Here is a 115343-nt window from a genome sequence, read left to right on the forward strand (position 1 = left end):
GCGTCCGGCCGTCTCTCCAACCCGTCCCACCGTCTCTCCAGTGTGTCACAAGCGCCTCAGCAGCGCCGGTGAAGGGGGTTCTAAGCATTACAAACATACACCGCAAGCAGAAAATCACGCCCTGAGAAACTTTTTTGCACTTTCTTATTTTACTCAATAAATTCTGATAATTAAGGTGATAAATTCGACCGATGCACCCAGGAAAGCCCATTATCACGGCTAAGGTATCCACACTGCTTTCCGTACGAGCTATGCCCGATATCAACATATTGTTGAGCTCCCCACGTCTACTACAAGACTCGTGTGAGTCGCCGGGTATGAAACACACCCGCACCGAGTCGGAATTTGCCTGCACGCGGTCTGAAACAGGGATGCACCGGCAAATACTTTGCACCCTCTCTTGCGAAACGCTCTGGATTGCGTTCAGGTCACCTGACTAGTTACATACTGGCACGCAGCGAGATGACACGAACACACGCCGCCATCTTCCCACGCATATGCACCGTCGGCTTTGACGGCCTGCTGGTCTCTTTCGCCGAAACCATGGCCGAGCCATCGAACAGGGCAGCATTGGCGTTTCGAGCTGCGGTGGATTCTGAACGGTGGGAAGGTGTCATTGAAACCTCAGCGACGCTGGCGTCGACTTATATCCGATTTGAACCATCCCAGTTTGCCCACGCAAACCTTCGCGACCGGGTCGAGCAGCTGCTGCGGCGGCAGGATTGGTACAAAGCGCCCCTCCCCCAGGGGCGCAGGTTATGGAGTGTCCCCACGGTTTATGGCGGCGCGCTTGCCCCTCAATTAGATGAGGCAGCGGCTGCGGCCAGGCTGTCCCCCGATGAAGCCGTTCATCGATTGAGCGCCACAACCGTCCGCGTCCTGACGATCGGATTTGCTCCCGGTCAGCCATATCTTGGCCCGCTCGGCCCCGAGTTCAACATACCGCGCCTCAATAAGTTGACCCCGATGGTGCCCGAGGGCGCTTTGGTATTGGCGATTTCGCAATTTGTCCTTTTCTCGGGGCCCTCACCAACCGGGTGGCGACATATCGGCCAAACCGCTTTTCGCTGTTTTCGTCCTGAAGCACATAACAGCTTTGCCCTGAAACCCGGCGACGAAATGCAGTTCATGTCAGTCACGCGTGAGGAACTAGAGGCGATTCGCGCCAATGACGTTGATGGATCAGGCGGCGCAACCTGTCAGGAGATCGCGGTTTGAGCCTGTCTGTCCTGCGCATAGGGCCTGCTTGTACAATACAGGATCAAGGCCGCCACGGGTATCTGGATCAAGGGCTTTCCCGATCTGGCGCAGCAGATTTACTGGCCCTGCACGAAGGCGCCGCATTGTTGAGACAAAGTCCTAAACTTGCCGCGCTTGAAATGGCCGGAATGGGCGGTGAGTTTGAGGCCACTCATCCCATACAGATTGCACTGACGGGCGCACCGATGCAGGCCAGTATTGATGGCGCTGCCATTTCGTGGAATGCCTCTTACCGCCTTGAGACCGGACAGCGGGTGATAGTCGGGGCCGCCACACGGGGAACCTATGGATATTTGCACCTGGGCGGCGGTATTGAGGTGCAGGAGTTTCTGGGATCCCGCTCAACTCACCTTACTGCCAAAATCGGGCGCGCCCTACAGGCCGGAGACAGCTTATCCGCCGGGGCTGCGTCACAGCAGGCAGGACAGAAGCTGCGGGCTGAAGATCGGTTCTCGGGCGGTTCGCTGCGGGTTGTGGCCAGTTTTCAGACCGAACTGTTCGACCGGCAAACGCTAGACCGCTTTTTGCGCACGACATTCACTCGCGGGTCCCGCGCAAATCGCATGGGAATGCAGCTGGAAAGCGACGGAGAGGGCTTCGCCGCAAAGGGGCAGCTGAACATATTGTCCGAGGTCATCACCCCCGGCGACATTCAGATGACCGGCACTGGCAATCCCTTTATTCTGCTGCCCGAGTGTCAGACAACCGGCGGGTATCCCAGAATTGCGACTGTCCTTCCCTGTGACCGGCCGCGGGCTGCGCAAACCCCGGCGGGCGTACAGCTTCAGTTCAGGCTGGTCGAAATGGACGAGGCCATTTCCCTGCAGGCGGCTTTTCAAAAAGAACTGGCCAACCTGCCATCCAAGGTCGAACCGCTGATCCGTGATCCTCATGACATTGCTGACCTGCTATCTTATCAACTGGTCAGCGGAATGATCTCTGCCACAGACTAAGGAGTTTGCCGATGCCCAGCGTAGATCTTAATGCCGATATGGGGGAAAGCTATGGCCCCTGGAGCATGGGCGATGACAAAAGCCTGTTGCGGATTATCACTTCGGCCAACATTGCCTGTGGCGTTCACGCGGGCGATCCGGACGTCATGGCGCAAACGATGACCCTGGCTGCGGAAAACGGTGTCGGCATTGGCGCGCATCCCGGCTTTCCTGACCTACAGGGGTTTGGCCGCCGCAATATGAAAATACCCCATGATAGCCTGCGAAATCTTGTTCGGTATCAGTTGGGATCGGCGATCGGTATGGCAAACGCCGTTGGAACGCAGGTCCGGCATCTGAAGCTGCACGGTGCATTGTCTAACATGTGTTCGGTCGATATCGACATGGCGCGGGCCTGTTATCAGGGCGCGCTGGACGTGAACCCGGATATCATCATCATGGTGCTGGCCGTCACCAAGCAGGAAGAAGCCGTTCGGGAATTGGGCTGCAAGTGGGTCGGCGAGATCTTTGCCGACCGCGCCTATAACGACGATGGCACTCTGGTCGACCGAAGCTTGCCCGGAGCCGTCATCCACGACCCCGAAATTGCAGGGCCTCGAATTCTGGAAATGGTCCGCGAAGGGGCCATCATTACCGAAACCGGCAAAAGGCTTGAAACCGCGATCGACACGATCTGCTTCCATGGGGATGGACCAACCGCCGTTCAGATTGCGCATTCGGTCCGCGAAAACCTGATCGCGGGCGGGGTCGAGGTGACAAAGTTCCTGCGGTAATCCCGCGGGTGCAATGCGTCCGCCCGTACTCAGACTGTTGCCGAGGCTGAATTCCCTCCCTAGCATGTCAGCAAGCATATGTTCTGAATACCACAATCCCGGCAACGAACCGCACCTGGTTTGCCTAGTCTGGGCAAGGAGTAACTTTATGTCTTTTGATTTAGCGTCTTACGAACCACGCGGCGACAAGAAGAATTCGGACTTCTTCAACGAGTATTTGCCAAAAATTTACGAACGCCGTGCCAGCTCTGGTGTCGCCCAGCAGGTTGGGTCCATGCGCGCTGTCGTGCTTCAGGTCGAAACTGACGTTCTTTTCGACACTCTGGTCGAGCTATATGTGATGTCGCCATACCGCCACACGGCCAGCTATCTTGGACGGACGCATAAATACTCGGTCCTGCATTCACACCTGGACTACCCGGCGCTCATCGTGATGGCTCCGCTTAGCCCGACATTCGAAGACTTCATCCCGCGCATCAACCGCATGTACCCGTTGGCACGAAACACACCGCAAACGCGCTATGTTGGCGAAGTGTTTGGCGCCACTGACCTGAACACGCTGACCAAAACGCTGGAGGATCAGAATATCCGGTTCGAATATTCCGGCGACACCGAGAACCCGTTTTACACGCTAAAGGGCCTTCGGTTCACCACCCCTTCTGATTTCACCTGCAACCGGGTCGGTTATTCAACGCTGGATTTCAACGATACCGACAGTTTGGGTCTGGGCGACAGGGTATTGCTCAGCAGCGCAGAACAAGCGCGACTGGATGAGGCTGCTGCCTTTGGTGCCGATAGCAATATCTCTTCACTGATGTTGGGCATCGACCATCTGGCGACACGCGTTCTGGCTGGTGAGCGCGAGGATGCGATCCTCGAATTTCTGACGATGGTGCCCTACTATTTCTGGGGGGCGTACAACATTTTCGACATGAATTCGTCGACCAATGTGAACCGCAATGCCGGTGTGGATGATGACAAGAAATCCCCGGCCAAGGTATTTACAGCCAATAATACGCCTTCGTTTGTAAACTCTTTTGCCAAACGGCCCATGCCAACCGAGGATTTCGTCCGCAATTTCGGACGTCGGCTGCATCACATGGCGATCGAGATTCTGGACGGCGATCACGGTGCGGGCGAAAAGAATGTGGATTTCGTTGTGAACACTCTGAAAGACCAAGGGGTGCCATTCCTGGCCCATGTGGTTGGAGAGTGCAAAGACGATCCGAACCTCAAGCAGATCTTCTCAAAACACTCGAAGAACACTCTGCTGATCACCGAGTATATCGAGCGCTGTCATAAGTATGATGGGTTCTTTACCAAAGATAACGTCGCGGCCCTGACTGCGGCCGCCGGTCAGGATGAGCAATATCAGCACGGCCACGTATTCGACTGACCTGATCCCTGCCGCCTACTACGGCACGCTCGCTCAGCAAAAAAAAGGCCAAGGAATTCCGTGGCCAGACCCATCCAGGAGAGTATATGTCGGGTCTTATGACGGCCCGATCATGAAACAGGTGACATTGCGGGCCTGAAGTCTGCGGCAGGCCAGATCGGCTTGCTCTCGGGTCATGCCCTGGAACGTCGCATCGAACCCGCGTGAGTTTTGATTGACCTTGCGCAGCGTGCCTTCCAATGTGGTCATTTCCGACAGGGCCGTTTTCAGTAGAACCTTTTCAGCCTCGTACCGGGTCGTATAGCGCCCCACATTCACGCCCCACAAATGACCGCCAGAGGTCGACAAGCGTGTGACGATTTCCTGCTCTGGCTCGGGCTGTTCTGCCGAGGCCAGCACCAGATCATCCGTGCGTACCGTCGGGCGCGTCGTTCCTTCGGTCGGCGTCTCTACACCGGCCGAGGCGATGGCTGCGGCGATACCGTCCTGAATCCGCGCGTCGTTCTTGGCCGCGGTTGCGGCGACGTTGTTCGCCACTAGAACGGTACTCCCCCGCTGGGGTCGAAGAACCGGTCGCAGGCTTCTGGTGGGCGCGCCGCTTACGCTGGCGACTTTCGCATTCAAACCTGCATTACCGGCATAGGCCGGCCGGGCTGGTTTGCGGATCGGCGCGCGCGACGGGGCGCGGCGGAAACCCATGTCCAACAGCTCGGCTACTTTGGCATTGCGCGATGCGCCGGATTTGCCACCAAAGACAGTCGCGATGATCCGTTCGTCCTTGCGCTTGGCCGAGGCAACCAGATTGAACCCAGCTGCACGGGTATAGCCCGTCTTGATCCCATCCGCACCGCGATAGGCCGCTAGCAGGCGACGGTTCGTATTGGGAACGGTTTTGATCCCCGCATTCGTGGATTGGCGCGAAAACAGGTTGTAATATTGCGGGTAATCATACAGCAGATGCCGCCCCAGCGTGGTCATGTCCCGTGCGGTCGACAGATGTCCGGCCTCGGTCAGACCATGTGCGTTCTTAAAGGTTGTACGGCTCATTCCCATCGCCTTGGCGGTACGTGTCATGCGGCGCGCAAAGGCGGCCTCGGACCCGCTGAGGGCAACACCAATGGCAGTGGCAGCGTCATTGGCCGACTTCACCGCCGCCGCACGGATCAAATAGCGGAAAGCAATCTTCTGCCCCGAACGCAAACCCAGCTTTGAAGGCGGTTCAGAGGAAGCCTTTTTGGTGATGGTCACCTGCGTATCGAGAGTGATCTCACCGTTCCGAACCGCTTCGAATGCGATATACAGCGTCATCATTTTGGTTAACGAGGCAGGATGGAGGCGTGTATCGGCGTTTCGGGAATGCAGCACTTCGCCCGTTCGCGCGTCGATCACCATCGCCGCATATGGTGCAGCAATGCCCTGCGCCGGAGCGAAGGAAAACAACAACAGGAATGCTGCAAGGAATACGCCCATAGGGGCCGGAACTGTCCGCCGTACCTGCACGATTTTTGCCTCTGTCTACCTCAGGCCGCCGGGTTTTCCCGGTCAGCTACTATTTATTTTATTACCCATCAGCGTAGCACAGCACCCCCGCGAAAGAAACCGAAAGCTCATATCTTTAACGCTTTCAGCGTATGTCAAAGACCCACTAGATGTGGCGGTGCAAGCGGCGGTGCACCGCTAAACCTGCCATTTCGTCAAGACTGTGTCGTCGGCCGGCCCCTATTTTCGGAAACTGCGACCAAATGGCAACATCAACTCAAAGAGCGAACCAGCGCCGTCAATCCACTAAGATCGGGCAATTCGTGGTATCTGGAACTGTCGGCCGGCACGTCGGCCTGCTCGATCTCCCAGACCAGCCCATGCGGCACGTATACGCCCCAGCATCCGGCCTGAATCGGAGCAACCACATCGGACCGCATCGAATTTCCGACCATCATAGCCGCAGCGGGCCCCTCGCCATGCTGCGCGAAGATCTGGCGATAGATTTCCGGGGTCTTTTCAGACACGATCTCGACCCCGTCGAAAAGATCGCCCAAACCGGATTGCGCAAGTTTGCGTTCCTGGTCTATCAGATCACCCTTGGTGATCAGGATTACGCGGTGGGTGTCGGCAGCGCTTTCGATGGCCTGCCGGGCATAGGGCAATAGCTCGATCGGATGGGCCAACATCTCTTGCCCCGCTTCGATCAGTTGGCGAATGACCGCTGCCGGAACACGGTCTTCGGTCACTTCGATCGCCGTTTCGATCATGGAGAGAGTGAATCCTTTGATTCCATACCCATAATGCCGGATATTGCGTTTTTCGGCAGCCAGCAATCGGTCCATCAGGTGATCCGATTCGGCATGATCTGATAGCAGGTCGACAAAATGTGCCTGCGTCAGCTGAAAGAACCGTTCGTTGTGCCACAGCGTGTCATCGGCATCGAACCCGATTGTGGTTAGTTTTTCGCCCATTTGGATAACGTCCTGCTGGCTCTTTTATCTGACGCATTGGACGTTATATAAGCGCACAGATAAACCGAAGCCTGAATCGGACGTTTGCGCCTAATGTTTGAGAACCAATGGATGATGTCTGACAAATCGGACGACGATGCAGATTCGTCGATCCTGGTACAGACGCGCCCCAAGACCAAACGCCCGCCGCTGTACAAAGTGCTGCTTTTGAATGACGACTACACCCCGATGGAGTTTGTCGTTCACGTATTGGAACGTTTTTTCGGCATGACCCACGCAGAGGCGTTCGAGATCATGCTAACCGTCCACAAGAAGGGCGTCGCCGTTGTTGGTGTCTTCAGTCATGAGATTGCCGAAACCAAGGTCGGGCAAGTCATGGATTTTGCTCGCCGCCATCAACACCCCCTGCAGTGCACTATGGAACGCGAAGAGTAAGGCGACGCCTGACCTCTTTTCGGAATTGCCAATGTCCCCTCGCCTAGATCTTGCCTTGCAAAGCGGCCTTGAAATCGCGCAACCCCTGTCCGTGATTGGGCCAACGCCCGAGGAAGACCTCGCTGGGCTGGCTTCAGATACACAGGTAGTCCAGCCATTCAAGCCGTTTCACGACCATTTTGCGGATCACGGATTCAGGGCCACGCCCGAGGCCGATGACCTGTGCCAGGACGCCATCGTTTTCCTGCCGCGTGCCAAGGCTTTGGCCCGCAGCCTCGTGTATCAGGCTTGCAAGCGTTCGGCCGGATTGGTTGTGGTCGACGGCGCTAAGACAAATGGCGTCGACAGCCTGTTGAAGGATATTCGCAAACGCGTAACCGTGCAGGGGCCCATCGCAAAAGCACATGGCAAGATCTTTTGGTTCCAGTCCGACGTAAACGCGTTCGAGGACTGGGCCGCACCCGCCACCCAATCCGCCGACGGATTTCAGACAGCGCCCGGAGTATTTTCTGCAGACGGGGTCGACCCGGCTTCAGTAATGCTGCTTGCTGCCCTGCCTGAAAAACTGGGCGGTCGGGTCGCCGATCTGGGGGCTGGCTGGGGATACCTGTCCGCAGGGCTAATGGGTGCAAGGGGGCTGCAGGAATTGCATCTGGTCGAGGCCGATCACATCGCCCTGCAATGTGCTCGTGCAAATGTAAAAGACGACCGTGCACAGTTCCACTGGGCCGACGCGGTCACCTGGCGCGCGCCTGAGCCGCTGGATACGGTCATTATGAACCCGCCGTTTCACACATCGCGCAGTGCTGATCCCACGTTGGGTCAGGGATTCATCAAATCTGCTGCGCGCAGTCTGACACGGGGCGGTTCCCTTTGGATGGTCGCCAATCGACACCTACCCTATGAAATTACGCTGAACGAGGCCTTCGCCCAGGTGAAGGAAGTGACCGGGGACAATCGTTTCAAGGTCTTCCACGCCTCTCGCCCTCGGCGGTGATACCCGCTAACCTGCACCGCACATCAGGAGAACACGCATGTCCTTTTCCATAGCCGGCAAGACCGCGATCGTCACAGGTGGTGCAAATGGTGTCGGATTGGCCATCGGACGTCACTTCGCGGATGCCGGGGCCAATGTCATGTTCGCCGACATGGATGAAAAACGACTGGCCAATGAACTGGGCGAGCAGGCAGATGACAGCAACATCCGTTTCTTCGCCGGGGATCTGCGTGAAAAGCTGACGATTGCGAACCTGCTTTCGGCCACGATTGACGCTTTCGAACAGGTCGACATCCTGATAAATGGCTCGCGACAGGTTATTCCGTCTGATCCATTGGACATGGAAGACGACTCGGTCCGCACCTTGTTGAACCAGAACCTGATGCCTGCCTTGCGACTGAGCCAACTTGTTGCCAAACGTATGATCAAGCAATCCGGTGATGATGAAAACGAAAACCCTGCGGGATCCATCATCAATTTATCTTCGATTGCTGCCCGTCGCACCCATCCCGATCTGATGGCCTATTCGGTGTCTACAGCAGCGCTTGATCAGTTGACCCGATCCCTGGCCGTTGCCCTTGCCCCAAACCGCATCCGCGTGAACTCGATCGCGCTGGGATCGGTGATGAGCGCTTCGCTGCAATCCACGCTCAAGGAAAATCGCACATTTCGGGATGATATCGAAAAGCACACCCCCCTTTCCCGGATTGCCGCGCCAAACGAACTGGCCGAAACCGCACAGTACCTTGCCTCGGACGCCGCAGGTTTCATCACTGGACAAATCCTAACCATTGACGGTGGACGCACTTTGCTGGACCCCGTCGCAGCCCCGGCCCATTAAACAGATGTTCGATACTGAAAAAGCCACCGCCGCAGCCTGGTTTCGTGACTTGCGCAATGAAATCGTAAACGCTTTTGAGCAGCTTGAGGATTCCCACGACACCGGGCCTTTTTCCGATGCTCAACCCGGTCGTTTCGAAGTCAAAGAGACCAAACGGCATTCCGATGACGGGGCGGACGCTGGTGGCGGTTTGATGTCCGTGATGCGCGGCGGCCGCGTATTCGAGAAAGTCGGCGTCAATGTCTCGACCGTATTCGGCCAGCTCGGGGAACGGGCGCAACAGGCAATGGCTGCCCGAAAAGGCATTCCCGGAATGACCGAGGACCCGCGGTTCTGGGCCTCGGGTATCAGCCTGGTTGCCCATATGCAGAACCCGCACGCTCCCGCTGTTCACATGAATACGCGCATGTTCTGGACGCCTCACGCCTGGTGGTTCGGCGGCGGATCAGACCTGAACCCCTGTATCGAATATGACGAAGACACTGCCCATTTCCACGCACGCCAGAAGGCCCATCTGGATCCCCACGGACCGGGCCACTATCCGCGTTTGAAAGAGTGGGCCGACGAGTATTTCTTTATCCCGCACCGCAAGCGCGCCCGCGGTGTCGGCGGTATCTTTCTGGATGACTATTGCACCGGAGACTGGTCATCGGACTTTGCCCTGACACAGGATATCGGGCGGGCCTTCTTGCCAGCCTTTCTGCCTTTGGTCGAAAAGCGCAGGCAACAGAGCTTTGACACCGCCGATAAGGATACCCAACTGATTCATCGCGGGCTCTATGCCGAATACAACCTTGTCTATGACCGCGGAACCAAATTCGGGCTAGAGACCGGGCACGACCCGGACGCAGTGCTTATGAGCCTGCCGCCCTTGGCCAAATGGGTCTAGCGCCTGACCTGCCCCTGCAGTGCTTTTTACTTCCGGGGTTTCAGAACCCGAAATCCATGAAATTGTCAGAGCAATAGCGCTGCGCCGATGCCGCTGACATGTTCTCGCCAACGCGTTTGACAGTAACCGAATAGCCCGGCGTCGTATCAACCCCTTCGGGCGCAGTCAGCGAGAATTGCACCGTCCGTGTCTGTTTGTCATAGGCCCGGGTTATGTAAATACGCTGGTTCGATTTGGTTCTAAGCGTGCGTATCGCAAAATCCCCGATCCCGCACCAATAGGCCACTGGCGCAGAGCTGCCACTGGTTGCGACCTCGTAAACGCCATTGTCACGTGGTGTCACTGTCGTTCGGAATGCGGGGTTTATACCGACCCCGAACCCAACAGCCTGGGCCATGGCAGGCACCATCATCAGCGTTAGAATACATGTTGATACAAAGTATTTCATGGTGCTCGACCCCGGACAAAATGGTTTCCTTGGGAAATCATAGAACAGATGCGCTTTCCGTAAAGCGCCGTTTCAATTCTCAAAGTGCAGCCGCCCACCAACATCCTGCGGTGCCAGCGCCACGGTTTTGATCACCGCAAAGCAAGGTTTGCCCGCAGCAAGCCCAAGGGCTTCTACCGAACGTCGGGTGATCCGAGCCAGAATAGTCCCTGCAGGTGTAATGACAGAGACGATCGCACCGGGGCCTTCCCCCGCTCGGATCGTATCAACCTTGCCCTCCAGTACATTCAGCGCTGACAAGCCCTCGGGCCGCTTACTGGCAAGGATCACCTCTTGTGCGGGGATGCGAATACGCAGGCTTTCACCGACCTTATGGGGAATACGCGGCAGAAATAGGCGCGCCTCTTCGGCTGCCAACTCGGTCAACCCGTCTGCATGGTGAGCTGATACCTGCACCTGAAGCACCGCACCAACGGCTCTGACACCGAGCGGGGCCACAGAAGGATCAGCCATCACTTCGGAAGCCGGGCCTTGCCGAACCACCTTGCCGTCCTGCAGGGCAACGACAGAAGTTGCCAGCCGCGCAACTTCGGCTGCCGAGTGGGTCACATAAAGGATCGGCACCGAAATCTCATCCCGAAGCCGTTCGAAATAGGGCAGTATCTCGGCCTTCCGTGCATCATCCAATGCGGCCAGAGGCTCATCCGCGAGGATCAGACGCGGGCTGGCCAATAAGGCGCGGCCTATGGCGACACGCTGCTTCTCGCCACCTGACAGGCTCAGTGGACGACGGTCCAGAAGATGCCCGATCCCCAACATCTCAATTACCTTATCGGGGTCTTCGCGCGGCACGCTTTTGGGCGCAAACCAGCGCCCATAGGACAGGTTCTGGCGCACTGTCAGATGCGGGAACAGCCGGCCTTCCTGAAAAATATACCCCAAGCGGCGTTTATGCGGAGGCAGCCAAAGGCGCTTTTCCGTATCGAACAACGTCCACCCGTCCACGGATACGCGACCAGCTTTGGGCTCCAGCAATCCCGCAACAGCGTTAACGATTGTCGTCTTACCGGCGCCGGACCTTCCATACAGAACCGTCACCCCGGCAGGCGCATCAAATTTGGCATCCAACTGAATACCTGGCAGATCATGTTGCAGATTGACGGAAAGGCTCATGTCCCCGACACCCTTGCCGCGGCGCGACGACCGACAAACTCTGACAAAAGCAGCGCCCCCATCGCGATGATGACCGATATCACCACTAGCCGCATCGCCGCCGCCTCACCACCCGGAACCTGCAGAAACGCATAAACGGCCGATGGCAACGTCTGTGTCTGTCCAGGTATGTTCGAAACAAAGGTGATCGTCGCGCCAAACTCACCCATGGCTTTTGCAAAAGCAAGGATGGTTCCGGCGATCACCCCGGGCAGAATCATTGGCAAGGTTACGGTGACAAAAACCCAAAGACGCGAGGCACCCAGCGTGGCTCCGGCCTGTTCGAGCTTAGGGTCGACGGCTTCGATCGAAAGGCGAATAGCACGGACCATCAGCGGAAACGCCATGATCCCAGCGGCCAGCGCCGCGCCGGTCCAGCGAAACGCAAAGACAATTCCAAGCCCCGCCAGAGGTCCACCAATCGGGCCCTGAATACCAAAGATCAATAGCAGCAGATATCCCGTAACAACGGGCGGCAGGATCAATGGCAAATGCACCAACCCATTCAACACTTGTCGCCCGGGAAAGCGCCAGCGTGCCAGTGCATAGGCAACGAATACACCAAAGGGCAAAGTAACCAGCGTTGCCCAGAAAGAGACACGCAGCGACAATTTCAGCGCCTCAAGTTCTTCCGGTCCCAGCCAACCCATCGGCTAGTCGCCCGGCAGGGCAAATCCCTGCTCTGCAAAGACCGCCATCGCTGCGTCCGTCTGTAGGTAGCTTAGGAATGCATATGCCTCGGCTGAGGCTTGCGTTGTTACAGCGGCCGGGTAGACAATTTCCGGGTGAAGATTTGCAGGGAAAGAGGCCACAACCCGCACCCGATCCTCGGCCTGGGCATCCGATCGGTAGACAACACCCAAGGGGGCAGCCCCCGCGGCAACCAATGCCAGAGCCGCGCGTACATTGTCGGTCTGCGCCACCTGCTGCTGAACACTATCCCAAAGACCTAGGTTTTGCAGCGCCGCTTTGCCGTAAATTCCCGCAGGCACGGCATCGACCAGGGCCATCGCAAGATGCCCACCTGACAAAGCGGCTGAGATGTCCGTCTGCGGGGAAAGCCCCTCAATTTCAACGGCCGTCGTCCCACCGATCAGGACAAGCCCATTTCCCAAAAGGTTAACCCGCGATCCAGCATCAATCAGCCCAATCTCCTGAAGGACATCCATCCAGTCACTGTTGGCTGAAATATACACATCCGCCGGGGCGCCCTGTTGAATTTGACGTGCCAGTATAGAAGACGCCGCATACGAAATGACAACCTCCTGACCGCTTTGCCGTTCAAAACTCGGCACAAGTGAATCCAGAGCATTTTTCAGACTGGCAGCAGCAAAAACCAAAACATCGTCGGCCTCTGCACGCTGCGGAGTCGATATCAAACTACCCAAAACAATAGCAGCAACCAGAAAACGGCTTGCGGATGACAGGGTCATATTGTTCCCGTCTCGTAGGTTAAGGTTCCATCAGGGGATATCTGAGGCGGCGGGGGACGCGCAAGCATCGATAGGACGCATCGTGAATAAGAACCTTTGAAACGGGCAATCCATAGCCGCAACAACACCCAAGATATTTTGAAGGTGCCTGGTCCGAAACGACTGGTTCAGATTTCGTGATCCCTCAGAAAGTCTGATAAATCGGAGCCCGGTTGGCTGTGATATCACCCCAGATTCCCGCCTTGTCTAAATTCAGTGAAAGAAATTGTGCCGGACCCTCTTGCGCCCGCGCGCCGGCTTGGCTAAATGCAGCCTCACGGGTGATTAGCTCAGTTGGTAGAGCGCTTCGTTTACACCGAAGATGTCGGGAGTTCGAGTCTCTCATCACCCACCATTCTTTCCCCACAATGTATCAAGGTCTTACGCGACTAGCACCTTTTGCCGTGCTGCGCATGAAACTGTGTCCGCTGCGCCTCCGCTGCACTTAAACGGAAAAGATGTCTCCAACACAGGAGATATGGACCATGGCGACAATAGTAAAACGACCTAACGGTAAGTGGCGGGCGACTGTGCGGAAGGACGGGCAATCCCGATCTAAGTCTATTCATAAGCGTGCTGATGCGACGAAGTGGGCTAGTGAAACGGAGATGAGCACCGACAGGAGATTGCTAACCCCAACCCTCAGTGTGGGCGTATCCGAGATGACACTTGGTGAAGTGCTGCGAAAGTCCCGAGCCCGCGCGAAGTAGGTATGAAGCTGGTAGTGGTCGGTTCAACCAGTGCCATAGTGGCTAGCCAACATGCCGAGGACGATTATGTCTTGCACGATATGCTTCGCCTCTTCTGACGCATCCCAAGTCTTGCTTTCCTCGCTGGCGTGTAGCGCGCCACCAAAAGTGCTCGCTATGGCGCATGCGGCCAACAGGGTCTTCATGACAGAACGTCCCTAACTGTTTTGATCTTAGCTGCTACTTTCGATCCACCTCAGAAAACGATCCGGGTTCTTAGGCCGAACAGCGTAATGCTATCCTGAGCGGGATTCAGCAGCGGGTCAGAAATGAACTGCAGTGATGGCGTGATCTGCAGTCCGGGTGCGATTGAAAAACGGTAGAATGCTTCGAGTGTGAACTGATCGCCATCTATGCCTCTTGCCTCGGCCCAGTTCAGACCCAACCCGGCCAAATCGGTATTGCGACCGTAGTAGCCAATACCCGCAGAAACGGACCGATCATAGAGTGCTGCTGCCCCTTTTGAGGCCCCTGCCCGGAAGAACGGCATCCACTTATTGTCAACAAACCATGCTGCTGAGAACGCGGCGCCGTAATCTTCTGGACGGCTACCATCGTCAGCCGCATCCGCATGCCAGAGGGTCAGATGGATATTGTCGAAGTAAATGCGATCAAAGTCAGAGGTGTAACCAAGTTCGAGTGATTTGAAGAGATTGCCGTCGCTAAACACATCAAAGTTTGGATCAGACGGGTCGGCGTTTGCGTCTGAGACGCTCGCGACAGCGTAGAGGTTCTTGCTCAGCTTTATCCCGCCTGCAATGCCAAGGCCTTGGTTGGGTGCGTTGATTGTCGGGTTGGTATTGAAAGACAGGTTTTGGAAACCACTGTATGGGCTTACCAACCCATAAATATCCACAAAGTCCGTTACATCAATCTGGCCGACTTGCAGCGTCCACGAACCGTTCTCGGCCCTTTGGGTCCAGAACAAGTTGGTCAATAGCAAACCATTATCGTTGAAGGCTGTTCCCGTGATCGAAAGAGCTCCACCATCCAGACCAAGAAACTGTGGGGCAACATCGGTATAGTTGTGCCGGTCTTCGATCTTGAATGTCAAAGACCCCTGTTCAGTCGCCTGCCAACTGCCATAGAACCGCGCAATTCCGCTGGCAGCTTCGCCCTCCCCCAGATCCGCGTTCGTGGTTTGGCCCAATGCCAAGTAATCAATGTTGAACCGAAACCCATTCTCCGCCAGTCGGTCTTTCCACTGAAACCAACCCGGTGCGGTATTGCGCGGAAAATCGGAACGATATTGTGGATCGGTCAGTCCATCTCCGGGCTCAAGATCAGCTTCGACCGAAGAGGGCCCGGACAGACCTTGAGCCGACGCCGCGCCGGCTGAGACAATACTCAGTACGACAACGAGAAGTCTTATCATTCAGACGCCTTTGCCCCGCCGGTCTTGCGATTGCCCGCCGCTCGGATACGATCAGCGGCACGCTGCTTCCATTCCAGCCTGTCTGCTTCGGTTTCCAGAGTTTCGACACGTTCCGTCTCCAACTGGAATGTCGCACTCATAGGCATGAGGCCGTCCACAACCATCATATTCTGAACAGTGGGATCGATAGTCAGCGTGCCCGTCAGCCGAACGGGTTCGTGGAAATAGCTGGGCGTCCAGTCGCCATTCAACCGCACGCGAATCATTTGATTGGGTTGGGGCGGGGGCATGTGGCTACACATTCCTCGTTCTGGCACTAGATACGCCACAGATCGCCCGTCTGGATCGCTCGGGCCCGGGATGGCAAAGCCCGCGATTGTTATTGTTTGACCGTCGAATTGCGGATTTCCGTTTGTTCCTGCCTTTCTTCGCCGTTCTTTCACAAGCTCTCTTTGATCGAGCAGCCAATCGACATCAACGCCAACTCCCGCCAAGGCATCCTCGGTCTCGGTCAGAAGCTCCTGCCATTTCAATCTTTCTTCCGCGCTGCCAGTGTCTTGCTGCAGCCTGCCACGCATCCGCACAACGAATAGGACGTCGTCGAACTGTTCGGGGCTGAGGTCCCGATAGGGATCCTCAAAGACCTGCACAGATGGGTCCGGGAGGTCTGCCCAGTCCAGCACTGCTCCTGGCGTTGCCATGGCGGAAGGACCGTAACAGACCAAACCCGCGAGCAAGACGGAACGAAACCAAAGGAACATGAATACTCTCCGGTCGAGTTTTGGGGTCAATTCAGTGTATTTTTGTATATCACACCGTCCTTCATGATCAGCCGGATCGTTTCAGGGCTTTCCGGCCTCGGATCGGCACCAAACCACTGATCACCCGTGCCAACAACCGAGAAGTCTTCGAGGGGGTTACCATCGATCAGCAGGATGTCTGCATAGGCGCCTTCCTCGATCACACCCAGTTTTCCTGCGGTATAAGGGTTCATAAAGTCTCCTGATAGAGCGACTACCTCGCCACCCGTCGATGTCAACGTGACCATGGACGTATAGGGGCCGAAGAAATCATTGTTTAAGTGTTTTTCGTAGGCAATCTGGATATTGCACGCCTCTACCGAACCAACACAGTCTGTCTGGAAACCCCGCTTCACCGGGCATTCTTTCATATTGTCGATATAGCCTGCAAATGTGACCGAGGCAGACTTTGCCTTGGCAAGGCTCGCCGGAACATTCGCCACAGCCGGAATGTCGAGAAGGCCGGGGTCAAATGCCGTTAGGTTTGTTGTAATGTACGCACCCTTCTCGTTCATGACTTCGGCAATTTCGCAGTCAAAAGAAAAACCATGTTCGATTGACATAACACCTGCGTCGAGCGCACTCAGGATAGCTTCCTTACGATAGGAATGCGCCATGACATAGCTGCCATATTCATTCGCGACCTGGACGGCGGCTCTGATTTCTTCGGGCGACCCGGCCAGCAATTGCCAAGGGTCGAATGCCGACACGACACCACCGGATTGCATGAATTTCAATTGCGTCGCGCCCATACGAAAGTTGTTACGTGCGAATTTATAGACGTCATCGACACCACTGACCTCCTGAGCCATGTTCAGCCGACCCATGTTTGTCTCCGAACCAGGTGGTGCTGTGAAATTCGCGAAGTCAGCGTGACCACCGCGTGTTCCGATAAACGCCCCAGATGGATAGTAACGAGGGCCCTCGATTTGCCCCGAGTCAATCGCCCTACGTAGTCCGCCATTAGCGCCACCAGCATCCCGGACAGTGGTGAAACCCTGCATCAAATACATCTCAGCCATCCGCGCACCGTGTATGGCAAAGTCCTCCCAGGTCGTGTTGGCCTCCATCGCAGGCAAGGTCGGCCCCATCAGCATGAGATGTGCGTGCAGTTCAATAAACCCGGGTGTCAGTGTCCGCCCCTCTCCGTCGATGACCGTAGCATTGGGGGCATCGATCGCATCGGTTGATACGGACTTAATCAGGTTGCCCTCGACCAATACGCTGGCATTCTCGATACGCTGTTCATTCACGCCATCGAAGATGTCCACGTTGGTAAACAACGTTTGGGGTTCTTCTTGATCCTGAGCCTGCGCGGATGCTGAAAAAGAAAGACCTGCAGCGACAATTACCGTCGAGCAAAGCGACATTCGTAGACCGGACATAAGTACTCCCTTCATATTCATGTTTTGCCAACTGTAGTCCGGAAAATTTTGCCTCGGTTGCCACTTTTGAATTGGCATGTTCGAATGTGATCGTAAAAATGGCCACTGAATAAATCGACCAATCATCACAAGGGTGACGAGCTTGCCTTTCAACTCCACCTCTCAAGAGCATAGCGAGGGCTTTATTCGCCTCTCCTTAGCCGCTCCGTTTTTGCAATATCTCACCGAACGCAAGATCAATCCGCAACCAGCATTGGACCAGGTCGGATTGAAAGCCGAACTGATGTCTGACCCAACCGTGTTCGTTCACTCAGAGCTGGTCTACGGTTTGGTGAATGCCTTCTCAGAAGTATCAGGGGATCGATATCTAGGACTGAATGTAGGGGAGGCGTTTGACCTACAAGGATGGCCGCCCTTCGCTCAAGCCTTGCAATCTACAAAAACGCTATTCGAGTTTTTTACTCGCTTTGTTGGGCTCGTACCGCAGGAGTCCAATTCTGTGCGGCACAGTCTCGTCATCGAAGCAGACAAAGCGACTTACCGTATCGAGAGGCAACAGGAACCAACTGTCCCACCCATTCAGGTGACCGGTTTTGGTGCCGCAATCTATGTACGCCTATTGCAGACCGTCGTCGGAGATTCTTGGGATTCTTCGCGTGTGCGATGGGAAAGCAGATACATCAATGGTCTGCCTATCGACTACAAAGGGATTGAGGTTGGCCTTGGGAGTGATCCCGGAATGCAAATTAGTTTTCCTGTGGATTGGTTGTTTTTGCACCATGTCTCTGAGGGCTCTGCCAAGCCCATAGCCTCACCTCAACAAGAGGAAGAAGTAACCGTGGTGGCAGCTTTGCGCTCTGTCTTACGCGACAAACTGGATGAAACCGATTTGGGGCCAGAGATGGTGGCTGGAATGCTGGGAATACAACCGGAACGGTTTCTGAAAGCGCTTCAGCAACAAGGCACAACGCTACCCCGTGAAATCAAACGGCTGCGTGTCGATGCCGCCAAAGAGCACCTCAAAGAAGACAAGATGACAATTGCGGAGATTGGTCTGATGCTCGGCTATTCCGACAAGTCCCATTTCACTCGCTTTTTCCGAGGTCAAACCGGAATGACACCGACCAAATTTCGCCTCGGTGTTTAGTTACGTTGCGAATACTTAGACTGCTTTTCCACTACACACCAAGATCGGGTCGACAAAGATTTGCAACACACTTTTTGGAGCCCCTATCTAAGGATCACAGAGGGACAATTGCCCCCATAGTCCCTGCGGCTGTGCATGCAGCGCTGCGCCACCGCTGCACCAACTCTTTGTTTCAGTTCGATCAGCGACAGACCTGATCTAAGAAAGATGTCATATGATCTTGATACGTCCAGAAGATTGTGCAACCTCCAAGCTACTGACAACATTATACATATCTCCAAGATATGTGCTGGTTGCGGCAGTGGAAAACAGCACCTTGTTGCACGGGCGGATTAGGATAGAGCGCTTCGTTTACACCGAAGATGTCGGAAGTTCGAGTCTCTCATCACCCACCATTTCCCGCTAGTTTCTAATATCCTTTCTGTGGCCAAATCGACACTGAATGCCCAGTGTTTTGGATGTTTGTATGCTCTGTTTTACGAAACCGATGCTGTTGTAAGCCGGCCCTTGGGAAAACGAATTCAGGCAGGATTCCGGCAGTTACATCTTCATTTCCTCTGGCTCTGAGATGCGCTGAAAAATCTAGCGCTCTTTGAATGCCCCCTCGATAGTCTGTTGAACCGGCTTCAATAGGTATGACAAAAGAGTCTGCTCTCCGGTTGTCATTTCGGCCACCACGGTCATGCCTGCACTCAAAGGACGTTGGAACGATCCCGATCCGATTTTGTCTTGGGACAGGGCAAAGGCTGCGCGGAAATAGGTCTCTCCGGTCTGCTCATCTGTCAACGGCAACGGATAGACCGATTGCAGACGCGCCGGGACTTTCCCAAATCGACGCACATCAAAAGTATCAATGCTGACGGCGACCGGCTGATCAGTGCTTACATGCCCAACTTCGGAATTGGGTATCCTCGCCTCGACAACCAGTTCCTGTCGTGTCGGCAATAGTTCAAATATCGCCTCTCCGGGGGCGATGACCTCACCGGGGCTAGGGTGTGTGACCGCCTGGATGATGCCACGAGCCGGAGCAGAAATGCGCAGGGCGTCCAGCTTGGAGGTTACCACGCCAACCGATACACGCAGGCGCGCATCTTCCTGTTCCAATTCGGAAAGCCTAATAAGCGTTTCTTCGCGTAACGAAAGGGTTTCCCGGGCCAGAGATGCCTTTGCCAAAGTCAGGGCGTTCCTGAGTTCCGCAACCCGGACCCGCGCGTCAGAGACGGCAGCGCGCAATGCATCAACCTCATCCTCTTCCTCCAGAAAATCGCTTAGGGATTTGAGGCCTTGTGACTGCAACTGCGCGTATCGCTGGAGGGCAATCTCTTTCTTGTCCACCCGTTCCTGAGCGACCGTGGCCGCCTTGGCCAGGATAGAAAGTGTCCCCTCCTGCTGGAAAATAGACAGGCGCTGGATACGCTGACTTTCGGCATACAGCTCCAGCGCCGCCGAAGCGCTTGTTAAACCGCTCAGGGCAAGAACCTCGATTTCCGACTGGGCCAACGGTTCTGAACTGCCCAGTTTTGTCAGCACGGCGCGCGCGTTCGCCAATTCCTGCCCGACCGCTGACATCTGCCCCGCAAGGACATCGCGCTCGTGCAACAGGTCTGGGTGTTGAAGCTGAATCAGGACATCGCCCTCTTCGACAATCTGACCGTCATGGACATGCACAGACTGAACGACACCGCCCTGCAGTGTCTCGATCTGTAAATAGTCTCCGAAAGGGATGATTGTACCCGGTGCGCGCGTGATTTGCGGGATCGCCGTTTGCGTTGACAGAGCAATCAGGCCAGCGATCATCCCCAAAGAGGTCAATGCCAAAAAGGCTGCCAGGCGCGGTTTCTGCCTGCTACTATTTCGGCTGTTCACTTCCGACGCCTCTTGCGGGATTGGTTTATTCAAGAATATGGCCATGGCTATCCTCCGAGCGCTTTCAACACGGCTTGCAGCTTCTTCCGGCCAGCCTCTCCGGTGGCATTCACAGCAACCTTGTCGCCATTGAGAAATATGAAACGGTCGGCGATCTGCATGAATGAGCGGTCGGCGGTTGCGATGACTACAGTGCATTTCCCCCGCTTGTCACCAACCCAGTGCTTAAACAGGTGACGCCGACGATCCGAAAGACCATTGGTCGGTTCGGAAAACAGAAAGAGCGAAGAAGGCCGCGCCATACAGCGAGCCAGAGTCAGCGCTTTGACCGCCTCTTCAGGCAACTGCGACAGCACAGTGTCGGTCAGTCGCGTTTCCTGGCCTTCTGGTAAAAGTTCGAGATCATGCAGCAGGTCCATCCCGTCCAGAGCCTCGGCAACCTGGTCCGGAGAAAGGCTGGGCACCGCCAGGCGGAAATTCTGCGCGACCGTGCCATAGAACAAGGATTTCTCATAGGTTGCGTATGTGACGGATTTCCGTAATTCGTCGCGAGCGATCTGGCGAATATCTATCCCATCATGCTCGATGGTGCCGCTCAGGGGGCTATACAGCCCGTCTATCAGGTCGAGAATGGCAGTGCGACTTGCCGTATCACTCCCCATGACCAGCACGACCTCACCCGGATTGCACTGGAAACTGACCTGCGAAAGGATCGGAGGATTCAACGGATCGGGACGGTACGTCACCCCCGAAAAACAGACCCAACCGCTAAGCGTCTTCTGATGCGATTGCTTGAGCCCCATTTCCAACTCTTCGGGCAGTCCAAGAACTCGATCGGCTTGTGTGCTGCTGGACCGGAACGACAGAATTTGAGGGAAGCTGGTGTACAGAGATTGAATCGGAGCCAGCACTTTGGACACCAACGCGATGGAGGCGATCATTGCGCCAAAGCTCAATGAGCCATTCAGGGCCCCATATGCGCTTAAAACGACTGCCCCGACCGTCGCCAATCCACAGATTGACTGTACAAGCGACTGGGTAAATGACTGAAACAAACGCGCACGTGCTGTCGCGCGTTCGTTGGCTTCAGCAAGGGGCAGACTGCGTGCCAGCCATTGTTTCTGCATTCCCAGATTGACCATCACCTGTTGATGCAGCACCGCGTCATGAATGGCGGCTTGACTGGCCACATTGGCCTCGGCCGCCGACTTGTCCAATCGTTGTTGAAAGGCAGTGGTAAAGATACCAAGGCCGACAAGGAACAGGATCGAACCCAATGTCAACAGACCGACAGATGGCGCCAGATAACACAAAACCGCAAAGAAAATCAGAACGAAGGGCAGGTCAAGAAAAGCTCCCATTACCGGACCGGTAAACATGTCGCGCAGGGATTCGAATTGTCTGAACCGGGACAGTTGCTGATTTATATCAGACTTCTGAAGCTGGCTCAGTGGAAGGGACATCAACTTGCGAAACAATGCCTCCATCATCTGTCGTTCGCCATTCCAGCCAATGTAAGCAAGCGCTCGGGTACGAGCGTGACGAAAACACAGGTCGGAGAGGCCGATTATGGCCACACCGAAAGCCAATGAAATTAGAAGATCGACTGATCCTGACGGAATCACGCGATCGTAAATGGCCATAACCAACAGGGGCGCGGTCAGCCCCAGCAGGTTAGTTAGAAACGACGAAATAATCAGCCATGGCATCATCGCCCGCAAGCCACCAAATGCTGCTCCTACAGTTATTGGGCGGTCGTCTTCGTGTTGATGATCAAACCGGTCGATCCTGATAACCCTGCAAAAACGATGTGTTGGCTGTAATAAACGCAGATCGGGATTGTGATCGTCGCTGACCTGGATGCCGCGCCCTGTTCGTCCTATCGCAAGATAGCAGCCTCCCTGATCTGGAAAGACCATGGCCGGGCATTGCCAATCAGATATCTCGTTTTCGCGGCACCTCAACTGCGTATGGGGAAGACCAAGGTTGCGGAGCGTCTGAAGAAAATCCTCTACCCGAAACCATTCGGACATGTGTGGCGTAGCTTCGATGATCGCATCCGGACGGTTTCGCCATCCGCCCTGAACCAGAAGCTGCTGTAACAACTGCGCTGCAATTTCCGCGTTCAAAGCGATCATGCCGCCCCCTTTCTGATAAGCTTTGCCGCTGTTTGCTCTAAAGTCGTGTCGAGTTCCCATTCCGCATACACACCCTCGGCAGAGGACCTGAGGCGAACTGTCTCTTGTGTGAGGTTCTTCATTCGGGGATCGGGGCTGGCAATAATCAGGGTCAGTCGCGGCGAAACAGACATTAGATAGTCAGCCAGCGCTTGCCTTTCGGCAGTGTCCAAAACTGCCGTTGGCTCATTCATAAGCAGGATGCGCGGCTGCATGGCCAGAGCCCGTGTCAGGGCGATCATCTGCCTGTTCACCGGTTCTTTTTCAAATGCAGTCCCAGTGTTCAGCGGAGTGTTATAGCCCAGAGGAAGACGATGAATGCGTTTCTCCAGCCCTAATGCTGCAGCTACTGTTTTTGCTCGCTCGACCATCGCGGCATCACCAAAAGCACTGAGGTTTTGCAATAGCGTGCCGGACAGGATCGCTGGCTGAGCCTCGAGTATGACCATGGCGTTCTGCCCACGCTGTGCCGCACGTTGGACTGCGGGCCGCTCGTCGATCCAAACTTCTCCTTGATCGGGCATTCGTTGCCCGGACAAGGCATCGAAAAGCTCATCTACCATCCAGCTTTTCTCAGCTTCAATCAAAACCCCAACAGAAGGCGCGCCGCGAAATCTGATAGGGCCGAAACTATGCCCAGAGCCATTCAACCGCTTCATCGAGACGTCATTGATCTCGATCCTGCCGGTCAAGGCTGGCTGATCAGAGACCGCACTGGAAACCGTCTGCAGACTGTCCATTTCGCCGAGCCTGCTGCGCGAGATCGCGACATTCTCGGACTGGACCCAAAGCGCCATCAGCTTGGTTAACGGCTGCACAATCCGGCCGTTCAGCAACATGCAGGCAGCCATTTCAGCAATGCCAATCAGATTGCTGATTACCAGATAGGCTCCAAGCAGACCCATGGCCGCCACGGTCGTTTGCGAAAAGATCGCTCCGAAGTTTTGGGCCAGACCGGAAAACTGAATCAACTTCCGGCTCATATCCACTGTCTGGCTTTCAAGCATCTCAAAACGGCGGGTCATTTGCCGCTCCATCCGGTTGGCCTTGACCGTCTGCATGCTAGTCAAAATCTCGGATAGAAACGCATAGCGGCGCGTGTCGATTGATTTACGACGGCGGAACAAATGCCATTGCGCACGCTTCATGATGGCCGCGAAAATGGTGACCGTACAAAATGCTCCAAGCGGGACCAAAACAAGCCACCCCCCGATCAACCCGATCAGCACCGCAAACAACAGGGTGAATGGCAGATCAATCAAAAGAGTTTGCCCCTGCCCGGCCTGGTGATCTCTTAACTGGCCGATCGCCCCGAAACGTTCCGCGTAAGTGCTTGCCGGAACCTTGGAAAAGCTCAGCGTATTCGCTGTGATCACCGTGGTCATAAACCGCTGGAAATTCGATACAGCGGCATCCTCAGCTGCAGCCGAGAGCAAAATTGCACGGCATTGACGCAAAATCAGCTCCAACACTGCGCTGACCAATAACACAACTGTCAGGACCCGCAGGGTGTCGACCGACTGAAATGGAATGATCCGATCAAAGATCAGCAGGATCGAAATTGGCATCAGCAACGAAAGCACATTCAGCGAAATGGATGCAGCCCAGACAGGGATATCGCTTTGTCCTGCCGTCATTCGCCCGGATAACCCACGCGGTTTCATCGTTCTCTTCACCCAGTTGGTTGGCCTTCAGCTTTGGGGACGTAAAATTGAAGAACAGTAAATCTGAGCGCCGTGAGAGAGGATATTTTCTCTTAAAATTTAAAGGTTTAATTGACCTTCGCTGAACACCTGCATGGTAAAAGGTGACGTGAATCAACAAATTTCCTGAGGTGTCACGCGATGAGCAATATGAAAGACAATCCGGAATTTCGGGCGAAAACACTGCAGGCCGAACACGACGAAACGCATGAAATCGCCGCTCATCTATCGCGCAATACTGTCAACACCTCTGACGATCCCAGCCGCAGTACATTGCATACCGGCGAGCAACAATCCGGCGCGCTGGAAGACCGCGCGCGCTTTGAAGAGTCGATTGAAACGCTGAACGTAACCGCGCCAACCGCGGTTGAAAGTTTCGAGGCACCAACCGACCAGAGCCTATCCAATTTCAGCACAACTGGATCCTCAAGTGCCGCGCAGCCTTTGCAGTCTGAGGACACAGCGGACACACCCGCGGTGCATACCCCGCCTCTCGAAGGGAACATGCCCGCCCAAACTCCTTTCGAGCTACAACAGGCCATTGAAATTGACCCACTGGCTCTGCAAGCGGCGGAAGCAAGTCAGCCGATTTCATTCCAGAAAACTGCCGGACAGTCTCCAGATTTTTCGGAGCCGGACGTGAACGACGCCCCCGAAGAAATCTTGTTGGACGGCACGACTATAGCCGAAAATGCAGTGGGCGGCGTGGTCGGAACCCTTTCGGTTGTGGACCCGAATGACGGGGAAACACATACATTCGAAGTCTCGGATGCCCGCTTCGAAATTGTCGACGGTCAGCTACAGCTAAAACCCGGCCTCTCGCTGGATCATGAGGAGGCGGCGCAGGTCGAGGTGGATGTCACAGTCACCGATGCCGGCGGGTTGGGCCTGACGGAAAGATTCACGGTTGATGTTCTCGACGTGAATGAAGGCCCAGTAGGTATCGCGCTGAACGATACCACAATATCGGAAAACGTCACCGGTGCGATTATTGGCCGAATCGAGGCGATCGACCCGGACGCGGAAGATGCCCACGTATTCGAAGTGTCAGATGACCGGTTCGAGGTCTTCAATGGAGAGCTTCGCGTGAAACCCGGGATGCAGTTTGATCACGAAGAGACCGCTCAGATCGACCTGCAGGTCACCGCCACCGATTCTGAAGGGCTGAGCGTGACCGAGTCTTTTGTCATCAACATCAAAGACATCAACGAAGGACCCACAGATCTTAGCCTTGGCAATGACACTGAAAACCTGATCCACAACGGTAGTTTCGAAGAGTTTGACCTTGATGAAGGTCGCTGGCGGGGATTTGACGGCGACGATAGCGGCGCCTGGACCGACGCAAACGGGATCGAAATCTGGGACCGTCTCGGCGGAACCCAGGCTTCTGAGGGTGATCAACTAATGGAAATGGACCATGCGCGCGGCGTAGACAGCATCTCTCAGGTCGTCGAAACCGAGGCAGGCCAGCTTTATGATCTTGGCATCGACCTGCGCGAACGCCTTGCAGGTGGAACGGACACGGTTGAGGTCTACTGGAATGGCAATTTGGTCGCGGAGCTTGATCCTCAATCCGCCGAATGGCAAACATTCGACCTTCAGGTGGTTGGAACCGGTCAGGACAACCTGGAGCTGAGGGAAGCTGCAAACCAAAATGACAGCTATGGCGCGCTTGTCGACAACATTACTCTGACTGCGGCCGAGCTAACGGTGGCCGAGAATGTTGAAGGTGCCGTTGTTGGAAAAATCTCTTTTGACGACCCTGACCTTGGCGGCTCGCATCGGTTTGAAGTCTCTGATGACCGGTTCGAGGTTGTCGACAACCAGTTGCGGCTAAAACCTGATGTGGCGCTTGATCACGAAGAGGCCTCATCTGTAACGGTGGATGTAACTGTCATTGACGAGGGCGGTCTTACTCTGACCGAAAGCTTTACCGTCAATGTCGCGGACATGGTCGATCCCCGTATTTCCGCCGGCACAGATGGGGACCAGCCCCAAGTCACCGAGAGCGAGCCTGACGAGCCTGAACCAGATGCAAAACTTCCTGATGGGAGTGATGCCCAAGATCCCATTTCGGAAAAGGCAGAGTTTCAGCCAGATGGTCTCGGTCCGGTTCAGCCTGAATCGCCTGCTGATCCGAACCAACCTTCGGCACCATATGAGAGCGGAGCACAGCCCCCTGCCCCGAGCGCCGAGATGCAAACTGGTTTTCATGCAAGTTACTACGATGTAGACCAGAGACTGACCCGAATGGATCAAATCGACTGGAACTCAGCCCCGACTCATCAGGAAGTTGTTTCCAAAATCGACTACGAACTTGGAAAAGACTCATTCTGGGAAGGCGGATCCTCCGACACATTCGGTGCCAGGCTGGAAGGGTCCTTCACTGTCGAGGAAGGGGGCAGCTATACTTTCTTTGCCGGAGCAGATGATGGGATTGCTGTTTTCATCGATGGAACAAAGATCATCGAGTACGATAAGCCACATGGGTTTCGCACGTATTCAGAAGAGGTCAACCTTGAGCCTGGGACTTATAGCATCGAAGTCCGATATGTCGAGAACCACGGCCATGCGGGGCTGAAGCTGGAATGGGACGGTCCGGATACCGATGGCCGTGAGGTGATGCAGGCCGATCCCGGTTTGTCGGTTCCCAAGGACGACGCGATCCAAGTTGGCATCCAGGTGTCGCATGCGTCTGATCAGGCGAATGTTACACTGGAAGGGTTACCGGCAAATACCCTGATAATCAGTGGTGAGCATTCGGTGATCACCAATGGTGATCCGGTGGATTTGTCGGGTTGTAACCTGAACCACCTGGAGCTTTCCCCGCCAGTAGGTTTCGAGGGCGTAATTCATGGTCAGATCGTTGTGTCAGACATAGACAGCGCCGGCACTCTCATCACTTCGGAAAACCCATTTGCCCTGACCGTCGGTGACGACCCTGTCAGCCCAGGGAATTCTTTGGACGAAGAACTGGCTTACGAAGCGCTGTACTCGAGTACTCCTGGAACCCTGCCTTGGGATGCTATCCATTCGACCGACAATGCCCCAGAGGTGGATGTTCTGGACGAGCCGATCTCAACCCTCGGAGATGCAAATATTACTTGTATTGAAACAGATACTTATGAGAGATTTGATTGGTAGTGAATGCAATGCTCAGTGGAGCCGACCTGCATTCTGTTCTGGGATGCGATCTTTGCCACAGGCTTCTTGCCGAGACGCTAGAATCTTGATTTTGCAGACGGTCCAACACCTATATTTTCTTTGGTTGTGCCCAAGGCACAGTCTGGCCAGAATTTCAGCAAATTTATGACAGAAATCACACCTAGCTGCGGCGTTCGAAACGAATCTGCTCTAGGTGAGATCAAATGAAAAAGTTGGCCATTCTTCTTATATTTATGCCCTTCACGGCGCTTGCAGAAGAGCGGGTGTTTGAATGTCAGTCGCCAGACGAACAGCATCCCGAAATGGCTGCGAAACTGATCAAATATGAAGATCAAAACAAAGGTCGTATCAAGATCGGTGACATCGACAAAGAGGTCGATGTTTTCCCGGGGCTCGATACCTTGACCTACCTGTATATCGGCGAGGATCACACGCTGAGTTATAACGTCCACCCCCAGAAAGGCACGTTCGATTTCTCTGCCTCTGGTAGTAGAACCGGTTGGGGCAAAGGAACTTGCACGGAAATCACAGGGCAATAACCCGCATCTCCTCCTAACAATGCACCGGCCTGTTCCATGGGCGTGTGCTTGCGGCAAACAGTGGCTGCACCCGCAGTAGCGCCACATATCTATCGGCGGACCAACCAGCACTGTGCCTTTTTCAAATATACGCATCGCGCCGTTTCCGTCCCGAAACGGCGCGATGACATTTCAGTTAATGCGCGCCACTGCGCTTGGCGTTGACGACCGTCTGCTCCAGAGGGTTATAGCCTTCTGGAACAGGCACAAGATTTACCCTTTTTGCATAGTCCTCAAAATAGGCCTGCATCGCTGCGACACGCTCGGGCATCTGGTCCGCCAGATTGTGTAATTCCGACGGATCAGCTTCGATATCAAACAGTTCCCATTCGCCTGTGCCTTTAGGGGCCAGATTCTGCATCAGTTTATATTTGCCCTGGAATACTGCTGAGGACCCTGCAAGCTCATATCCGACCGGGTTGTTATCGTCGCGCACGGTTTCCGTCTCACCCTTCAGGACCGGCATCATACTGATACCGTCTGGCGTATAAATTTCGCGACCGTCATAGACCGGTCCGGGAACGTCTACGCCGGCAACGTCAAGAAGTGTTGGAACGATATCGCGAACAAAGGCAAATTTATCGACTTGCGATCCGGGCTCGACAACACCCGGGAATTTCACGATCAAAGGGACACGCAAACCACCCTCGGTCGAGAATGTCTTAAAGTAGCTGCCCGGAACCGCTGCGGCTGCCGCCCAGCCTGGGCCGTAATCAGCATAGACACCCTGCTGCCCCATATCCGAATAATCGCCGTCAAAATCCTCGATATAGACCTTGTCGTAATGGGCTTTGTACCAATCACGATAGGCTTCAGACAGCGGCAACTGGTTCGGATCCGGGCCGTTATCCGCAAGGAAAATGACGATGGTGTTGTCCGCAATACCTTTTTCATCCAGATAGCTCAGAATCCTGCCGATATTGACATCCATATTGTCCAGCATTCCGGCATAGGTCTGCATCCGTCGCGCGTTGAATGCTTTTTCTTCGTCGTTAAGCTTTTCCCAATCCGGCATCTGCCACGGTTCATAAGAGGTTTTCGCAAACTCCGGGTCCAATTCCACATCCGGAGAGATCAGCCCAAGTTCCTTCTGCTTTTTCAGACGCGAAACCCGCAGGGCCTCGAACCCTTCGTCATAAACGCCGTCATATTTGTCGATGAATTCTTTTGGCGCCTGATGAGGATAATGGACGGCCTGATACCCGACCCAGGCCAAAAATGGTTTACCGTCATCCAGGTTGCTGTCGATGTAATCGATCATCGTTTGGGTATAAAAATCGGACGAGAAGTAGTCGTCCGTTGGCAGGCTGACAAGCTTGTCGTCCTCGTAATAGTGCACCCGCGTATAGAACGGGGCATAGGGCTGCTCGACCCAGTTATCCGCACCGCTTTCGCCCAGCATAAAGGATTTCTCAAATCCGCGGTCATAAGCGATCGTGCCAGGCTCATGACCTAGGTGCCATTTGCCGGTCATATAGGTGTGGTATCCTGCGTCGCGCAACAGACGCGGCAACGCAACAACTTTGTCGTTCAAATGACCTTCATAGCCAGGCTTGCCGAATTGGTTATCGGCCTGAATCTCTAACATATTGCCGAGGCCTGCGAGATGGTTGTCGACACCGCTGATCAGCATAGTCCGAGTGGGCGAGCAAGACGCACCGACGTGGAAATTGGTGAACAGCATACCGTCATCTGCCAGTTGGTCGATCGAGGGCGTTTCGATTTCACTGCCAAATGCGCCAACATCGGAAAACCCCATGTCATCTGCGATTAGAATAAGAACGTTTGGGCGTGTATCCTCAGAATCGGCAAGTGCTGCAGTCGTTGATAACGCCGAAGCGCCAAGCACAGCTAATATATTCCTTAAAGGAACCATTGAATCCTCCGTTATGTGGGAAGTCCGGGGCGTCGTGCCACGGTCGACAATAATGTCGCAGGAAACGACAATTCCGGCTACAGAAAGAGACGACCATTCCATCATTTGGTATGAGCGTTCTGAATATTGGAACGAGGGTGTAAATGATTGATTCCAAAGCCATAGATGCGGTGCGCTCATTGGCCAGACACGGCAACTTTCGCGTGGCAGCGGATGCAATCGGAACCTCTCCGGCAAGTTTCTCACGCTATATCGGCCAGGCAGAAGCTTATGCCGGTCAGACGCTATTCGAACGGACAGGCCGCGGCGCAACCATCAGACCGGCGGGGAAACGCTTTCTGCAACTTCTGGACGCGCTGCACAATGCGACCAGCCAGTTTGAAGCAGGAGTCAAACGGCTGCGTTCGGTCGGCCCGGAGGTGCTGAATATCGGTTGCGGCCCCCTGACGACCCGGACGATCATCACGCCGCTTCTGGCAGAGCTGCTTGATAACTGGCCAGATCTTCGCGTCCGCGTTGATGTGCGGGCCACCATGGAACCCCTCGAAGCATTGCGGATAGGGCGTCTGGACGTGGCGGTTTGCGATCTTACGCACACGCCCAACCTAAGCGATCTGGACATTCAGGTCGTTCGAAAGGAACCCGTTTTCTTCTGCGCTCGCCCCGACCATCCCATTCATCAGGCAACTCCGGTCTCAATCGCGGAGGTGTTTCGGCATCCGTTAATAACTGCGCATATGCATCGCCACTGGCGCTCTGCCATTGCCGCCACTCTGGAGAATGACGAGAAAGCCTGGCATATTGTTGACCGATTGCCCCAGATCGAAAGTGACGATTTCTCTTTAGTTGCCGATATGGCCTGCAGAGCAGACCTGATTGCCGGAGGAATGAAGGAAGATTTTGATCAGCACCTGAAATTGGGGATGTTGAAAGAGATACGGACCACGCAACCTCTGACCTGGAACATATGCGCTGCCCGTCGCATGGGCGTCAAATTTGCCGCGCTTGATATGTTCTGGAATCGATTGTGTCACCGGTACGGGGCGGAATAAACCCGCCGCATGACCGGAATACCCGGCGGTTAGTCTACATCGCGGACAACGCGAAATCCGACATGATTGCTGCCCAACGACATCTCAACCGGCTGCCGCGCAGCAGGTCGGTAACGCAGACAGAAATTCGGCGCGCAAAGCCATGAGCCCCCTTTGACCAATCGCATTGCACCCATCGATGCGCTACCGAACTGGGCGGCAAAGGCCTTTTCCGGGCCGGTAGGATCAATTTGGTCACCAGGAATGTGCCCCGGCACCCACCAGTCGGCCACGTGCTCCCAGACATTGCCCGCCATGTCATACAGGCCGTAGCCATTGGCCACATATGAAGCTACGGGTGCGGTTCCGACATGGCCATCGTCAGCCATGTTTTCGCTTGGGAACTGTCCTTGCCAGGTGTTTGCCTTCCACCCATTGCTGGGATCATAGCTGTCACCCCAGGTGTAGTCGGCGCCTTCGATCCCGCCGCGAGCTGCAAATTCCCATTCGGCCTCGGTCGGCAGACGACCTCCAATCCACTCCGCAAATTCTGCGGCATCCTCGGGTGACACATGCACCACCGGATGGTCGCCCAGTTCCGCAATTGAACTGCCCGGTCCTGCCGGGTGTTGCCAGCTTGCACCTTTGACATAGCGCCACCATGCGTTGGGATTATTCAGCGACACCGCTTCCTTAGGCTGGGCGAAGACCATCGACCCAGGCTCAAGCAAATCTGCAGGCAGACCCGGGAAATCCTCCGCCGACAAGCCACGCTCTGCCGTTGTCTGATACCCGGTTTCTTCGACAAAATTCGCAAATTGGTCGTTGGTAATTTCTGTCCGCGTAATGTCAAAGGACCTGACATTCACTGGATGGACCGGAGTCTCTTCCGCTTGAAAGTTTTGTGAGCCCATCAGGAATTCTCCACCATCCAGCCGGACAAACTCAGGACCTGGTTTGGAACCGATACTGGTATACCAAACGGCAAAGCATACAATCGCAACCACGGGAACCGAGCCATAGGCTAGCAATCTTCTTGAAAGGGGCATGTAGCATTAACCTGTTGGATCTATCAGGGGTGAATGTAGTGATTTGGTACGGTTTTCAATCCCCTACTGTGAATGGGCAGCATTCCTACCCTTCGACCTGAGCTTCAACGAAAGGCGCGCACCTGCCTGATGCGAGGCAAATTCACCTACACTTGTAAATTCATGTCAAATTGGGACCGCTGTTCAATTCAAACGATCCACAGCCGCCAAAGCACCCGACAGAGCGACCTTGATCTCTGAGGGCATGCCTCTGCCCTGTTTATATTGATTGGCCGCGATCCAACCTGCCTTGTGCCCCCGCGCACCAATCGCCTTCATCCGGGCATCAGCCGCAGAATCCGGCATTTTTTCAATCAGGTTTCTCGAATACTCGATCTCATCGCGGGACAAAATCATACCAACCGCACTGTATACATCCATGCCTACTTGCATCGTCAAATGATCCAGCCGATGCGTTGCCCCAGACAACATCCGCGTGCAATAGGCCGCCAGAAAATACCAGCGAAAGATCGCAAGTATGCGCTTCTGAGTATCAGTGACTGTATCCACCTCAAATATTGCCGTGGCGGATATCTTTTCAAATGCTGAACTGGCCGCCTGCGAGGCCTGAGTAATCTGATCCTCGCGCACGTCTACGGGTATGACTGGCGGGACAGGTGTCACGACCGGCTGGTAAGTTTCGAAATTCATGCATGGCCTCCGGCTTTGGTTGCTGAAGGGAACATGGGGGTTCGAAAATGCATCCCGATGTGAATCTCTGCCATAGTTTGTAAGTATACCCGGTATTTTGGCTAAACTTAAAAGCCATTTTTCATATGTAACGCAAACTCAAGGACAAACTTGGCTATTTGAGCTATTAATTGTGTGGGATTTGAGCCGCATTTTTTGCAGAAATCTGGGCCTTTATATCGCCCTAAACCCCCTTACATCTGACACGATCTTGCAGAATTTGTGCCCTTTTTACCAAATACAAACAGTCAATCCTGCTGATCAGTTTACGAGTTTGAATTTAACGAGGGGGTACAAGCGGGACTAGGGGGTGAGCGCCTGCCGGGCCGGGCTCGCCCTAGGGCAGAGCAGCTCCCCCCGCCGCCTTCCGTCAATCGATTTTGCTTTTTTGCGAATGCGGTGTGACACCAAAACTGGATCGATAAACCCGCGAGAAATGGCCGGGATTTTCAAAGCCACAAGCCAACGCGACCTCGGTGACAGATGCTTCGGTCTGAAGCAAAAGCTTTTGCGCGCGTTCCAGGCGCAATTCCATAAAGTATTTTTTGGGCGAAGTGTTGAGATACTTACCAAATAACCGCTCTAACTGGCGCGTGGATATGCCAAGATCATCCGCGATCTTTGACGGAGAAATCGGTGCTTCAAGGCATTCGCGCATGGTATGGATAGCCCGAGCCAGATGTGCGTTACGCATCCCGTTGCGCGATTGCAATGATACCCTTTGTTTGGCCGTTGCGTTGCGGGCAGCATTATACACCATCTGGTCTGCAACCGCGATCGCCAGCTCCTCGCCGTGATCGCGTCCGATCAGATGCAGCAAAAGATCGGCAGTTGCCGTCCCACCCGATGCCGTGATGTGTTTCGCGTCTGCCACGAAGACACTGCGCACAAGGTTCACCTCTGGGAACGCTTCCATAAACGCATCGTGATATTCCCAGTGGATCGCAGCCTGAGAGCCATCCAGAAATCCAGCCTCTGCTAGAAGCCAAGCACCAGAACACAATGCCCCGATCGGCGTGCCCCGCGCACGTTCGCGTCGCAACGTCGCCAGAAGGTCGCGTGAGACATGGTTGCGCATGTGGATGCCCGACAAGACAAACAGCTGATCAGTCTTTGGAATATCGCCCAACCCGCCATGCACAAGTGTCACCACCTTATTGGAACATACTGCACGCTCTGCGTCCTCCGATATCAGCGTCCAATCATATAGCGTTTTCTCACTGACCAGATTGGCGATCCGCAGTGGTTCGACGGCACAGGAAAAGGCGAGATGCGAGAACTCCTCGATCAGAACAATGGTGATGTGCCGCATCTGAGGCATAGGGTTTTCCACTTTGTTCGGCCGGATTGGCTGAGTCTTTGTCGTTGGATTATGCTGCACGAAATTTCCATGTATACAATATGTATTTTATTCGGATACAAAAAGGAGGCAATCGAACCCAATCGATTCTTGCTGGCTGGGCTGGAGGATCCGGATGAAGGACGTCGCAAAAACCCGCAAAACGCAGCTGGCCGAGCACTTGAAGGTCTCGATCCTGACTTTGCGCCTGCAACCTGGCACCGATCTGGACGAGGTGCATCTGTCCGATGCGTTTGGCCTGTCGAGAACGCCTTTACGTGAAGTGTTCCGACAACTCGCCGGAGAAGGATATCTGGACCTGCGAACAAACCGCAGCGCGCGCGTGTCCGAAATGTCGTATACCACCTTGCGCGATTTCTTTCTGGCCGCTCCGATGATCTATGGTGCAATCCTGCGACTGGCAGCGGCGAATGCAAAGCCTGTGCAGATTGAAGCCCTGAAAACCGCACAGCAGGCATTCAAGGCCGCGCTGCGGGATGGGGCAGCCGAAGAGCGCGCCCTGGCCAATAACCGCTTTCACGAAGTGACCGGCGAAATGTCGGGCAATGTCTATCTATTGCCCTCTTTCAACCGTTTGCTGATTGACCATGCCCGTATCGGCATGACCTTCTACCGGCCACAGTCGGGCAGGATGGTCGAAAACCTGTCCGAGGCAAGCCAGCAACACGACGCCATCATCGACGCCATAGAGACACGCAATGAAACGGCTGCTGCGCAGCTGGCCGAAGATCACTGGAACTTGTCACGCGATCAGATCGAACTGTTCGTGATGCCCGATGCGCTGGATGTCCCAATGGGCCTCCCACCGCTTTCGAAACCTGCATGAGGACGGAATGAATCCAATTTTCCGATTTGAGGGGGTCTATACCCCGGTGGTCACGCCCTATCAGGCCGATGACAGCGTCAACTGGGACGCGCTGGCGCAGGTGATCGAGCTTCTGATCAAGAATGGCGTGCATGGTCTAATCTCGGGCGGGTCGACAGGTGAGAATTATGCGCAGACCGTGGAGGAACGGCTCGAATTGGCGCGGTTCACCCATTTGCGTCTGAAAGGCCGTTTGCCTCTGGTTGTTGGCACGGGCGCGATGTTGACGTCGGACTCGGTTGCGCTGGCGTCGGGTGCAAAGGAAATCGGGGCGAATGCGATCCTGTTGGCCAGCCCGCCCTATTCGGTGCCCACCGACCGCGAAAATGCGCTGAATGCGCTGACCATCGACAAGGCCGCCGACCTGCCGGTAATGCTGTACAATTATCCTCACCGCACAGGCACGATGATGGGCGAGGAATTCCTGGACCGCGTCGGGCGCAGCAGGAATTTCTGCGGCATCAAGGAAAGCTCGGGCGATATCAACCGGGTGCATCTTCTGGCGCGGGACTATCCGCATATCCAACTGGGATGCGGTATGGACGATCAGGCGCTGGAATTCTTTGCCTGGGGCGCGCCGTTCTGGGTCTGTGGCGGCTCGAACTTTCTGCCTGCCGAGCATGTGGCGCTATACCAGGCCTGTGTAATCGAGGGCGATTTTGCCAAGGGCCGTCGGATCATGTCGGCGCTGATGCCCTTGATGCGGGTATTAGAACAGGGTGGCAAATTCATCCAGACCATCAAGCATGGTGTCACAATGAATGGGATTGACGCGGGCATCGTTCGGCCGCCGCTGAAATCTTTGAACAAAGATGACAAACGCGCGCTAGAGCAAGTGACGCGCGTGCTGAAACAGAAAATCGCTGACATCATGGCAGAGGGGTAAGGTATGACATTGCTGACGCAGGACGAATACGACTCCATCGCCGCGGGTCTGACCTTGCCAACCGGCGCCTTTATTGATGGCGCGTATCGCCCGGCGATTTCCGGGCAGTCCTTCACAACGGTTAACCCGGCGACCAATAAGAAATTGGCCAACATTGCCGCCTGCGGCGTAGCGGACGTGGATTTCGCCGTCGAGAAGGCGCGCGAAGCGTTCGAAGATGGCCGCTGGTCGAGGCTGCACCCATCCGAGCGCAAAAATGTGCTGATCCGGTTGACCAAACTGATCACACGCAATGCACGTGAACTGGCGGTGATGGAAAGTATCGACAGTGGCAAGACCATCTTTGACTGTGAGACCGTCGACCTGCCCGAGACCATTCATTGCCTGAAATGGCATGCTGAGGCGATCGACAAGATCTATGATCAGGTCTCGCCCGCCAGTGACGACCACATCGCTTTGGTCGTGCGCGAGCCGATTGGCGTTGTCGGGCTAGTCCTGCCCTGGAATTTCCCATTGCTGATGCTGGCATGGAAAATCGGGCCCGCTCTGGCTGCGGGCTGCTCGGTGGTTGTGAAACCGGCCGAGGAAACTTCACTGACGGCATTGCGGCTGGCCGAACTGGCGATGGAGGCCGGTCTGCCACGCGGCGTCCTAAACATCGTCCCCGGCGCAGGTGCCGAGGTGGGCGAACCTATCGGACGGCACATGGATATCGATATGGTGTCCTTCACCGGTTCAACCGTGACTGGCAAACGGTTTCTGAGCTATTCGGCGGAAAGCAACGCCAAAGAGGTGGTGCTTGAAATGGGCGGCAAGAATCCGGCCATTGTGATGGAAGATGCAGAAAATCTGGACCGCGTGGCGGCACATATCGTCAATGGTGCGTTCTGGAACATGGGTGAGAACTGCTCGGCCACGTCCCGCCTGATTGTCCACAAGGCCGTAAAGGCCGAGTTGCTCGACCGCATCGCCCATCATGTAAAGCAATGGAATGTCGGCGAGCCTCTGAACCCGGAAACACGATTGGGCGCAATGGTCAGCGAAGCTCATTTCGATAAGATCTGCGGATATCTGGATCAGGCCGAAAACGTGGTGATCGGAGGCAAAGCGGACAATGGCTTTGTCGAGGCCACCGTAGTCGAACTCGCTGGCAATGACGCCATCCTGGCACGTGACGAAATCTTTGGTCCTATTCTTTCGGTGATCACGGTTTCCAGCTTCGATGAGGCCATCAAGATCGCCAACGATACCGAGTATGGTTTGTGTGCGTCGATCTTCACAGCCAATGCGAAACGCGCCATCCGCGGGGCGCGGATGATCCGGGCGGGAACGGTGACTGTAAACAGTTTTGGAGAGGGCGATATCACCACGCCCTTTGGCGGTTATAAACAGTCTGGCTTTGGTGGGCGCGACAACTCGATCCATGCGCATGACCAGTATACCCAGCTAAAAACCATCTGGGTCGACCTGTCCGACGATGCGGATGAGGCCGTGGATTGAGCAGCTATGCCGCCCGAACCCTGCCAGTCCATCGCGGACCTGCGGCCTGGAGCGTCATATTAGGCGATCCACCCCCAGCCCAAGAACTGGATGGTGATCTGACGGCGGATGTCGTGATTGTTGGTGCCGGTTTCGCAGGCCTGTCAGCGGCACAGCGTTTGAGGCAGCTGCAAAGCGACGCAAAGATCATCGTGCTTGAGGCTGGCCGCGTGGCCGAAGGGGCTGCGGGGCGCAATACGGGTTTTATGATCGATCTGCCACATGACCTGGCCTCGGACAATTATTCCGGGCCGGGGGATGATCGCACCATGATCACATTAAACCGACTTGCAATTGATTTTGCCCGATCGGCGGTCGAGCAATATCAGATCGACCCGAATTTCTTTGATCCGGCTGGCAAGGTTAACGGAGCGGTGAGCGCGGCGGGACATGCACATAATATCAGCTATGCGCATCATCTCAGCACTTTGGGTGAGACCAGTGAAATGCTCGACCAACAGCAGATGCACGCCCTGACAGGGTCGCGCCACTATCGGTCGGGGCTATACACACCCGGCACGGTTATGTTGCAACCAGCAGGCTATATTCGCGGTCTGGCTGCGGGACTGATCAAGGATGGCATTGCATTGTACGAGAGCTCTGGCGTGACCGGGTTTGAGAAGCAAGGCGGTGCGTGGCTGGTAAAAACCGCGCGCGGTACCGTCAGCACTGGTACAGTCATCCTAACGGTGAACGGGCATCTGGAAAGCTTTGGGATCGAGCGCGACCGACTGATGCAACTGTTCCTTTTTGCCGCAATGACCCCTGAGCTGGACGCCGAAGTGCTATCGCGGCTTGGGGGGCAACCCCGCTGGAGTGTCACACCATCTGATCCGTTGGGTACAACGATGCGGCGCATTGATACGGCGCAGGGCGGCAATCGGATCATAACCCGTACCTGCGCGGCCCTGCGCCCGGGCATGACCTCAACTGCTGGTGATCTGGCGCGCGCCTCGCGGGTGATGCAGCGCAAATTCGACCAGCGATTTCCGCAGTTGGCGGGGCTGGACATGCAATATCACTGGGCCGGTCATCTCTGCCTCAGCCTGAACGGCGTTTCCGTCGCGCGAGAGGTCGAACAGGGCGTGATTTCCGGCTGCGTCCAGAATGGGCTAGGCACGGCGCGCGGCACCCTGACCGGTATCGCGGCAGCAGAACGCACCTGCGGCCACAGCTCGAATATCACCCGGTATTTCGACGCCCAGGATCAACCCAAACGCCTGCCCCCAAAACCATTCCGAGAGATCGGTGCCAATGCAGTGCTGCGCTGGAAAGAATGGCGCGCGCGGGACGAGTGATCAGGGCAGGCTCAGCTTGGCCATGCGGCCTCCGTCGACTGTGTAGACCTGCCCGGTGATAAAGCTGGCATCATCCGACGCCAGGAAGGCGACCAGCGCCGCAACCTCTTGCGGGCTTCCGGTTCGGGCAACGGGGTGTATGCGCTTGATATCCTCGTGAAATGTCTCCGGGTCCGGCATTGAGGCGATGAAATCCACGTTCAACTCGGTGTCGATCCAGCCAGGGGCCACGGCGTTGCAACGAATGCCCTCTGCCCCATGATCCACGGCCACCGCTCGTGTCAGGCCATGCAACCCGGCTTTGGATGCGCAATAGGCAGCATGGCCGGGATTGCTGCCCAGCCCCTCAATCGAGCCGATATTGACAATCGCCCCGCCCGCCCGCCGCAGATGGGGCAGCGCCGCCTTGATCAGCAGGAACGGGGCCGTGAGGTTGACTGTCAGCGTGCGCTGCCAGTCTGCAAGGCTCATCTGCTCGACGCCGGCTTCCTGCATCATGCCTGCATTATTGACCAGAATGTCCAATCGCCCGGACAGATCAACGACCTGATTGACCACCGTTTGCGGGCTGTGGGGATCTCTGAAATCGGCCTCGAACCCTTCGAATTCCGGATCGCTCCCACGTTGCACGGTAAAGACCCGTGCACCTTCGTGTTGCAAACGTTCCGCGATGGCGCATCCGATACCGCTGCGCCCGCCCGTAACCAGTGCGGTTTTGCCGGTAAATCGCGTCATGAAACCGGTTTTCCTCCGTTCACTTCCAGCAATGCCCCGCACACATAGCGCGCGGCGTCCGAGGCAAGAAACATCACCACATCAGCAATATCCTCGGGCTCGGCGATACGCCCCAAGGGCACCGTCCGGCCCAGCTCGGCCACGGCAGTATCCGGATCGAAGCCGCGTTTTTCAAACCCCGACCGCAGCATCGGCGTGTTTACTTCATTCGGGCAGACGGCGTTAATGCGGATGCCCTGATGCGCGTGGTCCATACCCATGCATTGTGTCAACGACGCAATGGCTGCCTTGGTCATGCAGTAGACCGCGTGGTTCGGCCCAGGGCGCAGGCCCCAGCATGATGCGGTGTTCACGATGGCGCCACCACCACGTGCCGCCATGATCGGGATTGCGGCGCGACAGATGCGAAAGGGCGCCTCGACATTCACGCCCAGCGACAATGCCCAGTCGGTATCCGAGGTCTCGGTCACCGCTCCGCGGGTGATGACCCCCGCATTGTTGACAACTATATCCAGCCCGCCCAGCGCATCCGCCGCATGTTGCGGCAATGCATCTGCATAAGCACTCTCGCGCAAATCGCCGGGCAAATGGGCGTCGGCCTCGATACCCTCAACCGAAACGTCCGCAACCGCAACCCGTGCCCCTGCCTGCCGCATCCGCTGTGCAATAGCAGATCCGATGCCGCCCGCAGCCCCTGTGATGAGCGCTGTTTTGCCCGTCAGCTCCATTTTCCCTCCGAGTGCTAAATAGAAACCCACCCGACAATGCAGTCGGGATAGGTCCAAGGCGAAATCTTTAATAGGCTTGGTTCAGCTCGTCAGCGGCGGGAATTTCCCGTTCCCGCCGAGCGATATAGTCCAGCAGGGCCTCGTTTTTGGCCACGTCCAGTGTCGGTTCCTGGTATTCGGCCAGCAGCTTGCGCGCGTGCTTCAACGCGCGCTCAGTGATCTCAACCCCGCCTTCTGCCACCCATTGCTCAATCGAGTTGTTGTCGAACATCTCGGGCATGAAAAACGCCGTTTGAAAATTGTCCTGCGTGTGCGGATGACCCAGATAGTGCCCGCCTGGACCGACCTCTGGAATGGCGGCAAGAGCTTGGTCGAAATCATCCCATTGCGGGCCTTCTGCCATGCGATAAGCCATCGCACATTGTTCAGCATCGACAATGAACTTGGCGGTGGAACAATGCATCCCGGCCTCATTCCAGCCGGCCGAATGCCAAATATAGTTCGCACCGGAATGAAGAACGGCCTGTAGCGTCGTGGCGGATTCGTACCCGGCCTGCGCATCAAATGTCTTGGCCCCACCCAGCGTATTCGAGGTGCGCCATGGAACGTCGTAGAACCGGGCCATCTGCCCGATCATAAAGTTCATCAGGCTGATCTCGGGCGTGCCGGCCATCGGGGCACCTGATTTCATCGACACCGTCGACAGGTAGTGCCCGTAAATCGCCGGAGCACCTTTGCGAATGACTTGGGTATAGGCCAGCGCGCTCAGTGCTTCGGCGTTCAATTGCGCCACGGTGGCGGGAACCGATGCGGGCGTATTGGCCCCGCCCAGCACAAAGGGCGAGCACAACACAGGCTGATTGCGGCGAGAAAAGGCCCGCATCGCGCCCAGCATCGTTTCGTCCCAGACCAGCGGAGAGTTTCCGTTGCAGTTGCCCGTGGTGACCGGATGATCTTCAATGAAATCTTCCCCGAACAGGATCGCACACATCTCAATGACGTCTTCGGCGTTTCTCGGCGAGGTGGTCATACCCATGAACGTCTTGTCCGAATGTTTCATCGACGAATAGGTAATGCGCAAATGTCGCTGACTGATCGGGTGGTCGTAAGGTTCGACAATGTGATGCGCCGAGGAATGCATCGCCGGCAGCATGTGGCTGAGTTTGTGGAACATTGCCAGATCATCGAGCGTCGGATTGCGCCTCACGTCATCGAGATCGCGCAGAAAGGGCGCGCCGGTCATCGGCACAAAGATCGAGTGCCGTCCACCCAGTCGCACGTTCTTGTTCGGATCGCGAGCATGATAAGTGAAGGTGCTGGGAATAGTGGCGATCAGCTCTCGGACCAGGCCCCGGTCCAGATAGACCAGTTCGCCCTCGACCTTTGCACCAGCTTTTTTCCAATCCTCCAGTGCGATTGCATCGCGAAACTGAACACCGACATTCTCAAGAATATCCATTGAGGCGCTGTCGATCCGGTCGATCTGGCTGCCATCCATCACCTCGCATAGGGGGATGCCTCGGGTCAGGCCGGGCAACATCTCGAAATTCGGAGCAGAGCGCAGCGCGCGCCGGGCCGCGCGGCCACCGGTTCGGGTCATGGTACGCATATTCACAGGGCGATCCTCCAATCCTCCCCAAAAGATTGCGGTATTTGGTCAAAGCAAGCCTCACTAATTGCGATACATGTTTGCAGGAAGCGACCCACACCCGAAACCGCCGAAATGATCTACAGACCCATGATGATGACTAGACCTGCTATCAGTTCAACCTTGCTTGGCTCGGGATCATCTCCGCCCATATCTATGATCCACTCCATGCCGGTGATTGCATAAGAACCGTCAATGAACTGGCTGACACCAAACCCGGTCGTCACAGAAACATTACCTGATTTTGACGGCACGCATCGGAAACACGGCACTCGACATCATCGTTTTTGAAAATTTCTTCTGGCGCACAATCTTAAAAAGTCCAATATTTGAGTGAGAATAATTAACCTGAAGACCGCCAACGGCTACACCTGTCATGTCCAGACGTCACTATAATCTGCCGCCACTCACCACGCTGTCGGCCTTCGAAGCCGCTGCGCGCCATCTAAGCTTCAAGAATGCGGCTGAAGAACTGTCAGTGACGCCGGGCGCGGTCAGTCATCAGATCAAAGCGTTGGAAGGTGATCTTGGCACCGCCTTGTTCCAGCGCAAACACCGGGGGGTCGAACTGACGGAAGACGGCAAAGCGCTGTATGACGCGCTGGCTTCTTCGTTTACCCGCATCTCAAAAACACTGGCAACAATCCGCGACCGTGCCACCGTCGAAAAGGTAACCGTAGGATCAACCACTGCAGTGGCTGCTCTTTGGTTGTCGCCATCGGTAATCCGGTTCTGGCGCGAAATGCCTGAAGTAAATGTTGACCAGCTTTCACAGGATCGACCATTTCGGGATCGACCGGATATCGATTTCTTTATTCGCTACGGCCGGGACGGCAACGGTGACCTGTCGCACACCCCTCTGTTTCGGGATTGCCTGGTCCCCGTCGCCTGCCCAGAGGTGGCGGATCGGTTGGCCGGTGCAAGCCTCGAAGATCTCGCCGCTGAACGACTGATACATCTGGACTCTGAAGACCGCAGCTGGACCACTTGGCCCGAATGGTTTCAACAACTCGGGTACACGGGAACCATTCCGATCGATTCTCGTGTGAACAGCTATTCAGTAGCCCTCCAGCGGGCGCGTAAGGGGGCCGGGCTGGTTCTTGGATGGCAACGCTTGATCCAACCCATGCTGCAATCGGGAAAGCTGGTGGCAATCGGGCCCCACCTCCAGATCGCTCCAAACCAGTTTTATCTGGTTGGCCGCTCGGATGAAGACTTGTCCGAAAGTGCCCGGGCGCTGAAAGATTGGATCATTCAAGAGGTTCAGGACGGTTCGGTTTAGGTGAAATCACTCTGTGATGAGGTTTTCTGATATTGAGTGGATGCCAGCGTATCCGCCAATAGAGACCAAACAACACCTGCAGGAGAGCCCGATGAACAAGCATACTGCGCTGTCTTCCGTTCTGGTCGATGTGAATGTCGCAAACGGCCTGCCAAACGAACACTATATCGACCCGGCACTTTTCGCCGAAGAGCGTAGATCGGTTTTGTACGCCAACTGGTCCGGGATCGGCTTTGGCAAAGACGTGCCCGAGGAAGGCGATGCCATGCCGGTCGATTTCCTAGGCATGCCTTTACTAATCGTGCGGGATCGGGATGGTGAGGTTGGCGTATTTCAAAATACCTGCCGTCACCGCGGGATGATCCTTGTCGATACCCCTCGCAAGATAAGTGGCGCGATCCGTTGCCCCTATCACAGCTGGTGCTACAGCCTGAAGGGAGAGCTGCGTGCGACGCCACATGTTGGCGGCGCCGGTCACAACACCCATGAGGACGTGGATCGCAAATCTCTGGGCCTTATCCGTATTCGCTCTTATGTCTGGCGGGACGTGGTCTTTGTTAATGTGGACGGCAATGCACCCGAATTCGAAGAGGCGCACGCCGCCTTATTGGAACGCTGGAAAGAGTTTGATCAACCAGTACATCACGGCGGTGAGGCCTCTTCGTTCAAGTTGGAGGTCAAGACCAACTGGAAGCTGGCGGTTGAGAACTATTGCGAAAGCTATCACCTGCCCTGGGTGCATCCCGGCCTGAACAGTTATTCGCGACTTGAAGATCACTATAACATCGAAATGCGCGGGCATTATTCCGGTCAAGGCACGCTGGTCTATCGACAACTCACTGACCATGACGGCACCACATTCGCCGATTTCGACGGGCTAAGCGATCAATGGAATGAGGGCGCAGAGTATGTGGCCGTGTATCCAAATGTTCTTTTGGGTGTGCAGCGTGACCATGCCTTTGCCATTGTCCTGGAACCGGTTGATCACGAAAATACCGTTGAGCATATCGAGCTTTATTATGCCAAAAGCATCGAAGACACACCTGAACATGATGGCCTGAGGGCGGCAAACGCCCAGCAATGGAAAACTGTGTTTGAAGAGGATGTGTTCGTTGTTGAAGGGATGCAAAAGGGTCGGCACGGAATGTTGTTCGACGGCGGTCGGTTCTCTCCGGTGATGGATGGTCCGACCCATAATTTCCATCACTGGGTTGCGACGCAGATTGAAAGCGGTCGCGCCGACTGAACCAGCTGTCTGGCCATGCTTGACTGGCCAGATGCGACGGAGACCCGATGGACAGAACAGAATTGGATCGCTTGCTACTTGAGGCGCATGATCATGATGATCCTGCCGCGTTGGTCCGCTATTACACTATTGCAGCAGATGAATGCGAAGCGGTGCAAGATATCGACGCGGCCTGTTTTTACCTGACCCACGCCTTTGTATTCGCCCTGGAAGCCGGGGCCTCTGAAACAGATGAATTGAACCACAGACTGGTCGCGTATGGACGTGCATAGTGGTGGGCATCGGAGACTAGCCTTGGGTTATATCTGTTCAATCCCACGTGAAATTTAAACCCGTTGTCTTGGGTTCAGTACTGGTAACACATGACGACAAGACCAAAATTTTGGATGACAGACTCATGAAGACAAATGCACAGGCAGTGGTAATCGGCGGTGGTGTGATTGGGTGCTCGATCCTGTATCACCTGACCAAATCGGGGTGGTCAGACGTGGTGCTGTTGGAACGGGATGAACTGACATCCGGCTCGACCTGGCACGCGGCGGCGAACATCCACGGACTGCATGACAGCACCAATATCAGCCGCATCCAACACTATACGATGACGCTGTACAAAGAGCTTGAGGCTGAAACCGGCCAAAGCTGCGGCGTGTTCCAGCCCGGCTCGTTATATCTAGCCCAAACCGAAGAGCGCGAACACCAGCTGAGGATACAGGCCGCCAAGGCCAAGCTGTACGGGATGAATTTCTATGAGATCAGCATCGAAGAGGCGCAGCGTCTGAACCCGCTGGTCAATTACGATGGCATCCGATGTGTCATGTACGAACCTGATGGCGGTAATGTTGATCCCTCAGGGGTCACCAACGCCTACGCTGTCGGTGCGCGCCAGCGTGGGGCCGAAATCCACCGCTTTACGCCGGTCACTGCGACAGATCAGCAAGAAGATGGCACCTGGATCGTGGGCACCCCTAAGGGGGACATCCAAACGCCGTGGGTTGTGAATGCCGCCGGTCTGTGGGGCCGCGAAGTTGCCATGTTGGCCGGGATCGAGCTACCCCTGCAACCGACCGAGCATCAGTATTTTGTCACCGAAACCATGGCTGACGTCGCGGCGCATGATACCCGCCTGCCCTCGGTCAGTGACCGCGATGGCGAGTACTATTTGCGGCAGGAAGGTCAGGGCCTTTTGGTGGGGGCTTATGAAAAGGATATGAAATTCTGGGCCGAGGACGGCACACCCCTGGATTTTGCCCATGATCTGTTTCCCGACGATCTGGAGCGGATCGAAGAGAATATGATGAACGCCATCGAACGCGTACCTGCCGTGGGCGACGCCGGGATCAAACGGGTCATCAACGGACCGATGATCTGGTCACCCGATGCCAACGTTCTGATGGGACCAGTGCCCGAGGTCGACGGCTATTTCTGCTGCAACGGCATCATCCCGGGATTCTCGCAATCGGGTGGCATGGGCCTGATGGCGGCGCAGTGGATCATCGAAGGCGAAACCCAATACGACATGTTCGCCTGGGACGTGGCGCGGTTCGGCACATGGGCTACGAAAGATTTCACCAAAGCCCGCGTGCAGGACCAGTACGCACACCGCTTTGCAATCCACTTCCCAAATGAAGAACGCAGCGCAGGACGCCCTGCCCGGACCCGCCCGATTTATGACAGGCAAAAGGACATGGGTGCCGTCTTTGGCCTGAATGTCGGATGGGAACACCCGCTGTGGTTCGCAGAAGCGCCCGGCGCCACGGACACCAACGGATTCACCCGCCAGAACTGGTGGGAACCGGTGGGCGCGGAATGCCGGATGCTGCGCGATCGGGCCGGGATCATCGACATCTCAAACTTTGCCAAATATGTTTGCAAAGGTCCGGGAGCCGAGGGTTGGCTTAATGCCGTATTCGCAAATTCCATGCCGAGATCGGTTGGTCGATCCTGCCTGACCCCGCTGATCTCAAAACGTGGTGGTATTGCTGGCGATTTCACCGTGACGCGCTTGGCCGACGACGAATTCTGGATCATCGGCTCGGGCATGGCCGAACGCTATCACAAACGGTTCTTCAAACAGGTTCCTCTGCCCGACGGCACCCGTTTCGAAAGCCGCACCGAAGAGACTTGCGGCTTTAACGTGGCTGGACCGAAATCGCGGGAAATCCTGCAACGGCTTACGAATACCTCGCTCAGCCCCGAGGATTTCCCCTTCATGCGCTCGCAACAGATCGAGATCGCCGGAATTGCGGTCCTGGCGCTGCGTGTCTCCTTCACCGGCGATCTGGGCTGGGAGGTGCATTGCGCCGCGAAAGATCAGCTCCGCCTGTATGAGGCGCTGATCGAGACCGGAAAAGAGTTCGGCGCAGGCCCAGTTGGCAGCCGCGCACTGATGTCGCTGAGGATCGAAAAGGGCTATGGGTCTTGGGGGCGCGAATACAGCCCCGAATACTGGCCACACGAGGTCGGGTTGGACCGGTTGTGCAAATTCGACAAATCGTTCCTGAACAAAGATGCCGCAAATACTGCCATGACCTCTCCGGCCAGAGAGCAGCTTGTCCTGCTGCATCTGGACGAAGCCGACACCGCAGCTTCGAACGCTGACGCGACCGGAGGCGAACCCATTTTCATGGACGGGCGCGGAATTGGTCGGGTGACATCGGGCGCTTATGGCTATTCCGTGGGTATGTCGCTGGCCTTGGGCTATGTTTCGGGTGCCGAGGCAGGCGACAGGGTCGAGGTCATGGTATTAGGGCGCCCGCATAGGGCAACAATCCTGAAAGAACCGCCCTTTGATCCAACTGGGACGATCTTGCGCGGCTAACCCAGTCCGCATTAGATCCTTCAAGCGAGCTGTGGACATTGCCTTCGGGTTGTGGCGCTATCCGGCCAGTAATCTGATCTGCTCCATCCAGAGGATAGGCTGATGACAATCTTCCTGACTATTGCGCTGTTCATTGCACTGTTTCTTGTTGCGATGAATCTTTGGACACGCAAGCTGACCCGTGACGGCCGGACGCGTGTCCCACAACAGGGGGTTATCATTTCCGTGCGCGGCGGCGATATCCACTATGTGGAAAAGGGCGACCCTTCCAATCAGACGGTTGTGCTCATTCATGGGCTGGCCGGGCAGTTGCAACATTTCACCTACGCCTTGATGGATAAACTGGCCGAGGATTTTCACGTCATTGCCGTGGATCGCCCCGGTTGCGGATACTCAACTCGTGAGACGGCAGAGCTTGGGCGGTTGCCCGAACAGGGCCGCATGATACATGAATTTCTAGAGGCAAAGGGGGTCAGCAACCCAATTCTGGTCGGCCATTCGCTGGGTGGCGCGGTTTCTCTGGCGATGGCGCTGGATTACCCGGACAAGATCAAAGCGCTGGCCCTGCTAGCTCCGCTTACTCAGGCGATGCCCGGGCCGCCCGCCGTGTTCAAACCGCTTGAAATCCGGACGGCATGGCTGCGCAGTCTGATCGGCAACACGATTGCCGTCCCGCTGGCCGCAAAAACCGCACCGCACACCCTTAGCGCGGCATTTGCGCCAGAACCCGCGCCCCAAGACTTTCTGGACCGCGCCGGCGGCGCTTTGGGGATGCGTCCATCCGCGTTTATCAGCGCCTCACAGGATGTGATCGGGATTGAACAGAGCATGCCGGCCCAGGTCGCCCGTTATGGCGACCTGAAAGTGCCTGGCTCCATATTGTTTGGAGCACAGGATGCGCTCTTGTCAGCCACGCAACACGGTGAATCAATGCAGGCGTTTGGTCTGAGTTTTGAACAGATCGAAGGGCTGGGCCATATGATCCCCCTGACAGTCCCGGACATCTGCAACAACTTCATTCGCGGCGTGGTACAAAATACAGAACCCAGGGCGACGGTTGTGCCGAATTCGGATTAGTCCCAGCTAAAATATTCCCAACAAAGGCGCCATTTCCCTCTTGACCCTCCCCAACCCCTCCCTTAAATCGCCATTCACTCATGGCGGAGTAGCTCAGTTGGTTAGAGCAGCGGAATCATAATCCGCGTGTCGGGGGTTCAAGTCCCTCCTCCGCTACCAAATTCCCATAACATATCAGTTAGAAACGTGAACTCAGCGTTGCTCTCACGTACCGCAAACATGGTTTGGGTGGCATTTTGGGTAACAGCAGACGAATTTTGTGTTCAAAAAGAACTGGGAATCGTCACGAAAAAGCGGGAAACGCCACACGCCGCAACCAGTCCCATTTCGCTCCAAGAGTTGAGATGCAGGCTCTCAGGGGCACCGGTGTAATCGCTAACTTACCCGCCGGTACCGAAGAAGTTGAGTAGACTTCTTAGTGATCAAGACGAAAGCAGCTTTGCACACACAGCCTTTCTTTCTCCATTTACAAATAATAACATTCATTTTATTGATTGTGTATGGATGGAAATACATTTTCTCGCCGCACTTTCTTGTACAGCGCCGCTTGCCTTGGGATGCTTGGTACTCAATCCAGGATCGTGAGGGCCGAGTTGCAACTCGGCCCTTCAGCTCGGATTTCAACCGTATCAGACGGGTACCTGTCATTGCCACCGGAAATGATCTTTGGGTCCATGCCGAAAGAAGAACTCGAACAGCTTCTGAATCGCAATCGAGTGGACGCGACCAAGTACGAGCCAGAGTGCAACGTGGCGCTCTATCGTGATGGTAAAAACACGGTGTTATTCGATGTCGGAGCTGGGCCGGATTTCATGCCCACGTCTGGCAAACTTATGGAAACTGTTGAAACAATCGGCCTGTCGCCCGAAGACGTTTCGCACGTGATTTTCACCCATGCGCACCCGGATCACATCTGGGGCATTTTGGATGACTTCGACGACCTGCTTTTCCCCAACGCGACGCATCACTTTGGCCGTAAAGAGTGGGATTATTGGTGGAACCCTTCAACGGTAGATTCAATAGGAGAAGATCGCGCTGCGTTCGCTGTAGGCGCGAAGCGCCGGATGGCAGAAATTGAGGATCAGGTGGCGTTCTTTGACGACGGACAAGAGATCCTTCCAGGCATTGCCGCCCGTGCAAGCTTTGGGCACACACCCGGCCACATGGCGTTTGAAATCCGCAGCGGCAGTGAATCCGTGATGATTGTCGGCGATGCGTTGGGAAATCCACACGTGGCTTTTGAACGGCCTGATTGGCACAGTGGCACCGATCAGGATCCACAGGCAGCTGCAGCAACTCGTAGTTTGCTGCTAGATCAGATTTCTCGCGAGCAAATGAAGATAATTGGCTTCCACCTGCCGAATGGTGGAATCGGCCGGGTCGAAAAAACTGGCTCTGCGTATAAGTTCATTGGAGAACCAACATGATACGAACGCTTGCGCTTGCGATTGCCTTGGCCTTGGCCGCACCAGCTTGGGCAAGCGAGGAAATTGCAGACCAATATCCGCAAAGCGTGCTGTATTCCAAACCGGTCGAGTATATCCCTGGCGTCTATTCCGCCATTGGCGCAACCGCACCACCAACCTACGAAAACTCTGGTCACAACAACAATCTCAGTTTCATTGTAACCGGTGAAGGTGTGGTCGTCATAAACGGCGGTGCAGCCTATGTCCTTGCCGAAGCGCTTCACAAGGAAATTCAGGCCATCACGGATCAGCCGGTCAGACTTGTCTTCAACGAGAATGGCCAGGGGCACGCGATGCTCGGCAACGCTTACTGGTCAGAACTCGGCATTCCGATCATCGCACATTCAGAAGCAGCGGCTGAATTCGAGGAATATGGCCCGCAAATTCTGCAGGGAATGCAGCGATACAATCAGGACAAGGCAGACGGAACATTCCTGGCTGGCCCAACCGAGACATTCGATGATGAGTACGTGGTTGAGATGGGTGAATTCCGGATTGAGGCAAAGTACCTCGGCCCTGCCCATAGTCCCGGCGATATCTCGATCTGGTTGCCGAACCAAAGCCTTGTCATTGCGGGCGACATGGCGTTTCACGAACGCATGCTGCCAATCTTTCAAGACACCTATACAGCGGATTGGCTTGTAACTTGGGACACCGAATTCGAGGCTTTAGATGCCACTTATGTGATACCGGGACACGGCCATCCTACGAACATGGATCAGGTGCGCCGCTATACACGCGACTACCTGATATATCTGCGCGGCAAGATTCAAGAGCATATGGATGCAGGAGGTGATCTGGCTGAGGCTTACTACGTCGATCAGTCACCTTATGCCAACCTGGACACGTTTGAAGAACTGGCCACGAAAAATGCGGGGCGCGTTTTCGAACAGATGGAATTCGAGTAGCTCAGGAATGTCGCGGAACAGGGATTAGCATCAATAGTCTATGCGTGCTGATCGCCCCGACCCACATGAAAAATACGGCAACCCATGCGGTCAATGACAGGGCGGACCCTCCTGAAAGCCCGGCACCCACCGCGCAACCTCCCGCCAGCATGGCCCCAAACCCCATGAGAACAGCCCCTACGAGGTAGCGTTCCATCGGAGTATCCGAGCCAAATCGTTCGATCCTCCACTCCCCTGCAGTCAAGGCTGAGCCTGCCGCGCCAATTACTACGCCTGGGACAAGGCCGATACCGAAGGACAACACAACGTTTCGACTTGCAACCAACGCCATTAGTGTGTCCGTGGCAGGTCCGGTAAACGTGACTGAAGACACAGGCACGACTTCAAAAGATGCTTGCGCGATGGCAAATGTTATCAACCAGCCGAGCGCCACAGCCAGGCCAACTCCTGCGGCCGCTATGATCCTTATAGGCGCGACTTTCCGGTGGGACGCAAAGACAATGGCCGACACCAGTCCCAACGCTGCAACTGCTGTATAAACCGTTGGCGAGAGCCCAAGTATTTCTGAAAGATCACGCGGCGCGCCTCCTGGGACAGCCCAGATACCAGACAGCAACTCGCGGGCGGGACTAAGAACACCGGTATAGGCGGCTTGAGCCACTAAGGTCAAAACCAATCCCGTAACCAGGGCGCGCAGATTACCGCAGGAGGCTAATACCAAAAGGCGAGATGCACATCCACGCGCCAGAACCATGCCTGCGCCGAACATCGCTCCACCGATTACCGCGCCGCTCAGGCTACCTGTCGACGCGATTGCACGTGTCTCGGACAGGTCTAGCCACTCAAACGCGATAAGCGCCTGTACCAAGGCGAGCGCAGTGGTGAAGGCGATCAGCCAAACCGCCAAGCGGGGACCTAACTCGCCTTCAGCGACTTCGACTGCCGACGCTCTTAAACAAAAGTGAGACTTCTGAGCCGTCACGCCAAACAAGATACCGACAAGCACTCCGGCAAATGCCAAAGCGCCAGAGTCTCCCAACAGATCGATGAGTCTCTCCATCAGCAGAAACTCTCACTTCGTAGCGTGTGCATCCTTGTCTTCGGTCAAGTTGTCATTGTGCGACCATTGGCCTGCGCGCCAACTGGCATTGCGTCCACAACTCACCCAATGCAGATACCAGTCGATCCACGTCCTCAGTTGAATGCACCGGCGACGGTGTAATCCGTAGACGCTCCGTTCCCTTGGGAACGGTTGGATAGTTGATCGGCTGGATGTAAATTCCATAGTCACGCATCAGTACATCAGAGATGAAGCGACACTTAACCGGATCGCCGACCATGACCGGAATGATATGACTTGGGTTCGGAGTATGGGGAATACTCAGTTCGTCCAGCCTGTCTCGAACTTCGCGCACTCGCTGCTGGTGCAGATATCGTTCCGCATTGCTTTGCTTCAGGTGCCGAACCGAGGCTGCCGCACCTGCGGCTACGGCCGGAGGCAATGCAGTGGTAAAGATAAACCCGCTGGCAAAGGACCGGACGAAGTCCACAAGCTCTTTCGACGCCGCGATGTATCCACCGACGACACCGAAGGCTTTGCCTAATGTCCCCTCAATAACGGTTAGGCGATCCATCAGGCCTTCACGTTCGGCGATGCCACCGCCGCGCGGTCCATAAAGCCCTACGGCGTGAACCTCATCCAAATAGGTCATCGCGCCATAGCGATCCGCCAGATCACAGATCTCGGCAACTGGCGCTATATCACCATCCATGGAATAGACGCTTTCGAACGCAATGAGCTTTGGTGCGTTGGCTGGTATGTCAGCAAGCTGCCTTTCAAGGTCTGCAATGTCATTGTGCTTCCAGATCCGCTTTTGACAACGGCTGTGGCGAATTCCCTCAATCATCGAGGCATGGTTCAACTCGTCTGACAGTACGGTGATACCAGGAATGCGGGAGGCCAAAGTTCCCAAAGCCGCCCAGTTTGAAACGTAGCCGGACGTAAATAGCAATGCCGCCTCTTTGCAGTGCAAGTCGGCTAGTTCCTGTTCCAGCAAAACGTGCTCGTGAGTGGTTCCTGAGATATTCCGCGTACCACCCGCCCCGGCACCACACTCATCAATCGCTTGGTGCATTGCTGCAAGAATGCAGGGGTGTTGACCCATGCCAAGATAATCATTTGAGCACCAGACAGTGACTTTTTCGGGACCGTCTTCTGCGTAATTGCGCGCGGTCGGGAATGCACCGCACTGCCTTCCGAGATCCGCAAAGACCCTATAGTTCCCTTCCTCTCGAAGCTGGTCCAGTTGATCACGAAAAAACTGCTGATAGTTCATTTCAATTCCCTACGGCCTCTTCGACGATCTCGGATAACAGGGTCTGAACCTTTTGCATTGGCCCATCAGGGTAGCCTCGATATCCCACCATCACGCCACTGTCGTCTTCGGCTACAAAAATCCCGTAGGGGCAGAATCCGATATTCATAGGGTCGGCTTCCATCACCTCGCGCGAGATTTTTGCCGAGCAGAAAATGAAGATGTCTGCGGCCGCAAATATCTGCTTGTCACTGCCGACATCAGCGCCCGTGCGATTCAACATGTCGCCTACGTGGCTTACATGGTCGATGACCAGTCCCTGTCCGACAATCGCGGACTCGACGGCGAAGGTTGCATCATCAAAACTGCCGTCAAATGGGGCGGTGATGATCTCTTCCGCAAACGCATGGCTCACCAGAACAGTGGAAAACGCGGCTACAGCAATAAAGTGTTTCATGATTTTAATCCTCCTCTTGAGCCGCATCTTCTCAGATTGCTCATCAGGGTCTTTGACACCAGTCAAAGCCCCTGAATACCTTAACCGAACATGTCTGAAGTGATACCAGCGTACCAACCCAGCGACTCTTCATAAGTTGCTTTTCTCAAGTCCGCATCTTCGCCGGTCTGGCTGATAAAGCCGTCCACTTTGGCAATCTTTTCGGGAGTCGCTTCGTAAGTTGCGCCAACCTTGACACCATCATCGGTGTCGATGAGCGACCAGCACGTGTTGGAGAACTTGGCCGGAAAAACTTTGGACCCGGTCAACGCACCTCGCACGGCATTCGCACAGACTTTCGCCTGACTGTTGGCCGAGAAGCCGGATTTGGGCATGTCACCCTGTTGGCTGGCGTCACCAAGAACGTAGATATCCAGGTCGGCTTTGGAGGACATATCCGCGGCGTTCACGGGTGCCCAGTTGCCATCGGTCACCCCTGCCATTTCCGCAATGCGTCCGGCTTTCATCGCTGGGATCACGTTGCAGACATCGACCTTGGTTTCTTCGCCGTCGATAGTAACGGTCATTGCATCCGGGTTTACGGCGACATTGCCGCCGCCGAAATCTTCGCCGATCCAGTCAACCATTCCTTCGTAGTGGTTGGCCCAACCCTCTTGGAACAATGACATCTTGGAAAACTTCGGTTTCGGGTCAGCAACGATGATCTTTGCTGTCGGGTTGTTCGCCTTCAGAACATGCGCAACCATTGAAACCCGCTCATACGGTCCGGGTGGGCAACGGTACGGATTCGGTGGCGCGACCATTGCAAATGTACCGCCTTCAGGCATTGCCATGATCTGCGCCTTGAGAAGCTCGGTCTGAGATCCAGCCTTGTACGCATGCGGCATTTTATTTTGCGCCGAGACGTCCCAGCCCTCGACCGCACCATCAACAAAGTCGATACCCGGGCTCAGGATCAGCTTGTCATATGGAACAGACCCGCCACCTGCCAAGGACACCGTCTTGGCATCGCGATCCACCCCTGTGGCCCAATCATGCACCACGTTGATGCCGTAGTTCGCGGCAAGCGTGCCATAGCTGTGGGCAATGTCCGAAAGCTCCTGAAACCCTCCCAGATACAGGTTTGAGAAGAAACAGGTGTAATAGGTCCGCGACGGCTCGATCAACGTTACGTCGATCTCACCCCTGCTGTCTTTTGCGATGTAGCGCGCAGCAGTTGCACCGCCCGCACCGCCGCCGACAATTACCACGCGTGGTTTGCCTTGCGCCAACACCATCGGTGCCGATAACCCGGCTGCTACCACCCCGGCGGCTCCAAGAAATACTCGTCTATTTAGCGTCATCGCGTTTCCTCCTCTTGGACACAGTCACTATGGATTATTGAAGTAGGCAGCCAATGCCGCGATCTCGTCATTGCTCAGCCGTCCGGCAATCATTCGCATGACCGGGTGTGGCCGCTGTTTGTCTTTATATGCGTGCATGGCGACCACGAAGTCTTCGTCAGGCCAGTACACGATCGAGGGAATGCCCTCATCGCCTCCGTCGATCTGATGGCACGTTGTACATTCGCTGCTGAGATATGCGCCGTACTCCGGATCTCCTTGAATCGCCAAGATCGCGGGGTCGATAGAATGATCCGTGCCCTTCGCCGTCGGGTCCGCTTCTGGGATATCCTGAGGATTGTCGGAAAAATCCCGCAAATAGGCGATCACGTTGGCGCGGTCTTCCGGGTCTTTCAGGCCACCAAAACTCATCCTGGTGCCTGACGCGAATGCACGTGGGTTTTCGATGTACGCAGACAGTGTGTCAGCGTGCCACTCCAGACCCGAGCTACCTGCGCGCGCAAGGCTTTTGGAATAGCTAAAGCCATCCAGACCAGCTGCCCTGCGCCCAAAAATCCCATTCAGATGCGGACCGATTTTGTTTTCGGCCCCCTTTCCAACCTGATGACAGCCTTTGCATTTGGCAAACACGGCTTTCCCTGCCTCAGCATCGCCAAGGTCTTCTGCAGCGTAGGTCGATGAAGCAGTAGCCCCAAAGAACGCGGCACAGACAAGCGCGTTCGACCAACGCATCGTCAACTTCCAAACGTCTTAAGATAGATGATCAAAGCTTCGATATCGTCCTGTTTTCTGAGACCTGCAAAAGACATCCTTGTGCCTTTCATGTATTCCTTGGGCTTCGTAAGAAAGGCAGTCATTTCTTCATCGGTCCAGACTAGTCCCGCCTCCGCAGACGCCTGCATCGCTTTGGAGTATTTGAAGCCCTCGACCGATCCAGCATTAGCTCCGATTACCCCGTTCAGAGCAGGCCCAGTGCTGTTCTTTGCACCTTCACCAATTTGATGGCAGGATTTACACTTCTTAAAGACTTTCTCTCCGGCAGCAGCCAGTTCTGTAACCTCGTCTGTCACTTCGGTTTCTTGAGCGGCCGGTATGACTGCGGCCTCTTCATCAGGCTTTGGCGCTGCAGTTGGAATGAACGAGGGCCCTTCTGCCGAAAACGTCGGCAACTCATCCGGGCTGGCATTATTCATGACGGAGTTCGAACCACCCTCCGCGGGAGTCTCAACCAGAAAAACAGAACGCATCGTGACGGCGGTCTCTGCCTTGCAGTTCTCCATGCAAGGCTCTTCGCGCCATTCAGTGTATTCGGTCTCGGGTCGTACATCGACTACGAAACCGTTCATATTGTACATTTTGAACTCGGCGAAATTTTCGTTGTTTAGCTCGAAATCGTCATCCACCAAATCATTGGAGTAGAGGATGTATGCGACAATTGCGTAGGTCTCATCCGCTGTCAGCGTGCCCGCTTCACCAAAGGGCATTGAGCGGGAAATGTAATCCCAGGCAGTCGACAAATGTGGCCAATATGACCCAACGGTTTTTACAGGATCTTCGTCTGCAAGCGTGTCAAACCCACCGGCCAGAACAGGCCAGTTATCGGCACCTTCGGCAAATTCACCGTGGCACGACGCACAGCGGGCCACAAACACCTCTTCTCCGGTCCAGACGTCGCCTGAACCTACGGGTAGGCCACGCCCATCAGGCAAGACGTCAACGTCCCAGGCCGCGATCTCTTCCTTCAGTGCCGACCGCCCAAGCCCAAGGCTACTCTCGCGGATGGGCGCGGATGCGGTCAAGTTCGCACCATTGGCGACCCGTTCTGCCGCCGCTGCCTGGATTTCTTCGACCTTGATCTCCAGTTCGGCTGCTCGTTTGGATTCTGCTTCTGCATTCTCCTGGGCAACTGCTGCATGCGCCTCAACTTGCCCTATCCGGGTTTCCAATGTCTCTATCTTCGAGTGGCCGTAGTTCCGGTTCGCGAAAGACACAGCTACTGCAAGCACCAACGCCGTACCGCCAAATACGGGCAGGAAAACATGACTAAGAGACTTCAACATTCTCGGCGATCCCTTCTGCGCTCACGTACCAAGTCTGGATACAGTTGTTGTGGTAGACCGAGTTTTCTCCGCGTTTTTCACGCAACTGGTCTTTGGTTGGTTGCACATAACCGGTCTCGTCTATTGCCCGGGCCTGCAAGAGCATTGGCGCCCCGTCCCAGTTCGTATCGAGATAGAAACGTGTAAGAGCCTTGGTGTCGCCCTGCTTACCAAGACGCGCTGTCTCCCATGTGATCCCACCGTCCTTTGACACATCGACCCGTGTAATTTGTCCGTGGCCTGACCAGGCAAGCCCGGAAATGACCAGCGGACCCGGTCCGTGTTTGATCGGCATTTGCGGGCTGGGTGAGGTGATGACAGATTTAGCATCCATCACCCAAGTCCATTTCTGGGCCGTGCCATCGACGTAAACATCGGTGTATTTTGATGTTTCTTCGCGGCTTTCGACCGCCATATCGACAACCTCGATCCGGCGCAGCCACTTGACCCACATGTTACCTTCCCAACCTGGCACCACGAGACGCACAGGGTACCCATGCTCCATCCGCAGCGCTTCGCCATTCGCCTTGAATGCAACCAACACGTCATCCAGCGCTTTTTCCATCGGGATAGAGCGGCCATTGGACGACGCATCTGCGCCCTCAACATAGACCCATTTGTCAGGTGAGATGTCGGCACCTGCTTCCTGCAACAGCGTGCGCAGCGGAACACCGGTGTATTCCATGTTGTGAATCATGCCATGAGTAAATTGGACGCCGTTGAGTTGCGCACCAGCCCACTCCATACCCGTGTTCGCCGCACATTCGCAGAAATACACGTGGTTTTCGCGCGGGAACCGCTCAATGTCTTCGTATGTAAAGACAAGCGGGCGATCAACCAGCCCGTTGATCATCAAGCGGTAGTCCTCCTTGCGCAGCTCGATCGCGCCTGAATGGTGACGCTCAAAGGCGCATCCCTGCGGAGTGATCGTGCCATCGAGCGCGTGGATCGGCGTGAAGTTGATCGACGAAATCGGAGAGGCGGTCAGCCATTCCACATTGCGGCGCACGACATGGGATTCAAAGCTGATCGGCATGCCATAAGGAGTCTCATCAACACCTGCCCCCGTATAAGATGCCCAATCCTGAAGCTCTGTTATCAGTGGGTCGGGTGTTTCTGCCGCTGCCGCACCTGCAACGGATCCTGCGGCGACCGCGGCACTGCCTTTCAGGAAGGCCCGGCGGGACGGTTTGAACGCGTCATCCATATCTCTTAGGTCTCCATCGGTTTCTTAAGCGCCGATTACTTCGACACTGGTGTTCTCTTGCACCGTTACGGTGCCAAGGTTGCGAACATGGTTTTCGACGACATCCCAAATCGGCGGGCCCTCGGTGCCTTCGTTGACGCTGGCCCAACCGGCCACGACATAGGACTTGGCCGGGTCGATCGCCTCACCGGTTTTCAACAGCGTCATGTCGCTGATTCTCTGCCCCTGCGGCTTGGTTACGTCGATCCGATAACCCAGCCCGCCAACGCGGACCATGTCGCCACCCTGCTGGTAATAGGGGTCGGGATTGAACAGATTGTCGCCGACATCTTCCAGGATGACATGGATGAACTCCCCGGTCATTTCTGTGCGATAGGCGTTCGGATAGGACATCGAGGTGACGTTCCAAATATCCTCGCGCGTTATTTCCTGTCCCGGCAGGATTGACGGCCCCCAACGGACGCCGGGCGACATTGCGATATCTGCCTCACGCTCATTGATCAGAGCATCGCAGATCAGGTCATCCCAAGTGCCGTTGAAGTTGCCGCGGCGGTACAGCAACGAGTCCGTTTTGCCGATCACCTCACTCAGCGCCGCCTCATAAGGCGCGCGCTGGTCATTTATCAGAGCAGTGATCGCAGGATCTGGTGCAATAACATCAGAGAAAATCGGGATAAGCTTGTGCTTTAGCCCCATCATCTGCCCATCCCGCACGTCGAGATCCACACGGCTGACGAATTTTCCGTTCGATCCAGAGGCGATGATATGCGTTTTACCCACCAGAACCGGCTCGGGCAGCGCGTCATGGGTGTGGCCACTGAGGATAACGTCTATCCCCTGAACGCGACCCGCCATCTTCTTGTCCACATCAAAGCCGTTATGGCTTAGGACGACAACGACATCGGCGCCGGCATCGCGAACTTCGTCCACCATTGCCTGCATGTTCTCATCCCGGATCCCGAACGAGTATTCGGGGAACATCCATCCCGGATTTGCAATCGGCATGTAAGGGAAGGCCTGTCCGATCACCGCAATCTTGGAACCGCCCCGATCAAAGAACTTGTAGGGTTTGAACATCTCTGCGGGTTCATCCCATTCCGCGTCAAAGATGTTCTGCCCCAAGGCGGCAAAAGGCAAACCTTCGACAATCTCATTGACACGATCACTGCCCAACGTGAACTCCCAATGGAAAGTCATCGCATCGGGTTTCAGCGCATTCATGACGTTAACCATGTCCTGACCGGCCGTCTGATAGCAGGTGTAAGAACCGTGCCAAGTATCACCCCCGTCAAGAAGCAACGCATCAGGACGGTCCGCTCGAATGGCGTTGATGACAGTTGAGACCCGATCCAAGCCACCCACCCGACCGTAGGTCTTGGCCAGTGACGCAAAATCAGTATAGGTCAGCGCATAGGCCGACGGGCTTCCATCTTCTATCCCGTATGCCTTGCGGAACGCGGCGCCAGTAACATGCGGCATCTGTCCTCTTGCATTGCCAATACCAAGATTGACTTCGGGTTCACGGAAATAAATTGGTTTGAGTTGCGCGTGAATGTCGGTGACATGAATCAGGCTGATATTGCCAAAGGTCTCGAACTCTAGCAGTTGATCCTGCGTTAGACTTTGCTGCGCAGCAAGCCTGGCCCAGTTGCCAAACCCGGACGCCCCGAACAGAGCCGAGGCCGCCATTGAAACCTGCAAGAAGTCACGTCGAGAAATCATCTATCAGCTTTCCTATTACACATATAAATGTGTGAATGTTATATAAGTGAAAAACCCGCTCCGGGCATTGCCCAGGCGGGTCATTCGTTATTGACGTACTGCAGGGGTTTCGACTGAAAGCCCGTTGCCACGCGAAGCGACATAGAGCTCCAGTGCCCGGAACTCGTCCGACCCTTCGGCAAAGGTTTCCGCACGCGTATCGCGAATACAACCGCGGAACCGATTGTGGCGCGAGATCAGTTTGGCCTGCTTCAAACGATAGGTAGGGAATCCATTTATCATACCCTGGCTCAGGTGATCCGCTCGGATCATATTGCCCCAGTTTTCTTCATGACAGTTGGCGCAGCTCAGTTCCAACTGACCGTAGCGGGTATAATAGATTTCCTTGCCCTGTTCCCAGAATGGCGCGGCATCACCATCAATAGCAACGTTCATGGGCATTCCGCGTGACTGCAGACCGATCAATGCGACCATACCCTGCATGTCACCGCCAGACCATTTCCAGGCATCGGCCTCCATGCGATCGGTACGGCACTTGTTGATCAGATCTTCCATAACCATTAGCTCGCCGCTTTCAGCATCGACCTTGGGCATGGACGCCTGCAATCCTTTAAAGCTTTCCACTCCATCATGGCACGAGGCACAACTTTCACCTGCAGCACCATCAACTGCCTCATAGAGGTCGGCTGCCTGATCGACGAAGATCATTGCCGGATTGTCAAAATCATCAATCTGCAGTGCCTGAGTTTCATCTGTGCGGAAATGCCAACCCGAATAGATCGTGTCCAAATTCTCCAGATGCGCCGAGGCCTCGGCGACCGAGGTCATATTCAGCTCGTCATTGATCACAAGATTATCTTCGTCCGGTCCAGCCATTGCTGCCACTGGGAAAGCCAGAACAGCCGTGATCGCCGTAAGTGCCTTGGTATTCATTACGTTCCTCCCTTGGTGGGCCAGCGACAGAAATCACAACCAGCGCTAACCTTCCTTAGTGGTCGAGCCGTCAGGCGATCTCGATCGTTTTCTTCTCGTCGTAAACTGAGCCATCATCATCGTACCAGGTGAAGACAAACTCACCGGCCTCGGGCACGGTTGCTTCGAACTGGAAGTACGGATTTGTCGAAATCGCAGGCTCCATAGTCACATCAATCACCATTTCACCGTTAAACTCGCAGGTGAAACGGTTGATGATCGAGCGCGGGATGACGTTGCCTTCTTTATCCTTGCGCTGGCCGCTTTCCATCTTGTGGCTGATCAGTGTCTTGATCGTAACAGCTTCGCCAGCAGCGGCTGTCTTTGGAACCTTGACGCGGGGCTTTACACCGGATGCCATTGGTTAATCTCCTGTTCTTCAGGGCGCGTGGCGATTAACCGCCGCAACCGCCGATTGTCACTTTTACGGTCGCGGACGCTTTGGCAAAACTGCCATCTGCCATCTTCGCCACGGCAATGACATCCTGCGTTCCGGCAAGACGGATGCGGGTTGAAGCGGCTTGTTCAGCAGCCAGCGGGCCGAAATTGAACGTTGCCACACCCGGTTCGGGGTTGCCTGCGGCCACGATCAGAATTGCAGCTGCGCCCGGAGCACTGACTTCGATTGGTACGGTGTTTCCGTTTTCCGCGATTTCCGGTGCCGTCAGTGTAACACCGCCATCAGCCACATCTGCCCCGCCTGAAAATGCGGAGATCGCATCTTCAGCAGCTGCATTCGCTCGTAGCGGCATAATTGTCAGGAACGCGGCGCCCAGCCCAAGGGCCAGAGTCTCGCGGCGAGAGAGTTCCATTTTCAATCTCCTTTGAATCTTCGAAAAGCCACGCCAGAAGGCGAGATTATTCCTCTTTCAGTGTCGCTAGAAACGCGACCACGTCCTCAATTTCCTGTGCAGTCAGTATCGTCGTTAGAGGCGCCGTTGGCGCTTTGCCCGTATAGGCATCGCCTGGACGGATATAACCGTCATCCTTGTAGAACGCCGGCATTACCGTGCCTTCGAACGTCATTTTTGCGTTTGCGACTAAACCGCGAAGCTCTGCTTCGGTCCAACGATCACCGGCGCCATCCAGCATCGGGCCAACCTCACCATGGAACGGAATATCCGCCAAAGCTGAGACCGCGTGGCATGCCACGCAATTGCCTTTGGACTTGTCGCCAACGATGAGTGCACCGTTTGCCGCGTCCCCATTAACATCGGTCAGAGAGACCTCGATTGCACCATAGTCGTCATAGGGTACGTCTTTCGGACTTGTCTCTTCGGCAAATGCGGCAACGCCCATCATAGCGGATGCCAGTGTTAAGAGTCTCAGCTTCATGATCCCTCCCATTTGCTACCGCGCCTGTGGCGCTTTGCGACCCAAAGACTTTGTGCACCGTAGTCGACGAACATGGTTCATCGCAACATCAAATTCATTATAATGAATTTTTTTATCTGTAACGTCCAATCTCACTCCTGCGAAATATTGTTTCGCTCCTGAATGCGCCGCGCGTGATACCTTTGGAAATCTTCGCCATTATCAAGTTCATATCGCTTCTGATCGACCCAGGTGAAAAGGTCTAAGGTTGTTCCCTTGGAGAATGCTCCCGGCATTACAGCAACGGCAGCATCGATGGCTGAGGCATCCTCGGGCACCTCTTCCGGCAGAAAAACAAGCGTTGGGGTAAACAGAATCCCCCATTTGCGCATCAGCGCTCTTTGCTCACTCTCTTCTCCGTCAAAATCAGTGGCAGTGGTGCTTCCATGCAAATCCAGCTGGACGACAAAAAAGTTCTCTTCGATAAACGCCGCCAGGTCGGGCTGTGGGAAAACCTCTTCGTGCATCTTTTTACAGTAGATGCAGCCCCGTTGTTCAATGAACAAAACCAACCGCTTACCTTCACCTGACGCCTCTTCAAGATCCTCGCGAAGATCTTTGAACGTATCACGCATCCACGGTGTTTTATGCAATCCATCGTCGCCCAGATCAGCAGCAGAGACTGCAGCCCCTATCATGCATGCGATCAAAACTGACAAAGTGCGTTTCATGTCTTCCTCCCGGATTAACCAATGGCCGCAAGCCAGGGCATATAGTCCAGCATCCATTGTGCTATGTGATTGATCGAGTTGGTTGCGATCAGGACCCCGAACAGGATCAACAGCCCCCCCATTGCCATTTCGATCTGCGGCAAGTGCTTCCTGAACCGCACCATCCATTGCATGAAGGGGCGAACCAAAAAGGCCGCCAGAACAAACGGTGCAGTCATTCCAACCCCGTAAACGAACAGAAGCCCCGCGCCCCGCCAAGCCGTTTCAGTTCCGGCCGCTGTAAACAGGATTGCAGCGAGCACCGGCCCAACACAGGGCGTCCAGCCAAAAGCAAATGCCAATCCAAGTACATATGCCCCAGTGAGGCTCACGTTTGATGTCTCGCCAATATCTGCACGTAACTGCCGATACAGGAACCCGATGCGAATTAACCCCAGGAAATGCAGGCCCATCGCTATGATGATGGCTGCAGCAATCCAACGCAGAATATCGAAGTATTCTCGTACCAGCTGACCAAATATCGAAGCCGTGGCCCCGAGAGCCATAAAGATGGTTATGATTCCAGCCGCAAATGCGATTGCAGCAAGCGTTGCCCGGCGGCGAACCTCGCCGGAAATGGCGGATGTCGCAGAAATCTGCTCGATCCCGACACCCGCCAGATAACTAAGGTAAAACGGCACAATTGGCAGGATGCAAGGCGACAGAAAGGACAAAAGTCCGGCGACCAAAGCTCCTGCAAAAGTAATGTCGAGCATGGTCAAACCTGTCCTGACGCGCTATTATTCACACATTCAAAATTATAAAGATATGTCACTGCGGTCAATCGGAGCTTTGGATGCGCCACCTAATCCTACGTTTGCTTGCGATCACGTTGCTTGTTTTTCCCGTGGCTTTACGGGCCGAAATGACACTTCTGATGGCAGAAGAAGATGGGTGCATGTGGTGCGCCCGCTGGGACTCCGAAATTTCAGAAATCTACCCTAAGACACCCGAAGGAAATGCAGCACCGCTTCGGCGTGTCGATATCCGCGCAGCCATGCCTGACGACATCACATTGGAACGGCCTCTCTACTACACACCAACCTTTGTTCTGTTGGACAATGGCCGAGAGGTCGGACGAATCGAAGGCTATCCCGGTGAAGATTTTTTCTGGGGTGTGTTGGGCGTTTTACTGCGTGACGCTGGGATACTAATTGAGACCTCTGGATAAACTGCAGTATATTACATAAACTGTTTTGAATGCGTGAAGCCATGAAAGCGAGGCGATCTTGTTGGACAAATCTTCGAACCTGCCTGTGTTCTCTAAGGACATGTGCGCCGAAGACATGGACAGAATGATGGAGAATGCTCAGACCGCGTCAAATTTCCTCAAGGCAATCAGCCATGAGGGGCGCCTGATGATTTTGTGTTATCTGTCGTCAGGGGAAAAATCGGTCACGCAGATGGAGGAAATGCTCTCAGCGCGTCAAGCCGCGGTATCTCAACAACTCTCCCGCTTACGCTTCGAGGGATTGGTGAAGACACGACGCGAGGGGAAAACGATCTACTACAGATTGGCTGATGATCGTTCGACCCAAATCCTGGAAGTCGTTTACGACCTTTTCTGCAGGGAGAAGTAGAAGCCGGTCAGAAAGCCGCCAGCTTTGGGAGGAGACTGGCAATGCTCGAAGCATTGGGAGACACAAATACCGTTGCTCTGATCGGTTTGATTGGTGGCATCGTATTGGGATTGGCCGCACGCATCGGCCGTTTTTGCACGTTGGGCGCAATCGAAGACTACCTTTACGCGGATGATGACCGGCGGCTTCGCATGTGGGCAATGGCAATCGGTGTTGCGATTGTCGGCAGCCACACAGCTATGGCATTGGGGGGACTTGACCCTGTCGGAACAAGGTATCTTGCGCAGACCTGGAACCCACTCGGTTCGATCGTGGGGGGCCTCATGTTCGGGTACGGAATGGCCATCTGCGGTAACTGCGGCTATGGCGCGCTGGCAAGGCTGGGAGGTGGTGACCTTCGATCATTCGTTATTGTTTTGATCATGGGTCTTTCCGCTTACGTCGTAATGTCCGGACCCCTCGCCTATCTGCGGGTATGGATATTTCCAGAGGAAATGGATCTCAATGGCCCCCAGAGCATTAGCTTTCTTGGCGAACGGTTGACCTCTATTCCAGCTTGGCTCATTGGCACTGTTATCGGTGTGGCTTTGGTGTTTTTTGCTTTGGCAAGCCATCGCTTCCGCCGCACTCCGGCACAGGTGTTTTGGGGGTCTGTAGTTGGACTGGCAATCGTTTCGGGCTGGCTTGGCACGAATTGGGTTGCGACACATGGTTTCGATGGTGAGCCGGTGCAAACCCATACCTTCGCGGCACCCCTGGGTGACACTATTTTCTACCTTATGACTGCGTCCGGAAACACTTTGTCCTTTGCGGTCGGATCAGTCTCCGGCGTTCTCATTGGCGCGTTTCTGGGGTCGTGGTCTAAGGGCCATTTCCGATGGGAAGCATGCGAAGATCCACGGGAACTCAAGCGACAAATGCTGGGCGCTGCGATTATGGGTCCAGGTGCGATCATCGCGGTTGGTTGCAGCGTCGGGCAAGGTATATCTGCATTCTCACTTCTGGCCTACAGCGCGCCCGTAACATTCGCTGCAATCTTTGCAGGTGCCGCACTTGGATTGAGACAGCTCGTGTCTGGGCTGTCCTTCATAACTGAGCGTTGAGTTCACAGTTCAAACCCGGTTAATTTGTGATGGTGCTGGCGACTCTGCCATCACAAAAGCAAGCCAAAACGTTCTCTTTCCGACTTCGTCCTCGATCTCGCTTCTAAGGACATACCAAGGCTTATCGAGCCCTTGCTTCAGCCTGTTCTCTGCGCCCTCAGAAGGTCGGGACAAACGCGCAAACGAAAAATGTGTTATGATGGCCCCTTAGAAAAGGGGGCTACTATGTACAATCCCGTATCATCTATCTCAAAATTTCGGATCGGCTTGTCGGCTTTGAACATCGCCGAACAGAAGTCAATTTTTGACTGCCTTCCCGCCGCTGTTCAGGCGGCAGTGTGGCAAGACCGGCTTAGTGAAGGCATTGCGGCACTGTCTGACAAGTCTCAGTGCCGATTACTTTCCGAGCTTCAGGAGTTACTCAATCCTGACTGCTACTCGGAAGACAAAGCGAACCATACGGCCACTTCTCGTCTTGATGAGTTGTCGCCTGTGATCGAGAAGGTTTTTCCAGATCACTCGGTGTTTCATAAATATACGCAGCAACTCGGCGACAATGCTTGCGATAGCCCGATTATCGAAATTGCTAAAGGCGCGCCGCCTACCTGCACTTGTTCGTCTTCGAGATCCTGTATGTGGTGGCACAATGATTGTGGGGCAATGCAGGAATGTCTTGCCGGTGGATGCAAGAAGACTAACGTTGGATGTGGGGTCCTCTGGCTTCAGACATGCGATGGCCTTTGCACTGGAAACTGGTGCTGAAGAACGCAGGAAAGCTCTACCTGTTCCGGCAGCAAAGCCTTTGCATTCTTTGCCGAATTACAGGCCTGTGTTGAGGTCTAAATCAGGCGCGTCGCGCGTCACGGTGTGACGATCAACCTTCCCGGATATGTCGATCTGAACAATCAGAGATTCAGCACGTTGAAAGCGGTCAAAATAAGGAAAGGTGACGTGGTCCAGATGCGTCATGTCCTGGCACTGCATCTGATAGTCTGCCCTGAATTCGGTATGCACATTTGATCCGTTGTCTACGACCGGTCCCAACCCTTCACCAGACAGGGTGACATTGGCCGAGACAGTGAAACACCCCGCCTCTTCAGGCAAACTGAACAGATCAAGCGGGTTAGACAATTCGGAAATGGCTCCGGCGACCGAGGCCTGATCGCCTTCGGTTTCCGCTGGGCCTTCGAACCCCAGGACGTCAAGACCGGGAACCACAAGGGAAATTGAAATCCCGGCTTCCGAAAAGGAAACCTCCAATCGACCCTGCCCATGCTCGTGCTGATTTGCAACCTGGGACTGAGGCAACGCGTTTACCGGGAAAAGCGTTAAAACAAACACTAAGAACTTCATGACCATGGAACCATCTGAAAAGAATCAACTAAGCGACTCTAAACTGAAAAAACATTCGCGCAATCGCGTCACAATACACCAAAGCCCACTAGATTTGGGTAGGAATGAGCTATTTTCACTCACAATTTACCTGACTATAAAACTCAGGTTGACTTAGTTGACTATTTCTATCAGTTAATTGGTCGAGCGTCGCATCGCGCGAACCCATTGTTATCTGACAAGAAAGACTACCCCCCAATGAATACCCCCCTGAACCTGACAAGCGCCGTGGCTCTGATGGCCGCCACCTCTGCTTTTGCAACCGAGACCCCCTCGAAAGCCGATGTTCTGAATACCTACGCCAATATCGCCGAGGCGAAGTACGATGACAGCCTGATTGCAGCCAAATCGCTGCAGCGCGCCGTGACCGCGCTGATTTCCGCGCCAAACGACGCAACACTGAATGCCGCCCGATCCGCTTGGATTGCGGCCCGCGTCCCTTATCAGCAGACCGAGGTTTATCGGTTCGGAAATGCGATCGTTGATGATTGGGAAGGTAAAGTGAACGCATGGCCCTTGGATGAGGGCTTGATCGACTATGTAGACACCACCTACGGCGGCCCGAGCGACGAAAATGAGTTCGCCGCATTGAACGTCATCGCCAACCCAAGCTTTGAACTTTCAGGCGAACCAATCGATGCCAACGAAATCACTCCGGAACTGCTGTCGGGCACCTTGCACGAAGCAGACGGGATCGAGGCCAACGTCGCCACTGGTTACCACGCGATTGAGTTCCTGTTGTGGGGCCAGGACCTGAACGGCCACGGTGAAGGCGCGGGTAGCCGTCCATGGACGGACTATGCCCAAGGTGATGCCTGCACCGGCGGCAACTGTGACCGCCGCGCCCAGTACCTTGAGGCCGTGACTGAACTGCTGGTCACCGATTTGGAATGGATGGCGACCCAATGGCAGGACGGAGGCGCGGCACGAACCGCCCTGACCGAAAATGAGAGCGCAGGAATAAGCGCGATCCTCACCGGAATGGGCTCGCTGTCCTATGGTGAGCAGGCAGGTGAGCGGATGCGTCTTGGCTTGATGTTGAACGATCCCGAGGAAGAGCATGACTGCTTCTCGGACAACACGCATAACAGCCACTACTATGATGGTCTTGGCATTCAGAACGTCTATCTGGGCAGCTACACCCGCATCGACGGAACTCCTGTCAGCGGCGCATCGCTGTCGGATCTGGTAATTGCCTCGGACCCCTCGCTGGACGCCGAGATGAAGCTGAAGCTGGCCAACACAATGCAGGCGCTGGGTCGGATCAAATCCACAGCCGAGGCCGGGTTCGCCTATGACCAGATGCTGGAACGCGGCAATGAAGGTGGCGAAGTTTTGATCATGGGCGGTGTGAACGGGCTGGTGGACCAGACCAAGACAATCGAGCGGATCGTCACCATTCTGGACGTCGATCAGATTGAGTTCGAAGGTTCTGAAAGCCTGGACAACCCGACGGCTGTTTTCCAGTAAACCTAGCGGTTCGGGGGCGGAGGACTATCCCGCCCCCAACTTATTTTCGGCTAATTGACAGTATGCCGCAGGACACGCACTTAATAACTGACTAATATAGTCAGAATACAAACCAGAGCGCCACCTCCATGATCGTCTGCCATTGCACCAAGATCACAGACACCGAGATTCATGCCGCCATCGACTGGATGCGCGTTTCCGACCCTAGGGCAGTCATAACCCCTGGCAAGATCTATCATGCCCTTGGAAAATCAGCGGATTGTGGCGGATGCATGCCGCTTTTCCTAGACACCATGCGCGCCAGCGATAATCTGGAAGTCCCCATGCAGCTTTGTGCATTACGCACCAAGGCATCACAGGAGAGTGTAGATGAAGGGCGATCCCAAAGTCATAGAATACCTCAACAAATCTCTGCGGCATGAATTGACGGCAGTCAGCCAGTATTGGCTGCATTACCGTCTGCAAGAGGATTGGGGCCTGACCCACATGGCAAAGAAAAGCCGTGAGGAAAGCATCGAAGAGATGGGTCATGCCGACAAGCTGATCGAGCGCATAATCTTTCTGGAAGGTCACCCCAACCTGCAGAAACTGGACCCGCTTCGGATTGGACAGACCCCGAAGGAAACTCTGGAATGTGATTTGGCTGCCGAGAATGATGCGCGTGCCCTGTACGTTGAGGCCCGTGAATATTGTCGAGAGGCGGGCGACTACGTCACTATGTCTCTGTTCGAGAACCTGATCAGTGACGAAGAAGGCCATATCGACTTCCTCGAAACACAGCTTGATTTGTACGAAAGGATTGGCGAAGCCAATTATGCGCAACTTAACGCATCGAAAATGGACGAAGGCGAGTAAGCTCTCGCTTGTGGCGGTGGCTGCGATTGCAGCCACCCCGATCCTGTCCGCTGAACTGCAGGATCTGCATCTCAACTTCCAACCCAGAACCGAAGATGAAAAGGCCCGGATCGCGGATGTGATCGCCGCGCCAACGGATTTCGACGCCGCGCAACGGTTCGAGGACCTGCCCGCCGGTGCCGCAACCGTAAGGGCACGTCAGGACGCAGATGCATTTTCGCAACCTTCGGACAATCTGAAATTCGAACAGGAACTGGATTTCAAGGTCGGCAACGGGCTGTTCAAGAAAATCTGGGTGTCTTCGCCTTCCTCGACCCTGGCCTCGGACGGCTTGGGGCCATTGTACAACGCGCGCTCTTGCCAACGGTGTCACATCAAGGACGGGCGCGGCCACACACCAAATGGGCCCTATGACGGGGCTGTTTCGATGTTCCTTCGGGTCTCAATCCCCGGTGGCGGCACAATCGATGAAATCGCGGACTACATCGCCACTCAGCCCGAACCCAATTACGGCGGGCAGATGCAGGATCTGGCCCTCGCGGGCCACCCCGCCGAGTACCGGCTGGACATCACCTATGAAAACCTTCCTGTCGCGCTATCAGACGGCGAAACGGTCATTCTCCGCAGCCCGACCTATACCGCGGCGGATCTTGGATATGGCCCGCTGCACCCCGAGGCGATGCTGAGCCCGCGCGTGGCCCCACAGATGATCGGTCTGGGATTGCTTGAAGCGATTCCGGTCGCGGACCTGCTGGCAAAGGCCGACCCGGACGACGCGGATGGCGACGGCATCTCGGGCCGTCCCAACATCGTTTGGTCAGCCGAATACGACGCGCCGATGATGGGCCGGTTCGGATACAAGGCCGGGATGCCCACGATCATGGAGCAATCAGCGGCGGCTTTTGCCGGGGATATCGGGATTTCGAGCCCGCTTTTCCCTACAGCCCATGGCGATTGCACCGAATTGCAGGCGGATTGCGTCACCGCTCCCCATGGCGACAACGACGACCGCGTGTTCGAGATTGACCAGCAAGGCATGGACCTTGTGGCGTTTTACAGCCGCAATCTCGGCGTCCCAGGGCGGCGCGACATTGATGACCCGCAGGTCCTGCGCGGCAAGCAGGTGTTCTTTGATACCGGCTGTGCCTCGTGCCACACGCCGTCTTATGTCACCCACCGGATGGACGACCGGCCCGAACACAGTTTTCAGCTGATCTGGCCCTATACCGATCTGCTGTTGCACGACATGGGCGATGGTCTGGCCGACAACCGCCCCGAAGCGCGGGCGACAGGCCGGGAATGGCGCACGCCACCTCTTTGGGGTGTCGGCCTGACCGAGCAGGTCTCGGGTCATACCCAATTCCTGCATGACGGGCGGGCGCAATCGCTGCTGGAGGCCGTTCTGTGGCACGGCGGAGAGGCGCAGATGGCGCGCGACACCGTTGTCTCGATGCCCAAACCCGACCGCGACGCTTTGATCCGCTTTCTGGAGAGCCTCTGATGCGTGCCCTCGGCCTGGCCATTGCCCTTATTCTGCCCCTGTCAGCCTTGGCGCAAAATCCCAGCCAGATCCTGACAGAAGTTGTTGAAGGGCACATTCTTCCCGGATACGCACAGCTATCTGACGCAACAGCTGCGCTGGATGCGGCAGCGCAGGCGGATTGCACAGCCGCTTCACCGAACCTTCGTGCAGCCTATCACCTGGCATTCGACCGCTGGGTCACGGTAAGCCACTTGCGCTTTGGCCCCTCCGAGGTCGATGACCGCGCATTTGCGATGGCATTCTGGCCAGACACAAAAGGGTTTACACCCAAAACCCTATCCGGCCTGATTGCCACCCAAGACGCGGTGGTTGACACCCCCGAGGCTTATGCCGAGGCTTCGATCGCGGGACGCGGGTTTCTTGCACTTGAATTGATGCTATTCGACCCAGCCCTCGCGGATCAGGGCGACAGGGCCTATCGATGCGCTTTGATCCGGGCGATTGCTGCAGATATAAACCGCAATGCGAAGGCGATGGACCACGACTGGCAACCTTTCTCTGCCAACCTGACCATGCCCGGCGGAGACAGTCCTTACCGGTCTGCTGATGAGGCCATGCAGGAACTTTACAAAGCTCTGATCACCGGATTGGAATTCACTGCCGAAACACGCCTTGGACGCCCCATGGGCACCCTAGAGCGCCCCCGTCCCAATCGGGCCGAAGCGCGCAGGTCTGAACGGTCACTACGCCAGGTCGAACTGTCATTGATCACGCTGCGCGATCTGGCCACCGGGCTGTCCGCAGATCATCCGCAGATTGCCGCTGATTTGGATAATGCGTTCGACAAGGCTATCATCCGCACGCGTGAGTTAGACGACCCTACACTGGCCGGTGTCTCGACACCTTCGGGTCGGATACGGGTCGAAGCCTTGCAGCAGATGATCAACGACATCCACACGATTGCAGCAACCGAGCTGGGCCCGACCTTGGGTATCAGTGCCGGATTCAATTCGCTGGACGGGGACTAAGCCATGACAAGCCGCCGTCAATTCCTTGCGGGCCTGGCTGCAGCTAGCCTTGCCCCAACACAAGGTTGGTCGACTGTCGGCGCGCCAGATTTCCTGGCGGCGGCGCTGTTTCCGGACGGCACCTATCGGCTGGCGGGCCTGAGTTCTGAAGGCGGTATCTTATTCTCTCTCCCCCTGCCGGCGCGCGGCCATGCCGCTGCGGCGCATCCGTCACGCGCGCAAGCCGTGGCTTTCGCTCGCCGCCCTGGCACCTTTGGCGTGGTGATCGATTGCAAGAGCGGAACCCAAACCGCACGGATGGATGCTCCCAAAGGCCGCCATTTCTATGGCCATGGCGTGTTTTCCCGAGATGGAACCCATCTGTTCACCACCGAGAACGACTATGAGGCCGGTGAGGGTGTGATTGGCGTCTGGGACTCGGAGGACTACACGCGGTTGGGCGAGTTTTCTTCGGGCGGGGTCGGGCCGCATGATATGCGGCTCATGCCGGATGGGGAAACTCTGATCATCGCCAATGGCGGCATTGAAACGCATCCTGAAACGGGCCGAACCAAGCTGAATCTGCCCATCATGCAACCGAGCCTAGCCTATCTGAGTCTGTCAGGCTCGGTCCTGGAACAGATCGAGCTGCCCCACACACTGCATAAAAATTCGATCCGGCACCTTGCCGTTCGATCCGACGGTCTGGTCGGGTTTGCAATGCAATGGCAGGGCAACAAGTCAAACCACCCGCCTTTGCTGGGACTGCACAAAAGAGGCGAGGCTCCGCGCCTGCTTGCAGCCCCGGAATCGGTGCAAAGTGCCTTGCAGGGTTACGCTGGCAGCATTGCTTTTGCCGGGGACGGCAAAACCATCGCCATCACCTGCCCTCGCGGCAACAGTTTGCTTCGGTTCGACAGCTTGACCGGTCAACTTAACGACACGACCCCGCTTGAGGATGTTTGCGGCCTGGGTGCCGGGCCTTCCGGTTTTGTCTTCACCACAGGCACCGGACTGGTCGGAGCGCTTACTGCCAAGGCCCGCATTTCCGCCCGGCCGGATTGTCAGTGGGATAACCATCTGGTTCCCGTTGGTCTGCCTGTATAAATTCGGAAATACCCGTCACATAGATTACACTTGGACGAATCGAATTGCTGCCGTATTGGCGGGCGCGAAGCAGGCACCCTAGGTTAAGGACAGACTTGATTGAAACAGACGCCCGACGCACCGCATTCCATCTACGGGGTTGAGAAATGGGGCAAAGACCTCATCGAGGTGACGGAAGACGGCGAAATCGGTCTGCGCAATCCCCTTGCGCCCGAGGCCGAGGCGATCAGCCTGCCCGGCATCCTGCGTGATCTGGACGATCGCGGCATCAAGGCCCCGATGATCCTGCGCGTCAGCTCCTATCTGGAGCACGAGATTGTCCATATTAACGAATGCTTTGCAGAGGCGATTGCCCGGGTTGGGTACAAAAGCAGCTATCGCGGTGTCTTTCCGATCAAGGTCAACCAACAGGCTCAGGTGGTCGACCGGATCGTCGAGTTTGGGAAGAAGTACAATTATGGCCTTGAGGCTGGCTCAAAACCGGAACTTGTGGTCGCGCTTGCCCATCGTCTGGCCAATGAGGCGCTGATCGTCTGCAACGGCGTCAAGGATGCCGAGTTTATCCAGCTGGCCATCCTCAGCCGTAAAATCGGGTTCAATACGGTGATCGTGCTGGAAAGCCCGAAAGAGGCCGACACGGTGATCGAAGTCTATAACCAACTGGGCATCGAACCGCTGATCGGCGTACGGGTTAAACTGACCAACCAGATCAGCGGGAAATGGGAAGAAAGCTCGGGCGACCGTTCCGCCTTTGGCATGAACACCGATCAACTGGTCGCCACGGTGGACAAGCTGAAGGCCGCCGGATTGCTGCACTGCCTGAAGCTGCAGCACTCGCATCTTGGATCGCAGGTGCAGGACGTCAACGACGTGCGCCGCGCCGTGGGTGAGGCCTGCCGATACTACACCGAACTGACCCGCGAAGGCGTACCGCTGACCCATCTGGACTTGGGTGGCGGCATGGGCGTGGATTACACGGGCGAAAAGAAAGCCGCCGAAAACTCGATCAACTACACGGTCGAAGAATACTGCGCCAACGTGGTCGAAACCGTGGCCTATGCCATGGATGAAGCCGAGGTCGAGCACCCCACATTGGTCACCGAAAGCGGGCGCGCTATCGTTGCGACCTCATCCATGCTAGTTTTCAACGTGCTGGAAAGCACGCTTTATGACGCGCCAGACGGCCCTGAGGTCGAGGCGGATGATCATCACTTAGTCTCGGACCTTGCCGCCGTGCACGGATACCTCTCCAGCGACCGTCTTCAGGAATGCTGGAACGACGCCACTTTTTATCGCAACGAGCTGCGCGCCCTGTTCCGCCGCGGATATATCGACCTGCGCCAGATGGCGCGCGCCGAACGCATTTATCTGTCATTGATGGCCCGCCTCAAGGCGTTGGCTGCCAGTGATGAGCTCGACACGGATGTCGACGAACAGTTGGAAAAAGTGGCTGATATCTATCACTGCAATTTCTCGCTGTTCCAATCGCTGCCCGACGTCTGGGCCATTGACCAGCTGCACCCGATCGTGCCGCTGCAGGGTCTGAACGATACGCCCGACCGCCGCGCGGTGCTGTCCGATATCACTTGCGACAGCGACGGCAAGATCGACCGGTTCATTCTGGCCGACGGTGTCTCGCCCAGCCTGCCAGTACATTCCCTGCCCGAGAATGACGAATACTTCATGGGCGTCTTCTTTGTTGGTGCTTATCAGGAAACGCTGGGCGATCTGCACAACCTGTTCGGCGACACCAACGTGGTTACCATCGACCTGCGCTCCGATGGCGGTTTCGATCTGCTGCACGAGCAAGAGGGCGACACCATTGGTCAGGTCCTGTCCTATGTCGAGTTTGATCCGGCCGACTGTGTCGCCGCCTTCCGCAAAATGGTGGACGAGGCGATCTCGACCGGTACTCTGCTGGCCAAAGACCGCAAAACCCTGATGAGCGCATATCGCGACTCGATCAATGGCTACACCTATTACGAATAACCCCCGAGAGGAGATGACCCCATGGGAACTTTGAGTGGCAAAACGCTGGTTGTCGGCGCGGGCGGCGTCTCTCACGCTGCGGTGCACAAGATGGCGATGAATTCGGATATCTTCACCGAAATCACCCTGGCCAGCCGCACCAAGTCGAAATGCGACGCCATCGCCGCAGCGGTAAAAGAACGCGTGGGTGTGGACATCGCAACTGCGGAGCTGGACGCCTACAAGGTCGCCGACACGGTCAAGCTGATCAAGGACACCGGTGCCGAAATCCTTGTGAACCTGGCCCTGCCCTATCAGGACCTCGTGCTGATGGACGCCTGTCTAGAGGCCGGCATCCACTATATCGACACCGCGAATTACGAGCCCGAGGATGAGGCCAAGTTCGAATACCATTGGCAATGGGCCTATCAGGACCGGTTCAAACAGGCGGGCCTGACCGCAGTCCTCGGCTCTGGCTTTGATCCCGGCGTGACCTCCGTCTTTGCGACGTGGCTGAGAAAACACAAGCTGGATACGATCCGCCAGATCGACGTGCTGGACGCCAATGGCGGCAGCAACGATCAGGAATTCGCCACCAACTTCAACCCCGAGATCAACCTGCGTGAGGTTCTCGCCGAGGTGCGCCACTGGGAAGGCGGCGAATGGAAACACTCCCCCGCCATGACCCATAAGGTCGAGTTCGACTTTCCCGCCATCGGCCCCAAAAACATGTACCTGATGTATCACGAGGAGCTGGAGAGCCTCTCCACCCATTTCCCCGAGATCCAGCGCGCCCGCTTCTGGATGACCTTCGGCGACGCCTATATCACCCATGCCAAAGTGCTGGAAAATGTCGGCATGACCCGCATCGACCCGGTAATGCATGACGGCAAGGAAATCATTCCGATCCAGTTCCTGAAAACCCTACTGCCTGATCCCGGCGATCTGGGTGCGGAAACGAAGGGCAAGGCCTGTATCGGCGACATCGCTACAGGTCAGGCCAAGGATGGCTCGGGCGAGAAGACCTATTACATCTACAACATCTGTGACCACGAGGAATGCTACGCCGAGGTCGGCAGCCAAGCCGTCAGCTATACCACTGGTGTCCCGGCAATGATCGGTGCCGCGCAGGTTCTCAAAGGCAACTGGGTGCAACCCGGCGTTTGGAACATGGAACAGCTCGACCCCGATGATTTCATGGACATGCTGAACGAACATGGCCTGCCGTGGCAGGTCCACGAACTGGACGGCCCGGTCGAGTTCTGATCCGCCAAGTTTCATCTGGCCCTAAATACCTCGGGGGGTCCGGGGGGCAGCGCCCCCCGCCCTCTCCAAATTCGGAGACGCCTGATATGTCCGACATGATGACCACCCAAGCAGGCGATGCCGGTGCTTTCCGCAATTTCGACCTTAGCCGCGTGCCGACCCCGTGCTTTGTGGTCGATGAGGCCGCCATCGCACGCAATCTGGCGATCCTGTCCGACGTCGGCAGCAGGTCCGGCGCGCATGTCCTCAGCGCGCTCAAAGCGTTCTCAATGTTCTCGCTTGCTCCGCTGGTCCGCCAACACCTCTGCGGCACATGTGCCAGCGGTATCTATGAGGCGCGTCTAGGCCGCGAAGAGTATGGCGGTGAGGTTGCCACTTACTGCGCCGGGTACAAAGACGCTGACATTAACGAAATCCTGTCGCTGTCCGACCACATCATCTTCAACTCACCCGCGCAAAAAGATCGGTTCCTGCCCAAAGCACAGGCAGCCGAGGTACAGGTCGGCCTGCGCATTAATCCCGAACATTCCGAAGGCGAAATCCCCAAATACGACCCCTGCGCGCCGTGTTCGCGTCTGGGCACACCGGTTAGCCAACTGAGCGCTGAAGTCATGACCGGGATCGATGGCCTGCATATGCACACTCTCTGCGAACAAGGGTTCGAGCCCTTGCGACGCACGTGGGAGGCCGTCGCACCAAAGCTCGCCCCGTTCCTGGGTCAGCTCAAATGGCTGAACTTTGGCGGTGGCCACCATATCACCCGCGACGACTATGATCGTGATGGGTTGATCGCGTTCATCAAGGCGATCCGCGAAACCCATGACGTCGACGTCTATCTTGAACCCGGCGAGGCTGTGGCACTGGATGCGGGGATTCTGGTCGGTGAAATCCTTGACCTGCCGACCAATGGCATGACCCTTGCGATCACCGACATTTCGGCCACCTGCCACATGCCGGACGTGATCGAAGCCCCCTATCGCCCGGCCCTGATGGACGAGGCCGAGGCAGGCCATACCTACCGTCTGGGCGGCCCGTCCTGTCTGGCGGGGGATGTGATCGGCGACTATACGTGGGACAAACCGCTTGAGATCGGCCAACGCTTTGCCTTCCTAGATCAGGCGCATTATTCGATGGTCAAGACCAACACCTTCAACGGTGTCCCCCTGCCCACAATCGCCCTGTGGAACAGCGAAACCGACGCGTTGAAAATTATCAAACAGTTCGGCTATGACGACTTTAAAGAGAGGCTCTCATGAGCGTTTTCCTCGACAGTGAATTGACCACATCGGAACGGACCGAAAACGCCCGGTTTCGTGTAATCCCAGTACCGTTGGAGCGCACGGTATCCTACGGCTCGGGTACAGCCGGTGGTCCGGCGGCGATCATCGAGGCCAGCAACGAGCTGGAGCGCATCACCGGCCTTGCCGAGCCTTGCACAGCGGGTATTTTCACTGAAGAACCTTTGAACTGTGACGGCCCTATGCCTGCAGTGATGGAACGCCTTGCCCTGCGCACCGAAGCCGCCATTCGCGCTGGTAAAGTACCGGTCACTCTGGGCGGTGAGCATTCTCTGAGCTACGGTGCGGTGATGGGCGTGGCCCGCGCGTTGAACCAACCGATCGGGATCGTCCAGATTGATGCGCATGCGGACCTGCGCGACACGTATCAGGGTGAAAAGCACAGCCATGCCTCGGTCATGCATCTACTGGCCGAAGAAGGCGTCCGACTGGCCCAATTCGGCGTCCGGGCCTTTTCGACCGAAGAGGCGCAGAGCCGGGTGAAGAACAACGTGTTCCACATTGATGCCGAGGAGCTGGTCACCGGTAACATCAATGCGGTCGATCTACCCAAGGATTTCCCCGAACTGGTCTATGTCAGCTTTGATGTCGACGGGCTGGACCCTTCGCAAATGCCGGCCACAGGAACACCCGTGCCCGGCGGCTTGGGCTATTATCAGGCGCTGCAACTGGTCGAGCATGCCCTTCGGGGGCGCAAATGCGTGGGGTTCGACGTGGTCGAGCTGGCCCCGGACGGCAATGCCGCCTGGGACTTTACCGCCGCACAGATCGTCTACCGTCTGATGGCCGCCTGCTAACCTTCGGCGGTTTCGTTCAACTCCATATGCCCCTCGCCGCGGCTTAGGACACGGCGCAGCATCGGCTCGAAGAACTCCAACGGTTTGGTCGGGTAATCCGGATCGAACGCCTTTTGGTCGTATTCATGGCAGAAATAGCGGCATTCCTCCCAATAAGGACTGTCGCGGTACTTGTCTCGGGCTTTGCGGTCTCCGCCCAGGTGGTGATTGTAGTAATAGCCCTGGAACACGCAGTGATGTTTGAGGATCCAATGGGTTTTCTGGCTGACATAGGGCTTCATCATCGCCGCTGACAGCTCTCCATGGTTATAGGGAGACAGGATATCGCCGGTGTCGTGGATCAGCGCTGCGACGACCAGCTCTTCTTCCGCCCCATCCTCATAGGCGCGCGTCGCGGCCTGCAGGCTGTGCTGATAGCGGTTCACGGGATAGGGCGTCCAATCCTCGTCCAGCGAACGGATCGCATCCAGTATCCTGTCCGGCAACGCGGCGTTATAGGCCTCTTCGTATTCCATGACGGCGTCCCAATCGGCCTTGGTCGCCTCTTCAAAGCTGGTCCAGGTGGGTTTGTGGGTTTTGTCCAGCATGGTCCGGTCCTTTTGACTGATCATCCAACCGCAGCCTAACGCAGAAAACCTGAGCGAAAAAACGAATTAGCTTGGCCGAAGAACATTGCGCCGAAATGCGCCGTAACTTCAGGCTTGGGACAATGCCCGCGAGTGTTTTCTTGCGCGCACGCGCAGAAGCGGACGACCTGCAATCAAAAGAAACAGGCACGAGATCAATATGCCCATGACGGCAGGCAAATAGAGCAATAGCCACAATTTCGGGTCTTCGATCACCAACGGGGACACAAAGCCACGCATACCTTCCAAAAGGACCAGAATTATGAATGCTCCAAAAATCTGTGGCCACAGGCCAAATCTGGAAAAGCTGCCCAACATAAGGGTTGCATAGCCCGCCATTGCGACCGCGATACAAATGGTGATCCATGAAAATCGCTGATGCAGCTCGTCGATCAACGCGCCCTCAGTGAACCCTTCTGCTGCCGCAATCGCAGCCCGGTCGCGCAACAGCTCTGCGGTGGGAATGGCCTCGAGGCTTCGCTCGGCCGTGTTGTCGGTACTCGTCAATTCTGAGATGTCATAGGACGCGTCCTGAAACAGTGTAGACGACAGGGTACGTCCCTGCCGGTCCTGACGCAGGGCAACCCCGTCAACCATCACCAGATGAATGCCCGAGCCGTTATTGACCAGATAAGCTGTTTGGCTGGAATAGCTGACCGGGCTGGTTTTATCCCGCCGGTCCGAAACAAAAACTTCGCGCAAAGTCCCGTCCTGATCAATCCCCCCAATATAGACGGTCACGTCACTTGCAGGATGCAGGAATTCGCCTTCATTCAATAACTGCGCTGTGACGTCACCCGCCACTTCGGCCTGCCGTTTTTCCAGTAGATCGACCGAGGCCGGGCGCAGGAAAACACTGATCGAGGCCATCATCAGACCAGCAACAAGACCGAACAGAACCACAGCGCGAGCCAGCCGCCACGGGCTGGAACCTGTGGCCAGCATCACCGTAAGCTCGCTTTCACGGCTCAGGCGGTTGGTGGCATAGACGGCCGCTGCGAACACGGCCATGGGCATCACCGTACGGATCAGCGTCGGCAAAGTAAGAGCGGTAAATTCAAGAAACACCATGGCCGATTGACCACCGCTGATGACACGGTCAAACAGGCTGACCGAGCGGGTGATCCAGAAAACCCCCACCAGAATCAGAGTGAAAAAGCCGAACAGAATCAGCAGTTGCCGCAGGAAATATCCATCGAAGCGCGACATGTATCCTCATCCGGCTACCTGAAATTCGTTTGAACAATATGCCAATCCCCTGACCGAGGAAACCGCATAGCCCAAGAATTATAGAATTTGAGCCGTGCGCACTAAAACGGCTTATGCCACATCGGAATTGGCACCCCGGTCCAGAATGCTTACCTGCCTGGATCAGTCCAGCGTTTCAGACAACGATCTGAGCAGGTGATTGAGCTGATCGCGCTGTTGCAGGGACAAACCCTGAACCAGGCGCTGCTGAGTCTCTACATGATCCGAAACGGCGGCCTCGATCGCTTTGAACCCATTTTGGGTAAGACGGATCAGGAAGCCCCGGCCATCCTCAGGGTTTTGCACTCTTTCGACCATCCCCACCTTAACCAGTTGATCGACGCGATTCGTCATTGTGCCGGACGTCACCATTGTAAGCTCCAAAAGCTCGCCAGGTGAAAGACCCTCTGGCTTGCCAGACCTTCGCAACGTGGCAAGGACATCAAAGCTGGCAGCGTTCATGTCATGAAGAGCCCAAGTATGCTCCATCGCCCTTCGCAACTGAACCGCCAACCGCGTCAGTCGACCAACGGTTTCCATCGGCCCCACATCCAGGTCGGGCCGGGCACTGTTCCACTGCGCGATAATTCGCTCCACATGATCCATGAATTCTGGCTAGCCGAACTTTATCTTGACGTCAAGATTTTGCAATATATCTTGACGTCAAGATAAAGGGGAATCGCCATGAGACACCAAACCGACATCGCCCTAACTGCTGTTGCCCCTTTGATCTGGGGTAGCACCTATTATGTTACGACCGAATTTTTGCCCGTCGGATATCCGATCACGATGGCCGCGCTGCGTGCGCTGCCTGCCGGACTGCTGCTGCTAGTTTTGTCCCGTCAACTTCCAAGGGGTCATTGGTGGGGCCGCATATTCATTCTGGGCGCGCTCAATTTCACCGTGTTCTGGACCCTGCTTTTCGTCGCGGCTTACAGGCTCCCCGGTGGGGTCGCAGCCACTGTCGGCGCGGTACAACCTCTTATTGTAGTCTTCCTGTCGGCATTTCTGCTGAACACCCCGGTTGGGCTGAGATCGGTCGGCGCAGCGCTGCTGGGGGTGTTCGGCGTCGGGTGCCTTGTCCTCGGAACAGCTATCAATCTTGATACGGTTGGCCTGATCGCTGGACTGGGTGGCGCCCTTTCGATGGGGGCAGGAACTGTCCTGACGCGCAAATGGCAACCGCCAGTGCCGCTGCTGACATTTACCGCTTGGCAACTAACCGCCGGCGGGCTGTTGCTGGTGCCGCTTGCACTGATATTTGAGCCCGCCTTACCAGCGCTTGAAACAAACAGCCTTCTCGGAATTGGATATCTGAGCGTCATCGGGGCTGCCCTGACCTATATCCTGTGGTTCCGAGGCCTCGTCCGGATCGAACCCTCTGCGGTCTCGGCACTTGGCTTTCTCAGCCCGTTATCCGCCGTATTGATTGGTTGGGTCATGCTTGGGCAAAACTTGACCTTTGTGCAGATCGCCGGTGTCTGTATCGTACTTCTGGCGGTCTGGCTGGGGCAAATGGGCAAGCGTACCGGCCGTTCGATTGTCACCATCAGAAAGCCCGCCTGAAACTCCAGGCATCGATGTACGAGTTTTGTGCTAAACTGTGTGCTGTGCAACGCCCCGGCAAGAAAGGTATCACGTGTCAAAAAGCCGAGTAAAACCGCGCTATTTTGCCATCGCCCTGCTGCCGGTATGTGTTTTCGCAATCCATAAACTGATCCAGAACCAAATGATCGCCAATGAACTGGACGTTCCAGTGAACTTTGTGTTGAGCGGTAGCTCTTGGCAAGAAGCCGTTGGTCGGTTTCGGTTTCTTGCCGCGTCCTGGTTCTTTTTATCGCTGGCCTTGTTGCCCGTGGCAGTCTTGTTCCGGACCCTGTCACGCCCGATCGAAAAAAACACCCGGATCGCGGCAATCGCGATTGTAGTCGCCATCGTGTTTCTGGCTCTCGTGCCGACCATTCAAAAGCATATGACCGACCAAAGCCCGCAGATTTACCACCAGATCGGCAAAGCCGTTTTTGAAACAGCATTGTCGCAAGGCACCTTACCGGCATGTTCCGGTTCGGAAGATAGCTGGATGTTTGGGAAATGCGGGCAGGCCCCTGTTCTTTCGCTGTTCAACCGTATTCTGGACCTGGTGAATGCAATGGCCGGCCTTGCGATCGGGTCGCTGATTGTCGGAATGATATTGTGTCTTGGTCGGCATGAATCTCAGGACATCGAAGCAACCGCAGCTGAGCTGGCGCAAAACCTGCGGCAGATGCGGCAGCAGCTCTACCTGTCCAGTCTGGTGCTGACCTTCGGCATGTTCTTTGCCGCAAGCTGGATGTACTGGCCCTTGCCCATGATCGCTGAATCAGAAAGGGCCGCCTATAGCGCATTGCTCAACGCATCGGCCTTGTTCACCGGCACATATTTTTGCTTGCTAATGCTCAGCTACTTTCTTCCCGTGGCAGTCCTTCTGGACGGAAGAATTTCTAACCTCGCTTTGGCTGCCCGAAATCAGGGCGGCACAGACCAGGCATTCGACATTGATGACTGGAGATCGTCGCATAAGCTGACAGAAGGCACAGGTGACATCATCCGCGCCGGCTTCGCCCTGACGGCCCCAATCTTGGCCGCTTTTGCCGGTGGCATATCACCGATTTTGGGTTAGACCGTGATTTGTTGAGCAACCAGAACGCGGTTTATCGCATCGGTCGAATGCTCTGCTGGTCCAAGTTGTAACAGCTAGGCTGCGCAAAGGGTCACTCGTGTCCCATTCCGCCCAAGCTGGCACAAACTTCTGGCAATGGAGAGAATGGCAGGGGCAGCAGGGTTCGAACCCGCGACCTACGGTTTTGGAGACCGTCGCTCTACCAACTGAGCTATACCCCTAAGGTCCGCCTCAAATATGCCAGCCGCGCGGCGGACTCAAGAGGCTTTTTCAGATTCCTCCTCAGTTATGCGCACGACAAACAAGTTGCGTATGGCGTTGAGTTCTATAAGACACGGTTTGATCAATATGAGGGTCACCATTAGTGAGTATCCGCAAGAAAATCGCCGATAGCGAGGCCGTCCTGAATTGGACCGCCCGCCGCATCGCGAGCTATATTCGGATGGTCAACCGCAACACCCAATGGCAACGCATCGGCTATGAAGAGCTGGACCAACTGGCCGATCAGGGCGAGCCGGTCATCGTTGTCCTTTGGCATCAGCGACTGGCACAATCACCCTATTTCTTTCCGTTGGATAAGGGGCGTATCTGCTCGATCACATCTTCGGCACGCGCTGGCAGCATGGTTGGTCGGGTGCAGAAACTGTTCGGCATGGACACCATCGCCATGACCAGCAAAAACGCCAACAACATCGCGGTGTCACGCGAAGTGATCGGCAAGATCAAGCGGGGCATTTCCATCGGTATCGCCGCTGACGGCCCGCGCGGTCCGGAACGGGTGCTGTCGACAGTGCCTCTGGTTTGGGCACGCACCTCGGGCAAGCGGGTCTTCGGTATCACTTATTCCGCCCGCCACGGCAGCGAGGCCGGTACCTGGGATCGCCTGCTGATGCCGCGCCCCTGGCGCAACAAAGGCGTGTTTCTGTGCCGGGAATGGACCGAAAATGTTCCCCGCAAGGCCAGTGAAGAAGAACTCGAGGCCCTTCGCCTCAGCCTTGAGGCGCATATGAACGACATCACCGCCGAAGCAGACAGGATGGTCGGGCGCGAACCCTGGTCTCCCCAAGGCTAACCGCCGCGCAGCCTTTGCATCAGATACACTTCGCTGCCCTCGGGGATCGGTTCGGTCAGCCCGCTGGCGATCACGCGCCCGTTGATTGAGATGGAAACCCCGGCATCAATCGGCGCCTGAAGCTGCGGATGAACCCGCGCAAGTTCCCGCAGCAGCTCGCCGGTGGTTTTGGCCTCGACCTCGACCACCTGTTGGCCCCCGGTCAAAGACCGAAGGCCGGACCACAGGTGGACCTCAACCATTGTCCTTGAGCGCCGCCAAAATGCGCGGCGGTGACATTGGCAGTTGTTTCATCCGCACACCCGCAGCGTTCGAAACCGCGTTGGCGATGGCTGCCAGCGGCGGCACGATGCCGGTCTCGCCCACGCCGCGCACCCCAAACGGGTGGCCGGGGTTGGGAACTTCGACGATCACCGTATCGATCATCGGCAAGTCGCTGGCGACCGGGATGCGATAATCGAGGAAGATCGAATTCTGCAGACGACCATCCTCGCCATAGACATATTCCTCGTTCAGCGCCCAACCGATGCCCTGCGCCGCGCCGCCCTGATACTGGCCTTCGACATAGGTCGGGTGGATCGCCTTTCCGGCGTCTTGAATGACCGTATAGCGGGTGATGCTGGTCTTGCCGGTCTCCGGGTCGACCTCGGCATCGACGATATGGGTGCCGAAGGACACGCCTGCGCCCTCGGGCGTCGCTTCGAAATGGCCCGAAATCGGACCACCGGTCGCGCCCATATCAGCGGTGATATCGGCCAACGGCATCGGATCGAAATCGCCCGCATTGGGGCCCGAGGGCACCGCGCAGCCGTTTTCCCATTTCACCGCATCCACCGGGATGCCCCACTTGGCCGCCGCCCGTTCGCTGAGCTTTTCGACCGCGTGCCGGGCCGCCTTGATCGTGGCCAGACCCGAGGCATAGGTCACGCGCGATCCGTGGCTAACGTCATTGTATCCCAGCGTCGCCGTGTCCGCGATGGTGACGCGGATATTCTCGTATGGGATGCCCAGAACCTCGGCCGCCATCAGCGCCATCGACGCGCGCGAGCCGCCGATATCGGGCGTGCCGACCATCAGCTGGGCCGAGCCGTCCTCGGACAGGGCAAGCGACACCGATGTCTCGCCGCCGTGGTTGAACCAGAATCCACAGGATATCCCACGCCCCTGCCCTGGTTTCAGTGTCGCAGAATAGTGCGGATGCGCCTTGGCGGCCTCAAGCGTTTCGACCAGACCGATGCGTTCGTAGCGCGGGCCATAGCTGGCCTTCGTACCTTCGTAGGCGGCGTTTTTCAGACGCACATCCACGGGGTCCAGACCCAGTTTCTTGCACAGCTCGTCAATCACCGACTCAACAGCAAAGGCTCCCATCGGTGCACCGGGCGCCCGGTAGGCCGCCTGTTTCGGGCGGTTGGCCATGACGTCATAGCCCACCTGCTTGACGTTAGTCAGGTTATAAGGAGCAAAGGCACACATGGCCGTCATATCACCCGGCGCGCCGGGGAAGGCCCCACCCTGCAGGCGGAACACGCCTTGCGCTGCGGTGATCGTGCCGTCTTTCTTCATCCCGATCTTGATATCCATCGACGCGGAGGCAGTCGGACCGGTGGCCCGGAATACCTCGGATCGGGTCATCACCAGCTTGACCGGCCGGTTGGCCTTGCGGCTCAGCGCCAGCGCGACCGGCTCGATGAATACGGTTGTCTTGCCACCAAAGCCGCCGCCAATCTCGGACGCCGTCACCCGCAGTTGCGATGTTTCGATCCCCAGCAAAGCCGCACAGGTTTTCTGCGCGATCCAGTGACCTTGTGTGGTGCACCACAGCTCACCCTTGCCGTCATTTCCCAGCGTCGCCAAACAGGCATGAGGTTCGATATAGCCCTGATGGGTTGCCTCGGTGACAAAGCTGTCTTCAACGACCAGATCCGCCTCGGCAAAACCTGCTTCGACATTGCCATGCCCGCTTTCGTGATAGCGCACGACGTTCGGGTGCATCCCTTCGGGCACGGAATAATCCGCCGCCCCCTCGCGTATAACCGGAGCGTCCGGGGCCATCGCTTTGTCGACATCGGTCACATGGGGCAGCACCTCATATTCGACCTCAATCAGCTTGAGTGCATCACGCGCCGACAGCGCCGAAGTTGCCGCAATAGCTGCCACCGCGTGGCCGTCATACAGGGCCTTCTCGCCTGCCATAACGTTTTCCAGCACGTTCCAGAACTCACCTTCAAGACCGGGCTTAAACGGCACCTCAGCGAAATCGTCACGGGTCACAACGGCCTTGACGTCTTTATGCGCTTGGGCCTTGGAGGTGTCGATCTTTACGATCCGCGCATGGGCATGGGGTGAGCGCAGAATAGCCCCGTGCAACATGCCCGGCGCGGTGGCGTCAGCGCCAAATTTCGCGCGCCCCGTGACCTTGTCCAGCCCGTCAGGGCGGTTCGGTCGGGTACCAACGAAAGTGAATTCAGATTTGCGATCGTCGAGTGCCATTACGAAGCCTCCCGCAGTTCAGCCGCTGTATCCATCACGGCGCGAATGATCTTGTCATACCCGGTGCAGCGACACAGGTTACCGGCCAACCAATACCGTGTCTCTTCCTCGGTCGGGTTCGGGTTCTTTTCCAGCAACGATTTGGCCGCGACCAGAATACCGGGGGTGCAGATACCGCATTGAAGAGCAGCATATTCAATCATCTTCTTCTGCAGCGGATGCAGAACGTCCCCGTCTGCAATACCTTCGACCGTCTCGATCTGTTTACCCTCTGCTTCGATCCCAAGCATCAGGCAGGAACAAACCAAACGGCCATCGACAGTTACCGAGCAGGCACCGCAATCGCCGGTGCCGCAGCCTTCTTTCGCACCGGTCAGGTTCAGCTTGTCGCGCAGACAGTCCAGCAGGGTCTCGCGTGGGTCACACAGGTATTCGACCGTGTCACCATTGACGGTGGTGGATACGTGGAACTTGCTCATGCTTGCTCTCCCTTGGCGCGGGCATAGGCGATTTTCGCGGCGCGTTTGGCCAGAACCCCGGCCACTTCGGTACGGAATGCGATCGTGCCGCGCTTGTCGTCGATCGGGTTACAGGCAGTAGATGCGGCAGCGGCAAGCGCGTCCAATGCAGCATCGTCAAGGGTGCTGCCCATGATCGCCTTGGCGCAGTCTTCGACAAGCAGAACAGTCGGAGCCACGGCACCCAGAGACACGCGGGCCTCGGTGATGGTATCCCCGTCCAGACGGAGATTCACACCTACGCCAACCACCGCAATATCCATCTCGGTCCTTGGGATGAACCGCAGATAGGCATCACCTCCGTTTTCGCCGCGTGCAGGAATATTGACCGCCGAGATCAGTTCACCCTTGGCCAAGGACGTTCTGCCGGGGCCGGTCGGAATATCTTCGACGGCAACCTCACGGATGCCACCTGGTCCGGTTACTGTCACGGTCACGCCCGCTGCCACCATGGCTGGCACCGAATCCGCCGCAGGCGAGCCATTGCACAGGTTGCCAGTCAGCGTCGCCCGCCCCTGCACCTGAGTCGATCCGATCAAATCCATCGCTTCGACCACGCCGGGCCAGTCGCGGCCCAACCCGGGATGTTCGCTCATTTCCGCACCCGTCGCCGCCACGCCCAGCGTCCAGCTGCCGTCAGCATTGCAGGTGATATCGCTTACGCCATTGATTTTCTTGATGTCTATCAATGTATCAGGCGTCACCAATTCCGAGCGCAACTGCACCAGAACATCGGTGCCACCGGCAAGAAACCGTGTAACGCCTTTTGCATTTTCTGCCAGAGCCGACGCCTCGGCAAAGCTGGCAGGGCTGTGATAATCCATGATTTTACCTCGCGCCTGTTGGTCAGGATCCACTGGGGTTCGCAGGGACGTTAGTGCAGCAACACACTGGCGTCCATGGCAAGAACGACCTATTTTTCGATCCCGAAATGTCGTTTCCAGACCTCGGATCAGAGGTCGATCTCGACCACCCCGTCCGGGTCCGCAGCACGGCTTTGGCACAGGATGATTGCGCCTTCGCGCTGCTTGTTCGACAGCACGAAATCCCTGTGCTCGATTTCACCCGAAATCACACCGCATTTACAGACGCCGCAAATTCCGTCCGAACATTTCACGTCGACCTGAATTCCGGCTTCGTTCAGCACCTGCGCCGCGTGTTTGTCAGCGGGAACCTGCAGCTCTCGCCCCGATTTGGCCAGTTTCAGCGTGAAAGAATGGTTCTCATATTCGGGCTGCTCGGGAACGGAGAAATACTCCAGATGCCGCGCCTCGTCTGGGAACCCCTGACGTTCCGCTGCCTGCATCACGCCTTCCATGTACCGATCCGGGCCGCAGGTATAGACGTGCCAACCTGCCTGATATCCCGACAGGATTGACTGTAAATCAGCGCGCGTACCTTCGTCCGAGAAATGATAGTGCACGTGATCGGCCCAGGGCATTGCGGCCAGATCGTCCAGATACCCCGCCCCGGCGCGGGTACTGGCCGAGTAATGCAGGTCAAAGGGTTTGCCCAGACTGTGCAGGCGGTGGGCAAAGGCGATCATCGGCGTGATGCCGATCCCGCCGCCCATCAGGAATGTCCTGGTGGCGGTCTCATCCAGTTCGAAATGGTTGATGGGTTTCGAGATGAAAACCTTGCGCCCTTCGGTAAAAATCCGGTGCAACAGGGCCGAGCCGCCCCGCCCCTCATCCTCGCGCAAGACACCGATCTGATAGGTCGCTGGGTTCGCCGGATTGCCGGACATTGAATATTGCCGCAGGAACTCTGGCGCGACCAGCACGTCCAGATGGGCGCCTGCGGTCCACTGAGGCAGCGGCGCGCCATCCAGCGTCGCGAACTCATATTTGGTCACATCATCCGTCATCCGGTCGACCATGCTCAGCTCGACCCGCATGACAGGGGCATCACCTGCGATCGAATAGTTGTGAACAACAGACATGTCCCCGGCGGCCTTGCGTGCCTTGTACTCCTCTGCCGTGACCATCGCTTCATAAGCTGCAATCCCGGCTTCGCGGTCCATGGCAAAAGGATAGGGCCAGGGATGCGGGGCCAGATAGGCGGGATAGACCGCCAGCGTCTGATCCTCATATTTCAGGGCAAGGTCCGTCTGCAGGTTGCGCCGGTTCAGCGGATGCTGGGTCGGGCGATACGCGCCGTCGGGCTGCAATTCGATATCCCACCACCATTTCTTGGTGTCGTTCAAGCCACCATTGCCCACCGCATCGTCCAGTTTCGCCAGCGCTGGCGCGGCTTGGGAGAAGTTCATCGCGGCCCAACGGAAGGGACGTTCCTTGAAGATGCCTTCCAGATTCCATGGGCAGGTTTTCATGCACCGCCCGCACATCGCACCACCCGATGTTGTCACCCGGTAAGTCGCGCATTTCTGGCTGTCGGACTTCCAGATTTCATAGCCGTTGAACATCAGTTTTGGCCCGGCGGTGATCGCCCCCGAGGGGCATTCTCGCGCGCATTTGTTGCAGCTTTCGCAAAAACTCTGCAGTCCGAAATCTATCGGCTTGTCATGAGCCAGAGGCATATCTGTTGTGACCGCACCGGATTTCAGACGCGGGCCCAAATAGGGGTTCAGGATGACCTCGCCAATCCGGCTGACCTCTCCCAGTCCCGACAACAGCAAAAGCGGAGGCTGCAGCACCTCGCCATCCATCACCGTATGGGCCTTTGCCTTGTACCCAAGGTTGCGGATCTGCTGTGCAACGACCCCACCCAAAAGCGAGAACCGCAGATAGGCGCGCATGGATTGGGCCACTGCAATCCAGTCGTCACCACTGGACCCTTCCATGGTCTCGTAACCCTGATCAATGATCATGCTGATGGCTTGATCATGCGGCGGCGTGATCTCTTCTCCGGCGGCATCATGTGAATACCACGCCCAATCAGGGCACCGGCTGAGACCGACGGCATCCGCACCCAGAAAATAGGTCGCGGCCTTGATATTGGCGGCGTTCCGGGCGGCATCTGTCGGCGGCGCTGTCTCGGCGCTGTCGCCATCCTGCAGCAGAACAAACGCGCCCAGCGCGCGCCGTTGCGCGAAACTGGGGGCCGCCTTGCGCACGTAATGACCTCCCTTGGCGGCGTCCTGCATGGACTTTCCCATGTCGCCGAATTGCGCCCGGGCAAACATGTCAGCCCGTTTGGGGACGCGTGCAACGTTTTCCTCGTCAATATAAGTTGTCGGCGTTTCGACACGCTTAAGCTTTTCGAAGGGATGCGCGCCGTCGACATAGCGCCGTTTGGCATAGGGGTCGCGGTTCAGCGCATTCTTGGCAAAACCCGCCCCCAACCACCATGCCGGCCCTTGTGTGCGAAACCGCGGTTGCTGGGCCATCAGGCACAGCGGGCGGTCATGGGCGATCTCCATCTCGGTCGTCACTACGGCCAGCCCGAACCGAGTCCCAAGCCAGGGGGCAACAAGCTGCCCACCTTCGACCGAGGCCAATCCTGCGGCGACCGCCAATTTGCCCAGATCAACATCCGACGACATCGCCGAATGCGCCCGCGCATCAAAACCAAGCAGGCGGATGTAGTTGGCAATAACCACCGCATTTTCGGTCGCCAACAAACAAGCGCGATGGTCCTGCGCATCCGCGATCCAATCGGCTCCGGGCTCGGACGGGTCCGGGTCACGGTTGTGTTCATATAGGAACACGATTCCATGGCGGTGGCTGTCGATTGGCTTGGGCGCAGCCTCGATACTGTCCTTCAAATCCGCCATGATGACATCAATGCCCGAGGCCAGCGTCTTGGTTTGCCGTGTCCTCAGGGCATCAGCCAGCCGGTCGATATCAGGGTTGCGGCGCGGCTCGGGCAACAGTGCTTCGGGCGGCAGTGGTCCGCACCCAATCATCGACGCATCGTTGAAATAACCAAAGGCTTTCAGATGGTTGGCGCGCGCATTCGGATCTGACGGGATATCGCCCATTGCCGGGTTCACCAACCCGTCGCGGATCGCATCCATCATCGCCTGAAACTCACCCATCGCATTGACGATGCTGTGGGGCTGATCGGGTCGGCGAAAGCTAAGATCGCCCATAGGCGTCACCTGAGACAGGTCCGGCATTGTGTCCTGCCGCGCCAACCGCTCTAGCGGGTAGCCGCCCATATGAACTGGCCTGTTCCGGTCTGAAAAGAAACGGATTCCCATAGCGTGCCTCCCCTTGCCCGTCTGACCCTTAATGCCCGGTAGACAGCAATACCATTCATACTTAATCATAAATAATATGAATAAAAATGATTTCACTGATTTGGACGGCAAAGTCCTGCGGGTCTTTCTGACAATACTCGAGGAAAGCTCGGTCTCGAAAGCAGCCGATCGGCTGGGGGTCACGCAATCGGCAATCAGCCACACGCTGTCCAAACTGCGGCAGGTGCTGGGCGATCCGTTGTTTGTACGTTCAGGTCAGGGCCTGACCCCGACCGAACGGGCCTTGTCCCTGAAGGACCCTATTCAAACGGTGCTGGACGGGATGCGTGCCTTGACCGACGGTCGCCCCTTTGACCCGTTATCCGAACAGATCGACATTCGCATCGCCACAAATGACATGCCACGCGAAGTGATATTCCCAAGGCTGTTGCGCGACACACGCGCCGAGGGTGCACGGCTACGGTTGGAGTTCATCCCATCCGGAGTTCCCGACCCGGACCTGTTGCGCAGCGACCGGTGTCAGTTGATGGTCACCCCGCTACCGCCCGATGGGCCGGACATCTACCAGAAACGGCTGTTCGAAAGCCCGCTGATGATGTTCTTCGACGCCGCCCATTGCACCCCGCCAGACAGCTGGCAGACCTATTGCGACAGCGACCATATCGAGGTGCGCTTTGCCGATGGCCGCAATGCCCGTGCCGTCATGCGGGGTGTTGATCAAAGCCAGATCAGAGCGCCGATTGTTACCCTGCCCCATTTCAACGCGATACCAGCCTTTGTGCGGGGCAGCTCGTTGATCTCGACCGATACCGCCTTGATGAGACAAGGTCCTCTGGCCGGGTTGGACTGTGCGCATTTGCCCTTCGAATGCACCCCGGTTCCGCTTTACATGGTCTGGCACCAAAGGTCGGCCAATGACCCGGCGCATCGTTGGCTGCGCAGAAGGATCGAAGCCATAGCAGCTGACATCAGCGCGCCTTGATCAAATGGGTCAGTGCAGCACCGGTTTCAAAGTAGGCGTGACGCAGGCGGGTCCAGCGTTCAGTATGTTCCGCCACAGCGGGAACTGGCAGCAACGCCGGATCCCCTGCCAAAAGGCTCTCAGCCGCCATACGGCCAAACACCGTGCCCGGCCCGATACCCCGGCCTGAATAGCCATGGATCGAAACCGCATCCGGTCCGATCCGGGTGATCTTGGGAATGTGGTCCGAGGTCATCGCAATGCGGCCATGCCATCCCTGCTGCAAGGGTTGATCCGCAAGCTGAGGATAAAGCTCTGACAGTTTGCGCTTGATCCATCCGGTATGCGCGGCGCTGCCCGCATGTTCTAGATTGCCCATTGCGCCGAGGATAAAGCGCCCGTCGTGATCCATTCGGAAAGAGGTCATAATCAGGCCGGTATCCCAACATCCTTCGGCTCCGGGAAGAATACTCGCGCGCAGGTTGTCGGACAATGGCGCAGTAGCGAATTGAAAATACGAGACAGGAACATAGGCCGGCGACGTGTCGGGCAGGTTCCGATGATACGCGTTGGTGGCCTGGATCACTGATTTGGCGCGCACCGTGGCCTGCGGGGTTTCCAACAGCCACTGGCCATCGACATGGCGCATCGTCATCACTGGGCTGTGCGTGTGAACGCGTGCCCCGGTTGCGGCAGCCGCGCGGGCCAGACCACGCACATATGCCATCGGCTGGATCGTTCCGGCGCGCGGGTCGAACAGAGCTCCACGAAAGGTGGCGCTGCCCGTGCGCTGGTACGTCTTGTCCGACGACAGCAACTCGACCGGAGCGCCTGCCTGACGCAACTGTGCATGGCGTATTTTCAAATCAGCAAGACCAGAGCCAGAATGCGCACAATGCAACGTGCCCTTGCGCATCGGCTCGCACTCGATCCCATGTGTCTGGATCACGCTGAATACTTCACTTGGGGCCGCCGCAAGGATTTCGATCAGACGCGTTCCGTCCGCATCCCCCAGATGGGCGCAAATGTCAGCAGGGCGCACCCAGAGTCCGGCATTGACCAGCCCCACATTGCGCCCGGATCCCCCATGCCCGATCTCCTGTGCCTCCAAGACACAGACCGAGGCTCCGGCCCGTGCGGCCGTCAAAGCCGCGGAACAGCCAGTATAACCGCCGCCGATCACCGCAAGGTCCACAGACAAATCGCTGGTCAGCGGGGCGCTCTCCACATGCTCGCGGCAGGTGTTTAGCCAAAGGGATTGATCGTAGTCGCTCAATGCGGGCTCCTTGCGGTGTCAAAAACCATTAGGACGCGGGATCAGGTCATCGCAAGAGCCCTTTGATCCTCACGCCCCATCGCGATCAGGAAAGGCCGCGCCTTTTGCTGCGACTGAAACGCTGCCCGATCGCACATCCCCTGCCACCCGGCCAGAACCAGCGATTGCGCAACGGCACCGCCCAAAGTCGCTCCGGGGCCTGTCACGATGAACAGGTCAGGCGCGAATTCGCGCGCGGCGGTCTGGATTGCGCGGGTGAAGTCATAGGCCGCGGTCACCTGATGTCCCAGGGTGTAATCCCACAGTGCCTGCGTGTCCGTCGCACCCGGCCACCAGATTTTGCCACGCCCGTCGATCAGAGGCCGGTCAGGCTGTTTGAACAGCTCCGCACCAAGTTGCGTGCGCCCTTCCGCAGCCACCGGAGCTTGAAGGTGGGTGTGAAATGCGGCGTGATTTGCCAACCTCATGGGGAACCTGTCTTGCACACTCGGCCACGATGCCTCGAACGCTCGCAAGCCCTCTTCGTTGCCCGCCAAAACCAGCATTCCACCCAGATCAATCGACAATGCCAGAACCTGACCGTCCTGCGCGTTGATCCGCGCCACATCGGCCAGCAATTCAGCCTTACGCTGTGGGTCATCCGCCCAGCTATTGTCTGTGAATGGGTATACGAGCTGCCCACCAATTAGGTGGTCCTGCATCAACGTCCCCATTGTATTCACCACACGAAAGCCATCCTCAGGCGACACCGCGCCTCCGGCGGCGAGGGCGATGTACCAGCCCATCGAGTTGCCGGTGACAGCCACCACTTCAATGTCATCGGCCAGCACCTGAGCATCAGCCAAAGAGGCCGCATAAATCAGGGGTGAGGCCACATCACCGCGCGAGTACTTACTGACCGTGAACCGATCAGCACCGTCCAGCGCCGTGACTGCCGCTTGCCCCGCATTGGCGCGGATGGCGTCAAACCCGCCAATCATCTGCATCCGGTTTGCGTGATGACGGTGCAAATACCCCAGCTCGGCCTTGTTATAGGTGCCCCGACCCGGGCAGATCACAACGGCGGTACGGGTCATGAGCGGTTTCCAGTCAGATTGAGCGCAGCGGCGACAATATTATCCTTTGACGGCAATGGCGCAGCATATGCAGGCCCGGTCGCGATAAAGCTGTCTTCTGCCACTACCCGGGCGATTGGGGTGTCGGGGCTTTCTTCGACGAAGAAAGTTGTCAGCGCCTCTGACTGGCTTCCGGTCCGGCGGCATTCGTCAACGACCAGAATATGCGCACAGGTTTTGCTGGCCTCGCGCAACGCTTCTGCAGGTAATGGAGCCAACCATCGCATGTCGATAATCCGGGTTCGGATCCCTGCGGCCTCAAGTTCGGGCAAGGCTTGCCGCGACAGGTAGTGGCCGTTGCCATAGGTCACAATCGCCAGATCGGTGCCGTCCCCCTGTACCCCGACCTCGCCCAGGCGGATGCTGCGATCCGGCGAAGGATAGGTCGTCATCCATCCGGCATCCTGCGCCTGATGAAGGTCGCGCATCGGATAAAGCGCAATGGGTTCCAAGAATGCCACGACGCGTTGTTCTTCGCGCGCCAGCCTTACGCATTCTCGAAGCATCTGCACCGCGTCCGAACCGGTCGAGGGGCAGGCAATGATCACACCAGGAATATCGCGCAGAACGGCCAGAGAGTTATCGTTATGGAAATGCCCCCCGAAACCCTTCTGATATCCCAGCCCGGCGATCCGCAGGACCATCGGATTGGTAAATTGCCCGTTCGAGAAAAAGGGCAAGGTCGCGGCCTCGCCCCTGATCTGGTCCTCGGCATTGTGGAGATAGGCCAGAAACTGAATTTCAGGGATCGGGACAAAGCCGTTATGCCCCATACCGATGGCCAGCCCCAGAATGGACTGTTCGTCCAACAGCGTGTCGATCACCCGATCCGGGCCGAACCGCTGTTGCAGCTTTTGGGTCACGCCATAGACGCCACCCTTGCGTCCCACATCTTCGCCCATACACACGATCTCGGCGTGTTCCAGCATCAGATCGGTCAGTGCCCAGTTGATCAGACGACTCATCGGCTGGGGATCGTCCATCGCGCGCATGTCGCCGCCAAAAGCGGCTGCACGGGCCTCGGCCCCCGGACCATTGGTGGGTTTGCAGGTGCGTTTTGGTGGGATCAAGCTGGCCATGACTTCGGACGCGGTGGTCAGATGCGGGCGGGTCACGGCCTCTGCCGCGATCCTGTCGGTGCGGGCGCAGGTATCCTGATATATCTTCAGCGCCTGATCCGACGATAGCGCCCCGGCCTGTTCCAACAGCCGCACCGAATGCAGCAGCGGATCATTTGCCTCATCAGCTTCGACTTCGGATTTCGCCATATAGGTCGTCGGGACGTCCGCCCCCGCATGGCCATAAAGCCGAACGGTTCTTAGATGCAGGAAAGCCGGTTTGCGCCGAGTGCGCACGTATTCCGCTGCCTCTTTCGCAACCGCATAGGTTTCGAAAATATCCAAACCGTTGGCCTGAAAATATTTGATCCCCGGCCGGTGCTGCATCGACGCTTGAACCCATCCCTTTGGCGTTCTGACCGAGATACCGATCCCATTATCCTCACAGACGAACAACAGGGGCAAAGGGGTCGACTGTACGCTGGTCCACCCCGCCGTATTGATCGCCCCCTGCGCAGTCGAGTGGTTGGCCGATGCGTCCCCGAAGGAACACATGGCGATCCCGTCGGCGGGCAGTTCGCGATGGTCGGGCGGGTGCCGCCGTGCCGCGCCAAGCGAATAGGCCGCACCCACAGCTTTGGGCAGATGACTGGCGATGGTCGAGGTCTGCGGCGGGATCATCAGCGCCTTTGAGCCCAGTACCTTGTGCCGACCACCCGAGATCGGGTCCTCTTTCGAGCAGGCGAAACTCAGCAACATATCCCAAGCGATTTGCTGACCCGGCACCTGCTCGGAACGCGCGACCTGAAACGCGGCATCTCGGTAGTGCAAAAACGCGATGTCCGTGGGCCGCAGCGCGTGGGCGACAGCCGCCATGCCCTCATGCCCGGAAGAGCCGATGGTATAGAACCCCTGCCCCGCCTTCTGCATTGCGCGGCTGGTACGGTCCAGTGCCCGGCTGAGAACCTGAGACCGGTACAGCGACACCGCATCGGCGTTGCTTAATCCCGGTCGCGGTGCGGCGCCGTCAGGCAGGTGGTGCTGCGCCACACGTGTCAGGAAATTCTCATGAACGATCTGAGCGCGATCCATGGCGGCCCCTCTACTTCAATCTGGCGGTTGCATCCGCAATGCGCCGCAACCCTTCTTGCAGGCTTTCGGTGCCATAGGCAAAAGAAAGCCGCAGATGGCCCGGCAAACCAAAGGCACGCCCCGGCACCAGTGCCACCCCGACTTCGTCCAGCAGATACCGGCAGAATTCGTGATCGACTGGCATTTCAGCCGGTGTTTTGGGAAAGACATAGAACGCGCCATCCGGAACGGCACACTCCAGACCCGCGGCATTCAACCCAGCAACCACAAGATCACGGCGCGCCCGCATCGCCTGCAGGCGTTCGCCCAAAAGCGTTTGCGGCCCGGTAATCGCAGCCAATGCTGCCGCCTGCGCGATGGAACATGCGCCTGATGTAATCTGCCCCTGAACAGCGGTCATCGCCTTGATCAAGGGTGATGGCCCGATTCCCCAACCGATCCGCCACCCGGTCATCGAATAGGCCTTGGAAACTCCATTTACGGTCAGCACTCTATCCGCCAGATGCGGCACGGCCTGAACAAATGGCGTGAAGGGAACATAGGTCAGGTGTTGGTAAATCTCATCCGAGATCACCCAAACATTGGGATGCCTGTCCAAAACACGACCCAGAGCCTGCAGTTCCGATTCAGTATAGACCGCGCCGGTCGGGTTTGAGGGCGTGTTCAGCAAAAGCCAGCGAGTGCGCGGCGTAATTGCGGCCTCAAGCTGTGCTAGGGTCAGCTTGAACCCCTGAGAAACCGGACAGTCCAGCACAACCGGAATACCGCCGGACAGCCTGACCATATCCGCATAGCTGGTCCAGAACGGCGCCGCGATAATAACTTCATCCCCGGGATCGAGCGTGGCCATCAGCGCCCCGGACAAAACCTGTTTAGCACCGGTCGAGACGATCACGTTTTCCGGCCGGACACTGGCCCCGACGGCGATAGCCGCCCGGAGGTCCGGCGCTCCTGCCGTCGCCGGGTACCGTGTTTGCCCGGCCAGCGCCGCTTGATGGGCCGCTTCGACCACATGTTCAGGGGTCGGAAAATCAGGCTCGCCGGTACTGAGCGCGACCACATCGACACCCTGCGCCTTAAGGCGCGCAGCCTGCTCAGAGATCTGAACAATCTCTGACAACTCAATCCCGCGCAGCCTGTCTGCACGCCTAAAACTATCTGCTGCGATTTCCCTGGACACTGCCAACGTCTCTCTTGACCAAAATATTCATTTGGTATCGGGCTGGCGGGCCCTAAAAGCCAGTGATATTCCATCCGAAAGGTATGAGGAATTATCATATGATCGCCCCCCGTCGTTTTCTGCCGTCTATCCCCTCTCTGCTGGCACTCGAGGCCGTTGACCGCCTTGGCAGTGCTTCAGCGGCAGCGGAAGAGCTTTCGCTGACCCAAAGCGCCATCAGCCGACAGCTCAAGTCGATGGAGGAACAGCTGGGCATCGAACTGATCCAGCGAACCCAGATGCGGCTGCAGCTTACCCCGGCGGCAAAAGAATACGTTCAGGTCGCGCGCAAAAGCTTGCACCAACTGGCGCAGGCCTCCCTAAAACTCAGAGCCAATCCGACCGGAGGATCGCTGAACCTGTCGATCCTGCCGGCGTTTGGGATGCATTGGCTGGCGCCGCGTCTTCAGGACTTTGCTCGCCGACATCCCGAGGTGACCGTCAATCTGAACACCCGGCTTCGCCCCTTCGATTTCGAAACGGAACATTTCGACGCCGCCATTCATTTCGGGCGTCGAGATTGGCACGGCGTCAACTACCTGCCGATCATGCGTGAAAATGTTGTACCGGTTTGCGCTCCGGAAATTCTGCCCGAAAACCCGGAACAGATTGACTGGCTAATGAATGCCCCGCTGCTGCACCTGGAAACGCGCCCTGATGCCTGGGAGCAATGGTTTGCCGCACAAGGGCTTGTGGCATCAGGGCTTGGCGGCATGTTGTTCGACCAATTCTCGACCATGGGACAAGCCACAATTCATGGGCTTGGGGTGGCGCTGCTGCCCAGCTATCTGGTCGAAGACGACCTGAAAACCGGGCGACTCGTTCCCGCCTGGAAAGGCCCGGGCGTCAGTCTGGGCGATTTCTTTCTGGTCTGGCCGCAATCCCGGGTGGCATCCGAGCCGCTGAAGTCGTTCTGTTCTTGGCTGCAAGGCCAAGTCGACCAAATCTCGTGACCGGGCCATTCCGACCACCCTAGAAAACTGCGGGGAGGGAGCGTTCCGAACAGGATTATGTGTCCAACGACCGAGCAATGAGTTCCTTCATGATCTCATTTGTCCCACCATAGATCATCTGAACCCGCGCATCCGCGTAAAGCCGAGCAATCGGATATTCCATCATGAACCCATAGCCACCAAACAGCTGCAGACATTCGTGCATGATCTCATTCTGCACCTCAGACCCCCAGTATTTGGCCATCGACGCGGTCGATGCATCCAAAGTTCCAGCCTCAAGTCGGGCAATACAGTCGTTGACAAAACTGCGCAGCACTTCGGCCTTGGTTTTACACTCGGCAAGCTTGAAGCGGGTATTCTGGAAATCCATCACGCGCTGACCGAAGGCTTTGCGCTCCTGCGTGTATTTCACTGTTTCGGCAATCGCGAAATCAATCGCACCCAGGGCACCGATTGCAATCGTCAGGCGTTCCCAGGGAAGTTGCCGCATCATCTGGTAAAAACCCTGCCCCTCTTCCGCACCAATCAGGTTTGTCATCGGGACCTTGACGTCCTCAAAGAACAGCTCGGCCGTGTCATTGGACTTCATGCCCAGTTTCTTGAGGTTCCGCCCCTTGCGGAACCCATCTGCGCCCTGCGTTTCGACCGCGACCAACGATACCCCTTTCGACCCTTGGGTCTTGTCGGTCTTTGCGGCCACAAGGATCAAGTCCGCAGATTGCCCATTGGTGATAAAGATCTTGGACCCGTTCAGACAGTAGGAGTTACCGTTCTTTTCCGCAGTTGTGCGGATCGACTGCACATCCGAACCGGTTCCGGGCTCTGTCATGGCCAGCGCGCCGACCATCTCGCCCGAGGCGAGTTTCGGCAGCCATTTCAACTTTTGATCTTCGCTGCCATAAGCGGTGATATAGTGGATGACAATCGACTGGATCGCATAGCCCCAACCGGAATCTCCGTGCGAGGTCTGGGCGTACATGGTCAGCGCATCAAATCCCATGCCACCACCGACACCACCGTGATCTTCGGTGATCGCGCCAGCCATCAGTCCCATGTCACCGGCCTTGCGCCAGAACGCACGATCAACAACCCCGTTTTCGGTCCAGCGCTCGATATTGGGCACCAGTTCGTCCTGCATGAAACGGTCCGCCATTTCGGCAAACATCTGGTGCTCTTCGGACACCCAGCTGGATGTAGGGGTAATAAGAGACATTGCGCATCCTCCAAGATCAACTTGCTGCCAGCGTAATTTGGACCGGCAATTAATCCAATGCGTTGGATGAAACGCTACGCAACGTCTTTTGGAAGATTTCGCCGGGTCACGGGATCGGTGCGGCCAACGCGTTTTCCAGCAAGACCCGCGCTGCAGCTTTGGCATCTTGCGCGGGATCACAGCTTTTCAACAGAACCGCCGTCACGATTGCCCCTTCTTTCAGCAGAAGAATCTGACATCCCAGGCTTTCAGGGTCGAAGGCACCGGCTTTGCGGGCCAGATCCGTGAAATATTCCAACAACAACCGCTTGTGTTCCGCCGCCTGCACGTGGATCGGGTGCTCCTTCTCCTGGAACTCGGCGCCAGCCTTGATGAACATGCAGCCGCGAAACCCGTCTTCGGCGAACCACTCGCCCAGTGCATCAAAGCTTGAAATCAACTGGTCCGCAGGGGTGTCGGCCAATTCCTCGACACGACGCATGAACCAGTTGCGGAAATTCTCGTCCCGCAGACGCAAAGCCGCCAGAATCAGATCTTCCTTGGTGCGGAAATGTTTGTACATCGAAGTCTTCGACACACGCGTCTCAGCCACCAGCTTGTCCATGCCGGTCGCATGAAAACCGTCACGATAAAAGACCTTCAGGGCCTTGCGGACCAGCTCATCCCTTTTGTTTGGGCGCATGATTCGCCTCCTATACGTACCGATCTGTACATAATTGTACCCTCCATAATCCGCAAGGGCCACCAATGTTCAGGAAATTCTCTTTATTTTCCACCTGGATAGAGAAAAATTTTAGATATTTTACAGGCGCCCCTTGCAAAGAGGTACCGATCAGTACACCTTAACGAAACGATGTACCGATCAGTTAACTATGGAGCCGTCATGAAACGCCGTACCAGCCCCTTCAACCGCCAGTACATCCCATTTCTGTTGACCCTCGCGCTGCTCGCTGCATCGCTGACCTGAAGGACCATGACATGAGCCGCCCCCCTCTGCCGCCATTCACTGCTGAGACCGCTACACAAAAGGTCCGCATGGCTGAAAATGCTTGGAACAGCCGCGATCCGGATATCGTGACGCCCGCCTATACCGAGGACAGCCAATGGCGGAATCGGGCGGAGTTTGTCGCGGGCCATGCTGAAATTCACGCGCTTTTGACCCGCAAGTGGAGAAATGAGCAGGAGTACCGGCTGATCAAAGAACTCTGGGCCTATTCGGAAAACCGTATTGCCGTGCGCTATGCCTATGAATGGCGGAACGACAGCGGCCAGTGGTTCCGCTCATATGGTAACGAGAACTGGGAATTCGATAGGGATGGTCGGATGGCCAAACGTCATGCCTCGCTGAACGACCTTCCGATCAGGCAACAGGATCGGGTTTTCCTTTGGCCTCTTGGTCCGCGCCCTGACGACCATCCCGACCTGTCTGATCTGGGCCTGTAGAAAGGACCTATTATGCCACGTGCTTTTTCCAAACTAACCTTCACGCCTGCCGTTCTCATCCATCAAGAAAGGATGGGATCGGCAAAAACCTATGCGAAATTCCTGGAAAGCGGCCCTGTGCAGGGTCACGAAATTAGAGCCGCCGAAAAAGAGTTCATCGAGGCCCGCGACGGGTTCTACCAATCAACCGTGTCCGAGACCGGCTGGCCATATGTGCAGTATCGTGGCGGACCCGCGGGGTTTTTACGAGTACTTGATGCGCAGACCATCGGGTATGCTGATCTTTCGGGCAACAAACAGTATATCTCGCGCGGGAATTTGGATGGCAATGACCGGGTTGCGCTGATCCTGATGGATTATGCCAACCAGCGACGCCTGAAAATACTTGGGCGTGTCGAAATTGCCGAAGGCGCTGCGGCGGCTGCCAGCCTCTCCCCCGAAGGCACCCAGACCCCGGCCGAGCGCGCCGTCATTATCAAGGTCGAAGGTCTGGACTGGAATTGCCCAAGTCACATTACCCCACGATTCACCGAGGCCGAGCTGCGCCCCCACCTGAACGAATTGGGCCAGCAGCTGGCCCAACTTCAGGCGGAAAATGACCGGCTGAAACGGGAACTGGAAAATAAGAAATAAGCCCCAGTGCCAGGCATTCCCCAACTTGTGATTTAAGGACTGACACCATGATAACGTTAACGCTGCACCGAGCCTTCATAGTCCTGTTTGGTTTCGCTCTGTCGATTGCCTTTCTTATGCTGGGATTTTTCGCATCCCCCGAAGCTGTTCGGACATCCCCGCCCGCGCTTTATAATTCGCTGCTGCTGGAAAAACTGGCCCAAGACTAAGAACCGTACGGCCCTCGAAACAATAGATTGTGCCTAAATCATGATCTCTGCCCTTGACCTTCCTGTGACTGGAACCCCCATCTAGGGTTGGAAACAGGACAGGATGAGTCGATTGGCCACTCCACATACTATCAGACTGAAGGTCACCGGAATGAACTGCGCATCCTGCGTAGGCCGCGTGGAATCTGCGTTGCGCAATGTTCCCGGGGTTACCGAGGCTTCGGTCAACTTCCCAACCGAGACCGCACAGGTCACTTATGACGGGCCGATCAGCGACCTGACCGGCGCGCTGGACAAAGCTGGTTATCCGGTGTCAGTGGCAGAAGCCGTTCTGCAAATTGACGGTATGAATTGTGCTTCTTGCGTCGCAAGGATTGAACGAGCACTCTGCGCAGATCCGGCCGTCATAAGTGCTCGGGTCAACCTGGCCACTGAAACCGCGACCATTCGTTTTGCCGACGGGGCAACTGATCCTGTGAAGCTGGCGCAGCTAAGCACCAAAGCGGGCTATCCGGCGCACCCTTCCAGGATGGCCGAAAGCAACGATGAGAAACCGGGCGAAGCCTCTGCGCTGATCCGCACCACCCTGATCGCTGCAACGCTGGCTTTGCCTGTGTTTATACTCGAGATGGGCGGGCACATGATCCCAGCCTTTCATCACTGGGTTCAGGCGACAATCGGGCTTCAGACCAGCCATCTCATCCAGTTTGTGCTGACATCGGTTCTGCTGATCGGCCCCGGAAGGGTGTTCTATGCCAAGGGTATCCCAGCCCTGCTGCGCGGGACACCTGATATGAATGCGCTGGTCGCGATGGGAACCGGTGCCGCCTATCTGTATTCCGTCCTGGCCACCTTTGCGCCTCAGGTTCTGCCGCAAGGCAGTGCAAATGTGTATTACGAGGCCGCCTCGGTCATCGTGGTCCTTATCCTGCTGGGTCGCGCGATGGAGGCGCGGGCAAAAGGCCGGACCGGGGCCGCTATTCGCAAACTGGTCGGGCTTCAACCGAAAACAGCCCGGCTAGAACAGGACGGGGGCACGGTCGATCGGCCCATATCCGAAATCCTGGTTGGCGATGTGCTGCAGATCCGACCCGGAGAGCGCGTCCCAGTGGATGCTCAAGTGTTGGACGGCACCTCATACGTGGATGAAAGCATGATTACCGGCGAACCCGTTCCTATAGGGAAATCGGCCGAAGATCAGGTGATAGGGGGCACGGTCAACGGCACGGGCGCGCTGCGCGTGCGCGCCACGCGGGTTGGGTCCGAAACGGTGCTGGCGCAGGTGATCCAGATGGTTCAGCAAGCTCAGGGTGCCAAGTTGCCGATACAGGGGCTAGTCGACCGGATCACGGCGTGGTTTGTTCCCGTTGTGATTGGCGTTGCCCTACTGACCATTGCGGTCTGGCTGGTCTTTGGCCCCGCTCCTGCCTTGCCGATGGCATTGGTCGCAGGTGTTTCGGTTTTGATCATTGCCTGTCCTTGCGCCATGGGGTTGGCGACTCCGACTTCGATCATGGTGGGGACTGGGCGAGCCGCCGAACTGGGCGTCCTGTTTCGCAAAGGCGATGCGTTACAGCAACTGCAACAGGTCAAAATCATCGCGCTGGACAAGACCGGGACGCTGACAATGGGGCGCCCCGAACTGGCGAATGTCACGACCACGAACGGGTTTGACAGCGACACCGTTTTACGGCTGGCTGCTGCGGTCGAGTCGCGATCTGAACACCCGATTGCCTCGGCAATCACGCGGGCCGGACCGGCGAACCTTCCCCCCATTTCCAGTTTTGAATCGCTGACCGGGCTGGGTGCGCGCGCGTCCGTTGATGGGCACGATCTGTTGATCGGTTCACCCAGATTAATGGCGCAGAACGGCATTGATCTATCCGCGTTGAGCCAACAGGCCGACCAGCATGCCGCCGAAGGGGCGACACCTGTGTTCGTCGCGATCAACGGTCAGGCTGCGGCACTTCTTACGGTCTCGGATCCGGTCAAACCGGGCACGATCGAAGCTTTGCACAGGCTGCACACGATGGGCCTGACATTGGCGATGGTCACCGGGGACAACGCCCTGACTGCGCAGGCCTTGGCAAACAAGCTGGGCATCGATCATGTCACAGCCGAGGTCCTGCCGGACGGAAAGCTCGCCACAATCAACGCCCTGCGCGACCAGTTCGGAGAGCTGGCCTTTGTCGGAGACGGGATCAACGACGCCCCGGCATTGGCTGCGGCGGATGTCGGCATTGCAATCGGAACTGGCACGGATGTGGCGATTGAAACGGCGGATGTGGTGCTGATGTCGGGCGATCTGCGCGGGGTCGCCAATGCGGTTGAAATCAGCCGCCGTACTATGGGCAATATCCGTCAGAATCTGGGCTGGGCGTTTGGATATAACGTTTTGCTGATCCCCGTCGCCGCCGGGCTGCTGTATCCTTTTGGCGGCCCGCTTCTTTCCCCGGTTCTGGCGGCTGGAGCCATGGCTTTGTCCAGCGTCTTTGTCGTCACCAACGCGTTGCGACTTCGCAGGGTTCGCGCCAGCCTGCCCGAGGAATCACAAACGGCGGCTCCACAAATGGTGACGTCATGAATATCGGCGACGTTTCCAACCAAACCGGTCTCCCGGCCAAGACCATCCGCTATTACGAAGATATCGGACTGATCAAACCGCTGCGCGATGATAATGGCTATCGCCGGTTCCGCAGTCAGGATGTGCACAAACTGAACTTTTTGGGCCGGGCCCGCGCATTGGGATTTACGATCGAAGATTGCCGGACCCTGATGGCCTTGTATGAGGATGAAACCCGCGCAAGTGCAGATGTGAAGAAGGTTGCCCGCGCGCATATGGTCCAGATCGAAGCGAAGATCGCCGACCTTAATGCGATGCGCGATACGTTGGGTCATTTAATTGACGCCTGCGCCGGCGACGACAGGCCTGATTGTCCGATCCTGAAGGATTTGGGCGGACAACCCTGACGCGGGGTTGCCCTTTGTCTTCAGCTTTGCTTTGTCTCTGCCAAACAATCCGGCTTGCGGCATCTGACCGGGCCTGGACAGCAGAGAGGTTCACCAAATGGCAAAAGTTGCGTTCCTTGGTTTGGGTGTCATGGGATATCCAATGGCCGGCCACCTGCAGGCTGCAGGTCATGAGGTCACGGTTTTCAACCGAACCACCGCTAAGGCCGAGGCTTGGGTCGCCCAATATGGCGGCTCAATGGCCGCTACCCCGCGCGAGGCGGCTGAGCGAGCCGAGTTTGTCATGGCTTGTGTGGGCAATGATGATGACCTTCGCATGGTCTGCACCGGCGACGATGGCACCTTCGGCGCAATGTCCAGCGGCGCGGTTTTCGTCGACCATACGACCGTCTCGGCAAAGGTAACCCGAGAGCTTTATGGTGCCGGGAAAACTGCAGGAATCGCTTTTGTAGATGCGCCGATCTCGGGCGGACAGGCCGGTGCCGAAAACGGCGTTCTGTCGATCATGTGCGGGGGGGATCAGGCTGCCTATGACGCGGCCGAGCCCATTATGCAGGTCTATTCCAAAATCTGCCGCCGCATTGGGGACAGTGGCGCCGGTCAGATGACCAAGATGTGCAACCAGATCGCCATTGCCGGACTGGTTCAGGGCCTCAGCGAGGCGCTGCATTTTGCCGAAAAAGCCGGGCTGGATGGCCGGGCGGTTGTGGAAGTGATCAGTCAGGGGGCCGCAGGCAGTTGGCAGATGGCGAACCGCTATGAAACCATGTTGGACGATCATTTCGAGCACGGTTTCGCGGTGGACTGGATGCGCAAGGATCTGGGAATTTGCTTGGATACCGCAGATGAAACAGGGGCATCCCTGCCGGTGACGGCTTTGGTTGATCAGTTCTATAAGGATGTGCAGAAAATGGGCGGGAATCGGTGGGATACGTCCTCGCTTATTAAACGGTTGCGCGCATTGGGGTAACGGGAAAAGGGGGCTGTCTGCCCCCCTCTTGGCCCACAGGGCCAATTCACTCCCGAAGATATTTTTAGCCAGATGAAAAGGACCCCGGTTTACTGGGACAGGGTTTCAAATGAACGACATCATCGCATTTTGGGCTGATGCTTTGCAGCAAAATTGGGGGCTGGACGCACGGCTGACCCGATTGGACGGCGAATACGATCTTAATTTTCTGGTCCGGGCAACCAACGGACAGGATTATGTTCTGAAAGTCATGCGCCCCGGATGCGAAGCAGAGCTTGTGGACCTCCAGGTCAAAGCCTTGGAACATATCGCCTCAGAAGCACCGGGGCTGCCATTTCCTACAGTGTTTCCCGATTTGCAGGGGGGTTATCTGCCCAGGATCGAAGATCACGAGGGGGTACCGCGCCTTGTTTGGTTGCTGGAATGCCTGCCTGGGCAATGCTATGCGAAATCGGCACCCAAACCCGAAGAGTTGATCCTAAAGCTGGGTCGCGTTCTGGGTGCTACAGACCGCGCATTAGAGCGGTTCACGCATGAGGGTTTGGCCCGGGGCGATTTCAAATGGAATCTGACGCAGGCAGGGTGGATCGAACAGCATCTGGACACCGTTAGTAGCCCCGCGCGACAGGCAGTGCTGGCCGAGATATGTTCCGAATTCAATGCGATATCAGACAAGTTGGCAGGCTTGCCCAGTCAGGCGATTCATAATGACGCCAATGACTATAACGTTCTGGTCGAAGCAGAGCCTGGCCAGCGCCCGGGGGTGTCGGGCTTGATTGACCTTGGCGATATGTGTGCCGCGCCACGCGTTTGCGATCTGGCGATTGCCGGGGCCTATATCGTATTGGATCATCCGCAACCCGAACGCGCATTGGCGGCACTGGTGCGCGGCTATCAGGCGGCAAACCCCCTGCGCGCGGACGAAGTCGAACTGATCTGGCCTCTCTTGCGGATGCGACTGGCTGTGTCGGTTGTGAACTCGACCCTGATGGCCCTTGAAAACCCGGATGATCCTTATGTCACTATCAGTCAGGCGCCGGCTTGGCGGTTTCTTGAGGACCACAGCGTCAATGGCGGATTGATGCCAGCGCGCCTGCGCGTCGCCTGTAGTCTGCCGGTCACCGATGGGGCCGAACGCATCCATGCCTATCTGTCCGCGCATCGCGGTCAATTCGCCGAGATGTTTGGACAGGGTCTAATAGATGTGCCCATGGGCTCGCTATCGGTCGAAAACTCGGTGTGGCCGCAAAACCCTTTCCACATGCCCCTGGCCGAGGCGGCACGTGTTGGCGAGGAATATGGCACAGACTTCTGGTTGGGATATTACAATGAACCCCGCCTGATTTACGCAGAGCCGGGGTTCCGCAAAGGGCCATGGAAAGCTTCGGACCGACGCACCGTGCATCTAGCGGTGGATGTGTTCGCGCCTGCCAGCACTGTCCTGAATGCCCCGATCAGTGGCCGGGTCGAGGCGGTCGAGAACCGCGACAGTCACCTTGACTATGGCGGGGTGGTGATCCTGCATCACGAAACACCCCAAGGCGATCCGTTCTATACACTCTACGGACATTTGGATCCCGAGGTCTGCGACAGGCTGAACCCGGGCGATCCAGTCGCACAGGGAGCGGCTTTTGCACGGCTTGGGGATGTCACACAGAACGGGGGCTGGGCCCCACATGTACATTTCCAGCTGGCCCTGACTACGAACGGGATGCAGGCCAACTGGCCGGGTGTTGGCGACCCTGACGAGCTTGAACTGTGGCACGCCGTCTGCCCGAATCCGGCGGCTCTGCTGAACCTTCCCGATGACAAGGTGTTCTATCGGCCGACCGATAAACAGGCGATCGTGCAGGGACGGCAGGACCACTTCGGAGGCAACCTGTCCCTGACCTATGACGATCCAGTCATGCTGGTACGCGGTTGGAAGCATCACCTGTTTGACGAATGGGGTCGCCCTTATCTGGATGCGTATAACAATGTACCCCATGTGGGCCACGCCCACCCGCGCATTCAGGCTGTCGCAGCAGATCAGCTCAAGCGGATGAATTCCAACACCCGGTATCTGCATCCGGCCCAGACGGCTTTTGCCGATAAGGTTCTGTCCAAGCTGCCCGATCACCTCGAGGTCTGCTTCTTTGTGAATTCCGGCACCGAAGCCAATGAGCTCGCCCTGCGGCTGGCCCGCGCCCATACCGGCGCCAAAGGGATCGTGACGCCCGATCATGGGTATCACGGCAATACCAACGCCGCCGTGGCAATTTCGGCCTATAAGTTCAACAAACCGGGCGGAGTTGGTCAGGCGGATTGGGTGGAACTGGTTGAGGTCGCGGATGACTACCGAGGGTCTTACCGGCGCGACGACCCCGATCGCGCCCAGAAGTTTGCAGATCTAATGGACCCAGCGATTGCAGCCCTACAGGACAAAGGTCAGGGCGTTGCCGGTTTCATTGCCGAGACCTTCCCTTCAGTTGGCGGGCAGATCATACCACCCAAAGGCTATCTGCCCGCGGTTTATGAGAAAATCCGCGCCGCTGGTGGTGTCTGCATCGCCGACGAGGTGCAGACAGGTCTGGGGCGTCTGGGCAAATATTATTTCGGCTTTGAGCATCAAGGCGCGCTGCCGGATATCGTGGTCATGGGCAAACCCATTGGCAACGGTCATCCATTGGGCGTTCTGGTTACTACCAAAGAGATCGCCCGCAGCTTTGACAACGGGATCGAGTTCTTTTCGACCTTTGGCGGATCGACCCTGTCCTGCCGCATCGGCAAAGAAGTTCTGGATATCGTCGATGATGAAGGCTTGCAGGACAATGCCCGCCTGATGGGCGAAAGGTTGATGACAGGCCTGCGTCAGATCGAGACCGATTTCGGATCTGTCGGTGATGTGCGCGGCATGGGCCTGTTCGTTGGAGTCGAACTGATCAACCCCGATGGCTCTGAAAGCCGTGAGATCTGCAAATATGTCAAGAACCGGATGCGCGACCACCGGATTCTTATTGGCAGCGAAGGCCCAAAGGACAGCATCCTGAAAATTCGCCCGCCGCTGACGATCGAAGCGGAAGATGTGGACATGATCCTGTGGGCATTACGGGATGTGCTGGCAGAAGTTGGTGATTACAGCCCGCCACCCTCATGCGATCATGACCATCACCACGCAGGGTGCGGCTGCTGCTGAGGGCACGGAACCCCGGCGCGCATTCGCCGGGGTTCTGCACCTGCCCTGCTGCTTAGTGCAGCGTGGCAGTGGGGTTCTGATGTCTTGAGGTTGGCATCGGGATCGAGACCGTCATGCGTCGCAAAGCCAGCCCTAATTCCTCAGACAAAGCGGCCAATGCGGGGGCAAAATCGGGGCGGACGATCAGGGACGCCATCATCATAGCGTCTTCGCGCGCGCCTTCTGATGCCGCCGCAATCATCTGTGCGAAACAGTTTTCATCCGCGCCAAGGCAGGCACAGCCCAACCCATGCCGGATCAGCGGGCGTCGCCCGTGATGTGCACAAAGCGAGCACAGCCGGTCCAGCGTCAACATCGCTGCCCGGCCCTGATCCGCACCTAGCGCGATCTGAAAGTCCTGCGCCGCATCCATACGCGTTTGCATTCCGTCCCCCCAGAGGCGCAGATACATGACCGCGCCGGCCTCGACAGGGCTTAGGTCGGACAGACGACCAACGGTCGCGCCACCCCGGGCTGCAGGCGCGCTCATTTCGTCAGGATCAGTTTGCCCGCGCGCGTGATGCGCAGGGTGTACAGCTGATCGCCCAGCTCGATATGGGCCAGATTGCCCCCTTTGGTCAGATCTTCAGCCTTGTGTGCAGGCAGCATTGATACGGCAAAAGACTGGCTGGGATTCGGGTTCTGAACATTCATCAGGATCACTCCGGAGGGTTTCGGGCAATGCGCCTTATCGGTTTACTTTTCGGGTATCTGGCTGGCCCGATTCCGGGGTTGCTGACGGCTTGAAATATAATCTGATTATTTTAGTCAGGTATGTCAAGTCTCAATATCCCACTCTCGCAACCGGGTTGAATTGCACTGCCTGAACACACCAGTTAGGACTTGCGGTGCAGCTTCAGAGGCAAGGATTTCAATGAGCGCTACAATTATGTTCGATTTGGACGGAACACTGGTCGACAGCCTTCCGGACATCACCGCCGCTGCGAATGCAATGCTGCGGGACACTGGTGTCTCGCCCCTGCCCCAGGACACGATCAAACAATTCGTCGGCAATGGCCTCCCGAAATTGGTAGAACGTATGATGTATCATTGCGACCTGCCTATGGATCGCCATGCCGAGCTATCGGAACTGACGCTGACCCACTACAACGCAGCCTCCAGCGACAAAACCGTCGTTTACCCTGGTGTGGCCGAAGCGCTTGAACAGCTGCGCCAGATGGGTTGTGTTCTGGGTGTTTGTACAAACAAACCCAAAGCACCGGCTGACCATGTTCTGAAGTCGATGGGCCTGACCCATCATTTCGATGCCACCCTGGGTGGTGACAGCCTGGCCACGCGCAAACCAGACCCAGCCCATCTTGAGGCAAGTTTTAGAGCAGTGGCCGCTATAGGTCCGCGCCTGTTCGTGGGTGACAGTGAGGTCGATGCAGAAACCGCTGAACGGGCCCAGGTGCCCTTTTTGCTATTCACGGAAGGCTATCGGAAAAGCCCGGTTTCTGAACTGTATCATACCTGTAACTTCGCCGACTGGCACGAAGTGCCTGCGCTCGTAAGTGAGCTTTTGGGGGAATTGGGTTGATGTCCCCCAACTAGTGAGGGGCCGGCCGAGGGGGTAAGTAGCCAGCCCCTCAAGGGGGAAAAGTGGTAGGTCCTTGGAAACTCCTTGGATGATTTGAAGTTAACGAATCGCTCCAATCAAAGATATAGGGGGTTTCCCGTAGCCCTAGATAGAGTATTGAAATTAAATAATAAATTATCCGTAAATTCTAGAAATTCGTTGAATATTGTCATTTTCCGTTGGTGACCTGGACCCAGGACACCGCCAATCGAAAGCTGAACAACGAAAACGGGCGGGGATGAACACCCCGCCCGACGGTTCAGAACAATTTCTGAATCCGCATGTTCAGATTGCCAGATATTCCTCGCGCAGCTGTGGATTCTCTAACACCTCGCTGGCGGCTCCATCGAACACGATGCTGCCCGTATCCAGAATGATCGCACGGTCTGCCAATTCTAGGGCGCGCACCGCGTTCTGCTCGACAATGATCGTGGTCATACCCTGCTGTTTGACGTGAAGCAGAGTCTTTTCGATCTCATCCACGATCACCGGGGCAAGCCCTTCATAGGGTTCATCCAGAAGCAACACCTTGATGTCCCGTGCCAAAGCCCGCGCAATCGACAGCATCTGCTGCTCTCCGCCAGACAGGGTAATGCCTTCTTGCTTGCGGCGCTCACCCAGCCTTGGGAACAGCTCATAAAGCCGTTCCAGCGACCAGCCGACAGGTGGAGCGATCTGGGCGAGTTGCAGGTTCTCTTCGACCGTCAGACCGGGGATGATACGACGATCCTCGGGCACAAGGCCAAGGCCTGCGGCGGCAGCCTCATAGCTGGTCATTTTGTGCAGCGGCTTGTGATCCAGCCAGATCTCACCATGACGCACCTCGGGGTCACTGACCCGCGCGATGGATCTGAGGGTCGAGGTCTTGCCAGCACCATTCCGGCCCAGCAGGGCCAGAATTTCACCTTCGTGCACGTTAAAGCTGACGCCCTGCACGATATAGCTTTCGCCATAGTATGAATGCATGTCCCATACGGATAAAAACGCAGGGGCGGTGCTGGCCATATTGGCGTTTTTCGAAAAGTCAGGTTTCTCGTTCATTGCTTTTCCTTACGCGGCCTCACCCAGATAAGCTTCGCGAACCTTGGGATGCCCGCGGATGTTTTCTGGCGTATCTTCGACCAGAGGTGTTCCCTGCGCCAGAACGGTGATGCGCTCGGCCAGGCTGAACACCACATGCATGTCATGTTCAATGATGGCGATGGTAATGTCACGCTCGTCCTTGATCTGTTTGAGCAGGTCGATCGTGTTGTTGGTATCTGCCCGGGCCATCCCGGCGGTGGGTTCGTCCAGCAAAAGCAGGCGCGGGTTCTGGCTGAGGCACATGCCGATCTCAAGTCGTCGCTTGTCCCCGCGTGACAGCGATGCCGCGTGCATCTCGCGTTTGTCAGCCATGTTCATCTCTAACAGCATCGCCTCGGCCTGCTCGACAATCGCCTTTTCACTGGAGATGGTTTCATAGGCGTGCATCCGAAACGCGCCGTCCCGCATCGCAAAGATCGGGATCAACATGTTCTCCATCACAGTCAAATCGCCGAAAATCTCGGGCGTCTGGAACACACGGCTGATACCCATCTGGTTGATCTGATAGGGTTCCAACCCCAGAACAGAATTGTTGTCGAACAAAACAGAACCGGTATCCGGCATCAGCTTTCCCACCAAACAGTTCAGCAAGGTTGACTTGCCCGCACCGTTCGGGCCGATGATCGCGTGGACCGAGTTTTCTTCGACGTTGAGGTTCACATCCGACAGCGCCTTGAGGCCACCGAAGCGTTTGCTGACGTCTTTGACTCGTAGAATTGCCATGGTGCCCCCTTATTCCGCTGGCTCGGTTTTGCCCTTCGGGGCATCATCGGCGCCCGGTTTCTTACGCTTGAACCAACCCATCAGCCGCTGACCACCTTCAACCAGCCCACCCGGCAGATAGATCACCACCAGCATGAACAGGATACCCAGCGTCAAATGCCAACCCTTGCCGATGAACGGATGGATCAGGAACACAACCGCGTCCTCAAGCCCATCGGGCAGGAAAGCGAACCAGCTGTGCAGAACATTGTCGTTGATCTTCGAGAAGATGTTTTCGAAATACTTGATAAAGCCTGCTCCCAGTACCGGCCCGATCAGAGTCCCTGTACCGCCCAGAATGGTCATCAGAACCACCTCGCCCGAGGCGGTCCATTGCATCCGTTCGGCCCCCGCCAGCGGGTCCATCGCGGCCATCAACCCCCCCGCCAGACCGGCATACATGCCCGAGATCACAAAGGCCGCCAGCGTGTAGGGTTTGGAGTTCAGGCCGGTATAATTCATCCGCTGCTGGTTGGATTTCACCGCCCGCAGCATCATGCCAAAGGGCGAGCGGAATATGCGGATAGAGAGATAGAACACGGCCATCATGATCACCGCACACAGGTAATAGCCCGCGTTAAAGTCAAAGCTCCAGGCACCCACATCCAACGTATAGGTCGCGCGCATGGGAATGCCGAACAGATGCGGTAGGTTCGGCGCGCTGGCCGATTGCAGGATCTGCGGATCGTCCGCATAGACCTGCAAGCCGGTCTCACCATTTGTCAGGTTGAATTTTGGGTTCGAAAGCACCGAATAGGCCAGTGCAAAGCTCATCTGTGCAAAAGCCAGCGTCAGGATCGAGAAATAGATGCCCGACCGACGCAGGCTGACAAACCCGATCAGCAGCGAAAACACCCCGGCGACAAGAACGCTGAGCGCGATGGCCGGAACGACGTTATAGCTGAGCAGTTTGAACATCCACACTGCGGAATACGACCCCACCCCAAGAAAGGCCGCATGGCCAAAGGACAGGTATCCGGTCAATCCAAACAGAATGTTGAAGCCGATCGCAAAAATCCCAAAGATCACGAACCGCTGCATCAAATCGGGATAGCCCGCGTTGAACTGCGCCATGGCGCTGCCTTCAGGGAACGGGTTCAGGATAAAGGGCGCCAACAGGGTCAGTATGGCGACGATGATCAGCAGGCTGGTATCTCTCTTGTTCAGTCCCAACATGGCTTATTCCTCCATCACGCCTTTGCGCCCCATCAACCCGCGTGGACGGGTCAAAAGCACGATGATGGCGACAAGGTAGATGATGATCTGGTTGATGCCGGGGATCGTGGTCGTGGCCCAGGTGGTCGACGCAAAGCTTTCGAGCACGCCCAGCAGGAACCCGGCCAGAACCGCGCCCGGCAATGAGCCCATCCCCCCCACAACCACAACCACAAAGCTGAGAACCAGAAAGTCCATGCCCATGTGATAATTCGGGGGGTTGAGCGGCCCGTACATCACCCCGGCAAGACCCGCGACCGCGGCCGCAATCCCGAACATGATGGTAAACCGCCTGTCGATATTTATCCCCAGCAGGCCCACCGTTTCACGATCTGCCATGCCAGCCCGCACGACCATGCCAAAGGTTGTGAATTGCAGGAACGAGAACACCGCTCCGATAATGCCAACGGCAAACCCGAAATAGACCAGCCGCCAGATCGGATAGATGATGGCGTTGGGATCGAATCCAACCATGATGCCAAGATCAACAGACCCACTCAGCATATCGGGGGGCGGGGTCTGGATCGGATTGGCACCGAAGAAATATTTGATGATCTCCTGCAGCACGATCGCCAGGCCAAAAGTCACAAGGATCTGATCCGCATGAGGGCGCTTGTAAAAATGTTTGATCAGCCCGCGCTCCATCACATAGCCGACAAACAACATGATCGGGATCGCGAACAGGACAGCCAGAGGAACGGACCAATCTATGATTGACGCGCCAATCTCGGGGCCAAACCAGGCCTCAATATACGGGGTTTCAACCTTCAGCGGGTTGCCCAGAAAATCTTTCTGACTTTCATCAAGGGTCACGTAGCTCAAGTTAAAGAGTTTTTGCAAAGACACGGCGCAGAACGCACCAATCATGAACAGCGCCCCATGGGCAAAGTTCACAACTCCAAGCGTTCCGAAAATCAGCGTCAGGCCAAGCGCGATCAGCGCATAAGCCGACCCCTTGTCCAACCCGTTCAGAATTTGCAGAAGAATGGCGTCCATAGTCCCCACCTTTGGCCTGTCCAGTGGACTCCCCCATAGGCGGGAGAGCCCGTTTTCTAGGTCAGAGAATTTTCGTCGAAAATTCTCGCGCTTGTGTTACGCGCCCGGATTGCATTTACCCAGTTCGCCACCGGCAAACATCGGGTGCTCGGGATCGTATTCGACCTGCGCGCGTGGGGTGATCTCGACGATCTCCAGCGTGTCATAGGCGTTGGTCGGGTTCTCGTTGCCCCGCACCACCAGCACATCCTTGAAGCACTGATGATCCGCGCCACGATACCATGTCGGTCCGTTGCCCAGACCGTCGAACTCGAAATCTTCCAGCGCTTCGGCGACACCACAGGGGTTGAAGGTACCCGCCCGTTCACACGCATCCGCATAGAGCAGAACCTGCGCATAGCAGGTCTGAGCCGAATTGGACGGCGGCTTGCCGTATTTCTCACCAAAGGATTTCACAAAGGCCT

106 protein-coding genes, 3 tRNA genes and 1 pseudogene (1 of these 110 running past the window's edge) are annotated in these 115343 nt (G+C 56.5%); 52 read left to right on the forward strand and 58 right to left on the reverse strand.

Annotated elements, in window-relative coordinates; translation table 11 throughout:
- Nucleotides 1–462: 462 nt before the first annotated feature.
- The 4 genes from AC2FIC_RS10250 (at nucleotide 463) to AC2FIC_RS10265 (ending at nucleotide 4382) form a co-directional block, all read left to right on the forward strand.
- Nucleotides 463–1218, forward strand: coding sequence for a 5-oxoprolinase subunit B family protein (locus tag AC2FIC_RS10250; RefSeq protein ID WP_496691645.1), 756 nt, complete (start codon nucleotides 463–465; stop codon nucleotides 1216–1218).
- Nucleotides 1215–2213, forward strand: coding sequence for a 5-oxoprolinase subunit C family protein (locus AC2FIC_RS10255; RefSeq protein ID WP_496691646.1), 999 nt, complete (start codon nucleotides 1215–1217; stop codon nucleotides 2211–2213). The genes AC2FIC_RS10250 and AC2FIC_RS10255 overlap by 4 nt, the downstream gene beginning before the upstream one ends.
- An 11-nt stretch (nucleotides 2214–2224) precedes the next feature.
- Nucleotides 2225–2986 (forward strand): LamB/YcsF family protein, encoded by a 762-nt coding sequence (locus tag AC2FIC_RS10260; protein WP_496691647.1) that lies wholly within the window; start codon nucleotides 2225–2227, stop codon nucleotides 2984–2986.
- A 148-nt stretch (nucleotides 2987–3134) separates the two neighbouring features.
- Nucleotides 3135–4382: a hypothetical protein gene (locus AC2FIC_RS10265; RefSeq protein ID WP_142635923.1), complete on the forward strand. Its 1248-nt coding sequence runs from the start codon at nucleotides 3135–3137 to the stop codon at nucleotides 4380–4382.
- 96 nt (nucleotides 4383–4478) lie between these two features.
- Here AC2FIC_RS10265 and AC2FIC_RS10270 read toward each other — a convergent pair whose 3' ends face one another.
- Together AC2FIC_RS10270 and AC2FIC_RS10275 are read right to left on the reverse strand one after the other, a co-directional pair.
- The gene (locus AC2FIC_RS10270) at nucleotides 4479–5852 is read right to left on the reverse strand and encodes a D-alanyl-D-alanine carboxypeptidase family protein (protein WP_142635921.1); all 1374 of its coding nucleotides are present in this window, start codon (nucleotides 5850–5852) and stop codon (nucleotides 4479–4481) included.
- 281 nt (nucleotides 5853–6133) lie between these two features.
- Entirely contained in the window at nucleotides 6134–6835 is a 702-nt protein-coding gene (locus AC2FIC_RS10275; protein ID WP_142635919.1) for an HAD family hydrolase, read from the reverse strand.
- Between the two features lie 93 nt (nucleotides 6836–6928).
- Here AC2FIC_RS10275 and clpS point away from each other — a divergent pair, with 93 nt between their 5' ends.
- The 4 genes from clpS to hemF are packed head-to-tail and all read left to right on the forward strand — an operon-like array spanning nucleotide 6929 to nucleotide 9997.
- A complete protein-coding gene (clpS, locus tag AC2FIC_RS10280; protein WP_496688683.1) occupies nucleotides 6929–7270 on the forward strand; it encodes an ATP-dependent Clp protease adapter ClpS in 342 nt (113 codons plus the stop codon).
- A 31-nt stretch (nucleotides 7271–7301) separates the two neighbouring features.
- Nucleotides 7302–8267: a class I SAM-dependent methyltransferase gene (locus AC2FIC_RS10285; RefSeq protein ID WP_496691648.1), complete on the forward strand. Its 966-nt coding sequence runs from the start codon at nucleotides 7302–7304 to the stop codon at nucleotides 8265–8267.
- Nucleotides 8268–8304: 37 nt separating this feature from the next.
- On the forward strand, nucleotides 8305–9108 hold the full coding sequence (locus AC2FIC_RS10290) for an SDR family NAD(P)-dependent oxidoreductase (protein ID WP_142635913.1): 804 nt from the start codon (nucleotides 8305–8307) through the stop codon (nucleotides 9106–9108).
- A gap of 4 nt (nucleotides 9109–9112) precedes the next feature.
- Nucleotides 9113–9997, forward strand: a complete 885-nt coding sequence (gene hemF, locus AC2FIC_RS10295) for an oxygen-dependent coproporphyrinogen oxidase (RefSeq protein WP_496691649.1) — start codon at nucleotides 9113–9115, stop codon at nucleotides 9995–9997.
- Between the two features lie 40 nt (nucleotides 9998–10037).
- Here the strand turns inward: hemF and AC2FIC_RS10300 are convergent, their stop codons facing one another.
- The 4 genes from AC2FIC_RS10300 to modA all read right to left on the reverse strand — a co-directional run bounded on the left by AC2FIC_RS10300 (nucleotide 10038) and on the right by modA (nucleotide 13090).
- Nucleotides 10038–10445 (reverse strand): hypothetical protein, encoded by a 408-nt coding sequence (locus AC2FIC_RS10300; protein ID WP_496691650.1) that lies wholly within the window; start codon nucleotides 10443–10445, stop codon nucleotides 10038–10040.
- Between the two features lie 72 nt (nucleotides 10446–10517).
- On the reverse strand, nucleotides 10518–11618 hold the full coding sequence (gene modC / locus AC2FIC_RS10305) for a molybdenum ABC transporter ATP-binding protein (RefSeq protein WP_496691651.1): 1101 nt from the start codon (nucleotides 11616–11618) through the stop codon (nucleotides 10518–10520).
- Nucleotides 11615–12307 carry a molybdate ABC transporter permease subunit gene (gene modB / locus AC2FIC_RS10310; RefSeq protein WP_496691652.1) on the reverse strand — a complete coding sequence of 231 codons (693 nt, stop codon included), beginning with the start codon at nucleotides 12305–12307 and terminating at the stop codon, nucleotides 11615–11617. Before modB ends, modC begins: the two co-directional genes overlap by 4 nt.
- 3 nt (nucleotides 12308–12310) lie before the next feature.
- A complete protein-coding gene (gene modA, locus AC2FIC_RS10315; protein WP_496691653.1) occupies nucleotides 12311–13090 on the reverse strand; it encodes a molybdate ABC transporter substrate-binding protein in 780 nt (259 codons plus the stop codon).
- A gap of 318 nt (nucleotides 13091–13408) precedes the next feature.
- On the opposite strand from modA, the gene AC2FIC_RS10320 reads away from it, so the two are divergent.
- A tRNA-Val gene (locus tag AC2FIC_RS10320) sits at nucleotides 13409–13484 on the forward strand.
- A 378-nt stretch (nucleotides 13485–13862) separates the two neighbouring features.
- Here the strand turns inward: AC2FIC_RS10320 and AC2FIC_RS10325 are convergent.
- From AC2FIC_RS10325 to AC2FIC_RS10340, 4 genes are all read right to left on the reverse strand, one after another.
- Complete coding sequence (locus AC2FIC_RS10325) at nucleotides 13863–14024, reverse strand: hypothetical protein (protein WP_496691654.1); 162 nt, start codon at nucleotides 14022–14024, stop codon at nucleotides 13863–13865.
- A 50-nt stretch (nucleotides 14025–14074) separates the two neighbouring features.
- Nucleotides 14075–15253 (reverse strand): carbohydrate porin, encoded by a 1179-nt coding sequence (locus AC2FIC_RS10330; RefSeq protein ID WP_496691655.1) that lies wholly within the window; start codon nucleotides 15251–15253, stop codon nucleotides 14075–14077.
- Nucleotides 15250–15954: a DUF3299 domain-containing protein gene (locus tag AC2FIC_RS10335; RefSeq protein ID WP_496691656.1), complete on the reverse strand. Its 705-nt coding sequence runs from the start codon at nucleotides 15952–15954 to the stop codon at nucleotides 15250–15252. Before AC2FIC_RS10335 ends, AC2FIC_RS10330 begins: the two co-directional genes overlap by 4 nt.
- A gap of 86 nt (nucleotides 15955–16040) precedes the next feature.
- On the reverse strand, nucleotides 16041–17591 hold the full coding sequence (locus tag AC2FIC_RS10340; RefSeq protein ID WP_496691657.1) for a metal-dependent hydrolase family protein: 1551 nt from the start codon (nucleotides 17589–17591) through the stop codon (nucleotides 16041–16043).
- On the opposite strand from AC2FIC_RS10340, the gene AC2FIC_RS10345 reads away from it, so the two are divergent.
- Nucleotides 17581–18585: an AraC family transcriptional regulator gene (locus tag AC2FIC_RS10345; protein ID WP_496691658.1), complete on the forward strand. Its 1005-nt coding sequence runs from the start codon at nucleotides 17581–17583 to the stop codon at nucleotides 18583–18585. The genes AC2FIC_RS10340 and AC2FIC_RS10345 overlap by 11 nt on opposite strands.
- Before the next feature lie 582 nt (nucleotides 18586–19167).
- Here the strand turns inward: AC2FIC_RS10345 and AC2FIC_RS10350 are convergent.
- Genes AC2FIC_RS10350 through AC2FIC_RS10360 form a run of 3 tightly spaced genes read right to left on the reverse strand, consistent with a single transcriptional unit; the run spans nucleotide 19168 to nucleotide 24292 of the window.
- Nucleotides 19168–20484 carry an HlyD family type I secretion periplasmic adaptor subunit gene (locus AC2FIC_RS10350; protein ID WP_496870161.1) on the reverse strand — a complete coding sequence of 439 codons (1317 nt, stop codon included), beginning with the start codon at nucleotides 20482–20484 and terminating at the stop codon, nucleotides 19168–19170.
- Between the two features lie 14 nt (nucleotides 20485–20498).
- The gene (locus tag AC2FIC_RS10355) at nucleotides 20499–22589 is read right to left on the reverse strand and encodes a peptidase domain-containing ABC transporter (protein ID WP_496691660.1); all 2091 of its coding nucleotides are present in this window, start codon (nucleotides 22587–22589) and stop codon (nucleotides 20499–20501) included.
- Nucleotides 22586–24292: an ABC transporter transmembrane domain-containing protein gene (locus AC2FIC_RS10360; RefSeq protein ID WP_496870162.1), complete on the reverse strand. Its 1707-nt coding sequence runs from the start codon at nucleotides 24290–24292 to the stop codon at nucleotides 22586–22588. Before AC2FIC_RS10360 ends, AC2FIC_RS10355 begins: the two co-directional genes overlap by 4 nt.
- A 180-nt stretch (nucleotides 24293–24472) precedes the next feature.
- On the opposite strand from AC2FIC_RS10360, the gene AC2FIC_RS10365 reads away from it, so the two are divergent.
- Both AC2FIC_RS10365 and AC2FIC_RS10370 read left to right on the forward strand, forming a co-directional pair.
- Nucleotides 24473–27475, forward strand: coding sequence for a PA14 domain-containing protein (locus AC2FIC_RS10365; RefSeq protein WP_496691662.1), 3003 nt, complete (start codon nucleotides 24473–24475; stop codon nucleotides 27473–27475).
- 224 nt (nucleotides 27476–27699) lie between these two features.
- Nucleotides 27700–28035: a hypothetical protein gene (locus AC2FIC_RS10370; protein ID WP_142635900.1), complete on the forward strand. Its 336-nt coding sequence runs from the start codon at nucleotides 27700–27702 to the stop codon at nucleotides 28033–28035.
- A gap of 175 nt (nucleotides 28036–28210) precedes the next feature.
- Here the strand turns inward: AC2FIC_RS10370 and AC2FIC_RS10375 are convergent, their stop codons facing one another.
- On the reverse strand, nucleotides 28211–29950 hold the full coding sequence (locus AC2FIC_RS10375; protein WP_496691663.1) for an arylsulfatase: 1740 nt from the start codon (nucleotides 29948–29950) through the stop codon (nucleotides 28211–28213).
- 143 nt (nucleotides 29951–30093) lie between these two features.
- Between AC2FIC_RS10375 and AC2FIC_RS10380 the strand changes: the two genes are divergently transcribed.
- Nucleotides 30094–31002 carry a LysR family transcriptional regulator gene (locus tag AC2FIC_RS10380; protein ID WP_496691664.1) on the forward strand — a complete coding sequence of 303 codons (909 nt, stop codon included), beginning with the start codon at nucleotides 30094–30096 and terminating at the stop codon, nucleotides 31000–31002.
- Between the two features lie 29 nt (nucleotides 31003–31031).
- Here AC2FIC_RS10380 and AC2FIC_RS10385 read toward each other — a convergent pair whose 3' ends face one another.
- The 3 genes from AC2FIC_RS10385 to AC2FIC_RS10395 all read right to left on the reverse strand — a co-directional run bounded on the left by AC2FIC_RS10385 (nucleotide 31032) and on the right by AC2FIC_RS10395 (nucleotide 34080).
- On the reverse strand, nucleotides 31032–32030 hold the full coding sequence (locus AC2FIC_RS10385) for a formylglycine-generating enzyme family protein (protein ID WP_496691665.1): 999 nt from the start codon (nucleotides 32028–32030) through the stop codon (nucleotides 31032–31034).
- A gap of 183 nt (nucleotides 32031–32213) precedes the next feature.
- The gene (locus AC2FIC_RS10390; RefSeq protein ID WP_496691666.1) at nucleotides 32214–32720 is read right to left on the reverse strand and encodes a hypothetical protein; all 507 of its coding nucleotides are present in this window, start codon (nucleotides 32718–32720) and stop codon (nucleotides 32214–32216) included.
- Between the two features lie 409 nt (nucleotides 32721–33129).
- Nucleotides 33130–34080, reverse strand: a complete 951-nt coding sequence (locus AC2FIC_RS10395) for a GlxA family transcriptional regulator (RefSeq protein ID WP_496691667.1) — start codon at nucleotides 34078–34080, stop codon at nucleotides 33130–33132.
- 154 nt (nucleotides 34081–34234) lie between these two features.
- Between AC2FIC_RS10395 and AC2FIC_RS10400 the strand changes: the two genes are divergently transcribed.
- From AC2FIC_RS10400 to AC2FIC_RS10415, 4 genes are read left to right on the forward strand one after another with little or no spacing between them, the layout of a single operon-like run.
- Nucleotides 34235–34945, forward strand: a complete 711-nt coding sequence (locus tag AC2FIC_RS10400; protein WP_496691668.1) for a GntR family transcriptional regulator — start codon at nucleotides 34235–34237, stop codon at nucleotides 34943–34945.
- Nucleotides 34946–34952: 7 nt separating this feature from the next.
- Nucleotides 34953–35870, forward strand: a complete 918-nt coding sequence (locus AC2FIC_RS10405; RefSeq protein ID WP_496691669.1) for a dihydrodipicolinate synthase family protein — start codon at nucleotides 34953–34955, stop codon at nucleotides 35868–35870.
- Between the two features lie 3 nt (nucleotides 35871–35873).
- Nucleotides 35874–37370: an aldehyde dehydrogenase gene (locus AC2FIC_RS10410; protein WP_496691670.1), complete on the forward strand. Its 1497-nt coding sequence runs from the start codon at nucleotides 35874–35876 to the stop codon at nucleotides 37368–37370.
- Nucleotides 37367–38707, forward strand: a complete 1341-nt coding sequence (locus tag AC2FIC_RS10415; protein WP_282021560.1) for an NAD(P)/FAD-dependent oxidoreductase — start codon at nucleotides 37367–37369, stop codon at nucleotides 38705–38707. The genes AC2FIC_RS10410 and AC2FIC_RS10415 overlap by 4 nt, the downstream gene beginning before the upstream one ends.
- On the opposite strand, the gene AC2FIC_RS10420 is transcribed toward AC2FIC_RS10415, so the two are convergent.
- The 4 genes and pseudogenes from AC2FIC_RS10420 to AC2FIC_RS10435 form a co-directional block, all read right to left on the reverse strand.
- Nucleotides 38708–39442 (reverse strand): SDR family NAD(P)-dependent oxidoreductase, encoded by a 735-nt coding sequence (locus tag AC2FIC_RS10420; protein WP_496688708.1) that lies wholly within the window; start codon nucleotides 39440–39442, stop codon nucleotides 38708–38710.
- Nucleotides 39439–40170, reverse strand: coding sequence for an SDR family NAD(P)-dependent oxidoreductase (locus tag AC2FIC_RS10425; protein ID WP_271948145.1), 732 nt, complete (start codon nucleotides 40168–40170; stop codon nucleotides 39439–39441). Before AC2FIC_RS10425 ends, AC2FIC_RS10420 begins: the two co-directional genes overlap by 4 nt.
- Nucleotides 40171–40237: 67 nt before the next feature.
- Nucleotides 40238–41779, reverse strand: a complete 1542-nt coding sequence (locus AC2FIC_RS10430; protein WP_496691887.1) for a trimethylamine methyltransferase family protein — start codon at nucleotides 41777–41779, stop codon at nucleotides 40238–40240.
- A 122-nt stretch (nucleotides 41780–41901) separates the two neighbouring features.
- Nucleotides 41902–42051, reverse strand: a pseudogene (locus AC2FIC_RS10435) (BCCT family transporter); the annotation flags it as partial.
- Nucleotides 42052–42194: 143 nt separating this feature from the next.
- Here AC2FIC_RS10435 and AC2FIC_RS10440 point away from each other — a divergent pair.
- The 8 genes from AC2FIC_RS10440 to AC2FIC_RS10475 all read left to right on the forward strand — a co-directional run bounded on the left by AC2FIC_RS10440 (nucleotide 42195) and on the right by AC2FIC_RS10475 (nucleotide 50615).
- Nucleotides 42195–43100 carry a LysR substrate-binding domain-containing protein gene (locus tag AC2FIC_RS10440; RefSeq protein WP_282021563.1) on the forward strand — a complete coding sequence of 302 codons (906 nt, stop codon included), beginning with the start codon at nucleotides 42195–42197 and terminating at the stop codon, nucleotides 43098–43100.
- A 91-nt stretch (nucleotides 43101–43191) separates the two neighbouring features.
- Complete coding sequence (locus AC2FIC_RS10445) at nucleotides 43192–44346, forward strand: aromatic ring-hydroxylating oxygenase subunit alpha (RefSeq protein WP_496691671.1); 1155 nt, start codon at nucleotides 43192–43194, stop codon at nucleotides 44344–44346.
- A 47-nt stretch (nucleotides 44347–44393) separates the two neighbouring features.
- On the forward strand, nucleotides 44394–44618 hold the full coding sequence (locus AC2FIC_RS10450) for a hypothetical protein (RefSeq protein ID WP_496691672.1): 225 nt from the start codon (nucleotides 44394–44396) through the stop codon (nucleotides 44616–44618).
- A 125-nt stretch (nucleotides 44619–44743) separates the two neighbouring features.
- On the forward strand, nucleotides 44744–47164 hold the full coding sequence (locus AC2FIC_RS10455; protein ID WP_496691673.1) for a GcvT family protein: 2421 nt from the start codon (nucleotides 44744–44746) through the stop codon (nucleotides 47162–47164).
- Nucleotides 47165–47266: 102 nt separating this feature from the next.
- Nucleotides 47267–48241: an alpha/beta fold hydrolase gene (locus tag AC2FIC_RS10460; protein WP_496691674.1), complete on the forward strand. Its 975-nt coding sequence runs from the start codon at nucleotides 47267–47269 to the stop codon at nucleotides 48239–48241.
- 82 nt (nucleotides 48242–48323) lie between these two features.
- Nucleotides 48324–48400, forward strand: a tRNA-Met gene (locus AC2FIC_RS10465).
- 515 nt (nucleotides 48401–48915) lie between these two features.
- Nucleotides 48916–49668: an MBL fold metallo-hydrolase gene (locus tag AC2FIC_RS10470; protein WP_282027791.1), complete on the forward strand. Its 753-nt coding sequence runs from the start codon at nucleotides 48916–48918 to the stop codon at nucleotides 49666–49668.
- On the forward strand, nucleotides 49665–50615 hold the full coding sequence (locus tag AC2FIC_RS10475; protein WP_496691675.1) for an MBL fold metallo-hydrolase: 951 nt from the start codon (nucleotides 49665–49667) through the stop codon (nucleotides 50613–50615). The genes AC2FIC_RS10470 and AC2FIC_RS10475 overlap by 4 nt, the downstream gene beginning before the upstream one ends.
- Before the next feature lies 1 nt (nucleotide 50616).
- On the opposite strand, the gene AC2FIC_RS10480 is transcribed toward AC2FIC_RS10475, so the two are convergent.
- The 14 genes from AC2FIC_RS10480 to AC2FIC_RS10545 all read right to left on the reverse strand — a co-directional run bounded on the left by AC2FIC_RS10480 (nucleotide 50617) and on the right by AC2FIC_RS10545 (nucleotide 63530).
- On the reverse strand, nucleotides 50617–51675 hold the full coding sequence (locus tag AC2FIC_RS10480) for a YeeE/YedE family protein (RefSeq protein ID WP_496691676.1): 1059 nt from the start codon (nucleotides 51673–51675) through the stop codon (nucleotides 50617–50619).
- Nucleotides 51676–51727: 52 nt separating this feature from the next.
- Nucleotides 51728–52951 (reverse strand): 5-aminolevulinate synthase, encoded by a 1224-nt coding sequence (gene hemA, locus AC2FIC_RS10485; RefSeq protein WP_496691677.1) that lies wholly within the window; start codon nucleotides 52949–52951, stop codon nucleotides 51728–51730.
- 1 nt (nucleotide 52952) lies between these two features.
- Nucleotides 52953–53387: a DUF302 domain-containing protein gene (locus AC2FIC_RS10490; protein WP_142635862.1), complete on the reverse strand. Its 435-nt coding sequence runs from the start codon at nucleotides 53385–53387 to the stop codon at nucleotides 52953–52955.
- Between the two features lie 80 nt (nucleotides 53388–53467).
- A complete protein-coding gene (locus AC2FIC_RS10495) occupies nucleotides 53468–54730 on the reverse strand; it encodes an NAD(P)/FAD-dependent oxidoreductase (protein ID WP_281972435.1) in 1263 nt (420 codons plus the stop codon).
- A 27-nt stretch (nucleotides 54731–54757) separates the two neighbouring features.
- Nucleotides 54758–55462: a c-type cytochrome gene (locus AC2FIC_RS10500; protein WP_142635858.1), complete on the reverse strand. Its 705-nt coding sequence runs from the start codon at nucleotides 55460–55462 to the stop codon at nucleotides 54758–54760.
- A 2-nt stretch (nucleotides 55463–55464) separates the two neighbouring features.
- Entirely contained in the window at nucleotides 55465–56790 is a 1326-nt protein-coding gene (locus AC2FIC_RS10505; RefSeq protein WP_496691678.1) for a c-type cytochrome, read from the reverse strand.
- A complete protein-coding gene (gene soxC / locus AC2FIC_RS10510) occupies nucleotides 56774–58036 on the reverse strand; it encodes a sulfite dehydrogenase (protein WP_496676312.1) in 1263 nt (420 codons plus the stop codon). The genes AC2FIC_RS10505 and soxC overlap by 17 nt, the downstream gene beginning before the upstream one ends.
- A gap of 24 nt (nucleotides 58037–58060) precedes the next feature.
- Entirely contained in the window at nucleotides 58061–59758 is a 1698-nt protein-coding gene (gene soxB / locus AC2FIC_RS10515; protein WP_496691679.1) for a thiosulfohydrolase SoxB, read from the reverse strand.
- 87 nt (nucleotides 59759–59845) lie between these two features.
- Nucleotides 59846–60691 (reverse strand): sulfur oxidation c-type cytochrome SoxA, encoded by an 846-nt coding sequence (gene soxA / locus AC2FIC_RS10520; RefSeq protein ID WP_496691680.1) that lies wholly within the window; start codon nucleotides 60689–60691, stop codon nucleotides 59846–59848.
- A gap of 70 nt (nucleotides 60692–60761) precedes the next feature.
- Nucleotides 60762–61091 (reverse strand): thiosulfate oxidation carrier complex protein SoxZ, encoded by a 330-nt coding sequence (gene soxZ / locus AC2FIC_RS10525; RefSeq protein ID WP_142635848.1) that lies wholly within the window; start codon nucleotides 61089–61091, stop codon nucleotides 60762–60764.
- 34 nt (nucleotides 61092–61125) lie between these two features.
- Nucleotides 61126–61542 carry a thiosulfate oxidation carrier protein SoxY gene (gene soxY, locus AC2FIC_RS10530; protein WP_142635846.1) on the reverse strand — a complete coding sequence of 139 codons (417 nt, stop codon included), beginning with the start codon at nucleotides 61540–61542 and terminating at the stop codon, nucleotides 61126–61128.
- A 46-nt stretch (nucleotides 61543–61588) separates the two neighbouring features.
- The gene (gene soxX, locus AC2FIC_RS10535) at nucleotides 61589–62065 is read right to left on the reverse strand and encodes a sulfur oxidation c-type cytochrome SoxX (protein ID WP_142635844.1); all 477 of its coding nucleotides are present in this window, start codon (nucleotides 62063–62065) and stop codon (nucleotides 61589–61591) included.
- A 131-nt stretch (nucleotides 62066–62196) separates the two neighbouring features.
- The gene (locus tag AC2FIC_RS10540; RefSeq protein ID WP_496691681.1) at nucleotides 62197–62775 is read right to left on the reverse strand and encodes a thioredoxin family protein; all 579 of its coding nucleotides are present in this window, start codon (nucleotides 62773–62775) and stop codon (nucleotides 62197–62199) included.
- A 14-nt stretch (nucleotides 62776–62789) separates the two neighbouring features.
- Complete coding sequence (locus tag AC2FIC_RS10545; RefSeq protein ID WP_496691682.1) at nucleotides 62790–63530, reverse strand: cytochrome c biogenesis CcdA family protein; 741 nt, start codon at nucleotides 63528–63530, stop codon at nucleotides 62790–62792.
- A gap of 80 nt (nucleotides 63531–63610) precedes the next feature.
- Between AC2FIC_RS10545 and AC2FIC_RS10550 the strand changes: the two genes are divergently transcribed.
- From AC2FIC_RS10550 to AC2FIC_RS10565, 4 genes are all read left to right on the forward strand, one after another.
- Nucleotides 63611–63985, forward strand: a complete 375-nt coding sequence (locus AC2FIC_RS10550; protein ID WP_496691683.1) for a hypothetical protein — start codon at nucleotides 63611–63613, stop codon at nucleotides 63983–63985.
- A 100-nt stretch (nucleotides 63986–64085) separates the two neighbouring features.
- A complete protein-coding gene (locus tag AC2FIC_RS10555; RefSeq protein WP_142635976.1) occupies nucleotides 64086–64394 on the forward strand; it encodes an ArsR/SmtB family transcription factor in 309 nt (102 codons plus the stop codon).
- Nucleotides 64395–64435: 41 nt separating this feature from the next.
- A complete protein-coding gene (locus AC2FIC_RS10560; RefSeq protein WP_496691684.1) occupies nucleotides 64436–65497 on the forward strand; it encodes a YeeE/YedE family protein in 1062 nt (353 codons plus the stop codon).
- 225 nt (nucleotides 65498–65722) lie between these two features.
- Nucleotides 65723–66259, forward strand: coding sequence for a bacteriocin fulvocin C-related protein (locus AC2FIC_RS10565; protein ID WP_496691685.1), 537 nt, complete (start codon nucleotides 65723–65725; stop codon nucleotides 66257–66259).
- A gap of 57 nt (nucleotides 66260–66316) precedes the next feature.
- On the opposite strand, the gene AC2FIC_RS10570 is transcribed toward AC2FIC_RS10565, so the two are convergent.
- Nucleotides 66317–66850 carry a ZrgA family zinc uptake protein gene (locus tag AC2FIC_RS10570; protein WP_496709887.1) on the reverse strand — a complete coding sequence of 178 codons (534 nt, stop codon included), beginning with the start codon at nucleotides 66848–66850 and terminating at the stop codon, nucleotides 66317–66319.
- Nucleotides 66851–67087: 237 nt separating this feature from the next.
- Here AC2FIC_RS10570 and AC2FIC_RS10575 point away from each other — a divergent pair, with 237 nt between their 5' ends.
- The 10 genes from AC2FIC_RS10575 (at nucleotide 67088) to speB (ending at nucleotide 78140) form a co-directional block, all read left to right on the forward strand.
- A complete protein-coding gene (locus AC2FIC_RS10575) occupies nucleotides 67088–68359 on the forward strand; it encodes an imelysin family protein (protein WP_496691687.1) in 1272 nt (423 codons plus the stop codon).
- Between the two features lie 128 nt (nucleotides 68360–68487).
- A complete protein-coding gene (locus AC2FIC_RS10580; protein WP_142635828.1) occupies nucleotides 68488–68781 on the forward strand; it encodes a (2Fe-2S)-binding protein in 294 nt (97 codons plus the stop codon).
- The gene (gene bfr / locus AC2FIC_RS10585) at nucleotides 68729–69214 is read left to right on the forward strand and encodes a bacterioferritin (RefSeq protein ID WP_142635826.1); all 486 of its coding nucleotides are present in this window, start codon (nucleotides 68729–68731) and stop codon (nucleotides 69212–69214) included. Before AC2FIC_RS10580 ends, bfr begins: the two co-directional genes overlap by 53 nt.
- Nucleotides 69174–70715 (forward strand): di-heme oxidoreductase family protein, encoded by a 1542-nt coding sequence (locus AC2FIC_RS10590; RefSeq protein ID WP_496691688.1) that lies wholly within the window; start codon nucleotides 69174–69176, stop codon nucleotides 70713–70715. Before bfr ends, AC2FIC_RS10590 begins: the two co-directional genes overlap by 41 nt.
- A complete protein-coding gene (locus AC2FIC_RS10595) occupies nucleotides 70715–71725 on the forward strand; it encodes an imelysin family protein (RefSeq protein ID WP_496691689.1) in 1011 nt (336 codons plus the stop codon). Before AC2FIC_RS10590 ends, AC2FIC_RS10595 begins: the two co-directional genes overlap by 1 nt.
- 3 nt (nucleotides 71726–71728) lie before the next feature.
- Nucleotides 71729–72811: a DUF1513 domain-containing protein gene (locus AC2FIC_RS10600; protein ID WP_271948192.1), complete on the forward strand. Its 1083-nt coding sequence runs from the start codon at nucleotides 71729–71731 to the stop codon at nucleotides 72809–72811.
- A gap of 99 nt (nucleotides 72812–72910) precedes the next feature.
- On the forward strand, nucleotides 72911–74800 hold the full coding sequence (gene speA, locus AC2FIC_RS10605; RefSeq protein ID WP_496691690.1) for a biosynthetic arginine decarboxylase: 1890 nt from the start codon (nucleotides 72911–72913) through the stop codon (nucleotides 74798–74800).
- Between the two features lie 21 nt (nucleotides 74801–74821).
- A complete protein-coding gene (locus AC2FIC_RS10610) occupies nucleotides 74822–76045 on the forward strand; it encodes a saccharopine dehydrogenase family protein (RefSeq protein WP_496691691.1) in 1224 nt (407 codons plus the stop codon).
- An 86-nt stretch (nucleotides 76046–76131) separates the two neighbouring features.
- Entirely contained in the window at nucleotides 76132–77301 is a 1170-nt protein-coding gene (gene nspC / locus AC2FIC_RS10615; RefSeq protein WP_496691692.1) for a carboxynorspermidine decarboxylase, read from the forward strand.
- Nucleotides 77298–78140, forward strand: coding sequence for an agmatinase (gene speB / locus AC2FIC_RS10620; protein WP_496691693.1), 843 nt, complete (start codon nucleotides 77298–77300; stop codon nucleotides 78138–78140). The genes nspC and speB overlap by 4 nt, the downstream gene beginning before the upstream one ends.
- Here the strand turns inward: speB and AC2FIC_RS10625 are convergent.
- From AC2FIC_RS10625 to AC2FIC_RS10635, 3 genes are all read right to left on the reverse strand, one after another.
- Nucleotides 78137–78727: an HD domain-containing protein gene (locus AC2FIC_RS10625; RefSeq protein WP_496691888.1), complete on the reverse strand. Its 591-nt coding sequence runs from the start codon at nucleotides 78725–78727 to the stop codon at nucleotides 78137–78139. The two genes, speB and AC2FIC_RS10625, sit on opposite strands and share 4 nt — an antisense overlap.
- Before the next feature lie 108 nt (nucleotides 78728–78835).
- The gene (gene lptF / locus AC2FIC_RS10630; protein WP_496691694.1) at nucleotides 78836–79975 is read right to left on the reverse strand and encodes an LPS export ABC transporter permease LptF; all 1140 of its coding nucleotides are present in this window, start codon (nucleotides 79973–79975) and stop codon (nucleotides 78836–78838) included.
- A gap of 162 nt (nucleotides 79976–80137) precedes the next feature.
- The gene (locus AC2FIC_RS10635; RefSeq protein WP_496691695.1) at nucleotides 80138–80620 is read right to left on the reverse strand and encodes a MarR family winged helix-turn-helix transcriptional regulator; all 483 of its coding nucleotides are present in this window, start codon (nucleotides 80618–80620) and stop codon (nucleotides 80138–80140) included.
- Nucleotides 80621–80698: 78 nt separating this feature from the next.
- On the opposite strand from AC2FIC_RS10635, the gene AC2FIC_RS10640 reads away from it, so the two are divergent.
- Together AC2FIC_RS10640 and AC2FIC_RS10645 are read left to right on the forward strand one after the other, a co-directional pair.
- Nucleotides 80699–81580 carry a DMT family transporter gene (locus AC2FIC_RS10640; protein ID WP_496691696.1) on the forward strand — a complete coding sequence of 294 codons (882 nt, stop codon included), beginning with the start codon at nucleotides 80699–80701 and terminating at the stop codon, nucleotides 81578–81580.
- A gap of 73 nt (nucleotides 81581–81653) precedes the next feature.
- The gene (locus AC2FIC_RS10645; RefSeq protein WP_496691697.1) at nucleotides 81654–82673 is read left to right on the forward strand and encodes a hypothetical protein; all 1020 of its coding nucleotides are present in this window, start codon (nucleotides 81654–81656) and stop codon (nucleotides 82671–82673) included.
- 145 nt (nucleotides 82674–82818) lie between these two features.
- Here the strand turns inward: AC2FIC_RS10645 and AC2FIC_RS10650 are convergent.
- A tRNA-Trp gene (locus AC2FIC_RS10650) sits at nucleotides 82819–82894 on the reverse strand.
- A gap of 143 nt (nucleotides 82895–83037) precedes the next feature.
- Between AC2FIC_RS10650 and AC2FIC_RS10655 the strand changes: the two genes are divergently transcribed.
- Entirely contained in the window at nucleotides 83038–83745 is a 708-nt protein-coding gene (locus AC2FIC_RS10655) for a lysophospholipid acyltransferase family protein (RefSeq protein WP_496691698.1), read from the forward strand.
- On the opposite strand, the gene AC2FIC_RS10660 is transcribed toward AC2FIC_RS10655, so the two are convergent.
- The 5 genes from AC2FIC_RS10660 to AC2FIC_RS10680 form a co-directional block, all read right to left on the reverse strand.
- The gene (locus tag AC2FIC_RS10660; RefSeq protein WP_142635798.1) at nucleotides 83742–83987 is read right to left on the reverse strand and encodes a MoaD/ThiS family protein; all 246 of its coding nucleotides are present in this window, start codon (nucleotides 83985–83987) and stop codon (nucleotides 83742–83744) included. The two genes, AC2FIC_RS10655 and AC2FIC_RS10660, sit on opposite strands and share 4 nt — an antisense overlap.
- On the reverse strand, nucleotides 83980–86235 hold the full coding sequence (locus AC2FIC_RS10665) for a xanthine dehydrogenase family protein molybdopterin-binding subunit (RefSeq protein WP_496691699.1): 2256 nt from the start codon (nucleotides 86233–86235) through the stop codon (nucleotides 83980–83982). Before AC2FIC_RS10665 ends, AC2FIC_RS10660 begins: the two co-directional genes overlap by 8 nt.
- On the reverse strand, nucleotides 86235–86714 hold the full coding sequence (locus tag AC2FIC_RS10670) for a (2Fe-2S)-binding protein (RefSeq protein WP_142635794.1): 480 nt from the start codon (nucleotides 86712–86714) through the stop codon (nucleotides 86235–86237). Before AC2FIC_RS10670 ends, AC2FIC_RS10665 begins: the two co-directional genes overlap by 1 nt.
- Nucleotides 86711–87577: an FAD binding domain-containing protein gene (locus tag AC2FIC_RS10675; RefSeq protein ID WP_496691700.1), complete on the reverse strand. Its 867-nt coding sequence runs from the start codon at nucleotides 87575–87577 to the stop codon at nucleotides 86711–86713. Before AC2FIC_RS10675 ends, AC2FIC_RS10670 begins: the two co-directional genes overlap by 4 nt.
- A 128-nt stretch (nucleotides 87578–87705) precedes the next feature.
- Entirely contained in the window at nucleotides 87706–90918 is a 3213-nt protein-coding gene (locus AC2FIC_RS10680; RefSeq protein WP_496691701.1) for a reductive dehalogenase, read from the reverse strand.
- 76 nt (nucleotides 90919–90994) lie between these two features.
- Between AC2FIC_RS10680 and AC2FIC_RS10685 the strand changes: the two genes are divergently transcribed.
- Nucleotides 90995–91900 carry a LysR family transcriptional regulator gene (locus AC2FIC_RS10685; RefSeq protein WP_496691702.1) on the forward strand — a complete coding sequence of 302 codons (906 nt, stop codon included), beginning with the start codon at nucleotides 90995–90997 and terminating at the stop codon, nucleotides 91898–91900.
- Here AC2FIC_RS10685 and AC2FIC_RS10690 read toward each other — a convergent pair.
- Genes AC2FIC_RS10690 through AC2FIC_RS10705 form a run of 4 tightly spaced genes read right to left on the reverse strand, consistent with a single transcriptional unit; the run spans nucleotide 91887 to nucleotide 97600 of the window.
- Nucleotides 91887–93155 (reverse strand): NAD(P)/FAD-dependent oxidoreductase, encoded by a 1269-nt coding sequence (locus AC2FIC_RS10690; protein WP_496691703.1) that lies wholly within the window; start codon nucleotides 93153–93155, stop codon nucleotides 91887–91889. The two genes, AC2FIC_RS10685 and AC2FIC_RS10690, sit on opposite strands and share 14 nt — an antisense overlap.
- A gap of 41 nt (nucleotides 93156–93196) precedes the next feature.
- A complete protein-coding gene (locus AC2FIC_RS10695; protein WP_496691704.1) occupies nucleotides 93197–94231 on the reverse strand; it encodes an ACP S-malonyltransferase in 1035 nt (344 codons plus the stop codon).
- Nucleotides 94228–96420, reverse strand: coding sequence for a dehydrogenase E1 component subunit alpha/beta (locus AC2FIC_RS10700; protein ID WP_496870163.1), 2193 nt, complete (start codon nucleotides 96418–96420; stop codon nucleotides 94228–94230). The genes AC2FIC_RS10695 and AC2FIC_RS10700 overlap by 4 nt, the downstream gene beginning before the upstream one ends.
- 10 nt (nucleotides 96421–96430) lie before the next feature.
- A complete protein-coding gene (locus AC2FIC_RS10705; RefSeq protein WP_496691889.1) occupies nucleotides 96431–97600 on the reverse strand; it encodes a pyridoxal phosphate-dependent aminotransferase in 1170 nt (389 codons plus the stop codon).
- Between the two features lie 98 nt (nucleotides 97601–97698).
- On the opposite strand from AC2FIC_RS10705, the gene AC2FIC_RS10710 reads away from it, so the two are divergent.
- Nucleotides 97699–98592 carry a LysR substrate-binding domain-containing protein gene (locus tag AC2FIC_RS10710; RefSeq protein ID WP_496691706.1) on the forward strand — a complete coding sequence of 298 codons (894 nt, stop codon included), beginning with the start codon at nucleotides 97699–97701 and terminating at the stop codon, nucleotides 98590–98592.
- A 55-nt stretch (nucleotides 98593–98647) separates the two neighbouring features.
- Here the strand turns inward: AC2FIC_RS10710 and AC2FIC_RS10715 are convergent, their stop codons facing one another.
- Nucleotides 98648–99805: an acyl-CoA dehydrogenase family protein gene (locus AC2FIC_RS10715; protein WP_496691707.1), complete on the reverse strand. Its 1158-nt coding sequence runs from the start codon at nucleotides 99803–99805 to the stop codon at nucleotides 98648–98650.
- Between the two features lie 106 nt (nucleotides 99806–99911).
- Complete coding sequence (locus AC2FIC_RS10720; RefSeq protein ID WP_496691708.1) at nucleotides 99912–100487, reverse strand: TetR/AcrR family transcriptional regulator; 576 nt, start codon at nucleotides 100485–100487, stop codon at nucleotides 99912–99914.
- 296 nt (nucleotides 100488–100783) lie between these two features.
- Between AC2FIC_RS10720 and AC2FIC_RS10725 the strand changes: the two genes are divergently transcribed.
- The 7 genes from AC2FIC_RS10725 (at nucleotide 100784) to AC2FIC_RS10755 (ending at nucleotide 109205) form a co-directional block, all read left to right on the forward strand.
- Entirely contained in the window at nucleotides 100784–101248 is a 465-nt protein-coding gene (locus AC2FIC_RS10725; protein ID WP_496691709.1) for a nuclear transport factor 2 family protein, read from the forward strand.
- A gap of 12 nt (nucleotides 101249–101260) precedes the next feature.
- Nucleotides 101261–101881 carry a pyridoxamine 5'-phosphate oxidase family protein gene (locus AC2FIC_RS10730; RefSeq protein WP_496691710.1) on the forward strand — a complete coding sequence of 207 codons (621 nt, stop codon included), beginning with the start codon at nucleotides 101261–101263 and terminating at the stop codon, nucleotides 101879–101881.
- A 47-nt stretch (nucleotides 101882–101928) separates the two neighbouring features.
- Nucleotides 101929–102090, forward strand: coding sequence for a hypothetical protein (locus tag AC2FIC_RS10735; protein WP_185956647.1), 162 nt, complete (start codon nucleotides 101929–101931; stop codon nucleotides 102088–102090).
- A gap of 103 nt (nucleotides 102091–102193) precedes the next feature.
- Nucleotides 102194–104674, forward strand: coding sequence for a heavy metal translocating P-type ATPase (locus tag AC2FIC_RS10740; RefSeq protein ID WP_496691711.1), 2481 nt, complete (start codon nucleotides 102194–102196; stop codon nucleotides 104672–104674).
- Nucleotides 104671–105060: a Cu(I)-responsive transcriptional regulator gene (gene cueR / locus AC2FIC_RS10745; protein ID WP_142635768.1), complete on the forward strand. Its 390-nt coding sequence runs from the start codon at nucleotides 104671–104673 to the stop codon at nucleotides 105058–105060. Before AC2FIC_RS10740 ends, cueR begins: the two co-directional genes overlap by 4 nt.
- Nucleotides 105061–105157: 97 nt before the next feature.
- Nucleotides 105158–106030 carry an NAD(P)-dependent oxidoreductase gene (locus AC2FIC_RS10750; RefSeq protein WP_496691712.1) on the forward strand — a complete coding sequence of 291 codons (873 nt, stop codon included), beginning with the start codon at nucleotides 105158–105160 and terminating at the stop codon, nucleotides 106028–106030.
- 109 nt (nucleotides 106031–106139) lie between these two features.
- Nucleotides 106140–109205, forward strand: coding sequence for an aminotransferase class III-fold pyridoxal phosphate-dependent enzyme (locus AC2FIC_RS10755; protein ID WP_496691713.1), 3066 nt, complete (start codon nucleotides 106140–106142; stop codon nucleotides 109203–109205).
- 52 nt (nucleotides 109206–109257) lie between these two features.
- Here AC2FIC_RS10755 and AC2FIC_RS10760 read toward each other — a convergent pair whose 3' ends face one another.
- Together AC2FIC_RS10760 and hemP are read right to left on the reverse strand one after the other, a co-directional pair.
- The gene (locus AC2FIC_RS10760) at nucleotides 109258–109734 is read right to left on the reverse strand and encodes a hypothetical protein (protein WP_496691714.1); all 477 of its coding nucleotides are present in this window, start codon (nucleotides 109732–109734) and stop codon (nucleotides 109258–109260) included.
- Entirely contained in the window at nucleotides 109731–109898 is a 168-nt protein-coding gene (gene hemP / locus AC2FIC_RS10765) for a hemin uptake protein HemP (RefSeq protein ID WP_142635762.1), read from the reverse strand. The genes AC2FIC_RS10760 and hemP overlap by 4 nt, the downstream gene beginning before the upstream one ends.
- Before the next feature lie 220 nt (nucleotides 109899–110118).
- Here hemP and gph point away from each other — a divergent pair, with 220 nt between their 5' ends.
- Nucleotides 110119–110784: a phosphoglycolate phosphatase gene (gene gph, locus AC2FIC_RS10770; protein WP_496691715.1), complete on the forward strand. Its 666-nt coding sequence runs from the start codon at nucleotides 110119–110121 to the stop codon at nucleotides 110782–110784.
- Nucleotides 110785–111108: 324 nt separating this feature from the next.
- Here gph and AC2FIC_RS10775 read toward each other — a convergent pair whose 3' ends face one another.
- The 5 genes from AC2FIC_RS10775 to AC2FIC_RS10795 form a co-directional block, all read right to left on the reverse strand.
- A complete protein-coding gene (locus AC2FIC_RS10775) occupies nucleotides 111109–111864 on the reverse strand; it encodes an ABC transporter ATP-binding protein (protein WP_142635758.1) in 756 nt (251 codons plus the stop codon).
- Between the two features lie 9 nt (nucleotides 111865–111873).
- Entirely contained in the window at nucleotides 111874–112629 is a 756-nt protein-coding gene (locus AC2FIC_RS10780; protein WP_142635756.1) for an ABC transporter ATP-binding protein, read from the reverse strand.
- A gap of 9 nt (nucleotides 112630–112638) precedes the next feature.
- The gene (locus AC2FIC_RS10785) at nucleotides 112639–113844 is read right to left on the reverse strand and encodes a branched-chain amino acid ABC transporter permease (RefSeq protein WP_142635754.1); all 1206 of its coding nucleotides are present in this window, start codon (nucleotides 113842–113844) and stop codon (nucleotides 112639–112641) included.
- Nucleotides 113845–113847: 3 nt separating this feature from the next.
- Nucleotides 113848–114879, reverse strand: coding sequence for a branched-chain amino acid ABC transporter permease (locus tag AC2FIC_RS10790; RefSeq protein ID WP_142635752.1), 1032 nt, complete (start codon nucleotides 114877–114879; stop codon nucleotides 113848–113850).
- 96 nt (nucleotides 114880–114975) lie between these two features.
- Nucleotides 114976–115343, reverse strand: partial view of a substrate-binding protein gene (locus AC2FIC_RS10795; RefSeq protein ID WP_142635750.1) — the 3' end only. The gene runs 979 nt beyond the window's last position; only the last 368 of its 1347 coding nucleotides appear in the window; its start codon lies beyond the right edge, outside the window; the stop codon is at nucleotides 114976–114978.

The organism is Ruegeria sp. CDSC079, assembly GCF_059610505.1.

Coding starts and splice junctions, on each gene's coding strand:
- AC2FIC_RS10385 (WP_496691665.1), bottom strand. CDS start 32,030: ATGCCCCTTTCAAGAAGATTGCTAGCCTATGGCTCGGTTCCCGTGGTT.
- AC2FIC_RS10600 (WP_271948192.1), top strand. CDS start 71,729: ATGACAAGCCGCCGTCAATTCCTTGCGGGCCTGGCTGCAGCTAGCCTT.
- gph (WP_496691715.1), top strand. CDS start 110,119: ATGAGCGCTACAATTATGTTCGATTTGGACGGAACACTGGTCGACAGC.
- AC2FIC_RS10540 (WP_496691681.1), bottom strand. CDS start 62,775: ATGAAACGCACTTTGTCAGTTTTGATCGCATGCATGATAGGGGCTGCA.
- AC2FIC_RS10790 (WP_142635752.1), bottom strand. CDS start 114,879: ATGGACGCCATTCTTCTGCAAATTCTGAACGGGTTGGACAAGGGGTCG.
- cueR (WP_142635768.1), top strand. CDS start 104,671: ATGAATATCGGCGACGTTTCCAACCAAACCGGTCTCCCGGCCAAGACC.
- lptF (WP_496691694.1), bottom strand. CDS start 79,975: ATGTCGCGCTTCGATGGATATTTCCTGCGGCAACTGCTGATTCTGTTC.
- modC (WP_496691651.1), bottom strand. CDS start 11,618: ATGAGCCTTTCCGTCAATCTGCAACATGATCTGCCAGGTATTCAGTTG.
- AC2FIC_RS10685 (WP_496691702.1), top strand. CDS start 90,995: ATGAATAAAAATGATTTCACTGATTTGGACGGCAAAGTCCTGCGGGTC.
- AC2FIC_RS10675 (WP_496691700.1), bottom strand. CDS start 87,577: ATGGATTATCACAGCCCTGCCAGCTTTGCCGAGGCGTCGGCTCTGGCA.
- AC2FIC_RS10430 (WP_496691887.1), bottom strand. CDS start 41,779: ATGCGTACCATGACCCGAACCGGTGGCCGCGCGGCCCGGCGCGCGCTG.
- AC2FIC_RS10740 (WP_496691711.1), top strand. CDS start 102,194: ATGAGTCGATTGGCCACTCCACATACTATCAGACTGAAGGTCACCGGA.
- AC2FIC_RS10375 (WP_496691663.1), bottom strand. CDS start 29,950: ATGGTTCCTTTAAGGAATATATTAGCTGTGCTTGGCGCTTCGGCGTTA.
- soxY (WP_142635846.1), bottom strand. CDS start 61,542: ATGGAACTCTCTCGCCGCGAGACTCTGGCCCTTGGGCTGGGCGCCGCG.
- AC2FIC_RS10330 (WP_496691655.1), bottom strand. CDS start 15,253: ATGATAAGACTTCTCGTTGTCGTACTGAGTATTGTCTCAGCCGGCGCG.
- AC2FIC_RS10660 (WP_142635798.1), bottom strand. CDS start 83,987: ATGGTTGAGGTCCACCTGTGGTCCGGCCTTCGGTCTTTGACCGGGGGC.
- AC2FIC_RS10265 (WP_142635923.1), top strand. CDS start 3,135: ATGTCTTTTGATTTAGCGTCTTACGAACCACGCGGCGACAAGAAGAAT.
- AC2FIC_RS10365 (WP_496691662.1), top strand. CDS start 24,473: ATGAGCAATATGAAAGACAATCCGGAATTTCGGGCGAAAACACTGCAG.
- AC2FIC_RS10300 (WP_496691650.1), bottom strand. CDS start 10,445: ATGAAATACTTTGTATCAACATGTATTCTAACGCTGATGATGGTGCCT.
- AC2FIC_RS10440 (WP_282021563.1), top strand. CDS start 42,195: ATGTCCAGACGTCACTATAATCTGCCGCCACTCACCACGCTGTCGGCC.
- AC2FIC_RS10505 (WP_496691678.1), bottom strand. CDS start 56,790: ATGTTGAAGTCTCTTAGTCATGTTTTCCTGCCCGTATTTGGCGGTACG.
- AC2FIC_RS10360 (WP_496870162.1), bottom strand. CDS start 24,292: ATGAAACCGCGTGGGTTATCCGGGCGAATGACGGCAGGACAAAGCGAT.
- AC2FIC_RS10455 (WP_496691673.1), top strand. CDS start 44,744: ATGAAGACAAATGCACAGGCAGTGGTAATCGGCGGTGGTGTGATTGGG.
- AC2FIC_RS10270 (WP_142635921.1), bottom strand. CDS start 5,852: ATGGGCGTATTCCTTGCAGCATTCCTGTTGTTGTTTTCCTTCGCTCCG.
- AC2FIC_RS10590 (WP_496691688.1), top strand. CDS start 69,174: ATGCGCAACTTAACGCATCGAAAATGGACGAAGGCGAGTAAGCTCTCG.
- AC2FIC_RS10290 (WP_142635913.1), top strand. CDS start 8,305: ATGTCCTTTTCCATAGCCGGCAAGACCGCGATCGTCACAGGTGGTGCA.
- AC2FIC_RS10720 (WP_496691708.1), bottom strand. CDS start 100,487: ATGCGCCCAAACAAAAGGGATGAGCTGGTCCGCAAGGCCCTGAAGGTC.
- AC2FIC_RS10355 (WP_496691660.1), bottom strand. CDS start 22,589: ATGATCGCTTTGAACGCGGAAATTGCAGCGCAGTTGTTACAGCAGCTT.
- AC2FIC_RS10760 (WP_496691714.1), bottom strand. CDS start 109,734: ATGAGCGCGCCTGCAGCCCGGGGTGGCGCGACCGTTGGTCGTCTGTCC.
- clpS (WP_496688683.1), top strand. CDS start 6,929: ATGTTTGAGAACCAATGGATGATGTCTGACAAATCGGACGACGATGCA.
- AC2FIC_RS10595 (WP_496691689.1), top strand. CDS start 70,715: ATGCGTGCCCTCGGCCTGGCCATTGCCCTTATTCTGCCCCTGTCAGCC.
- AC2FIC_RS10640 (WP_496691696.1), top strand. CDS start 80,699: ATGAGACACCAAACCGACATCGCCCTAACTGCTGTTGCCCCTTTGATC.
- AC2FIC_RS10475 (WP_496691675.1), top strand. CDS start 49,665: ATGATACGAACGCTTGCGCTTGCGATTGCCTTGGCCTTGGCCGCACCA.
- AC2FIC_RS10275 (WP_142635919.1), bottom strand. CDS start 6,835: ATGGGCGAAAAACTAACCACAATCGGGTTCGATGCCGATGACACGCTG.
- AC2FIC_RS10785 (WP_142635754.1), bottom strand. CDS start 113,844: ATGTTGGGACTGAACAAGAGAGATACCAGCCTGCTGATCATCGTCGCC.
- AC2FIC_RS10380 (WP_496691664.1), top strand. CDS start 30,094: ATGATTGATTCCAAAGCCATAGATGCGGTGCGCTCATTGGCCAGACAC.
- soxZ (WP_142635848.1), bottom strand. CDS start 61,091: ATGGCATCCGGTGTAAAGCCCCGCGTCAAGGTTCCAAAGACAGCCGCT.
- AC2FIC_RS10490 (WP_142635862.1), bottom strand. CDS start 53,387: ATGAAACACTTTATTGCTGTAGCCGCGTTTTCCACTGTTCTGGTGAGC.
- AC2FIC_RS10775 (WP_142635758.1), bottom strand. CDS start 111,864: ATGAACGAGAAACCTGACTTTTCGAAAAACGCCAATATGGCCAGCACC.
- AC2FIC_RS10580 (WP_142635828.1), top strand. CDS start 68,488: ATGATCGTCTGCCATTGCACCAAGATCACAGACACCGAGATTCATGCC.
- soxC (WP_496676312.1), bottom strand. CDS start 58,036: ATGGATGACGCGTTCAAACCGTCCCGCCGGGCCTTCCTGAAAGGCAGT.
- AC2FIC_RS10545 (WP_496691682.1), bottom strand. CDS start 63,530: ATGCTCGACATTACTTTTGCAGGAGCTTTGGTCGCCGGACTTTTGTCC.
- AC2FIC_RS10635 (WP_496691695.1), bottom strand. CDS start 80,620: ATGGATCATGTGGAGCGAATTATCGCGCAGTGGAACAGTGCCCGGCCC.
- AC2FIC_RS10480 (WP_496691676.1), bottom strand. CDS start 51,675: ATGGAGAGACTCATCGATCTGTTGGGAGACTCTGGCGCTTTGGCATTT.
- AC2FIC_RS10755 (WP_496691713.1), top strand. CDS start 106,140: ATGAACGACATCATCGCATTTTGGGCTGATGCTTTGCAGCAAAATTGG.
- AC2FIC_RS10710 (WP_496691706.1), top strand. CDS start 97,699: ATGATCGCCCCCCGTCGTTTTCTGCCGTCTATCCCCTCTCTGCTGGCA.
- AC2FIC_RS10560 (WP_496691684.1), top strand. CDS start 64,436: ATGCTCGAAGCATTGGGAGACACAAATACCGTTGCTCTGATCGGTTTG.
- AC2FIC_RS10405 (WP_496691669.1), top strand. CDS start 34,953: ATGAATCCAATTTTCCGATTTGAGGGGGTCTATACCCCGGTGGTCACG.
- AC2FIC_RS10715 (WP_496691707.1), bottom strand. CDS start 99,805: ATGTCTCTTATTACCCCTACATCCAGCTGGGTGTCCGAAGAGCACCAG.
- nspC (WP_496691692.1), top strand. CDS start 76,132: ATGTCCGACATGATGACCACCCAAGCAGGCGATGCCGGTGCTTTCCGC.
- AC2FIC_RS10450 (WP_496691672.1), top strand. CDS start 44,394: ATGGACAGAACAGAATTGGATCGCTTGCTACTTGAGGCGCATGATCAT.
- AC2FIC_RS10730 (WP_496691710.1), top strand. CDS start 101,261: ATGCCACGTGCTTTTTCCAAACTAACCTTCACGCCTGCCGTTCTCATC.
- modB (WP_496691652.1), bottom strand. CDS start 12,307: ATGGGTTGGCTGGGACCGGAAGAACTTGAGGCGCTGAAATTGTCGCTG.
- AC2FIC_RS10400 (WP_496691668.1), top strand. CDS start 34,235: ATGAAGGACGTCGCAAAAACCCGCAAAACGCAGCTGGCCGAGCACTTG.
- AC2FIC_RS10625 (WP_496691888.1), bottom strand. CDS start 78,727: ATGCTGGACAAAACCCACAAACCCACCTGGACCAGCTTTGAAGAGGCG.
- AC2FIC_RS10565 (WP_496691685.1), top strand. CDS start 65,723: ATGTACAATCCCGTATCATCTATCTCAAAATTTCGGATCGGCTTGTCG.
- AC2FIC_RS10445 (WP_496691671.1), top strand. CDS start 43,192: ATGAACAAGCATACTGCGCTGTCTTCCGTTCTGGTCGATGTGAATGTC.
- hemF (WP_496691649.1), top strand. CDS start 9,113: ATGTTCGATACTGAAAAAGCCACCGCCGCAGCCTGGTTTCGTGACTTG.
- hemP (WP_142635762.1), bottom strand. CDS start 109,898: ATGAATGTTCAGAACCCGAATCCCAGCCAGTCTTTTGCCGTATCAATG.
- hemA (WP_496691677.1), bottom strand. CDS start 52,951: ATGAACTATCAGCAGTTTTTTCGTGATCAACTGGACCAGCTTCGAGAG.
- AC2FIC_RS10395 (WP_496691667.1), bottom strand. CDS start 34,080: ATGCCTCAGATGCGGCACATCACCATTGTTCTGATCGAGGAGTTCTCG.
- AC2FIC_RS10680 (WP_496691701.1), bottom strand. CDS start 90,918: ATGGGAATCCGTTTCTTTTCAGACCGGAACAGGCCAGTTCATATGGGC.
- AC2FIC_RS10495 (WP_281972435.1), bottom strand. CDS start 54,730: ATGACGCTAAATAGACGAGTATTTCTTGGAGCCGCCGGGGTGGTAGCA.
- AC2FIC_RS10610 (WP_496691691.1), top strand. CDS start 74,822: ATGGGAACTTTGAGTGGCAAAACGCTGGTTGTCGGCGCGGGCGGCGTC.
- AC2FIC_RS10470 (WP_282027791.1), top strand. CDS start 48,916: ATGCCGAAAGAAGAACTCGAACAGCTTCTGAATCGCAATCGAGTGGAC.
- AC2FIC_RS10335 (WP_496691656.1), bottom strand. CDS start 15,954: ATGGCAACGCCAGGAGCAGTGCTGGACTGGGCAGACCTCCCGGACCCA.
- AC2FIC_RS10260 (WP_496691647.1), top strand. CDS start 2,225: ATGCCCAGCGTAGATCTTAATGCCGATATGGGGGAAAGCTATGGCCCC.
- AC2FIC_RS10425 (WP_271948145.1), bottom strand. CDS start 40,170: ATGGAGCTGACGGGCAAAACAGCGCTCATCACAGGGGCTGCGGGCGGC.
- AC2FIC_RS10670 (WP_142635794.1), bottom strand. CDS start 86,714: ATGAGCAAGTTCCACGTATCCACCACCGTCAATGGTGACACGGTCGAA.
- AC2FIC_RS10420 (WP_496688708.1), bottom strand. CDS start 39,442: ATGACGCGATTTACCGGCAAAACCGCACTGGTTACGGGCGGGCGCAGC.
- AC2FIC_RS10325 (WP_496691654.1), bottom strand. CDS start 14,024: ATGAAGACCCTGTTGGCCGCATGCGCCATAGCGAGCACTTTTGGTGGC.
- modA (WP_496691653.1), bottom strand. CDS start 13,090: ATGACCCTGTCATCCGCAAGCCGTTTTCTGGTTGCTGCTATTGTTTTG.
- AC2FIC_RS10735 (WP_185956647.1), top strand. CDS start 101,929: ATGATAACGTTAACGCTGCACCGAGCCTTCATAGTCCTGTTTGGTTTC.
- AC2FIC_RS10575 (WP_496691687.1), top strand. CDS start 67,088: ATGAATACCCCCCTGAACCTGACAAGCGCCGTGGCTCTGATGGCCGCC.
- AC2FIC_RS10665 (WP_496691699.1), bottom strand. CDS start 86,235: ATGGCACTCGACGATCGCAAATCTGAATTCACTTTCGTTGGTACCCGA.
- AC2FIC_RS10700 (WP_496870163.1), bottom strand. CDS start 96,420: ATGGATCGCGCTCAGATCGTTCATGAGAATTTCCTGACACGTGTGGCG.
- soxX (WP_142635844.1), bottom strand. CDS start 62,065: ATGAAGCTGAGACTCTTAACACTGGCATCCGCTATGATGGGCGTTGCC.
- speB (WP_496691693.1), top strand. CDS start 77,298: ATGAGCGTTTTCCTCGACAGTGAATTGACCACATCGGAACGGACCGAA.
- soxA (WP_496691680.1), bottom strand. CDS start 60,691: ATGAATACCAAGGCACTTACGGCGATCACGGCTGTTCTGGCTTTCCCA.
- AC2FIC_RS10410 (WP_496691670.1), top strand. CDS start 35,874: ATGACATTGCTGACGCAGGACGAATACGACTCCATCGCCGCGGGTCTG.
- AC2FIC_RS10250 (WP_496691645.1), top strand. CDS start 463: ATGACACGAACACACGCCGCCATCTTCCCACGCATATGCACCGTCGGC.
- AC2FIC_RS10750 (WP_496691712.1), top strand. CDS start 105,158: ATGGCAAAAGTTGCGTTCCTTGGTTTGGGTGTCATGGGATATCCAATG.
- AC2FIC_RS10570 (WP_496709887.1), bottom strand. CDS start 66,850: ATGAAGTTCTTAGTGTTTGTTTTAACGCTTTTCCCGGTAAACGCGTTG.
- AC2FIC_RS10390 (WP_496691666.1), bottom strand. CDS start 32,720: ATGAATTTCGAAACTTACCAGCCGGTCGTGACACCTGTCCCGCCAGTC.
- AC2FIC_RS10555 (WP_142635976.1), top strand. CDS start 64,086: ATGTGCGCCGAAGACATGGACAGAATGATGGAGAATGCTCAGACCGCG.
- bfr (WP_142635826.1), top strand. CDS start 68,729: ATGAAGGGCGATCCCAAAGTCATAGAATACCTCAACAAATCTCTGCGG.
- AC2FIC_RS10725 (WP_496691709.1), top strand. CDS start 100,784: ATGAGCCGCCCCCCTCTGCCGCCATTCACTGCTGAGACCGCTACACAA.
- AC2FIC_RS10695 (WP_496691704.1), bottom strand. CDS start 94,231: ATGACCCGTACCGCCGTTGTGATCTGCCCGGGTCGGGGCACCTATAAC.
- soxB (WP_496691679.1), bottom strand. CDS start 59,758: ATGATTTCTCGACGTGACTTCTTGCAGGTTTCAATGGCGGCCTCGGCT.
- AC2FIC_RS10285 (WP_496691648.1), top strand. CDS start 7,302: ATGTCCCCTCGCCTAGATCTTGCCTTGCAAAGCGGCCTTGAAATCGCG.
- AC2FIC_RS10780 (WP_142635756.1), bottom strand. CDS start 112,629: ATGGCAATTCTACGAGTCAAAGACGTCAGCAAACGCTTCGGTGGCCTC.
- AC2FIC_RS10550 (WP_496691683.1), top strand. CDS start 63,611: ATGCGCCACCTAATCCTACGTTTGCTTGCGATCACGTTGCTTGTTTTT.
- AC2FIC_RS10460 (WP_496691674.1), top strand. CDS start 47,267: ATGACAATCTTCCTGACTATTGCGCTGTTCATTGCACTGTTTCTTGTT.
- AC2FIC_RS10500 (WP_142635858.1), bottom strand. CDS start 55,462: ATGCGTTGGTCGAACGCGCTTGTCTGTGCCGCGTTCTTTGGGGCTACT.
- AC2FIC_RS10370 (WP_142635900.1), top strand. CDS start 27,700: ATGAAAAAGTTGGCCATTCTTCTTATATTTATGCCCTTCACGGCGCTT.